The sequence below is a fragment of the Pigmentiphaga soli genome (genome assembly GCF_039541095.1).
Classification (GTDB): Bacteria; Pseudomonadota; Gammaproteobacteria; order Burkholderiales; family Burkholderiaceae_B; genus Pigmentiphaga; species Pigmentiphaga soli.
Map to the genome: position 1 here is coordinate 55,407 of NZ_BAABFO010000012.1, position 115,060 is coordinate 170,466.

The following is a 115,060-nucleotide window of genomic DNA, read 5'->3' on the forward strand; positions in this document are numbered from 1 at the left end:
GGCCAGCGCGTCGGCCACCACCTGCTCGGCCAGCGCCGACGAATCGACGATCATCGCGTTGCGCCCGCCGGTTTCGGCCACCAGCGGCACGGGGCGGCCACGGCGCCCCAGCCGCTCGGCCAGCTGGCGCCGGATCTGGCGCGCGACCTCGAGCGAGCCGGTGAACAGTACGGCGTCGACGCGCGGATCGGCGGCCAGCGCGGCGCCCACGGTCTCGCCGCGGCCCGGCAGCAGTTGCAGCGCGTCGGCCGGCACGCCGGCCTGATGCAGGAGCCGCACCGCCTCGGCGGCGATCAGCGGCGTCTGCTCCGCCGGCTTGGCCAGCACCGCGTTGCCGGCGGCCAGCGCCGCAGCCACCTGGCCGGTGAAGATGGACAGCGGGAAATTCCACGGGCTGATGCAGGCCGCCACGCCCAGCGGCTCGCGCGCAACGACGTCCGGGCGACCACGCTCGGCGCCGTTCGGGCCGTGGCCGCGCCCGGTGTCGTTCGGGCCGCGGCTGCGCTCGGGGCCATCCGCGATGCGCTCGGCACCGTATGGCGCGTCGATGCGTGCGGCGTAGTAATACAGGAAATCGATGGCTTCGCGCACCTCGCCCACCGCGTTGGCCCAGGTCTTGCCGGCTTCGCGGATCACCAGCGCCGCCAGCTCGCACATGCGGTCCTGCATCAGCGCGGCGGCGCGGGCCAGCACGGCCGCGCGTTCCTGCGGCGTGCGGCTCGCCCAGCGGGGCCAGGCCTTGCCGGCGGCCTCGATGGCCGCCGCGATGTCGTGCGGGCCGGCTTCGCACACGGTGCCGACCAGGTCGGCGGCGTCGGCGGGGTTGCGGACCGGCTGCGCCGGATTGCCATCGGCTCCCGGGCCGGCCGGCGGCCGCGCGTGCCGGACCGTGGCCGCGCCGCTGCGCAATGCGGCCTCGACCGCGGCCAGCGCCCGGTCGTCGGACAGGTCCAGGCCGGCCGAATTCGCCCGGTAGCCGGCATACAGGTCGCGCGGCAGCGGGATGCTGGGATGCGGCGCGCCCAGGCGGCCGCCGGCCCCGGCATCGCTTTTGACGCGCCGCACCGGGTCCTCGACCAGCAAGTCGACCGCAACCTGCGGATCGGCCACCCTGTTGACGAAAGAAGAGTTCGCGCCGTTCTCCAGCAATCTGCGGACGAGATAGGCCAGCAGCGTCTCGTGGCGGCCCACCGGAGCGTAGATGCGGCAGGGACGCGCCTGGCCGCCGGGGGCGCCGACGATGGGTTCGAACAGCGGCTCGCCCATGCCGTGCAGGCACTGGAATTCGTACTGGTCCGGCTGCCACGGGCCAGCCATGCCCATGATGCGGGCCACCGTGTAGGCATTGTGGGTGGCGAACTGCGGATAGACGGCATCGGGAGCGTCCAGCAGATGCCGCGCGCACGCCAGGTAGGCGACGTCGGTGTGCGCCTTGCGGGTGTAGACGGGATAGTCGTCGAAGCCGCCGGCCTGCGCCAGCTTGATCTCGGTATCCCAGTAGGCGCCCTTGACCAGCCGCACCATCAACCGCCGCCGGCTGCGCCGCGCCAGGTCGATCAGCACGTCGACCACTGCCGGGCAGCGCTTCTGGTAGGCCTGCACCGCGAAGCCGATGCCTGCCCAGCCCTCCAGCCCGGGCTCGGCGCACAGGCGTTCGAGCAGTTCAAGCGAGAGCGACAGGCGGTCGGCCTCCTCGGCGTCGATGTGCACGCCCAGCCCGGCGCGGCGCGCGCGTTCGAACAAATGCAGCAGGCGCGGGTACAGTTCGGCATGGACGCGATCGCGCTGGGCGCGCGCATAGCGAGGATGCAGCGCCGACAGCTTGACGGAAATGCCCGGGCCGCGGATCACGTCGCTGCCCGCCTCGCGGCCGACCGCGTCGATCGCGTGTTCGTAGGCACGCAGATAGCGCTGCGCGTCGTCGTCGGTGGCGGCGGCCTCGCCCAGCATGTCGAACGAATGGGCGAAACCCTTGCGGCGGTGCTTCTGCGCGCGCGCCAGGCCCTGCTCGATGGTTTCGCCGATCACGAACTGCGAGCCCAGCATGCCCACCGCCAGATTCATCGCCCGGCGCACCAGCGGCTCGCCGCCGCGCGCCAGCAGCCGGGCGGCGGCGGCCGACAGGCCGGCCTCGTCGTGGGTAGCCAGCAGGCGGCCGGTGATCAGCAGGCCCCAGGCGGCGGCGCCCGCGAACAGCGAACGGCCGTGCAGGTGCGCGCCCCAGTCGGCATGGCCGATCTTGTCGCGGATCAACGCATCGCGGGTCGCGCCGTCGGGAATGCGCAGCAGCGCCTCGGCCAGGCACATCAGCGCCACGCCTTCCTGCGACGACAGCGAGAACTCGTGCAGCAGCGCCTGCAGCAGGCCGCGCTGGCTGCCGTTCAGGCTCTGGCGCAGCGCGCGCACCCATTGCGCCGCCTGGGCGGCGGCCTGTTCGGCGGCGACCGGCGGCAGCTCGGCGGCGGCGAGCAGCGGCGGCAGGCATTCGGGTTCCGGGCGGCGGTGCGCGGCGGTTACCGCGGCGCGCAGCGCGGAGGCGGTCGGCGCGGAAGACGGGGAAACGTCGGACATCGCGCGCAACCTTGCACGGCAGGAATCAGTTGGGCGCCAGGCGCTGCACCAGCCCTTCGAGCATCGGCTCGCGCGACGGCGGCGCGGCCGCGGTGGTGCCGAGATAGAGGAAGGCGACGATCGCGTCGCCGGGCTCCAGGCCCAGCCCGGCCTTGACGGCGTCGTCGTAGGCGGCGTCGCCGGTTTTCCAGGTGGCGCCGTAGCCCAGCGCATGCGCGGCCAGGATCATGTTTTCGGTGCAGGCGGCCACGGCCAGCACTTGTTCGATCTCGGGCACCTTGGCCTGCACCGGCCGCGCCGCCACGGCGATGATCAACGGCGCGCGCAGCGCCTTGTCGCGCTCGCGCTGCAGCTCGGCGTCGGAGGCCTCGGGCTTGCGGGCGCGCAGCGACGCGGCCAGCATCTCGCTGAAGCGCGGGCGGGCGGCTTCGTCGATGATCACGAAGCGCCAGGGCCGCAGCCGGCCGTGGTCGGGCGCGCGGGCGCCGGCGCGCAGGATGCGCTCCAGCTCGGCCTCGGACGGCGCCGGAGCGACCAGCCTGGCGGGGGATACCCGCGTGATCATCAGATCGACGATATCGCCGGCACGCGCCGCGGCATCGGGAATAGTGGACATGGGGTCTCCGTTCGCGGACGTCCGCGCCTGGGCGCGGTCTTCGGATGAGGGGGAGTGCTGGATGATAGCACCGGGTGCCAGCCCCCTCCCCCTGCCGGACGCCGCGGCGCCGGATCAGCGCTGCCGCGTATCCATCCCGCCGGCGTTCGACGCCGGGTTGGTCGGATCGCGGCCATCCTGGGGCCGCTTGCCGCCGGAGCCGGTGGCGCCGCCGTTGCGCGGCTGGTTCTGCGCCCCGGCGTTGGTGGTGCTGCCGGGATAGCCGCCCTGCTGGGCGGACGACCCGGAACCCCGGCCCGCCGGCGAACCGGCGCCCGGCGTGCCGTTCATGGGTCCGCTTTCGCGCGATCTGCCCGGCTGCTTGGTGGCGCCGTTCGCCGGCGCGGTCGAGTTCATCGAATCGGTAGAATTTGCGCCGCCGCCCTGGCCGCTGGTCGCCCCCTGCGCGAACGCCGCCGGCGCCGCGCCGAGCGCCGCCGCCAGCAGCGCGGCCCGGATCAATGTGGATTGCTTCATCAGAGTCTCCTTTCTGGGAGGCTCCGTGCCAGCACGCCGCGTGCCCAGGCGCGGGCCGGTCGGCCTGCGCGCGGCTACCTCTCCGGCGGGAACACGCTGCGCGGCATGCGCACGTGCACGCCTTGCCGGCCATCGACCACCTGGGTCACCGCGAAGTCGGCCGCCACGCTCATCAGCGAATAGGCGTCGTTGCGCGACAGCCCGCGCTGTTCGGTCAGGAAGCCCAGCATGTCGAGCGAGGCGCCGCGCATGGCCAGGTCCAGGTCTTCGTCGAAGCCGTGCACGATCCATTCGCCCGGGGTTTCGAGCAGCGGCGACGGGAACTGGAAATCCTTGCGCACGATGACCTGGAACAGCACGTCGAGCGAGGCCTCGATCGCGGTGCCGCTGAGTTCGCCGTCGCCCTGCGAGATGTGCGGATCGCCGATCGAGAACAGCGCGCCGTCCACCGCCACCGGGTAGTACATGCGGGCATTGGCGCCGATGCGCCAGTTGTCGATATTGCCGCCGTGGGCGCCGGGCGGGATGGTGCTGACGCGGCCGTTGACGGCGGGCGCCACGCCGGCAGTGCCCAGGTGCGGGCGGCACGGCACGCGCGCGCCGGGCAGCGCCGACTGGCGGTCGCATTCGGGGCAGCGGAACATCTTGCCCGGCGTCAGGTACTTGCCGGGGTAGTCGTAGGCGTAGACGGCCTCGGCCTGCTGTGTGGCATCGTCGAAACGGTAGATCGTGACGCGCTCGCGCTCGTCGAATTCCTTGTACAGATAGCCCCAGTTGGCGGCCAGGTTGGAGCCGTAGGGCAGGCGCGGGCGCATGGCCAGGTAGCGCACTTCCAGCATGTCGCCGGGCCTGGCGCCTTCGACGAAGATCGGGCCGGTCATGATGTGCACGCCGGGGTTGCGGTCTTCCTCGGGAATCTTGGTGAAGATTTCGCGGATGCCGTCGTCCATCAGCAGGTCGGGATCGTCGCCCGCGTGGTGGGTGACGGCCTCGGCGCGGATCAGGTCGCCGCTGCGCACGCGCAGCGCCGGCTTGATCGAGGCGTCGAAATACCCCCAGTGGACGGTGTTCGGCGTGGCCGGCAAATGGTGAAGGGCGCCGACGGCGTCGGTCTGCCTGCTGGCGGTGTTGAAGACGTACATAGGCTGCGTTCCGGAACGAGATGCAGGCGCACGGCGCGCCAGGTGCAGGATAGGCGGGCGGCCCGCGCCGGTCTTGTCTGGAAACGACCTGCGAATTGCCGCCGGCCGTCCGGGCCCGCCTAGTCGCGGAACATCGAGCGCCGGATGATGGCGTGCACGCCCCAGTTGCCGTCGACCACCTGGGTCACGCCGAAATCCACCGCCACCGAGATGAAGGCGATGGCTTCGTCTTCGCTCATCCCGCGCGACTGCATCAGGAAGCGCCGGGTCTTGCGGAAGGCGTCGCGCATGGCCAGGTCGAGCGAGGATTTCTTGTAGATCTCGCTCTGCGCGCGCTCGCCCAGGCTGACCAGGTAGTTGGGATGGCTGAAGCCCTGCACCACCCATTCGTCGGCGGTCTCGATCAGGGGGTAGTCGAGGTCGCGCACCACGCCGGCAGCTTCGCCCTTCTTGTGCAGGATCAGCTGGATGGTGCCGTTGAGCGAGCATTCGATCGCGGTGCCGGCGATTTCGGCGTCGCCCTGGGAGGCGTGCGGGTCGCCCAGCGACAGCAGCGCGCCGGGCACGCTGACCGGCAGGTAGATGCTGGCGCCCTGCCCCACGCGCCAGTTGTCGAGGTTGCCGCCGAACGGGCCGGGCGGAATCGAATCGACCACCGCGCTGCTGTCGGGCGCCACGCCGATGAAGCCGAAATGCAGGCGTACCGGGATCTCGACGCCGGACAGCACCTGGCGGTTCTTCTCGACCGTGCCGTGGTCGACTCTCAGGCCGGGGTAGTCGATGGTGGGATGCACCACGCCGAACGGGTCGACCTGCGGCGTCCAGCGGTAGCTGTACAGCGCCCGCGCCACGTGCGCGTCGGCCCGGTCGTCGATCTCGAAAATAGTGATGACCTCGCGCTTGCGGGGCTCGTTGAGCAGGTCGTCGTAGTGGAAGCCCCACCAGGCGGCGGCGTTGCTGCCGAAGGCACGGCCGGCGAAGGCCGGGTTGGCAGAGGGGCGCGGCGTGACTTCCAGGATGCGCACTTCCAGCACGTCGCCCGGCTCGGCGCCTTCGACGTGGATGGGGCCGGTGCAGACGTGCACGCCGAAGCCCTCGCCGGCGCCCCGGCCGTAGATCGACGCATCCTGCGGCCCGGCGCCGCGGCGGTCGACCTTCTTGCCTTCCGGGCCCCAGTAGAACACGCTCTCGGCGCCGGCGTCGCCCCGCACCATGCGGTCGTGGTCGTCGTTGGCGTGGTGGGTGAGCGTTTCGATGTGGACCGTGTCGCCGGGCTTGGCCTTCAGCGCCGGCTGCAGGAAGCGGCTGACGAAGCCCCAATGCACGGTGGCGTCGCAGGCCGGCAGATGGTGATGCGTGGGCATGGCCCGCCCGCCGCGCGGCGGCGGCAAGGCGCCGGGGCCCGCCGGCGGCCCGGGCGGCTCCAGCACCGCCGCCGCGGCGCCGCCGTCGTGCAGCTGGGCGACGGCCGGCACGGCCTGGGCGGGCGCGCCGCGCAGCAGGCGGTGGCGGCCGGCCACCTCGTTGATGAGCTGGCTGGAACGCCGGAACTCGCGCGGCGTCATGCCGTACTCTTCGCGGAAGGCGCGGCTGAAATGGGGCGCGTCGTTGAAGCCCCAGCGGAAACATACCTGCGAGATCGACAGCGCCGACAGCAGCGGATTCGACAGGTCGGCGCGGCAGCGCTCGAGCCGCCGCTTGCGCAGGTACTGGGTGAAGCTGTGGCCGGTGGACTCGAACAGTTTCTGCAGATAGCGGCTCGACAGCCCCTGCTCTTCGACGATCGCCGCCTGGCTCAGCGTGGGGTCGTCCAGGCGCGCCTCGATCGCCTGGCAGATGCGGTTGAGGACGGCGGTGCGCGTGGCGCTGGGCGAGGTGCCGCCCGCCGCGTCGTCGTACAGCGCGGCGCCCATCAGCTCGATGACGGCGGTTTCGAACGGCCGCAGGTGTTCGGGCTGCAATTGCGGCAGCTGGCTCGCCAGGCTGGCCAGCATGCCCGCCAGCACCGGCGTGGCCGGCGACGGCGGCAGCAGCCCGGCGCCCAGCGGCGAGGCCGACGGCAGCGCGCCGCGCCAGGCGCTTTTCGGCAGCCGGACCCAGCATTGCCGCGTGGGCGCGTCGGCCTGCGCCACCGGGGCGGCGGCCGCGTCGTAGAACAGGGTGCCGCCTTCCAGGCGCTGCCGGGCCGCGCCCGACAACAGGTCCATTTCGCCGTCGATCAGCAGCCCCAGCCACAAGTGGCCTTCGTGGCCGGACGGCGAGGCCTGCATGCACAGGCTGGCGCAGCGCATTTCGACGAACAGCGCCCCGGAGCCCGAGGCAATGGCGTTCATGCGCGCCCAGAAGCCGTCCTGCCGTGGAACCAGCGAACGCAGGCCGATGCCGCTGAGGATTTCATTCCACGCACTGCTGCGGTCGCGCCGGGCATAGGCGTCGGAATCGAATTGCCAGCGGTTCATTTCACGTTACGACGGCGGCCACATGATGCGCAGGCGAAGCAACAATCACGCCACGTTGGAATGCGGGATCGGGAACGCACTTGGCGGCGGCCCGCGCCCTGCGGCGGTGCGGATCGCCGGCCGGCGTTTCGCCTTGGTGCGTGCGGATGCACCTGGAGCGCGCCCGTATTCGCGCGGGCGCGAGGCGCCGGCGGGACGGCAAAGAATTGGGCGCCTCCGAGCAAGCCCGGCGGCGGTCGCTCCGATACGCTTGCTGCGCATCCAGCCTTCTTGACTTGATTTCCGCCGGCGGCCGCTGCCGCCGGTTCCCGAGCAAGAAGGGCGGATCTCCAGCCAGCGATCCGCATTCGCCCGGAGCGTCATGCCCCGGGTTTTTTTATTCGCCGCGGTAGATCGGTTTGCGCTTCTCGTTGAAGGCAAGGACGCCTTCGATGCGGTCCCGGGTGGGAACCAGGCGGTTGTAGGCTTCGATTTCGAAGGCCATGGCGTCGGACAGGGACATCTGCAGGCCGCGGCGGATGGCTTGCTTGGCCTGGCGCACGGCGATGGGGGCGTTGGCGGCGATGCAACGGGCGGTGTCGAGGGCGTGCGGCAGCAGGCCGGCCGGTTCCAGTATCTCGTTGACCAGGCCCCAGCGTTCGGCCTGCTGCGCGGTGAAGGGCCGGCCGGTCTGGATCAGTTCCTGCGCGCGCCGTTCGCCCAGCGTGCGCGGCAGCGTTTGCGTGCCGCCCATGCCGGGCATGATGCCGAGCGTGACCTCGGTCAGCGCGAAGCGCGCCGTCGACGCGGCGTACAGGAAGTCGCACAGCGCGGCCAGTTCGCAGCCGCCGCCGTAGGCCAGGCCGTTGACGGCGCCGATCAGCGGCAGCGGGCAGTTGACCAGGGCGCGCGCCGCGCGTTCGAACAGCGCGTGCTGCGCCCGCCATTGCGCCTCGGTCATGCCCTTGCGTTCCTTCAGGTCGCCGCCGGCGCAGAAGGCCTTGTCGCCGGCGCCGGTCAGCACGATGCAGCGCAGGCCGTGGGCATCCACCGAGAATTCCTCGAACAGTTCGATCAGGTCGCGGGCGGTCTGGGTATCGATCGCGTTGTAGCGTTCGGGGCGGTTGAGCGTGACCAGCAGCACCGCGTCGGACGGGCGCTCGACCCGCAAGGTCTGGAATTCGGTCTTCAAGGCTTTCCTCCGTGGCGGCCTGCCGCCATTCTGCATGAGTCCGCGGCGCCGCGCCGCAGGCCGGGCGGCGGCTTACCGGCTCAGCGCCGCTTGTCGCCAGGATCGGGCGCCGTGCGCGCTTCGCGCAGCTTTTCCACGAACAGCGCGGCGACCGGGGAGAGCTGCACATCGCGCCGGGTGGCGATGCCATAAGGCTCGCCGCGCCCCCCCAGCCGCAGCGGCAGGCGCCGCACCAGCCCGCATTCCTCGTAGACGCCGCCGACGTCGGCCGGCAACAGCGCGACCAGGGCGCGGTCGGCGCGCAGCAAGGCGATGGTGGCCGAGACGGACGCGGTTTCGATCGGATAGGCCGGCATCGGCAGCCCGGCGTCGGCCAGTTCGCGCTCGAGCAGCAGCCGCATCGGCGTGCTGCCCGGGTAGACCACCCACGGCAGCCCGGCCAGGTCGGCCAGGCGCAGTTTGCGCGAGCGGCCCAGGCGGTGCTTGGGATGCGCGAACACGGCCAGCGGCTCGTCGGCGACGGGTTCGAAATGGTAGGCATCGGGGCGGCGGCTGACCGACACGCGGCACAGCGCCAGGTCGAGCCGGCCGACGTCGAGCAGCCCGAGCAGGCGCGCGCTGGTGTCTTCGGTGATCTCGATCGACACGCCGGGCTGGCTGGCGCGCAGGCGCAGCAGCGCGTCGGGCAGCAGCCTGGGCACCGCGCCCATGATGGCGCCCACCGCCAGCCGGCCGCCGTGTCCTTGCAGGATACCCAGCATCTCGTCGCGCAGATGGGCCAGGTCGGTCTGGATCAGGCGCGCGTAGCGCACCACGCAGCGGCCCAGGTCGTTGGGCGCCACGCCCTGCGCGGACCGCTCGAACAGCACGGCGCCCAGCGTGGATTCGATCTCGCGCAGCGCCTTGGTGGCGCCCGACTGCGTGATCGCCGCCCGTTCGGCCGCCTTGTGCAGCGAGCGGCACTCGTCCAGCGCGATCAGGAACTGCAGCTGGCGCAGCTTCAGACGGGCGGCGATCGAGGTCAGGGAAGGCAGCATGGCGGGGGATGAAAAACAGTCATCGCCCCGTCCCGAGCTTTCAGTGGCCGGGACGGCGGCGGCTGCCTATATTACGCGACGCATCGGGGCGGCCGCCGTGCGCATCGCCCGCGACGCGGCCGGATGGCATCCCGCCTGCCCGCCCCGCCTACAGAGGAGCCCTCATGACCGCCCCTGCCCGTCCGCGCTACCGCGGCGTCTTCCCGGTGGTTCCGACCACCTTCGCCGCCACCGGCGAGCTCGACCTGGAAAGCCAGAAGCGCTGCGTGGATTTCATGATCGACGCCGGCTCCGACGGACTGTGCATCCTGGCCAATTTCTCGGAGCAGTATTCGCTGTCGGACGACGAGCGCGAATTGCTGACCCGCACCATCCTCGACCACGTGGCGGGCCGCGTGCCGGTCATCGTTACCACCACCCACTTCAGCAGCCGCGTCTGCGCCGCACGCAGCCGGCGCGCGCAGCAGGCCGGGGCCGCGATGCTGATGGTGATGCCCCCCTACCATGGCGCGACGATCCGCGTGCCCGAGGCGCAGGTGGTGGAATTCTTCGCGCGCCTGTCCGATGCGGTCGGCATCCCGATCATGATCCAGGACGCGCCGGTGGCCGGCACGCCGCTGCCGGCGGCGATGCTGGCGCGCATGGCGCGCGAGATCGAGCACGTGGCGTATTTCAAGATCGAGACGGCCGGCGCAGCGTCCAAGCTGCGCGAGCTGATCCGCCTGGGCGGCGACGCGATCGAGGGGCCGTGGGACGGCGAGGAAGGCATCACGCTGCTGCCCGACCTGGAGGCCGGCGCCACCGGCGCGATGACCGGCGGCGGCTTTCCGGACGGCATCCGGCAGATCGTGGACGCCTTCCGGGCCGGCCGCCTGGACGATGCGGCCGCCGCCTACCAGCGCTGGCTGCCGCTGATCAACTACGAGAACCGCCAGTGCGGCCCGCTGGCCTGCAAGGCGCTGATGGAGGCCGGCGGCGTGATCGCGTCGGCCGCGCCGCGCCATCCGCTGCCCGACCTGCACCCGGCCACCCGCGCCGGGCTGTTGGCCGTGGCGCGGCGGCTCGACCCGCTGGTACTGCGCTGGGCGTCGTAATGGACGCGGCTGCCGCCGGCGCGCCTCGCCGCTGGCGGCAGCCTGCGCCAACCGGCGGCGAGCCGGCCGCCGTCAAGCGCTTCATCCCGCGATGAGCTGCTTCAGCATCGCGACCGTTTCGCGCACCAGGCGCGGCGCGGGCCGGTACTTCGGCAAGGCCAGGGTGCGGCTGTTCCAGATCGCTGGCGGCCCGATCGAGGCCGACTGCAGGCGCTGGCCGTTGGCCAGGCCGCTCACCCGCAGCGCGCTTTCCGGCAGGATGGTGCATCCGACGCCCTCGGCCACCATCGCCAGCATGGTATGGGCGGCGCCGACCTCGGTGGCGATGTTCAACGACACCTGCGCCGGCCGCAGGGCCTCGTCCAGCAGGTTGCGCACCGCGTTCGGCGGGCTGGGCAGCACCAGCGGATAGCCAGGCAGGGCCTCCAGCGGCACGCTGGCGGGCAGCGGCTTGTGGCCCGCCGGCGCCACCAGCACCAGCGGCTCGCGCGCGAGCACGGTGTAGTCGAGCTGGGGCGAAGGCAGCGGATCGAAAAGCACGGCCACGTCGAGCCGCCCTTCGACCAGCCATTCGCGCAGGTGCAGGCTGAGGCCTTCGGTCAGGGTCAGCACCGCCAGCGGAAAGCGGGCCTGGAAAGCCTTGGCCAGACGGCCGCCGAATTGCAGCGCGATGAGCGACGGCATGCCGACCGCCACCCGGCCGCGCGGGCTGGCATCGAGGTCGAGCAGTTCCTTGCGCGCGTGCTGGGCGATGGCCAGCATCGACCTGGCATGCGCCAGCAGCGACAGCCCTGCCTCGGTGGGCGCCACGCCGCGCCCGGTGCGCACCAGCAACTGCTGGCCGAGCTCCTGTTCGAGCTCGCCGATCTGGCGGCTGAGGGTGGACTGGGCCATCCGCATGACGATCGCCGCGCGGCTGAAACTGGCTGCCTCCACCACTTTCACGAAGTATTCAAGTCGCCGCAGATCCATCGCTGCCGATCATAGCTGATATCCGTTCCGCGGGCGCCAGGCGCCCCGCTGCATCACTAGAATGCCGCCACGCCGCGGGCGCTGCGCCGCCCGCGGCGACATGAACGACAACGAAAGGAGAACCACATGGCGAAGAAAACCATCGCCCGCGCGCTGGGCCTGGCTCTGCTGCTCAACGCCGGCCTGGCAGCGGCCCAGGAAAACATCACCCGCATCGTCGTCGCCTTCCCGCCGGGCGGGCCGCAGGACTTCGTGGCGCGCGTGATCTCCGAGCAGCTGGGCAAGGAACTGCACGAAAAGGTAATCGTCGACAACCGCCCCGGCGCCAACGGCGCCATCGCCGCCTCGGCCGTGGCGCGCGCCGAACCGGACGGCCGCACGCTGTGGCTGATCAGCGTCGGCGCGGTGTCCATCAATCCTTTCCTGTACGACAACCTGGCCTACGACATGGCGCGCGATTTCGCGCCCGTATCTCTGGTCACCAACAACGCCGAACTGCTGGTCGTGCCGCCCGACGATCCGGCCCGCAACGCGGCCGAATTCGTGGCCAACGCCAAGAAAGCCGGCGGCACCGTCCCGATGGCCAGCACCGGCATCGGCAGCGTGCCGCACCTGGCGCTGGAGCAATTGCGCGTCACCACCGGCATGAACATCCTGCACGTGCCGTACAAGGGCGCGGCGCCGGCCATCACCGACCTGCTGGGCAGGCAGGTGCGCGCCATGTTCGCCGACACCGCGGGGCTCATCAATTACGTCAAGAGCGGCCGGCTCAAGGCGATCGGCATCGCCGCGCCGCGCCGTACCGACGCGCTGCCCGACGTGCCCACGCTGACCGAGCAGGGCCTGCCCAGCGTCGACAGCAATAACTGGTTCGGGCTGTTCGTGGCCGCCAAGACGCCGCCGGCCACCATCGCCAGGATCAACGCCGCCGTGCGCCGCACGCTGCAGACGCCGGAGATCAGCGAGAAGCTGTCCGCCGCCGGTTCCGAACCCGCGCCCTCCACGCCCGAGGAACTGGCCGCCATCGTCAGGAACGATACGGCCAAATGGGGCAAACTGATCCACGATGCCAAGATCAAGGTGGACTGACCGCCGCCCGCCGATTTCCCGATCCAGGAGGAGAACCGTTTCATGAGCGATACACGAGGCGACGCGGCGCAGGCCGCCGACCTGCCCCAGGTCGGCGCCTTCGACGAACTGATGGCCGTGCGCGGCCTGCCGCCGGTGGCCGCGGGCGAGGTGGGCGTGGCCGGCAGCGACCCGTTCTACCGCATCCCCTACCGCGTCGGCGAAACCACGGCGGCGCTGCTGGCGGCGGTGGGCGTGGCCAGCAACGACATCTGGGAACTGCGCACCGGCCGGCGCCAGCAAGTGCGGGTGGACGTGCGCCACGCCGCGGCCACCACGCGCACGGTGGACTACACCCGCGCCTTGGGCGACGACGGCCAGTACCGGCACGTGCCGCTGCCGGCCGACATGTCATACATGCTGACGGTGACCCAGCCCTGGCAGGCGCGCAACGGCTGGGTGCTGCCGCACTTCAACCTGCCGCACCTGGCGCGCCGGGTGCTGGACGTCCTGCAGTGCGACTACACGCCGGCGGCCGTGGCCGCGGCGGTGGCGAACTGGGATGCCGACGAACTGGAGGCTGCCATTGCCGCCGCCAACGCTTGCGGCGGCAAGATCCGCACGCCGCAAGAGTGGCTGGCGCACCCGCAAGGCGCCTACCTGGCGGCACGGCCGGTGATCGAGATCACCAGGATCGCCGACGGCCCGCCCGAACCCTTCCCCGAAGGCCTGGGCGACGGGCTGCGGCCGCTGTCGGGCGTACGCGTGCTGGACCTGACGCGCATCCTGGCCGGCCCGATCGCCGGCCGCACGCTGGCCGAGCACGGCGCCGACGTGCTGCTGGTCACGGCCGAAAAACTGCCGCAGACGCCCGAACATGTGCGCGATACCAGCCACGGCAAGCGCAGTTGCTATCTCGATTTCACCCGGCCCGGGGACCACGCCCGCCTGCTGGCGCTGGCCGGCGAGGCCGACGTCATGATCAGCGGCTACCGGCCCGGCCGGCTGGCGGCCCACGGCTTCGGCATGGAAGAACTGATGCGCCGGCGTCCCGGCCTGGTCTATCTGTCGATCAGCTGTTTCGGCTCAGGCGGCCCGTTCGCCGGCCGTTCCGGCTGGGAACAGGTGGCGCAGGCCGTCACCGGTGTATGCCATACCTACGGGCAACTGGCCAACGGCGGCCGCCCCAAGCTGGTATTCGCCCCGGTGTGCGACTACACCACCGGCTATCTGGGCGCGCTGGGCACCATGCTGGCGCTGGCGCGGCGCGCGCGCGAAGGCGGCAGCTACCACGTGCAGGTCTCGCTGTGCCAGTCGGCCATGCTGATCCAGCGGCAAGGCTTGCTGCACGACTTCGGCCAGGCGCCCGAAAAGCTGACCGAGGCCGAACTGGCGCGCCTGTACGTGGAGGCCGACACCGGCTACGGCCGCCTGCGCACGCTGGGGCCGGCCTTGCAGATGTCGGAAACGCCGTGCCGCTGGGCCCGGCCCACGCCGGCGCCGGGCAGCGACCGGCCGGAGTGGCTGCCGCGCTAGGCAGACTGCCCGAGGCTTGCCGGCCCCCGGCCATCGCCCCGGCGGCGCTGCCTGTCCACCCATTCGCGGGCGGCGTCGCGGCGCCGCCAGGCATTGATCGCCGCGGTGGCGATCATCGCCAGCAGCGCGCCGGCAGCCGCCAGTGCCATGTCTTTGTGGGCGTCCCATACGTCGCCCTGCGTGCCCAGGTAGGCCATGCCGAGGTCGCCGCCCACCGCGTAGGCGGCGCCCCATTCGATCAATTCATAGGTGGCCGAACTGGCGAGCGCGAAATCGAGCGGCAGGAAATAGCTCCAGAAGCCGCGCGCGTCCACCACGCGCAGGAAAAACTCGCGGATCGGATAGGCCAGCAGCAATCCATAGCTCAAATGCACCAGCCGGTCGAAGTGATTGCGCCGCCATCCCATCGTCTCGTTCAGTGTGCGGCCGGCCAGCGCCCGCCACCAGTCGTCGTAGGGTACCTTGGCATAGGTATAGTGCGCGCCGACTGTATGCAGGCACAGGAATACGAAGATCAGGGTGTACGAGACGGGCGACAGCGCGAAATGGCGGCGGCCGGCGGCCAGCGCGGCCACGAAGGCCACCACCAGCGCGTTTTCGAGCGCCCAGTCGCGGCGATTCAGCGGCGCGACCGCCAATGCCGCCCAGAACAGGGCGAAGGCCAGCGCCAGGCCGGCCACGTAAGGCGACAGGCCGGGCGCCCCGGCCGCCGCGCCGTATCCGGCTGCCCCGGCCGCCGGCCGGGCGAACCCGCGCTTCATGAATGCTCCCCCTCTATTGCGCCGGCGGCGATCGCGCCGGCCATCGTTCTCAGAGCGGATCGAGCATACCCGAATGCCGCGCGGCGGGGCGCAGGCCGACGCGCTGCGATGCGCTGGCCTGGCTGCTTCCGCCCTGCCGCGGCGGGGTGCGGCACGAGGCCGGCTTGCCGCCGCCGGGCCCGGATTTCACCGACAGCGCGATCCGCGCCACGCCGTGCAGCAGCGCCATGCAGCCGATGAACATGACGGGATCGAGCCACAGCGGCCGGTCGGGCGAGCTGTCGCCCAGCACGGCCAGCGCCAGCAGGACGAGGACCAGGTGGGCGCAGAACACCGGCAGCGAGGCCGAGCCCAGCGTCTGCAACCAGCGCAGGAAGCGCGGCCGCGGCAGGCGGGCCGGCAGCCGCCGGCCGACGTACATCAGCACGATCACCAGGGCGGCGAAATCCAGCAGGCGCAACGGCCCCAGCAGCCATTTGTCGGACAGCCAGTTCAGCGGATTGTCGCCGGCGAACGGCTGGTGGCCGGTCACGTGGCGCCATACCAGCAGCACCGCGGCGATGCCGAACGCGGCCGCGGTCAGGCCGGGCGGCGGCGGGCGGCGTTCGGCGGCCGGCGTGCGCGCATGGCGCGCGCCGAGCCACAGGCCGGCCATCCACAGCAGCTGCCACGCATAGGTTTCGAAAGCGCCCGTTTCGCTGAACGGCACCGACAGCCCGGTGGCGGCGGTCAGCAGGTCGTACAGCGCGCGCGCCATGCCGAACTGGGCGCCGATCCACATCGCCACGCTCAGGCCCAGCATCAGCGTCCAGCCCCGCTGCAGGGCGTAGCCGAGCACCCAGGGGCTCAGCAGCATGAAGATCACGTACACCGGCAGGATGTCGAGCAGCGGCGGGTTGTAGATCAGCAGCAGCGAGGCCCACAGCGCCGTCACAGGCTCCTGCAGGTAGAACCACATCAGCCGCGGCGCTGCCGACTGGTGGAAGGTGAAGCCGAGCGCGGCGATGACGGTGAACAGGAACAGCAGCGACGCGGCCTGGCAGGCGTACAGCACCATGGCGCGGCGCAGGAAGGCGCGCCGCATCGCCGGCACCCCCTGTCGCAGCGCGCGCTGGGTATAGACCATGCCGGCCATGTAGGCCGACAGGAAGACGAAGCCTTCGGCGGCCGACACGAAGCCGAACGGCTCGCTGGCCGGCATCGCGAACCAGGTGGGCAGGTGCGAAGAGGTCATCAGCACCAGCATCAGGCCTCTGAGGGCGTCGAGCTCCCAGCGGCGGCGGGGCGTGGAAATGGCGGCGGGCGCGGGGGCGGCAAGATCGGACATGGGCTGCCTGTACGATGGAGACGGGTTGGCGGGCGCAAACTCATCCGACAGGAAAATCGCCTTCGCGTTCGCGGCAGCTCATCCCGGATGCCGTCCGGGGCCGGCCTCCGCGGCCCCGAACCCGCGGCCCGCGCGCCTTGCGGCCGGATCAGGACGCCGGATCGGCGCCGATCTTGACGATGCGCGCGGTATTGAGGTGCTGGCGCAGGAACTGCGAGGCCTCCATGCGCTCGCCGCGCGCCAGCAGGTCGATCAGCTGCAAATGCTCCTCGCACTGTCGCTGCAGCCGGTCCAGGTCCAGCCGCGTGCCGTATTCCAGGATGCGCCGCATCTGGTTCACGTTGCGCAGCGCATCCAGCACGAAGCGATTGCGCGCGCCGGCCACGACGGTTTCGTGGAAATGACAGCCGGCCTCGAACAGCTTGGCCGGCGTGCATCGTTCGAGGCCGCCCTGCAGCAGTTCGTTCTGCTCGCGCCGGCAGCGCTCCAGTTCGGCGGCATCGACGGCATAGCCGGGCTCCAGGATGGCGGCCGGTTCGAACATCATGCGGAAACGGTAGCTTTCGCGGTGCGATTCCGGGTCGGACAGCAATGGCCGGAAGGCCCAGCCACGGCCCGGCTTGCGGTCGACCACGCCGTCGCGGGCGAGCTGGTTCAGCACGCGCTGGATCGGCTGGCGGCCCAGGCCGTAGCGCGCCATCAATTCGGTTTCGGTCACCTCGGCGGGCAGCCGGCCGCCGATGCGGTCGTTGGCCACGCGCAGATACATTTCCTGTTCGGCGCCGGAGGCGCCCGACAGGTCGAGCACCGCCAGCTCGCCGGGGGGCATCGAAATCTGGAACCCCCGACGGGGGCTGGACCGCACCGCCCCGGACCGCTCCAGCAGGCGCAGAGCCTTGCGCACCGGGGAACGCGAAACGCCCAGGCTGTCGCACAGCGACTGTTCGGTCAGCCGGTGGCCGACCGGCAGTTCGCGGCGGCGCGCGATCTCCAGGATGCGCGCCGCCAGCTGCGGGATCAGCGGGCTGACGCCGGTTACGGCCTCGGGATGCTGCCAGCGCTCCACCGTGCCGCCGACCGCATCAAGCCGTGGCTACCGCGTTGGCCACGGCCGCGGCGAAAGCCTTGCAGCCGATATTGCCGCCGACGTCGGGCGTGCGCGTCTGCGGGTTGGCCAGCACCTTGTCGACGGCCGATTCGATGGCCGCCGCGGCGCGCGCCAGCGTGTCGTCGGCGTGCTTGACGCCCAGCCAGTGCACCAGCATCGCCACCGACAGGATCATCGAGGTCGGGTTCGCCTTGTCCAGGCCGGCCAGGGTGGGCGCCGAGCCGTGCTGGGCCTGGGCGCAGCAGAGGTCGTCGCTGGCCATGACCGAGCCGGCCAGGCCCAGGCTGCCCGACAGTTCGCTGCACAGGTCCGACAGGATGTCGCCGTAGAAATTGGTCGCCACCAGCACGTCGAAGCGCTCGGGCTCCTTCACCAGGTGGGCGGTGGCGGCGTCGACCAGCAGGTCGTCGAGCGCGACCTCGGGGAAGTCCTTGGCCACGTGGCGCACGGCCTCCAGGAACAGGCCGTCGGTCATGTGGAAGCTGTTCACCTTGTGGATGGCGGTGACCTTGCGGCGGCGGGTCATCGCCAGCTCGAAGGCGCGGCGCGCGATCCGCTCGCTGCAGAAGCGGGTGATCTTGCGCAGCGACAGCGCCATGTCGGGGCTGGGCATCACCTCGCCCCAGCCGCGCGTCATGTTGCGGTCGGCGTAGAAGCCTTCGGTGGCCTCGCGCATGATGACCAGATCCATCGTGCGGCCTTCGCGCATATTGGTGGGCAGGAAGGGCCGCGTGCGGGCCGGGCGCACGTTGGCGTACAGGTCGAGCCCGACGCGGAAGGCGGCCGACACGTTGCGGCCGCCCTGCTCCGGCGGCGGGTAGTCGGAATGCGACTGCGGGCCGAGGATCACGCCGTCGTAGCCCTTCGCGCGTTCCAGGACTTCCGGGCGGATCGTGATGCCGTACTTGTGCAGGCTGGTGAAGCCGAGGTCTTCGTAGTCGAATTCCGCCGCGAAGCCGAACCGCGCGGCGGCAGCCTTCAGCACGTCGACCGAGGCGGCCACGATTTCGGGCCCGATGCCGTCGCAGGGCAGGACAATGAATTTCATTCAGATCTCCAGGGAAGGAACGCGCGCCGCCGGCGGCGGCCGCTTCGTCGCGGGATTGTATTTTGGCATAAGCAAGATCTCTTTGAGCGCCTGCTTTCCCGCCCAGGGTTGACCCTTATTGTATCTTGTAATCAATAGGTACAATCTGGCGCGAATCTTGCGCGGCCCCCGGCCGCCTTCGCGACCATAACCATCACACGACTGGACGAGACAATCATGCTTCCTTTGCTCCGCCGGCCCCTGGCGGCCGCCGCGGCGGCCTGCGTCCTGCTGCCCGCCTGGGCGCAGGCCCAGCAGCCCGCCTATCCCAACAAACCCGTCCGTCTGGTGGTGCCGTTCGCGCCCGGCGGCCCCAACGACGTCCTGGCCCGGGTGCTGGCCCAGAAACTGTCGACCGACACCGGCCAGTCGTTCGTGGTCGAGAACAAGGCCGGCGCCGGCGGCATCATCGGCACCGACGCGGTGGCCAAGGCCGCGCCCGACGGCTACGTGCTGTGCTTCATCAGCGCCCCGTTCACGATGAGCCCGGCGCTGCAGGCCGACATGCCCTACGACACCGAGCGCGACCTGGTCGCCGTCACCAAGGTGGCCGAGTCGCCGATGGTGATGATGGTGCCGTCGACCTCCCGCTTCTCCACGGCGCAAGAGCTGATCGATTACGCGCGCAAGAACCCCGAGAAAATCACCTACGGCAGCGGCGGCGTCGGCAGTACGCCGCACCTGACCACCGAATGGCTGGGCGCGCTGACCGGCGCCAAGTTCCTGCACGTGCCGTACAAGGGCGGCGGCGAGTCGATCAAGGCGCTGATGGCCGGCGAGGTAGACCTGCTGATCGACAGCATCACCAGCACCGCCGGGGCCTTCGCCTCCGGCCGCATCAAAGGCCTGGGCGTGGGCCAGGCGCAGCGCGCGCCGCAGCTGCCCAGCGTGCCGACCTTCGCCGAGGCCGGACTGAAAGACTTCTCGGTCACCCATTGGGTCGGGGTGGTGGCGCCCGCCAAGACGCCGGCGCCGGTGCTGGCGGCGCTGCATGCGGAGATCCTGAAGGCGCTCAAGAGCGACGAGGTGACCAAGAAATTCGCGGAAATCGGCGCGCATCCGGTGGGCGATTCGCCGCAGGCCTTCGGCGGCTTCATCCACGACGAACTGGTGCGCTGGAAAGCCGTGGTCAAGCAGGCCGGCATCCAGCCGCAGTAGGCCGCGATGCGTCTCACGCTCTGCGACAGCCACGTCCACGTTTTCGATCCCGGCCGCTTTCCGTACGCGCCGCAGCGCCGTTTCACCCCCGGGCCGGCCGGGGTGGGCGCACTGCGCGCCCACCTGGCGCGGATCGGCGCGGCGCGGGTGGTGCTGGTGCAGCCCAGCGTATACGGCACCGACCACGCCTGCCTGCTGGATGCCCTGGCGCAGCTGGGCCCCACGGCGCGCGGCGTGGGCGTGCTGGCGCCCGACACTTCTCCCGTCGTGGTCGACGCGCTGGACCGGGCCGGCGTGCGAGGCGCCCGGCTGAACCTGGCGGTGGACGGCGACCGCGACATCGGCCGCGCCCGGCGGCGAATCGCCGGGATCGACGCCATCATCCCGGACCGCTGGCACGTGCAGCTGCATGCCGCGCCCGAGGTGCTGGCCGGCCTGGCCGACGACATCGCCGCCTGCGGACGGCATTTCGTGGCCGACCATTTCGCGCTGGCGACGGCCGCCCAGGGCCCCGACACTCCGGCCTGGGCCCGGCTGCTGCCGCTGGCGGCCGCGGGCCGGCTCACCGTCAAGCTGTCGGCGCCCTACCTCGGCTCGGCGCGGCCGGCGCCCTACCTCGACATGAAACCCTTCGTGCTCCGGCTGGCGCGCGCCAATCCCGGCGCCATCGTCTGGGGCTCGAACTGGCCCCATACCCAGGGCACCGGCCGCAAGCCGGACGACGATCCCGGACGGATAGAGCCGTTCCGCACGGAAAACGACGGCGCCTGGCTGGCCGTGTGCGAGGCATGGCTGCAGGCCGCCGGGCTGGCGCCCGACCGCCTGGACCGCAACGCGCAGGCGCTGTACGGATTCGGCCCGGGCTGAAACGCCATGCCGGGCGCTGCGCCGCCGCCGGAAATGCCGCCAGCGGCAAGATGGTTGGCATGCGGAAATACGGATCTTTGTGTTAACTTTCGCAAGATCTGACAAACTTTGAAGCACGCCGCTCACGAGCAGGTTAGCGCTTGCGGATACCATGAAAAAGGTATTGGCCGCACGGCCCCCACGTGCCAAAGTCGCTCCACTTCAATCACGCGGAAAAAAGCCCGGCATGGAAGCGAGCGACGGGTCGGACGGCGGCGTGCGCCAGGACGCGCCCTGCCGGGTGCTGCTCGTCGAGGACGACGAGCCGCTGCGCGACCGCTTCGCGCGCATCCTCGCGGGCTGGCCGGGCGGCAGCCTGGTCGCCGCCTGCGCCACGCTGGCCGACGCGCTGCAACACCTGCAGCGGGAGCCGATCGACCTGCTCATTACCGACCTGCGCCTGCCCGACGGCCACGGCACGCAGGCCATCCGTACCCTGCGCTCGCTGAACCCCGACGCCGACGCGATGGTGATCTCGGTGCTGGCCGACGACAGGACGGTGATCGACGCCATCGAGGCCGGCGCCGCCGGCTACCTGCTCAAGGACGCCGACTCGATCGAGCTGATCGAGGCCATCGAGGAACTGCGCGCCGGCCGCTCGCCCATCTCGTCGTCCATCGCCCGCGTCATCGTGCGGCGCCTGAACACCTCGGCCGCCGGCACGCCGCCGCGCGCGCCGCTGGCCCAGGCGCTGACCCCGCGCGAAACCCAGATCCTGTGGGGCATCGCCAAGGGCTTCACCTACGCCGAACTGGCCGAGCAGCTCGGCATCTCGCGCCAGACCGTGCCGGTGCACGTGAAGAATATCTATCGCAAGCTGGAGGCCAATAATCGTTCGGAGGCGGTGTTCGAGGCATCGCGCCTGGGACTCATATGGCTTTGAGGCGGTACGCCGCCTGGACGGTATTGGGAATCCTGCTGGCCGTGGCCGCCAGCCTGCCGATGTGGCTGCGACTGCCGGAACCCCGGGGCGCGCTGGCCATCGGCACCGTCGCCTGCATCCGCGGCTGCGACGCGCGCGGGCCGGTGCAGCTGCCGCTGGCCGAGGAAAGACGCGGCGGCCGCGCCGAATACCGCCTCGCCTTCTCCCTTGCCGCCCTGCCCGACGAGCCGCTCTACCTGTTCATTCCCATGCTCAACCAGCGCGCGATCGTATCGCTGGCGGGCCGCCAGATCGCCGACACCGGCACCCGCACGCTGATGATCGGCGTGACCTCGGGCATGGCGGCCCTGGTCCCGCTGCCGGCCAATGCGCTGCGGCGCGGCGTCAACACGATCGACGTCGCGCTGCTGGCCTCGGGCGCGGCGCGCGGCTACCTGTCGCGGCTGTACGTCGGCACCGCCGGGCAGGTCGCCACGCCCTACCGCCTGCAATTGTTCCTGCTCGAACACGTGCGCCTGATGGCGCTGGCGGCGCAGCTGCTGATCACCTTCGCGGTGCTGGTGGCGTGGATCTACCGGCCGCGCGAAGCCTTGTTCGGCTGGATGTTCCTGCTGCTGGCGGTGTCGCTGCTGGGCTACGCCGGGCTGGTGGCCGAGCTGAACCCGACGCTGCGCACGCTGCCGCCCTATGCGTTCACGATGGCCACCGCGGCCGCGTTCATCCTGCAGATCATCGCCCTGCTGGTCAACGGCTCGCGCGTGCCGCGCTGGCTCAAGACCTGCGCCTGGGCGGTGCCGCTGGCCTGCACGCTGTTCGCGTTGTCGGGCGTCGTGGCAGCGCACCGGGTGGGGCTATGGGTGGGGTTTCCGGTGCTGCTGCTGGGCCTGCTGTCGGCCATCGGCATCTCGGCCTGGGGCGCACTGGCCAAGGGCGTGAAGGAAGCCTGGCTGCTGCTGGTGCCGCTGCTGCTGCTGGCCGTGGCGCTGCTGCACGACGGCGCCATCCTGGCCATGTGGACCGACGGCCCGGTGTACCTCGGCATCTATTACCGCCAGGCGCTGACGGTCGGCATCGCGATCGTGCTGGCGCGCCGGCTGGGCCTGAGCATGATGCAGCTGGACGAGGCCAACGCCCACCTGAAGCGGCGCCTGGCCGAGCGCGAGGCCGAGCTCGGCCGGCTGCACGAGGAAGAACGCAAGGAAGCCGCGCAGCGCGTGCGCAGCGAAGAGCGGCAGCGGCTGACGGCCGACCTGCACGACGGCCTGAGCGGCCACCTGGCCTCCATCATCGCGCTGGCCGAGCGCGAACGCTCGACCTCGATCGAACGTTCGGCGCGCGAGGCGCTGGACGACCTGCGCGCGGTGATCCATTCGCTGGACATCGGCGACCGCGAGCTGACCGTCGCGCTGTCGGGATTTCGCGAACGGCTGGAACGACAGCTCAAGCGGGTCGGCATCGCGCTGCACTGGTCCATGGCGCGCCTGCCGGAGATCTCCGGCGTGACGCCGGCGCATGCGCTGAACGTGCTGCGCATCATGCAGGAGGCCATCACCAATGCCGCCCGCCACGGCCCGGCCACCCGCATCCAGGTACAAGGCCGGCCGGGCCCCGCCGGCCAGGCCGTGATCACCATCCAGAACGACGGCACGCCGTTCTGCCACGGCTGCGGATCCGGGCTGGAAAACATGCGGCGGCGCGCCGCCGTGCTGGGGGGCGCGATCCAGGTGGAAGCGCTGGAGACCGGCACGCTGGTAACCCTGGTGCTGCCGGGGCGATTGCCGGCCCCGCTGGGCGAGGAAGCGGCGCGGACGGCCTAGGCGCCGCGGGGCATGTCATTTGGCGTAGCCTGCCCTGCTAGGCTATCATCATGGGTTGACTTTCCACCAGCCCCAGCGGCGCTTGCGGCCCCTTTTGCCCGCCGTGCAGCCCGGCAGAAACCTCATTTCATCATGGCTCTTATCGTTCACAAGTATGGCGGCACGTCGATGGGCTCGATCGAGCGCATCAAGAATGTCGCCCGCCGCGTCGCCAAGTGGCGCGCGGCCGGCCACCAGATCGTGGTGGTCCCGTCCGCCATGTCGGGCGAAACCAACCGCCTGATCGGGCTGGCCAGGGAACTGCAGGAACAGCCCGACCCGCGCGAACTGGATATGATCGCCGCCACTGGCGAGCAGGTCAGCGTGGGGCTGCTGGCGATGGCGCTGAAAGCCATCGGGGTCGACGCGCGCAGCTACGCGGGCTGGCAGGTGCCGGTGCGCACCGATTCGTCCTATACCAAGGCCCGCATCAGCTCGATCGACGACCAGCGCATCCGCGCCGATCTCGACGCCGGGCGGGTGGTCATCGTGGCGGGCTTCCAGGGCGTGGACGACGCCGGCAACATCACCACGCTGGGCCGCGGCGGCTCCGACACCTCGGCGGTGGCCGTGGCGGCGGCGCTGAACGCGGCCGAATGCCTGATCTACACCGACGTCGACGGCGTCTACACCACCGATCCGCGCGTGGTGCCCGAGGCGCGCCGGCTGAGCGTGATCTCGTTCGAGGAAATGCTCGAGATGGCGTCGCTGGGCTCCAAGGTGCTGCAGATCCGCTCGGTGGAATTCGCCGGCAAGTACCGCGTGCCGACCCGCGTGCTGTCGTCGCTGACCGACCCGCTGATTGCGCTCGACGAAGAGATGAAGTCGGGCACCCTGATCACTTTTGAGGAAGACGAAAAAATGGAATCCGCCGTTGTGTCCGGCATCGCGTTCAGCCGGGACGAAGCCAAGATCACCGTCCTGGCCGTGCCGGACAAGCCCGGCATCGCCTATTCCATCCTCGGCCCGGTCGCCGCCGCCAACATCGACGTCGACATGATCGTGCAGAACCAGTCGGTGGCGGGCACCACCGACTTCTCGTTCACCGTGCACCGCAACGAGTTCCAGAAGGCGCTCGACGTGCTCAACGGCCAGGTGCTGCCGGCCGTGGGCGGGCGCGAGGTGGTGGCCGACAACAAGGTCTGCAAGGTGTCGATCGTCGGCATCGGCATGCGCTCGCACGTGGGCGTGGCCAGCCTGATGTTCAAGACGCTGTCGGAAGAAGGCATCAACATCCAGATGATCAGCACCAGCGAGATCAAGACGTCCGTGATCGTCGACGACAAATACATGGAACTGGCGGTGCGGGCGCTGCACAAGGCCTTCGGGCTGGACCAGGCCGCGTAGCCGGCAGGACGTCGAGGTTTCGCTAGGGAAACCGCTCGAGCATGCTATACTGCGCAGCTCTTTCGGAGACGTGCCCGAGTGGCCGAAGGGGCTCCCCTGCTAAGGGAGTATGCGGCTAAAACTGCATCGTGGGTTCGAATCCCACCGTCTCCGCCAAAGAAAACAAAGCCCTTGGATATCCAAGGGCTTTTTTTCTGCCGGCGACGATTGAGTTTTGTTCATGCATGGCGGGACGATAAATCGTTTGTCCGCGCCGCCGGCCCCGCCCTACATTGCCCTCAAGATCATCGTCCCCGTTCTCCGCGTCGCGGCCAGGCCGCGGCCACCGGGCGCAGGGGACATCCACAGGAGGGGAAAAGGTGGGAAAAGCAGAAAGCAGCCTCGAAGCGCGGTTCTTCCGGCCGCGCCGCCTCGGCCACGTCAATCTGTTCGTCAGCAGCTATGAACGCGCATCCGAGTTCTACCAGACGGTGGTGGGCTTCGAGGAGGTATATCGCCAGCCGGACAACCGCGCCAGCTTCGTCAGTAACGGCAACACCTATCACGACCTGGGGCTGACCGACGTGACCAGCCATTACGCGCCCGCCGGCCAGAAGCCCGGCCTGAACCACATCGCCTTCGAACTGGAGACCGAGGCCGACCTGGTGAGCGGCTACAGGCAGTCGGTCGAGGCCGGCGTCGAGTACTACTCGATCCAGGACCACGACGTGGCCCACTCGCTGTACAAGTTCGACCCCGAGGGCAATGCGGTCGAGATCTACGCCGACGTCGTGACCGACTGGCGCGCCGCCCGCCACGGCGTATTCGAGAAGGTCAAGCCCGAATGGATTCCGGGCGTGACCAACGTGCCCAGCACGCAGCGCCACTATCCGCAGGATCCGCCGATCCGCGTGGTGCCCAGCTCCATATTCCGCGCCCGCCGCGTGACGCACGCCGCCTTCGTCGCCAAGGACTTCGAGAAAATGTTCGACTACTACACCCAGGTGGTCGGCCTGTCTCCCTATGCCGGCGGCCGCGACCAGGACGGCGCGGTCCTGGCCGGCACCTTCGGCACCGTGAGCCTGTCCCTCGTGCGCGCCACGCCCGGCGCCCAGCCGGGCCTGCACCACGTGGGCATCGAGGTCAAGGACGAGAGCGAGCTGGACCGCGCCCTGGGACTGCTGCCCGCTGCCGGCATCGCGGTGGAACAGGACGTCGACCACCCTGCCCGCCGCGCCGTCACCATCCAGGATCCCGACGGCATCCGGCTGCAGTTCTACGTCAACCGGCAATGGACGCCGGAAACGCTATCGGGAGTGGGCGCCGGACAGGCCCGGTACCTGCTGTAGCCACGGGCGGGCGGCCGCGCCCGGCCGGTTGCCCGCTGCCCGTCCTTGCCACGGGCGGGCTTCATACACAGGCCTGCACCTCGCCGGCCTGCTCCTGGATCCAGTCGCAGAAGGCGGCGCACTGCGGATCCTGCACGCGGTCGCTGCGCATCAACAGATAATAGGACCCGGCGCTGGGCGTCGTGCAACGGATCGGCGCGACCAGGCCGCCGCCGATCCCGGACAGCAGCACGCCGGGAATCAGCGCCACGCCCTGCCCCTTGCGGGCCGCCTCGATGGCCATGAAGAAGTGCCCGTATTCCGCCCGCTCGCCGCGCTCCGGCTCCTGCAGGCCGTACAGGGCGAGCCAGTCCGGCCAGGCGCGCGCCCGGCTCGCTGTATGGATCAGGGGATAGCGCAGCAGGTCGCGCGGCTCGCGGATCTCGTGGCCGGGCTCGGGCAGGCCGGGGGAAAGCACCGGCACCAGGACGTCGTCGAACAGCGGCTCGGCATGCACGCCGCGCCAGTTCGTGACCATCTCAAGATCGATGCGCGGCAGGCGCGCCTCGTAGCTCTTGCCCGGCAGCGGGCCCACGCGGATGGCCACGTCGGCCTCGTTCGATTGCAGGTCGACGGCGCGGATGGAGGTCAGCACCCGGGTGTCGATGTGCGGGTAGCGCTGCGAAAAGCCCACCAGGCGGGACATGAGCCAGAACGACGCGATCGACGGCAGCGCGCTGATGGTCAGCACCACGTGCTGGCTCTGCCGCGTCCGGAAACCGGCGGTGGCGCGTTCCACGTAGTCGAGCGCGTACTGGACTTCGCGCAGATAGGCCTCGCCGGCGGCGGTGAGTTCGACCTGCCGCGTGAGCCGCAGGAACAGCCGGGTGCCCAGGTATTCCTCGAGCCCGCGGATCTGGCGGCTGATGGCGCCCTGCGTGACGTGCAGCTCTTCGGCCGCGGCGGAAAAGCTTCCCAGCCTGCCTGCCGCCTCGAAGGCGCTCAGGGCCGCCATGGAAGGTAAGGCGCGGCGCATTCGGGCTCATCCTCCCTGCATGAGGACCCTTGAGTTTATCTCATGCATAGGGGCCATTCAAATCGTTTGTCCGACCTTTCATGCCGGCCCTACAGTGGGTACCGGATGCCGCCCGAGACGCGGCGCCGCACGAGCGATCGGCATGAAAACTTGGAAAAGGACTGATATGGCAGTTGCTTCTGAATCGCGCGTGGCCATCGCCGGCCTGGGGGCCGTCGGCAAGGTCATCGCACGGGAATTGGACAAGGGCATACCCGGCCTGGCGCTGGCCGCGGTATCGGCCCGCAACGTCGCCAGGGCGACGGATTTCGTTCAGCAGCTCAGCCATGCCGTCCCCGTCGTGGCGCTGGAGGAACTGGCCGGGCTGGCGGACATCGTGGTGGAATGCGCGCCGCCGGAATTGCTGCCGCGGATCGCCCTGCCCGTGCTGCAGGCGGGCAAGAAGCTGGTGGTGCTGTCGGTGGGCGCACTGCTGGCGCATCCCGGGCTGCGCGAAACCGCCATCGAATACGGCGGCTCGATCCTGGTGCCGACCGGCGCGCTGATCGGGCTGGACGCGGTCGCCGCCGCGGCCGAGGGCACCATCCATTCGGTGCGCATGACCACCCGCAAGCCGCTGCGTGGCCTGGCCGGCGCGCCCTACCTGGAGGAGAACGGCATCGACGTGGCCAGCATCACCACCCCCACCAGGATCTTTTCCGGCACGGCGCGCGAGGCGGCCAGGGGCTTTCCCGCCAACCTGAACGTCTCGGTCGCGCTGTCCCTGGCCGGGATCGGGCCGGACCGGACCATGCTCGAGGTGTGGGCCGACCCGACGGTGACCCGCAACACGCATCGGATCGAGGTCGACGCCGATACGGCCAGCTTCAACATGACCATCGAAAACATACCGTCCGAGAATCCCAAGACGGGCCTGATCACGGCGCGCAGCGCGGTGGCGCTGCTGCGCAAGCTGTCGGCGCCGCTCAAGGTCGGCACCTGAGGAGAACCGGCATGGACCTGGGCATCGCAAACAAGGTGGCGCTGGTCACCGGCGCCGGCGGCGGGCTGGGCGGCGCCATCGCCCGCGCGCTGGCCGCAGAAGGGGCGCACGTGGTGGTCGCCGACATCCACGAGGCCGCCGCGGCCGGCACCGTGCAGGCCATCGTCGAACAGGGCGGCCAGGCCAGCCCCCTGCTCATGGACCTGGGCCGGCTGGACGAGCTGCCCGGCCACGTGCAGGCCATCCAGGCGCGCCTGGGCGGCGTGGACATCCTGGTCAACAATTCCGGCGGCCCGCCGCCTTCGCCGATCGCCGGCGTGCCGCGCGCGTCGTGGGAAACGCATTTCCGCGGCATGGTGCTGAGCCTGATGCAGCTGGCCGACCTGGTGCTGCCGGGGATGCGCGAGCGCGGCTGGGGCCGCATCATCACCAGCACCTCGTCCGGCGTGGTGGCGCCCATTCCCAACCTGGGCGTATCCAACGCCTTGCGGCTGGCGCTGGTGGGCTGGTCCAAGACGCTGGCGCGCGAGGTGGCGGCCGACGGCGTGACCGTCAACGTCGTCCTGCCGGGCCGCATCGCCACCGCCCGCATCCGGCAACTGGACGAGGCGCGCGCCGCGCGCGAAAACAAGACCGTGGAGCAGGTCGCGCGCGAAAGCACTGGCACCATACCGATGGGCCGCTACGGGCAGGTTCAGGAATACGGCGACGTGGTGGCCTTCCTGGCCAGCGCGCGGGCCTCTTACCTGACCGGCTCGGTCGTCCGCGTGGACGGCGGGCTCATCCCCAGCATCTGAAACAACGGGAACACGACGATATGGCGAACGACTTCACCCCCGAACAACGCAAGCGCATCCGCGAACGCTATCTGCGCGTGGATACCTCCAACGTCGCGGACGTGCTCGACACCCTGGGCTACCTGGACCAGGGCCTGTCGCCGGACTTCCGGCCCTACCCGCGCGAGGCCGGCCAGCTCGCCGGCTGGGCCTACACCGTGCGCGGCCAGATGACGCCCTACGAACTGGGCGGCGACGCCGACAAGATGCAGGCCTGCCAGGGGCTGTCGGAGGGCGAGATCAGCGTGTGGAGCGGCGACGGCCAGGGCATCTGCTACTTCGGCGAACTGATCGCCATCGGCATGAAGGAGCGCGGCTGCCTGGGCGCGCTGGTGGACGGCGGGGTGCGCGACGTGCGCTGGATCGGCGCGCAGAAGTTCCCCGTCTACGCCCGCTACCGCACGCCGGTGCAATCCATCGGCCGCTGGAAGGTGAATGCCTGGCAGATTCCGGTCTACCTGCGCGGCGCCACCACGCCGCTGGTGCGGGTGCGGCCCGGCGATTTCATTCTGGGCGACGACGATGGCGTCATCGTGATTCCGTTCGAGATCGTGGAGCGGGTGCTGGACGAGGCCGAGGGCCTGACGCAAAAGGAAGTCCAGATCCGCGCCAGGCTGCAGGAGGGCCTGACCCTGGCCCAGGCGCTGGAGCAATTCGGGCATGTGTAGGCCCCCCTGCGCGCTTCGCGCGCCCCCCAGGGGGCGATGAGGGCGGACCGGCGGAGCCGGATCCGCCGCATCCTGGAGGGCGGGAGTGGCATGCGGGGCGGTATTGAATCTCAAGGCGCGCAAACAAGTAGACGCGCCACGATCTGGAAACCTCTGGAGGAGTTATGGCAAACAGCAGATATCGCAGCTACGCCGGGCGGCTGGGCCGCACGATCATCGCATCCATCGCCGGCGCCGTGGCGATCGCCGCCTCGGCCGCCGCGCACGCGGACGAGAAGGTGACCGTCCGCCTGGACTTCTCGCCGCTGGGCTTTCACGCGGCCATGCATCTGGCGCGGGAGAAAGGCTGGTTCCGGCGCGAGGGCCTGGACGTCACCATCCAGGACGGCAGCGGCTCGCTCAACACCATGCAGCTGGTGGCGGCCGGGCAGGCCGACATCGGCCAGGTCCAGCTCGGCCTGCTGGTGCCGGCGCGCGCGAAGAAAGTGCCGCTGAAGTCGTTCGCCGGCTACCTGCGCGGTTCGGACCTGGCCGTGATGGTGCCGCGCGATTCCAGCATCAATACCCTGGCCGACCTCAAGGGCAAGAAGATCCTGTGCTTCTCGGCCAGCCCGTGGGCGCCCTTCATCGACAGCTTCCTGGCCAAGGCAGGGCTGGACCGCAAGTCGGTGAACATCACCATGGTCTCGCCCACGGCCATGGCCGGGCTCTACAGCTCGGGCGAAGCGGACGGCTTCATGTCGGTCGCCCCGCACCAGGTGCCGCTGCTGGAGAGCACGCGGCCGTCCAAGACCATACGCATGGCCGACTATGGCCTGCACTTCCCCAGCTACGGCCTGGTCGCCACCGAAGCGACCCTGAAGAACCGCAGCGACATGCTGCGCAAGTTCAACAAGGTGCAGATCGAAACCTGGGAATACATCTGGAACGGCCACGAGGACGAAGCCGTGCAGGCGCTCATCAAGCAGCGGCCCGGCATGAACCTGGACCCGGTCACCCTCAAGGCCCAGCTCGAAATGAACAAGCCCCTGTTCTACACCGAGAACACCAAGGACAAGCGCATCGGCTGGCAATCGGCGGAGGACTGGAAGGCGGCGCTCAAATCCATGCGCGAGGCCGGCATGGACATCGGCAGCGCCCGGCCCGAAGACTACTACACCAACGATCTGATGCCCGCGACGAAGGGGTGAGCCCGATGACCAGCGCGTATCTGAACATCTCCGGCTTCACCAAGACCTACGCCTCGCCGCGCGGCAACGTGCTGGCCCTGGAGCGCATCGACCTGGACATCGAGCAAGGCCAGTTCGTCAGCATCCTGGGCCCCAGCGGCTGCGGCAAGAGCACGCTGCTCAAATGCATCGCCGGCCTGGAGGCGGGCACCGGCGGGCAGATCCTGCTCGACGGCGCCTTGCTGGACGGGCCGCCGGACGGGCTGGGCATGGTCTTCCAGCGCGACCTGCTGGTCGACTGGCGGACCATACTCGAGAACGTCATGCTGACCGCGGAATTCATGCGGCTGGACCCGAAAACGGCCCGCCAGGATGCCCTGCGCCTGCTGGAGCTGTTCGGCCTGGCCGGTTTCGAGAACCACCGACCCTGGGAGCTGTCCGGCGGCATGCGCCAGCGCGCCGCCATCTGCCGGGCCCTGGTGGGCGACCCCAGGCTGCTGCTGATGGACGAGCCCTTCGGCGCGCTGGACGCCATGACGCGCGACGAGCTGAACCTGGAGCTGCAGCGCATCTGGCTGCAATCGAAGAAGACCCTGCTGTTCGTGACGCACAGCATCCAGGAGGCGGTGTTCCTGTCCGACCGCGTGGTGGTCATGTCGCGCAACCCGGCGCGCGTGATCGAGGACGTGACGATAGACCTGCCGCGCCCGCGGACGCTGGCCACGCGCGGCTCGCCGGAGTTCGCGCGCTACGTGGGCGAGCTGCTGGCGCTGTTCAAGCGCGTGGGCATATTCAAGGGAGACTGAGCCATGTTGAGAATCTGGCGGGCAACCGAAGCGGCGCGCACCTTCCTGGTCGTGGTGCTGGGCATCTTGCTCCTGTGGGAAATCTGCGTGCATGTGCTGCACATGCCGGAGTTCCTGGTTCCCTCCCCTTCCGTCGTGCTGCACGAGCTGATCGACAAGCCGGATTTCTACCTGGCCAATTCGATGGCGACGCTGTGGATCTCGCTGGCCGGCTTTGCCGTGTCGGCGGCGGCCGGGCTGGTCTTGTCGGTGGCCATCATCCGCTCGATCTGGCTCGAACGCACCCTGTACACCTTGCTGGTGGGCCTCAACAGCCTGCCCAAGGTGGCGCTGGCGCCGCTGTTCGTGATCTGGTTCGGCACCGGCGGCGCCTCCAAGATCGCGGTGGTCATCACGATCGCGATCTTCCCCATCGTCATCGGCACCGTGCTGGGGCTGCGTTCCATCGACCCCGAGCTGGTCAACATGGCCCGCGCCGTGCGCGCGTCCCAGCGGCACATCCTGTGGAAGCTGCGCTTTCCGCAGGCGCTTCCCAGCCTGCTGTCCGGCATGAAGGTCAGCATCTCGCTGGCGCTGGTGGGGACGGTGGTGGGCGAGTTCATCGCCGGCAACAACGGCCTGGGCAGCACCATCCTGGCGGCGCAGGGCGCCTTCGACACGACGCAGGTCTTCGTCTGCATCGTGCTGCTTGGCGTGCTGGGCGCCGTGCTGTTCTACGCCATCGACCTGGCCGAGCGTTTCCTGATTCCGTGGCATCCCTCGCACCGCGAGAAGATGCGGCGGGCGGCGGCGCCGCAGCGCGCCGGCGGCGCCGCCACCACGGCCACCGTCTGAGGCGCGCCGCCATGATCGCCTACCCCTGTTCCGCGCAAGGCCTGTCCACCCGCGTGCTGGAGGCCGGCGCGGGCCCCGCCGTGGTCTTCGTGCATGGCCTGGGCGCGCGCGCCGACCGCTGGCGCCACAACCTCGACGCCGTCGCGGCGGCCGGCTACCGTTGCGTGGCGATGGACCTGCCCGGCCACGGCTTCGCCGCCAAGTCCGGCGATTTTCCCTTCAGCGTGCCCGCCTGCGCCAGCTGGCTGGCCGCCCTGCTCGACACGCTCGACATCGGCCCCTGCGCGCTGGTGGGCACCTCGCTGGGCGGCTACATCTCGGCCGCGATCGCCTGCGCGCAGCCGGCGCGCGTCCGGGCGCTGGCGCTGGTCGGCACCATAGGCATCACCTCCATGGGCGGGGAAGCCCGGGCCGCGATCGCCGCGCGCTTCGGCACCGTCAGCCGCGAGGGCATCGAACGCAAGCTCAACGCGGTGCTGTTCGACCGGAGCCTGGTCACGCCGGCATGGATAGAGGAAGAGTGGCGCATCAACAATTCGCCCGGCGCCCAGGCGGCCTTCGCCCGCATCGCGCAATACATCGCCGATGGCATCGACGACGACGTGGTGGGCGAGCGCCTGGCCGGCCTCGGCGCCGGCGCGCCGCCCATCGCCGTCATCTGGGGCCGCGAAGACCGGGCGGTGCCGGTGGAAGTGGGCCACCGCGCCCGCGACCTGCTGCGGCCGGCCGTGTACGAAGAGATTCCCTGCGCCGGGCACGGGCCCTACCTGGAAAACCCTGCGGCGTTCAACGACATTCTGCTGCGCTTCCTGCGTTCATCCGGCGGCCATCCGCCCGCGGCGGGCGGCCCGCGGCCCGCGCGGTGATCCGCCGCGGCTAGCGATAGCCCGTCGCCCCCGGCTGGTCGGCGCGCCATTCCAACGCCACGCCCGGCTCGCTCTGCGGCGTGCGGGCGTCGATGCCGAGGCCGGCGGCGAACACCAGCTCCTGGCCGCTGTACAACAGCGGCAGGCGGTCGCGTTCCCAACTGGGGATGCCGCGTTCCTGGTACAGGTTCTTCAGGCTGCGGCTGGGGGCCTGCGGGGCGAGCTTCAGGCGTTCGCGGCCGCGGCGGCGGCGCAGCGCGAGCGAGGCGGCGCGCAGCCATTGCGGGTCCACGCCGTGCGGCGCCTCGGTGAAGACCAGCGCGCCGGACAGCGCCTCGATGCGCAGCGAAGGCTCGCCGCGCCAGCGCAGCGGGATCGGCGCGTCGACGACTGCCGGCGGCCCTGACACGCCATGGTCGGCCACCAGCCAGTCGCGGTAGCGGCGCAGCCGGGTGGCGCCGTGCTGCATCAGGATCTGGCGGTCGCCGCCGGCCGCCTGCAATTGGCGGCGCAGTTCCTGCAGCCGGGTCTCGGTCGGCATCGCCAGGCCGTGGCTGGCGATCCACTGGCGCAGCACCATCATCTGGCGCGGCGCGGGCAGCGCCAGCAGGCGGCTGACGCGCAGGCTGTTGTCGAACGACAGCTGGTTTTCCTGCACCGCCGCCAGGTCGGCCTCGGCCAGGCCGCGCAGCACGGCCGCCGATTCGCCGGCCAGCCGCGCAAAGCGTTCGAGGGTGGCGCGGTAGCCGGGCCAGTGGCGCTCGATGGCGGGCAGCACGTCGTTGCGCAGCGCGCCGCGCGCGAAACGCGGGTCGAGATTGCTCGGGTCGCGCACCGCGTCGAAGCCGTGCGCCGGCCCCCAGGCCTCGATGAAATCCAGGATCTGGCGGCGATCGACGCGCAGCCACGGCCGCAGGTAGACGATGCCGTCGCGCAGCGCCATCGGCGCCATCGCCGCCATGCCTTCGATGCCGGCGCCGCGCAGCAGGCGCAGCATGACGGTTTCGGCCTGGTCGTCGCGGTGATGGGCGAGCAGGATGTGGTCGAGGCCGGCGCTGCGCGCCATCTGCGCCAGCGCGGCATAGCGCGCGCTGCGGGCGGCGGCTTCGAGGCCGGCCGGGTCGTCGAGTTCGACGTCGACGCGCTGGTGGGAGAACGGCAGGCCCAGGTGCTGCGCGAGTTGCGCCGCCTGCTCGGCCCAGGCGTCGGCGGCGCCGTGCAGGCCGTGGTGGACGTGGAACAGGTGCAGCGTCAGGCCGCGGGCCTTGGCGCGTTCGGCCGCCAGCACCGCCAGGGCCGAGGAGTCGGGCCCGCCGCTGACCGCCACGGCGAGCGCGCGCACCGCCAGCGGCAGGCCGTCGAATGTTTCGTCGAGCGCCTGGCCTGGCGGCGATGCCAGCCCGTCAGGACTGGACCGTCTCCTTGAATCGTCCATAAGCCATGATGCGCTCGAGGCGCCGTTCCAGCAATTCCGGCGCCTTCATGCCCTGGAACTGGCGCAGGGCATCGGCCAGCGCGCGGCGCAGCAATTGCGCCATGAGCTTGGGGTCGCGATGCGCGCCGCCGACCGGCTCGCTGACGATCTTGTCGATCAGGCCCAGGGCCTTGAGCCGGTGCGCGGTGATGCCGAGCACTTCGGCCGCGTCGGGCGCCTTTTCCTGGCTGCGCCAGAGGATGGAGGCGCAGCCCTCGGGCGAGATGACCGAATAGGTGGCGTACTGCAGCATCAGCACGGTGTCGGCCACCGCGATCGCCAGCGCGCCGCCGGAGCCGCCTTCGCCGATGATGGTGGCGATGATCGGCACCTTCAGCTCGGCCATCGCGTACAGGTTGTGCCCGATGGCCTCGGACTGGCCGCGCGCCTCGGCGTCGATGCCCGGATAGGCGCCCGGCGTGTCGACGAAGGTGAACACCGGCAGATCGAATTTTTCGGCGGTGCGCATCAGGCGCAGCGCCTTGCGGTAGCCTTCGGGCCTGGGCATGCCGAAGTTGCGCAGCGCGCGTTCCTTGGTGTCGCGGCCCTTCTGGTGGCCGATCACCATGCAGGGCGTGCCGTTGAAGCGCGCCAGCCCGCCCACGATGGAGCGGTCGTCGGCGAACATGCGGTCGCCGTGCAGCTCGTGGAAATCGGTGAAGATCTCGCGCACGTAGTCGAGCGTGTACGGCCGCTGCGGGTGGCGCGCCACCAGCGCCGTCTGCCACGGCGTCAGCTTGGCGTAGATGTCTTTGGCCAGCGTCTGGCTCTTCTGCTGCAGCCGGCTGATCTCTTCCGAGATGTCGACCGCGGAATCGGCCTGCACGAAGCGCAGTTCCTCGATCTTGCCTTCGAGTTCGGCCAGGGGTTGTTCGAATTCGAGAAAAGCGTTGCGCATCAATACTCCACGGGTACGGGGTCGAGGCTGCGCCACAGATACCAGGTGGCCACGGTGCACCACGGCCGCCAGGCCTGCGCGACCTCGCGCGCCTCGAAACGTGAAACCGGTTCGCCGCTGAAATAGTGCAGCGAAATGGCTCGCAGCAGGCCGACGTCGTCCAGCGGGAGGACGTCGGGCCGCCGCAGATTAAAGATCAGGAACATCTCGGCTGTCCAGCGGCCGATGCCGCGGATCGCCGTCAGCTCGGCGATGACCGCCTCGTCTTCCATCGCCGCCCACTGGCGCGGATGCACGCGGCGCCCCTGGAAATGGCCGGCCAGGTCGAGCAGGTATTCGGCCTTGCGCTGCGACAGCCCGGCCGTGCGCAGCCCGTCGCGGCCGGCCTTGAGCACCGACGACGGCGTGGGGCGCCGGCTGCAGACGCCCAGGCAGCGCTGCCAGACCGAGTCGGCCGCCTTGACCGAGATCTGCTGGCCGACGATGGCCCGCGCCAGCGTGACGAACGGGTCGCCGCGCGTGAGCAGATGGACTTCGGGATGCTGCGGGATGATTTTCTTCAGGATGCGGTCGCGCTTGAGCAGGTGGGCCACCGCGGCATCCCAGTAGGCGGGCTTGCCGTCGGCGCCGGCCGCGCCCGCGCCGGAGCCGGGCGTGGCGGGCGCCACCGGAAGCTGCGCGCCGTCGAGGGGAACGCCCGCCGTCATGCGCGCCGCCACACGGTAACGCCGCCCGGCTTGTCTTCCAGCACGATGCCTTCGGCCAGCAGTTCGGCCCGCAGGCGGTCGGCCTCGGCGAAGTTGCGGTCCTTCTTGGCCTGGGCGCGGCGGGCGATGCGCGCCTCGATGCCGGCTTCGTCCTGCCCGGCGCCGCCTTGCAGGAAGGCGCGCGGATCCTGCTGCAAGAGGCCCAGCAGGCCGCCCAGGGCCTTCAGCTGGCCGGCCGCGCGCGCCGAGCCGCCGCGGTTGGCCTCGGCGGCCAGGTCGAACAGCACGGCGATCGCCTCGGGAGTGTTGAAATCGTCGTCCATCGCCGCCTTGAAGGCCTGGCCGGAAGCATCGTTCCAGTCGGCGCCTAGCGCGTCGGGAGCGGCGTTGGCCAGCGCCGTGTACAGGCGGCCCAGCGCGGCGCGCGCGTCTTCCAGGTTCTCGCGCGCGTAGTTCTGCGGGCTGCGGTAGTGGCTGCGCACGATGAAAAAGCGCAGCACCTCGGCGTCGTAGTGCTTGAGCGTGTCGCGGATGGTGAAGAAGTTGCCGAGCGACTTCGACATTTTCTCGGCATCGACCATCAGCGGGCCGCAATGCATCCAGACGTTGGCGAAGGTGCCGCCGTAGGCGCCCTCGCTTTGCGCGATTTCGTTCTCGTGGTGCGGGAATTTGAGATCGGGGCCGCCGCCGTGGATGTCGAGCGGCATGCCCAGCAGTTCGGTGCTCATGGCCGAGCACTCGATGTGCCAGCCCGGCCGGCCCAGGCCGTAGGGGGATTCCCATTTGGACTCGGGCGGCTCTTCCGGCTTGGCGGCCTTCCACAGCACGAAATCGAGCGGGTCGCGCTTGGCGGCGTCGACCTTGACCCGTTCGCCGGCCCGCAGGTCGTCCAGCGACTTGCCCGACAGCTTGCCGTAGCCGGGGAACTGGCGCACGGAAAAATTCACGTCGCCGTCGGCGCCCCGGTAGGCCAGGCCCTTGCGTTCGAGCAGGCCGACGATGTCGAGCATGCGCGGGATGTGGCGCGTGGCGCGCGGTTCCAGATCGGGCGGCTGCACGCCCAGCGCCTTTTCGTCCTGATGCATGGCATCGATGAAGAACTCGGTGACCTGCGACAGGGTCTGACCGTTTTCGACCGCGCGGCGGATGATCTTGTCGTCGATGTCGGTGATGTTGCGCACGTAGGTGACGTCGTAGCCGCTGGCCCGCAGCCAGCGCTGCACCACGTCGAAACCGACCAGCATGCGCGCGTGGCCGAGGTGGCAATAGTCGTACACCGTCATGCCGCAGACGTACATGCGCACCCGTCCCGGCTCGACCGGCTGGAAGGGTTGTTTGGCACGGGCCAGCGTATTGTAGATTTGGAGCATGAGTGTCGGGCGGCGGAAAAAACGTCAAGCCCCGGCTGGTAGGCGCACCGCCGGGGCTAAAATCGGACTGGATTATATCAACCACCGGGCGCGGCGCCCCGCGCGCGCCCCGGCAGAACATAGGCAGAACCCATTGGCCATCATAGTCGCAAGCCCGCGCGCCGCGCGCCCCGGACGACAGGCCCGCGCCGCGGCGGGCCGGCGCCCGCTGCGGCCGGTCTTGGCCGCCGCGCTGGGGCTGGCGCCGGCGGCCGGCGGCGCGCAGGCGCAAACGCAAACCGCCACCCCGCCGCCGCTGCTCGGCCCCGACGTTTCCGGCGACACCGGCCCGCCCTGGCTGAACCACCTGCTGGACGCGCTCAAGCCATCGATCGACACCCGCCTGCCCGAAAGCATCCGCGCCACCTATGCGCGGCTCGAAGGCCAGATCGCCGACGGCCACGCGGCCGACGCGCTGGCCGAGATCGACCGCCGCCTGGACGATGACAAGCGCCGCAGCCCGGAAACCACCGACGTGCAGCTGCTTTTCCTGAAGGCCTACGCGCTCGACCGCCTGGGCCGCCGCGAAGAGGCCAAGGCGCTGTACCGGCAGATGACGGAGCGCTTCCCCGAGCTGCCCGAACCGTGGAACAATCTGGCCGCGCTGGAAGCGGCCGACGGCCGGCTGGACGAGGCCAAGACCGCGCTCGACATGGCGGTGCGGACCGACCCCGGCTACACGGCGGCGCGCGAAAACCTCGGCGACTTGTATATGATGCTGGCGGCGCGCTCTTACGGCGAGGCCGGCAAGCTCGATCCGAACGCTGCCGGCGCGCGCGAGAAGCGCGAAGGCATCAAATCCCTGCTCGAGGCCCCCGGGGCGTCGGGCACCGACCGGAACCCCCGATGAAACGCTTTCTGTTCGCCGCCGCGCTGTCCGCCGCCACGCTGGGCGCGGCCCACGCCGGCCCCCAGGTGGCCCTGAGCACGTCCCAGGGCCGCATCGTGCTCGACCTCGACGACAAGGCCGCGCCGCAAACGGTGGCCAATTTCCTGCAATACGTGCGCGACGGCCAGTACAACGGCACGATCTTCCACCGCGTGATCGACGGCTTCATGATCCAGGGCGGCGGCTTCACCCCCGACATGCGCGAGAAGCCCACCCGCGCGCCGATCCGCAACGAGGCCGCCAACGGGCTGAAAAATACCCGCTATACCATCGCCATGGCCCGCACGTCGGATCCGAATTCGGCCACGGCGCAGTTCTTCATCAATGTCAGCGACAACGCCTTTCTCGACTACCGCAATCCTACCGTCGCCGGTATCGGCTACGCGGTATTCGGCAAGGTGACCCAGGGCACCGACGTGGTCGACAGGATCAAGGCCGCGCCCACCGCCGACCGGGGGCCATTCCAGAACGTCCCCGTGCAACCCATCGTGATAGAAAAAGCAGAGGTCATCCAACCATGAGCACGCGCGTCAACCTGCATACCAGCCAAGGGCTGATCGGCCTGGAACTCGACGCCGAGAAGGCGCCCAAGACGGTCGAGAACTTCCTCGGCTATGTCCGCTCCGGGCACTACGACAACACGGTGTTCCACCGCGTCATCAACGGCTTCATGATCCAGGGCGGAGGCTTCGAGCCCGGCATGGCGCAGAAGCCCACCGGCCAGGCGATCGAGAACGAGGCCGGCAACGGCCTGAAGAACGACCGCTACACGATCGCGATGGCGCGCACCAGCGCCCCGCACTCGGCCACCGCGCAGTTCTTCATCAACGTTTCCGACAACGATTTCCTGAACTTCAGCTCGCCCACGCCGCAGGGCTGGGGCTATGCGGTGTTCGGCAAAGTCGTCGAAGGCGCCGACGTGGTCGACAAGATCAAGGGCGTGAAGACCGGCAGCCGCGCGGGGCATCAGGATGTTCCCGTAGAAGACGTCGTCATCACCAAGGCCGAAGTGGTGTAATAGGCCCATCGGCCTTACCTCGGGGCGCGCGAGCGCCCCGCTTCATTTCCGGCGCCTGGCGCCCATCACAAGGAATTTCGTGTCCGGTACGTCCACCCTGCCCCTCATCGCTCCGCCCGGCCCTGTCTGGCTGGCCTCCGACCTGCACCTCGGCGAGGCCGCGCCGGCCACCGTCGAGGCCTTCCTGGCCTTCCTGGAACTGGCTGCGGCCGAAGCCGGCAGCCTGCTGCTGCCGGGCGACGTGTTCGATGCGTGGGTGGGCGACGACGAGCTGGACCAGCCGGCGCCGTGGCTGGCCGCGGTGGCGGCCGGCCTGAAGGCGGCCGGCGCCCGGCTGCCCATCTACCTGGGGCCGGGCAACCGCGATTTCCTGATGGGCCAGCGGCTGGCGCAGGCCACCGGCACCCGGCTGCTGCCCGACCCGGCCATTCTTGAAACCGAGGCCGGCCGTTTCCTGCTGTGCCATGGCGACGCCCTCTGCACCGACGATGCGGCCTACCAGCAGTTCCGCCAGATGGTGCGCGATCCGCGCTGGCAGGCGCAGTTCCTGTCGCGCCCGCTGGCCGAGCGGCAGGCCATGGCGCGCGAGATGCGCGCCCGCAGCACGGCCGAGAAAAGCCGCAAGGCCAGCGACATCATGGACGTCAACCCGCAGGCGGTGGAAGACGCCTTGCGCGCGGCCGGCGTGGCGCGGCTGATCCACGGCCACACGCACCGGCCCGGCCGGCACGCCTTCCTGCTCGACGGCCGCCCCGCGGAGCGGCTGGTGCTGCCCGACTGGGATCTGGACGACGCCAGCCAGCCGCGCGGCGGCTGGCTGGCCATCGACCGCGACGGCGCGGCGTTCTGCGACGTAGCGGTCGATGCGCCGGTGGCGGCCGGGCGGGCGGCGGCCGCGGGGTAACGCGGGCGGCCGCCTTGCCGGGCGGCCATGCCTACGGCGGGCCTGGGGCGGCGCTTGCGCCTCCGGCCGGCTAATCCACCATTTTGTTCAGCGTGCCCGGGTCGAATCCCGCCGGCTCCTTGTCGGCCTGCGCCACATCGGCGCCGAGCGCTTCCAGGGCCTGGCCGAGCCTGCGGATGCGGGCGTCCTGCTCGGAGGCGTGATCGATCAAGGCGTGGATCGCGCGCGCCAGGGGATCGTCGCCGTTCTGCTCCACCGCATAGGCCGCGAACGCCGCCCTGGCGGCCGCGGCATCTCGCGCCGGCGCGGGCGACGGGGCCGTGCCGGCGCGTTCTTGCCCGGCGGTCCCGGCTTCGGCCGGAACGCCGCCTCCGGTGCGCCGGACCACGATGCGCCCCGGGTTGCCGACCACCGTGGCGCCCGCCGGCACCGGCTTGACCACCACCGCGTTGGAGCCGATGCGCGCGCCGTCGCCCACCTCGAAGCCGCCCAGCACCTGGGCCCCCGCGCCCACCACCACGCCCCGTCCCAGCGTGGGATGGCGCTTGGTCCCCTTGTACAGGGAGGTGCCGCCGAGCGTCACGCCCTGGTAGATGGTGCAGTCGTCGCCGACTTCGGCGGTTTCGCCAATCACCACGCCGAAGCCATGGTCGATGAAGACGCGCCGCCCGATGCGGGCGCCGGGATGGATCTCGATGCCCGTCAGGAAACGCGCCCAGTGCGAGACGAAGCGGCCCAGCCACAGCCAGCCGCGTTGCCAGCAGCCATGGGCGATGCGATGCATCGCCAGCGCGTGCACGCCAGGGTAGCAGGTGAGCACTTCCCAGCGGCTGCGCGCGGCCGGGTCGCGTTCGAGGATGCAGGCGATGTCTTCGCGCAAATGTCGGAACATGGACTTATTCAACCACGGCCCGCCGCCGGTTCAGACCAAGCCACTGGCTTCGGCAGGGACATGGATCCAGCCGCTCATCAGGCAGCGCGCGCTGCGCGAGACGGTGGCGTGCTCCATGACCCAGCCATGGTCCTGGCGGGCCACGGCCGCGCCCACCGTCTGCACGCCGCCGGCATGGCCGATGCGCGCGGCCACGCCGGGCAGCGTGCGCGCCACCTGCGACACCACCGTGCCCGGCAGCGCGGCGGCCGCCGCCAGCGAGATCGCCGCCCCGGTGCCGAATTCCGCCTGCAGGCGGCCGTCGGCGAAGATGCGGGCCAGGACGTCGACCCGGTCGGCCGCCACATCGTCGCCGCCGGCCGTTCGATAGGCGGCGGGCGGCGCCACCCAGGCCAGCACCGGCGGGCCCTCGGCCCGGCCGCGGGCGCCCATGGCCGCGGCGCCGGCGCCGCGCACCGCCTCCAGCCGGGCCTGCAGGGCCGCATCGCGGCGCACGGCGTCGGGCCGTTCGCGCCCGGTCAGGCCGAGATCGGCGGCGCGCACGAACACCGCCGGCAGGCCGGCCACGGCCAGCGTGGCCGCCAGTTCGCCCACCCCATCCACCCGCAGGCGGTCCTGCGCGTTGGCGGTCGGCAGGATCGCGCGCGCGGGCTCGTCGAGGAAATCCAGGCGGATCTCGGCGCAGGGGAACGGGATGCCGTCCTCGACGAAGGCGCCGGCCTCCAGCACCTGGCCGGCGCGGACTTCCACGTGGGCGGCCATGCGGCGCCCCACCCCGCCCTGCCAGATGCGGACCACGGTAGTGCCGTCGCGCGGGGCCACCAGGCCGTGGCGCAGCGCGAACGGGCCGACCGCGGCGGCCAGGTGGCCGTCGTCGCCCGACCAGTCGATCGAGGCGCGGTCGGGCGACGGCCGGCCGTACAGGTAGTCGACGTCGGCGTCGTCGCGGCGCGAGGCGCCCACCAGCGCCACCGCGCCGGCGGCCAGGCCGTCGAGCCGGCGGGCGGCGGGATCGGGGCCGCCGAGCACCCGCAGCAGCAGGCGGTCGCGCTGCGCCGGATCGCGCGGCAGGTCGCGCAGGTTGAAGAAGACGCCCTGGCTGGCGCCGCCGCGCATGTAGGCGGCGGGGATCTTAAGTTCGGCCATCGTCGTGCTTGTTCTTGTTGTTTTCGTCGCTGCCGGTTGCGTCGTCGCCGCTGCTTGCGTTGCCGGCGCCGCGCCGGCCCGCCGTGGCGATCATCGCGGTACAGACGCCGCGCAGCAGGTCGGTTTCCTCGCGGCTGAGCTGGGCGCGGGCGAACAGGTGCCGCATGCGCGGCATCAGTTTTTTCGGATGCTGGGGATCGAGGAAGCCGACCGCCGTCAGCGCCTGTTCCCAATGCGCCAGCAGGCCGGCCACCGCCTCGCCCGAGGCCGGCTCGCCACGCAGCGGCGCGCCGGCCGCGCCGGCTACCGCGGCGGCGTCGCGGGCGGCGCCCTGCGGCCCGGGAGAGCGCACGTTCTCGTGCCCGGCCGGCCCCAGCAGCGCGTAGCGCAGCTCGTAGGCGGCCAATTGCAGCGCCTGCGCTACGTTGAGCGAGGAATACGCCGGATTGGCCGGGATGTGGCAGATCCGGTGGCACAGCGCGATGTGTTCGTTGGTCAGCCCGGAGCGCTCGGTGCCCAGCACGACCGCGACCTGCGGGCCGCCGCCGTGCGGCTGCTCGCCGGCCACCCCGGCCTGCGCATGGCTGAACAGATGATCGCGCGCCAGCGCCGCCGCTTCGCGCATGTCGCACGACGGCGGCCCCAGATCGCGCGAGCGCGCGGTCAGGGCCAGCGCCAGCGTGGACGGCGCCAGCGCCTCCTGCAGCGTTTCGCGCAACACCGCCGCGGCCAGCACGTCGGCTGCGCCGCTGGCCAGCGCGACCGCATCGGGATGCCCCGATACGGCCGGATCGCGCGGCGCCACCAGCACCAGGCGGGAGAATCCCATGGTCTTGAGCGCGCGCGCCGCCGAGCCCACGTTGCCCGGGTGGCTGGGCTCGACCATGACGAAACTGACTCGGGAAAGCATGCGTCCTTTACACTAGAGGGGTTTCATATACGCGTTCCTTGCCAATCGGCCTTTTTATGCACCCCATGCTCAACACCGCCGTCAAGGCGGCCCGGCGCGCAGGCGCCATCATCAACCGCGCCAGCCTGGATATCGATCTGGTCAAGGTTTCCCAGAAGGGGCCGGGCGATTTCGTGACCGAGGTTGACAAGGCGGCGGAAGCGGCCATCGTTGAAATTCTCAAGACCGCCTACCCCGAGCACGGGATTCTAGCCGAAGAGTCCGGCTCCGCACCGGGCCCCACCGACGAGCTCGGCCAGCAGGAAAACCTCTGGATCATCGACCCGATCGACGGCACCACCAACTTCATCCACGGCCTGCCGATCTACGCCGTCTCGATCGCGCTGATGCAGCGCGGCCAGATCACCCAGGCGGTGGTGTTCGATCCCTCCCGCAACGAACTGTTCACCGCCACCCGCGGCAGCGGCGCCTTCCTGAACGACCGCCGGCTGCGCGTATCGCGCCGCACCCGCATCGACCACGCCCTGGTCGGCACCAGCTTCGCCCACGACTCCACCGGCAAATACATGGCCCAGCTGAGCAAGACCTTCGGCGTGCTGTCGGCTTCCACCTCCGGCGTGCGGCGCCTGGGCAGCTCCGTGCTCGACCTGGCCAACGTGGCCGCCGGCCGGCTCGACGCCTACTACGGCACCGGCCTGAAGCAATGGGACCTGGCCGCCGCCGGCCTGCTGGTGCTCGAGGCCGGCGGCCTGATCGGCGACTTCAACGGCGAACAGCGCTGGCTGCAGACCGGCAACGTGATCGCCGCCACGCCCAAGATCTTCCCCAAGCTGCTGATGATGCTGGATCCGCTGCGCCAGCCGCAGCAGGCCGCGCCGCAGCCGCCGCAGTCCCAGCCGTAGCCAGGTCCGGACAGCGCCGTGCTGCGGCGCGTCATCCGCGTCCGCTATGATTCGGCAGACCCGGACCCACGGAGTCCCTTATGGAATGGTTGTTCGACCCGACGATCTGGGCCGGCCTGCTCGGTCTGGCCGTCCTGGAAATCGTATTCGGGATAGACAACCTCGTCTTCATCGCCCTGCTGGCCGACCGCCTGCCGCCGCCGCGGCGCGAGCGCGCGCGGGCGCTCGGGCTGGCGCTGGCGCCGGCCATGCGGCTCCTGCTGCTGGGCGCGGCGCTATGGCTGCTGGCGCGCACCGGGCCGCTGTTCACGCTCGGCACGATAAGCCTTTCCACGCGCGGCCTGGCGCTGGCCGGCGGCGGCCTGTTCCTGCTGCTGCGGGCCGCGCTGGGCCTGCACGAGCGGCTGGAAGGCCGGGCCCGCGGCGAACGGCCCGGCGCCCGCCTGTGGCGGGTGGCGGCGCAGATCGCGGCGCTGGACGCCGTATTCGCGCTGGATGCGGTCGCCATGGCGGCCGGCATGGCGCCCGGCCCCGTGCCCACGGGCGCCGCCGCCGGCCCGCATCCGGTGCCCATGGCCTTGGCGGTGGCGGTCTCGATCGGCACCATGCTGCTGGCGCCGCGCCCGCTGCTGCGCCTGGCCGAAGCCCATCCCGCGGTGCCGGCGCTGGGCCTGGGCCTGCTGGCGGCGGTCGGGCTCTCCATGCTGGCCGAAGGCTGCGGCGTGCCGCTGCCCAGGGGGTATCTGTACGCGGCGGTCGGCATCCCGCTGCTGGCCGAGGCGCTCAACCTGCTGGTGCGGCGCCGTTTCCTGCGCCGCGAGTCGGGCCGCAGCATACGGGCCCGCACGGCCGAGGCCATCCAGCGCCTGTTGGGCGGCCGGCGCCAGGCGGCGCCCGAACGCGCCGACGAACCCGAGGCCGGCCAGCCGCCCGTGCGGCCGCCGGCCTTCGACGAAACCGAACGCCACATGGTGAGCGGCGTGCTGGGCCTGGCCGACCGTTCCATCCGCTCGCTGATGACGCCGCGCACCGACCTGTCGTGGATCGACCTGGACGACGACGCCGCCACCATGCGCCGGCAGATCACCGAAGTGCCGCACAGCTTCTTTCCCGTATGCCGCGGCGGGCTGGACGAAGTGGTCGGCATCGGCCGCGCCAAAGACCTGCTGGCCGACCTGCTGACGGCCGGCCGGATCGACGTTTCCCGGCTGCGCGAGCCGATCGTGGTGCACGAATCGACCGGCGTGCTGCGCGTGATGGAGACGCTCAAGCGCGCCCGCGGCCAGCTGGTGCTGGTGACCGACGAATTCGGCGCCGTGCAGGGGCTGGTGACGCCGATCGACATTTTCGAGGCGATCGCCGGCGAATTCCCCGACGAAGACGAAACCCCCGATATCGTGGCCGAGGGCGAAGGCCGCTGGCTGGCCGCCGGCGGCACCGACCTGCACTATCTGCAGCAGGTGCTCGACACGCGCGGCCTGGTCGACGCCGCGCACGACTACGCGACGCTGGCCGGCTTCCTGCTGTCGCGCTTCGCGCACCTGCCCGCTATCGGCGAGGCCGTGGTCTGGAACGGCCTGCGCTTCGAGATCACCCGCGTGACGGACCGGCGCATCGCCACCGTGCGCATCGAAAGAATTTCAACTGACGGCACCGCGCAAACCGGTTCATCCCCTCATGACTGACGGCACGCTCTACCTCATCAAGGCCTTCTTCCTCGGCATCCTCGAAGGACTGACCGAGTTCCTGCCCGTATCCAGCACCGGCCACCTGATCCTGATGGGCGACTGGATCAACTTCAACTCCGGCCAGGCCAAGGTATTCGAGATCATCATCCAGTTCGGCGCCATCCTGGCCGTGATCTGGATCTTCCGCGACAAGATCGCGCACATCCTGTTCGGGCTGGCCGAGGGCGACCGCTTTTCGTGGAGGTTCACCCGCAACATCGTCATCGCCTTCCTGCCGGCAGTGGTGATCGGCACCACCTTCCTGCGCGAGATCAAGGACGTACTGTTCCGCCCTTCCGTGGTGGCGGTGGCGCTGATCGTGGGCGGCATCATCATCCTGCTGGTCGAGCGCAAGCCGCAGGGCGAGGTCCGCACGCCGCACATCGGCGAGGTGACCTGGGTGCAGGCGCTGCTGATCGGCCTGGCGCAATGCGTGGCGATGATCCCGGGCACCTCGCGCTCGGGCGCCACCATCATCGGCGGCATGGCCGCCGGCCTGAAGCGCACCACGGCCACCGAATTCTCCTTCTTCCTGGCCATGCCCACCATGCTGGGCGCGGCGGTCTATGATGGCTGGAAAAACCACGCCCTGCTGACCGACAACGACATGATGGCCATCAGCATCGGCTTCCTGGCCGCCTTCCTGGCCGCGCTGGTGGTGGTGCGGGCGCTGATGCGCTTCGTCGCCAACCACACCTTCCGCGTGTTCGCCTGGTACCGGATCGCGCTGGGGCTGGCCATCCTGGCCTGGATGGCCTTCTGACGGACAGCCATATGGTCACGATCAAGAACCGCGTCGTCATCCCGCTGGAAGGCGCCGCCCGGCCGCCGGAGTTCATCACCTTCAGCGGCTTCGCCGAGGAACACATCGCCATCGTCTTCCCGGCGCTGGCGCCCGACGCCACGCCGCTGGTGCGCGTCCATTCCGAGTGCCTGACCGGCGACGTGTTCGGCTCGCAGCTGTGCGACTGCGGCCCGCAGCTGCACGAAGCGATCGACGTGTTCTCGCGCGAGGGCGGCATACTGCTGTATCTGCGCCAGGAAGGCCGCGGCATCGGCCTGTACGCCAAGCTGTCGGCCTATGCGCTGCAGAAACAGGGGCTGGACACCTTCGAGGCCAACCGCCACCTGAACCTGCCCGAAGACGCCCGCAGCTTCGAGCCGGCGGCGCAGATGCTCAAGGCGCTCGGCATCACCCGCATCCGGCTGCTGACCAACAACCCCGACAAAACCGGCCAGCTGGAGCAATACGGCATCGAGGTGGAAAGCACCATCCCCACCGGCGTCTATCTCAATCCGAACAACCGCAACTACCTGGAAGCCAAGGTCCGGGTCAAGAAGCACACCATTCCGCTATAGCGGCACGCCATGGACCTGGATGCCTATCTGCAGCGGCTGGGCGCGGCGGCCGGCCACCTGACGCGCGAGGACATCGTGGCCGCGCTGTCGCTGGCCTGGGCGCTGTACCTGGCGGCGGTGGCGGTCTGGATCATCCTGCAGCGGCGGCCGCCGCTGTCCACCGTGCTTTGGCTGCTGCTGTTGCCGCTGCTGCCCTACGCCGGCTTCATCGTCTACTACTTCTTCGGCCCGCAGCGGCTCGAACGGCGCCGGCTCAAGCGGCTGCGCAGCCGGGCCGTGGTGGCAGGCCAGGCCGAGCGGGCGCGGCTGCGCGAAAGCCGCCACGACGCGCCGGCCGCGATGCGGCAGATGGTCACCCTCGGCCTGGCCACCAGCGACGCCCCGCTGTCGTCGGCCCACGGCCTGCAGCTGCTGGTGGGCGGCGGCCAGACCTACGAATCCTTCATCCAGGCCATAGATGCCGCGCGCGACCATATCCACGTCGAGTTCTACATCTACGAACCCGACCGCATCGGCACCGCGCTGCGCGACCGGCTGGTGGTCAAGGCGCGCCAGGGCGTGACGGTGCGCTTCCTGATCGACGCGCTCGGCTCGGCGCGGCTGGGCCGCCACTTCCTGCGGCCGCTGCGCGAGGCCGGCGCGCACGTATGCTTCTTCCACGACGTGAAGATCGGCCGCCGGCTGCGGCCGGTCACCAACTACCGCAACCACCGCAAGATCCTGGTCTGCGACGGCCGCGTGGGCTTCACCGGCGGCATGAACGTGACCGACGAGGAAGACGAGCGCGTGCGCGACGACGCCTACCACGACGTGCACCTGCGCATCGAAGGCGGCGCGGTGCGCTGGCTGCAGATGGTGTTCCTGGAGGACTGGACCTACGCCACCGGCCTGAACGCGCCCGACCACGACCTGGACGCGCTGCTGCCCGACGCCCAGCCCGGACCGCATCTGGTGCAGATCCTCAGCTCTGGGCCCGACGACCAGCGCGAGGCCATCCACCGCATGCAGGTGGCGGCCATCAACGCCGCCACCGAGCGGGTGTGGCTGACCACGGCGTATTTCGTGCCCAGCGAGGCGGCGCTGATGAGCCTGACGCTGGCCGCCCAGCGCGGCGTGGACGTGCGGCTGCTGGTGCCCGAGCGCAGCGATTCGCTGGTGGTGACGGCCGCCGCCCGTTCCTATTTCGACGAGCTGATCGACGCCGGGGTCAAGGTGTGGGAATACCGCGACCGCATGCTGCATTCCAAGACGCTGGTGGTGGACGACGCCTATTCCTTCGTCGGCACGGCCAATTTCGACAACCGCAGCTTCCAGCTCAACTTCGAGGTGACGGCGCTGATCTACGGCCCCGACATGGCCCACGCATTGCGCCGCCAGTTCGAGACCGACCTGCGCCACGCCGCGCGCGTGCCGAAGAACCGGCCGGCTTGGTTCGGCCGGCGGCTGGGCGACGCCACGGCGCGGCTGTTCTCGCCCGTGCTGTAGGCGCGGGCCGCGCGGCCCCCGCCCGCGGCCAGGGCGCCGGCCGCCGCGCCTACTGCGCGGCGTTGCGCCGGGCCGCCACCAGCCGGCCCGACAGCCAGTTCTCGGCCAGGTCGATGTTGCGCAGCAGGCTGTCGAAGACTTCCTCGTCGATCTGGCGGGTATCGCGCAGGCGGTAGATTTCCTGCCGTTCGGCCTGGATGGCTGCCATCCGCAGCTCGCATTCCAGCAGCCGGTAGCGCTCGGCGCGCCGCTGGGCGTCGATCGCGTCGCTCTCGGCCTCCACGCGCCGCCGGTATACCGCCTGCACCTCGGCGCTGACCTCGGTCAGCATGGCCAGGTCTTCCTCGCTCATGCCGCGTTGCAGGCGCAGCTGCGCCTGCTCGATGCCGGCCAGCGCCGCCCGGCCCAGGCGCACCCGGGCGAATTTCTCCTCCGCCTGCTGGCGGCTGTGGGCCTGCCGCGGCAGCCGCGGCATCAGCCACGGCAGCGACAGGCTGGCGCCGATCAGCGAGAACAGGATCACGCCGGTGGCCAGGAAGATCAGCAGGTCGCGGCCGGGAAACGGCGAGCCGTCTTCCAGCACCAGCGGCACCGACATCACGCCGGCCATCGTGACCGCGCCGCGCACCCCAGCCAGCGATGCCACCAGCACCACCCAGCCGTTGACCCGCCGCCGCTCGCCGCCCTGCAGCAGGCGGCGGAAGCCCTGCAGATGCTGGGTCACCCAGACCCAGGTGAAGCGCAATGCGATCAGCGCCAGGCTGATCGCCGCCACGTAGGCGAACAGATGCCAGACCGGCACGCCGCCGGCGGCCTGCGCGTCTTCGTGCGCCAGCCCGACCACGCTGGGCAGCTGCAGCCCCAGCAGGATGAAGGTCATGCCGTTGAAGATGAATTCCAGCATCGACCACACGCTGCTGGCCTGCAGCCGCATCGCCGACGAACCGCGGTCGGCGCCGTCGACGTAGGTCATGCCGATGCCGGCGGCCACCGCCGACAAAATGCCCGACAGGCCGAAGTGTTCCGCGAACAGGTAGGCGGCGAACGGCGTGAGCAGCAGCAGCACGACCTGGATCGCCGGCTCGTCGCCGATCCAGCGCGCCACCTGGCGCCGCGCCTGGCCGATCAGCCAGGTGGTGGCGGCGCCAACCGCCAGGCCGCCGATCGCGATCACGAGAAAGCTCAGCGTGGCGTCCCACAGCGAAAAGGCGCCGGTCAGCGCGGCGGCGATGGCGAACCTGAACGTGACCAGGCCCGACGCGTCGTTCATCAGCGCCTCGCCTTCCAGCACGTGCTGCAGGCTGGACGGCAGCGTGTTGCGGCCGACGATGGCCGACACCGCCACCGCGTCGGTGGGCGACAGCACGGCGGCCAGCGCAAAGGCGGCCGGCAGCGACACCGCCGGCACCAGCCAATGGATGAAATACCCCACGCCGGCCACCGTGAACAGCACCAGGCCGAGCGCCAGCGCCAGGATCGGCCGCGCCAGCCGGATCAGCTCGCGCTTGGGAATGCGCCAGCCGTCGGCGAACAGCAGCGGCGGCACGAACAGCAGCAGGAACACCTCGGGATCGAAACGCACCCGCAGGTCGAACAAGGGCAGCGCCAGCACCGCGCCCAGCGCGATCTGGAACAGCGGCAGCGGCAGCTTGAACGGCGACAGCCGCGACACGACGCCCGACAGCGCCACCGCCAGCAACATGATGAGAACCGTGAAGACGATTTGCATACGTACTACGCGACAGCGGCTGGCGGGCTCATTTGCGGAAGAGTCCCTCGAGGCGGGCGTGGTAGGCGGCGACGAAGGCGCCGAAATCCCCGGTTTCCGTTTCCTCCATCCGCCGCTGGGCCTGCAGCGATTCCTCGGCCTGGCGCCGGAACGCTTCCCGCAGCGCCGGCGCCGGCGGCTCGCGCCGGAAGGCGTCGGCATGGACGCGGCTGAGCCCGAGCGAGAACTCCAGGAACGACGCGCCGCTGGCGCGCAGCTCGCGCAGGAAACGGGCCGACGGCGTGGCCTCGGGCTCGGCCAGGCGCTCGCGCTGCGCCGCCACCGCCGCCGCGTGGGCGACGCCGCCGTGGGCGCGGTCGAGCAGGTCGGCACAGGCGGCGATGCGGTCGAGCAGCTCGCCGCCCCAGTCGCGCAGCGGCACCGGCGCGCCGTCGCGGTCGAGCGCCAGCCCGGGCCGGCGTCCTTCCCTGACCACCGTCAGGAAGTTGTTCGCGCTGCGCGAACAGTGGCCGCCCTCGGCGAACATCGGGCTGTCCTGCAGCGCACAGAACAGCAGGAAGGCTTCCATGAAGCGGCTGCCCGATTCGTCGATGCCGACCGGCAGGAAGGGATCGATGTCGAGGCAGCGCACCTCGACGTACTGCACGCCGCGCGAGGCCAACGCCACCAGCGGCCGTTCGCCGCGGCGCGCGACGCGCTTGGGGCGGATGCTGGAGTAGTACTCGTTTTCGATCTGCAGCACGTTGGTGCTGAGCTGGATCCACTGCCCGTCGCGCACCGTGCCGAGCTTCTCGTACTCGGGCCAGGGCTGGCTGACGGCCGCGTACAGGCGCTGCACATAGGTTTCCAGCGTGTTGTAGCAGGGCTTCAGGCCGGCCTGCGCCTTGTTCTGGTAGCCCAGGTCGCTCATGCGCAGGCTGGTGGCGTACGGCAGGTAAAGCGTATCGGCGCCCAGCGTTTGCAGCCCGTGCGGCTTGCCGCGCAGGAAATCGGGCGACACCGCGGGCGAGGCGCCGAACAGGTACATCAGCAGCCAGCTGTAGCGGGTGAAATTGCGGATCAGCGCCACGTAGCGCGCCGACTGGCGATCCTGGGCCGACAGCCCGGCCGGCTCGTCCGGCCCGGCCAGCAGGCCCCACAACTCGTCGGCGAACGAGAAGTTGTAGTGGATGCCCGCGATGCACTGCATCGCCTTGCCGTAGCGGTAGGCCAGGCCGCGGCGGTAAACGTGCTTGAGCATGCCGGTGTTGGAGGGGCCGAACCAGGCGATGGGAATGTCTTCCTCGGCCGGCAGGCGGCACGGCATCGACTGGTTCCACAGCAATTCGCCGCCCAGCTCGGCGTAGACGACGCGGTGGATGTCGCGCAGCTCCTGCAGCAGGGCTTCGTGGCCGGCGTGGGTGCCGGTGATGAATTCCATCAGCGACTCGGCGTAGTCGGTCGTGATGCGGGGGTGGGTCAGGGTCGCGCCCAGGGCGGCGGGATGGGAGCTCAGGGCCAGGTTCCCGGCCGGGTCCACCCGCAGGCTTTCTTTCTCGATACCGTGCAGGCTCCGGGTCAGCAGCGCGCGGTGCGCAGGCTGGTCCAGCAAGGCAAGGCTGCGGTCTAGCGGATCGCTCACGAATATCCTTGGATTGGCAAGGCCGGCGGCCGCGTGGGCGGCCGGGCCGGTTGCGCGGCCGGTGGGCCGGCCGCAAGGCGGCCCATTATAGGGGGACGCCGACCGCGCCCCGCCAATACCCCCGCGCCGGAGGGGCAATCGCTCTCGCGCAGCGGCGCGATCGGCAAAAATTTCGTTTCCGGGCGGCCTGTGCGAGACAATGCTGTCATTTTCCATGATCTCGCGGGTTACAGCGATGCGTTCTCCTCTTTTCACTCCCAATCCGATGCGCGGCAGCCGCGCCGTGGCGGTCGCGCCGCACGCACTGGCGGCCCAGAGCGCGCTGGCCGTCATGCGCGAAGGCGGCAATGCGGTCGAGGCGATGGTGGCCGCCGCCGCCACCATCTCGGTGGTGTATCCGCACATGAACAGCATCGGCGGCGACGGCTTCTGGCTGATCTCGCAGCCGGGCGGCGCGCCGGTCGCGCTGGAAGCCTGCGGCGCCGCCGCCGGCGCGGCCAGCATCGACGCCTACCGGGCGCACGGCCTGGCCGCGATCCCGTTCCGCGGCGGCCTGGCGGCCAACACCGTGGCCGGCACGGTGTCCGGCTGGGACGCCGCGCTCGCCTGGTCGGCCGAGCAACTGGGCGGCCGGCTGCCGCTGTCGCGCCTGCTGGGCGACGCCATCGACTACGCCCGCCGCGGCATCCCCGTCACCGCCAGCCAGTCGCGCTGCACCCAGGCCAAGCGCGACGAGCTGGCCGCGGTGCACGGCTTTGCCGACGCCTTCCTGCCCGGCGGCGCGGCGCCGGCCACCGGCAGCGTGTTCCGCCAGCCGCGGCTGGCCGATACCTTCGAGCATCTGGCGCGCGCCGGGCTCGACGATTTCTACCGCGGCGACCTGGCCCGCAGCCTGGCGCACGACCTGGCCGCCGCCGGCAGCCCGCTCACGCTGGCCGACCTCGACCAGCACCAGGCGGTGTGGAAGACGCCGCTGACGCTGGCCCACTCCGCCGGCCTGGTCTACAACGTGCGGCCGCCCACGCAGGGCCTGGTGTCGCTGCTGATCCTGGGCCAGCTCGACCGCCTGCTGGCGCGCGACATGGATCCGTCCGGCGCCGACTTCGTGCATGCCTGCGCGGAATCCACCAAGCTGGCCTTCAACATCCGCGACCGCCTCATCACCGACCCGGCCTACATGGAAGACGATCCGCAGGAGCTGCTGGATCCGGACCGCCTGGACGCCATGGCCGCGCGCATCCTGCCGCGGCAGGCGGCGCCGTGGGGCGCCGGCCGCGGCCCGGCCGACACGGTCTGGATGGGCGCGATCGACACCAACGGCGTGGCGGTCAGCTTCATCCAGAGCATTTATCACGAGTTCGGCAGCGGCGTGGTGCTGGCGCAGTCGGGGGTCAACTGGCAGAACCGCGGCTGCAGCTTCTCGCTGGACCCGGACGCGCTCAATCCGCTCACGCCGCACCGCAAGCCCTTCCACACGCTGAACCCGGCGCTGGCGCGGCTGCACGACGGCCGCACGCTGGTGTACGGCAACATGGGCGGCGACGGCCAGCCGCAATCCCAGAGCGCAGTGTTCAGCCGCATCGTCCATTTCGGCATGAACCCCCAGGCCGCCATCGACGCGCCGCGCTGGCTGCTCGGCCGCACCTGGGGGCAGACCTCCGACACGCTCAAGCTGGAGGCGCGCTTCGATCCGGCGGTGGCCGACGATCTGCGCGCGCGCGGGCACGACGTGGAGATCCTGCTGCCGTACGACGAAACCATGGGCCACGCCGGCGCGCTGATCCGCCATCCAGACGGCATGCTGGAAGGCGGCTTCGACCCCCGCAGCGACGGCGCCGTAGCGAGCTGGTAGTGACCTCATCCAGGATGCCGCGGATCCGGCTCCGCCGGTCCGCCGGCATCGCCCCCCGGGGGGCGCGCGTAAGCGCGTGGGGAGGAGCCAAACTGCAGGGCGGCCAGTTGGGCGTAGAGGGGGGAGGACTGTAGGAGTTGGGGGTGGGTGCCCTGGGCCACGATGCGGCCTTGCTCCAGCACCACGATGCGGTCGGCCTGCTGGACGGTGGCCAGGCGGTGGGCGATGACCAGGGTGCTGCGGTTGTGGGAGGCGTTGTCCAGCGCCTGCTGCACCAGGCGTTCGCTGGCGGCGTCGAGGGCGCTGGTGGCTTCGTCCAGCAGCAGTATCGGCGGGTCTTTCAGGATGGCGCGGGCGATGGCGATGCGCTGGCGCTGGCCGCCCGACAGCCGCACGCCGCGTTCGCCCAGGAAGGTGCCGTAGCCCTGCGGCAGCGCGTCGATGAACTCGTCGGCGGCGGCCATCGCGGCGGCGCGGCGGATTTCTTCGGGCGTGGCATCGCTGCGGCCGTAGCGGATGTTGTCGGCCACGCTGCCGGAGAAGATCACGGTTTCCTGCAGTACCACGCCCAGGTGGCTGCGCAGCGCCTCGAACGGCAGCTCGCGCACGTCCACGCCGTTGATCCGGATGGCGCCCGACTGCGGGTCGTAGAAGCGCAGCAGCAGCTGGAACAGCGTGGTCTTGCCGGCGCCCGACGGGCCCACCAGCGCCACGTGCTCGCCCGGCCGCACGGCCAGCGACACCTCATCCAGCGCGCGCGTCTCGGGCCGCGAGGGGTAGGAGAACACCACGCGGTCGAACTCGATGCCATCGCCCTGCGCCGGCAGCGCGCGCGGCAAGGCCGGCGGCGCCACCGGCGAGCGGGCCGCCAACAGCTGCATCAGCCGCTCGGCCGCGCCTGCAGCGCGCTGCAGGTCGCCCCATACCTCGGACACCGCGCCCACCGCGCCGGCGGTGACCACCGCGTACAGTACGAACTGCGACAACTGGCCCGCCGTCATGCGCCCGGCCAGCACCGCATGCGCGCCCAGCCACAGCACGAATACCACCGCCGCGAACACCAGCACGATCACCAGCGCGGTCAGGCTGGCGCGTGCCCGGCTGCGGGCCAGCGCCCCGGCGAAGGCGGCTTGCACCGCCTCGCCGAAGCGCCGGGATTCGAACCCTTCCTGCGCGTAGGACTGCACCGTGGGCATCGCGTTGAGCGCCTCGCCCGCCAGCGCGCTGGCGTCGGCCACGCGCGCCTGGGCGGCGCTCGACAGCCGGCGCACGCGGCGGCCGAAGATCACGATGGGCGCGACCACCACCACCAGCGTGCCGAGGATGTAGCTGGTCAGCACCGGGCTGGTCACCACCAGCATCGACAGGCCGCCCACCAGCAGGAACAGATTGCGCAAGCCGATCGACAGGCTCGAGCCCACCACCGTCTGGATCAGCGTGGTGTCGGTGGTGAGCCGGGACAGCACCTCGCCCGTGCGGGTGGTTTCGAAGAAGGCCGGGCTCATGCCCAGCACGTGGTCGTAGACGGCGCGCCGCAGGTCGGCCGTTACCCGCTCGCCCAGCCACGACACCAGGTAGAAGCGGGCCGCGGTGGCCATCGCCAGCACCAGCGCCACGCCGAACAGGGCCAGGAAATAGCGGTCGATATGGGCGCTGTTGCCGGCCGCGAAACCCATGTCGATCAGATAGCGGAAAGCCACCGGCAACGCGAGCGTGGCGCCGGCGGCAATCACCAGCGCCAGGAAGGACAGCGCCCAGCGGCCGGCATAGCGCCGCATGAAAGGCATCAGGGCGAACAGCGACGCGCGGGGCGCGGTGGAAACGGAGGTCGGATCGTCGGACATGAAACGCCATGCGAAATGTGCCGCGCGCACCGCCCGCCGGATGCCGGCGGCCCGCACGCACGCGGCCGCATCGCATCCGGACGCGCAAAAAACGCGCCCATCGGGCCGCCGCGGCGGCCGCTTTACAAACAGCGAACACTAAACGTAAAGCCTTACAGCAGGCTGTGCGCGCCCGGTCTAGATTGAATCGTCGGCCCGTTTTCCGGGCCGCCACAGAAGGAGCACGACATGAAAAAAATGCTACTCGCCGCCGGCCTGCTCGGCGCCAGCACGCTGGCTGCCGCCCAGAACATGCCGACCCGCGAACAGGCCACCGTAGCCCTGCAGGATGCCATGCAGCGCGAGATCCAGGCCATGAACAGCGCGCCCGAATCGTCGCGCGGCAACTTCGATGGACAGGTGGCTTCCAACGTGGTTCGCACGCTGGAAGTCCGGTCCATCGATAATTGCCAGTCGACCGGCGCGCAGGGCGTGGTGTGCGACGTACGCACCGTGGCCGACGTCAGGGGCTCGCGGCAGGAAAAGGTGAACCGCTACCAGTTCTACCAGCAATCCGGCAAATGGGAAGCCCGCCTGCCCTCGGCATCGTAGCCGCATTGGCGCGGCCGTGCCGGGCCCGATAGCGGGCCGCATGCAGTCCGCGCAGGACGGAGCCGCGGCGATCACCCCTCCGCGCGGCCGCGGGCCAGCAGCGCGTTCAGGATGATGGCCCCGAAGGTGGCGGTGCCGATGCCGCCCAGGGTGAAACCGCCCACGGCCAGCGAAAAGTCGCCGGCCCCCAGCACCAGCGTGACGGCGGCCACGATCAGGTTGCGATTGTCGGAGAAATCTACCCGGTTCTCGACCCAGATGCGGGCGCCGGCGATCGCGATCAGCCCGAACACCACGATCGACACGCCGCCCAGCACCGCTCCCGGAATGGTCTGGATGACGGCGCCGAACTTCGGCGAAAAGCCGAGCAGCACGGCGATGACGGCGGCAATCGCGAACAGCAGCGTGGAATAGACCCGCGTGGCCGCCATCACGCCGATGTTCTCGGCATAGGTGGTCAGTCCGGTGCCGCCGACGCTGCCCGACAGCATGGTGGCCAGGCCGTCGCCCACGAAGGCGCGGCCCACGTAGCGGTCCATGCTGCGGCCGGTCATCGCGCCCACCGCCTTCAGGTGGCCCAGGTTTTCGGCGATCAGGATGACGGCCACCGGCGCGATCAGCGCCATCGCGTCGGCGCGGAAGACCGGCGCCGTGAAATGCGGCACGCCCAGCCACGCGGCGGCGGCCACGGCCGAGAAATCGATCGGCTTGCCCAGCCCCGCGCCGTTGGCGAGCACGGCATACAGCAGGTAGGCCAGCAGCAGGCCGGCCAGGATCAGCAGCCGCCGCAGCATGCCGCGCGCGAACACCGCCACCAGGCCGACGCACAGCACGGTGGCCAGCGCCATCCAGGCGTCGAACGGGTTGGCCGTCACGCTTTTGACGGCCACCGGGGCCAGGTTGAGCCCGATCACCGCCACCACCGCGCCGGTCACCACCGGCGGCATCAGCCGCTCGATCCAGCCGGAGCCGGTGGCCATCACCGCCAGCCCGGCCAGCGCATAGGCCGCCCCGCAGGCGACGATGCCGCCCAACGCGACGCCGATGTTGGCATTGGGCCCGCTGCCGCCATAGCCGGTGACGGCGATCACCAGACCGATGAAGGCGAAGCTGGAGCCCAGGTAGCTCGGCACCCGGCCGCCCAGCAGCACGAAGAACAGCAGCGTGCCCACGCCCGACATGAAGATCGCCAGATTGGGGTCGAAGCCCATCAGCAGCGGCGCCAGCACGGTCGAGCCGAACATCGCCACCACGTGCTGCACGCCCATCGCCAGCATCGGCGGCCACGGCAGCCGCTCGTCGGGGGCGATCACGCCCTCCTGCGCCACGCCCGGCCGCTCGCGCCATACCGGGAACCATGTGTCCGACATTGCCATACCCCCTGTTTTCTTGGTGTCGGCCGGCCCATGCCCAAGATGGCCCGCCGGTTCGGCCGCGGTAAGGATACTGGCATAACCCGGGTTGATAAGATATATTTCAAATAAATCTTCAATCCGGAGGAAGAAGCGCCATGCCCGATCCCGCGCTATGCACCGAAGACGATATCCGCGGCCTGGTCCATGCTTTCTACGCCCGGGTGCGGCAAGACGACGCCCTGGGCCCCATCTTCAACACCCACGTGCGCGACTGGGACAGCCACCTGGCCAAGCTGGTGGACTTCTGGTCGTCGCTGCTGCGCGGCACGGCCCGCTTTTCCGGCACGCCGATGACCCGCCACGCCGCGTTGCCCGACCTGAGCGCCGACCTGTTCCAGCGCTGGCTGGGGCTGTTCCGCGCCACCGCGCTCGAACAGCCCAACCGCGCCATGGCCGACCAGGCCTGCATGCTGGCCGGGCGCATCGCGCAAAGCCTGTGGATGGGCTATCAGCTGGACCGCGATCCGGATGCCGCGCCCACCATGCTCGCCACTGGCGCCGGCACGGCGACGGCCTCATCGGCGGCGCCGGCCGCCGCCGCCGTCAAGGCGACCTTCGTCTCCACCCTGGTCCGCCGGCGCCTCGCCGTGCCGCGCGAACCGTCGTGACCGGAGTTCGCGCGTGCGCCTGACCACGATGACCGATTACGCGCTGCGCCTGCTGATGTACGTGGCGCGGCATCCGCGCCGACTGTGCACGATTGCCGAGATCGCGCAGGCGCATGGCATTTCCGAAGCGCATCTGATGAAGGTCACGCACCGGCTCGGCCAGCAGGGCTGGCTCGACACCGTGCGCGGCAAGGGCGGCGGCATGCGGCTGGCGCGCGCGCCGGCCGAGATCAAGCTGGGCGACGTGGTGCGCGGCATCGAGCCGGATTTCGACCTGGTGGAATGCTTCGCCACCGGCAGCCAGTGCACGCTGACGGGCGATTGCCGGCTGGCCGGCGTGCTGGGGGGCGCGCTGCGGGAGTTCATCGCTTACCTGGACGGTTATACGCTGGCCGACCTGCTGCCCGGGACTGATCTGGCGCCGACGGTGCGGCGCGTGCGGCTCGAACCGCGGCAGGCCGGTTCGCCGGCCTGCCGCCGGAGATCTCCATGAACGGCGCCCTGCTCCCGGCGATGGCCGGACTCTATCTTCTGCTAAAGATGGCGCACGTAAGCCTGGCGCTGCTCAGCGGCCTGCTGTTCGCAGGCCGAGGCGCGGCCGTGCTGCTGGGCAGCGCGGCGCCGATGGCGCAGCCGGTGCGTTGCTTCAGCCAAGCCATCGATACGGCGCTGTTGCTGGCGGCGTTGTCGCTGCTGGCGCTGCTGCGGCTCGATCCATTCGTAACGCCGTGGCTGCTGGCCAAGCTGGCGCTGCTGGCCACGTACATCGTGCTCGGCACGCTGGCGCTGCGGCGGGCGCCCACGCGCGCGGGCAAGGCGGCAGCGTTCGCGGCTGCCCTGCTGTGCTTCGGCATGATGATTGCTATCGCGCATACGCACGATCCTCTCGGTTTCCTGCGGGTCGTCGGCGATGGGCCGCGCATCGGCAGCCTGGCGGACGACGGCAGCCTTCACTGAACGGGAGCACCACCATGCGCATCGTCAATTGGAACATCCAATGGGGACGCGGCGTCGACGGCCGCGTCGACCTGGCCCGTATCGTGCGGGAAGCGCGGCGCGTGGCCGATTTCGACGTGCTGTGCCTGCAGGAGATATCGCGCGGCTTCGATCTGGCCGACGCCGACGGCGGCCTGCCCGGCGGCCCGCATGGCGACCAGTTCGCCGAACTGGCATCGCTGTTGCCCTGCTTTGCCGTGATCGAAGCCATCGGCGCCGACCTGCCGCCGGCCGGCGGCGGCTTCGTCCGGCGCCAATTCGGCAACGCCATCGCCACCCGGCTGCCGGCGGGCCGTGTCATCCGGCACACGCTGCCGTGGCCGGCCGACCCCGCCCAGCCTTCGATGCAGCGCGTGGCGCTCGAGGCGACGATAGGAACCGGGCCGGAAGCGGTGCGCGTCATCGCCACCCACCTGGAATACTACTCGGCCAGCCAGCGCGCCGCGCAGATCGACGCGCTGCGGGCCATCCATGCCGAGGCCTGCGGCCATGCGGCCCGCCCGGCACGCGCCGGCAAGGGGCCATTCGCCGCCCTCGCCCGCCCCGCCGCCGCCATCGTATGCGGCGACTTCAACACCGCCTTCGATTCGGCCCACTACCGCCGCATGCTGGACCCGATACCGGACGCGACGGACTTCGTCGACGCATGGCGCCTCACGCATCCTGATGCGCCGCGGGCACCGACGGTGGGGTTGTACGACCACCAGCAATGGTCCGAAAGGCCGTTCGCCTGCGATTTCATGTTCGTCAGCGTCGACCTCGCGCCGCGCGTCGCGCGCTGCGAGGTCGACGCCGCCAGCAATGCGTCGGACCACCAGCCGGTCGTGCTGGAATTGCGGTAGATGCTTCTGATTGCGCCACAGGCGCTCTATGCCGCTACTCTCCATCCCGCCTTGGTGTCTTCGAAGACGAATTTCGAAGCCTCTTTGGCGTCAAGATCGAGAAGGCGCGAGATCATCTCGTGCACCTTGACGTTGCCGTCGAGATGATCGAGATAGACAAGCTTGAGAAGCCGCTCGGTGCTCTTGGGAATCTCGCTGCCGCGTTCCCACAAGGATATCGTCTGCTCGCTGGTTCCGAGCATGTCGGCCAACCTCTTCTGAGACAGGCCAAGTTCCTTCCGCAAGAACTTGAATTCGGCTGCTGTCAGGTTCGGCTTCGAGGCGAGCGTGCGGCCGATTGCGGCATGGAGGTCATCCGCCTCCTCGAATGAAACGAATTCCTCGCCGTCGATCGTCTCGACGGTAAAGCCGTTGATCAGCCAGACATTATCAAGGCCACATTCCGTATAGTGGTACATGGCAACCCCTTTTTCAAAACACCGTTAGAACTGCAATCCAATCGCCGCGGGCATTGCGCTTCAGGGCTACCGCGACGTGAATTTCATCGCCGGCGTGAGTGTGGCGCAGGGTGCACTTGAAGTCTCCACGAACATCCTGGTGTACGGGCTCATAAATCACGCCTCTGCGTACGCAGGCGTAGATTTGGGCAACAGTGAATCCGCGCTCGGACATCCTCTCTCTTGCGTGCCTGGAAAGCTTGATATTGGCCGTGACGGATGACAATTCCCGCAGGATGCGCAGGAAATTGGCATCCGTCATGCGAAGCGGGATAGGAGCGACCATACCCATAATAATTATGGGTATGGCGCATATTGTCAAGTTGGTGGAGGTTGGCCTTCCGCCTGACCAAGTAGATCGGCCGCTAGGCCAGCGGCCGCCGCGCGATCAGCGCGGTGGATTCGACCAGTTCGTCCACCGCGCCGCCGCGCGCGTGGGGAGCCAGCAAGGCATCGAGTTCGGCGATCAGGTGGTCGAGCCTGTCGCCCAGGCGTTCGCGGGAGAGGCTGGACATGGATAGCGGCCGGGCGAGCAGGCGTTCCACCGGGACGCGCCGCTGTTCGACCACGGAGATGCGTTCGAGCGAGGAAAAGGCCGAGCGCCGCAGCACGGCGTCGTGGCTTTCCCATTGGTCGGCCTTGCGCTGCAGGCGCGCGGGTTCGTCTTGCGCGTAGTTGCCGATGGTCTGGCGGTACTGGGCCAGCCAGGGGCAGGCGGCGTCGTGGACGGTGGAGGTGGAGAACAGGGCCACGGCGCCGCCGGCTTCGACCAGGGCGTCGAGCCGCTGCAGCGTTTCCTGGCGATCCATCCAGTGGAAGGCACGGCCGATGACGGCCAGGCGGAAGCGGCCGAGGGCGGGCGAAAGGTCATAGGAGCTGCCCTGGCGGTAGTCGATGTTGGGGGCGATGGCGGCGCCGAGTTCGGCGGCCAGGCGCAGCATCTCGGGCTCGGGATCGATGCCCAGGCCGGCGCCGACCCACGATGCGAAAGCCAGGGAAAGCTGTCCCGGGCCGCAGCCGAGATCCAGCAGACGGGCGCTGCGGTCCAGGCCGCAGGTCTCGGCCACGCGCCGGATCAGCGCCGGCGAATAGGCCGGGCGCCCGGTCAGGTAGTGGCCGGCGGCCAGCTTGAAGCGATCGGGAATGAAGGGAATGGGGGCCGTCATGGCGGGCTTGCTTTCGTTCGTCAGGCCCAAGCTTAACGGAAGGCGTGCGGGGGCAACAACGCGGCAAAGGCCGCCGCCGCGGACTAGGTGACCAACACCGCGATCGGGAAGTCCGCCAGCACCTCGCGCAGCGGCAGCAAGCCACCGCTGACGGAGCACCCGGCGCCGGTGAAGACGTTGACCAGCGGTCCATCGGGCAAGTGGTCGGCCACCGCCACGGCGGCGTCGCCCCAGCGGGCCGGGGGCACCAGCGGCAGGTCGGGCGCGGCGTCGCCGCTCAGCGCCAGCGATGCGCAGCAATGCGGCGCCACGGCCACCACTGCCCTGCCCTCGTGGGTGCGCGCGTAGGCGATGGCGCGGTGGGGGGCATCGCCCTGCACGGCGAGCGGCAGATAGTGCCCATGGCGGAACAGGCCGGCATGCTGCTGGCGCACCGCAAGCAGCCGCTGCAGCGCATATTGCTTGACGCGCCCGTCGCGCCATTGGCGCAGCAGCTGCGCCGGCTCGCCGCCGGCCGACAGCGCGGCCTGGCGCGCGGCGAAGTCCACCGGGCGGCGGTTGTCGGGGTCGACCAGGCTGAAATCCCAGAACTCCGTGCCCTGGTACAGGTCGGGCACGCCGGGCAGCGTGCATCGCAACAGCAGCTGCGCCAGGCTGTTGATCGCGCCGATCACGCCGATGCGCTGCACGAAGGCGTGCAGTTCGCCGAGCGTATCGCGGTTGGACGGAGCCAGCAGCGCCTGCAGGAAGGCGTTGCATGCCTCTTCGTAGGCATCGGCCGGCGCCACCCAGCTCGACCTGAGCTTGGCTTCGCGCAGCGACTTGGTCTGCCACGCGGCGACCCGCTCCGCCAGTTCGCGCAGGCCCGCGTCGTTGCCGGGGTCGAGGTCGGCCGGCCAGGCGCCCAGCAGCGTCTGGTACAGCATGTATTCGTCGGGCGCCGCCGGCGCCGGCACGCCGCGTACGGACTGCTTGAACCGCTCGTGGCGCTCCGACCAGCGTTCGGCCAGGGCTAGCCACTGGCCGGGCAGTTCGCTGAGCACGGCCAGCCGGGCGCGGGCGTCCTCGCCGCGCTTGTGGTCGTGGGTGGCCGTCACCAGCATCGCGTCGGGGAAAACGGCGCGCGCCAGCACCTTGCGGTGGAAGTCCTCGACGCCGATGGCGAACGAGGCGGGATCGGCGCCCACCTCGTTGCGCGACAGCAGGCGGCCATAGCGGTAGAAGGCGGTATCTTCGACCGACTTGGCCGACAGCGGCGCGGTGAGCTGCTGGAAACGGCGGATGGCCTCCAGCCGCCACGCGCGTTCGTCTTCCGTGCCGGCCTCGCGCGGGGGTTCGCCGCCCAGCCAGCCGTCGATCAGATCCAGCAGCGCATGGTCGGCCGGCTGCAGGTTGCCGCGCGCGCCGCCCGCGGCGGAAGCAAACACGGCCTGGTCGACATAGGCGCGCCCGGCCTCGGTGGCATAGGTACGGTAGACGGGAAAGAACACCAGCAGTTCGGTCACGACCCGCCGTATCGCCGGCAGCCCCCAGTCTCGCGTGGCCAGTTGCGCGCGGGCGATGCGGTGCAGGACGCTGCACAGCGCGCCGAATTCGCCGGCGAAGTTCTGCGCGATCAGCCGGCGCCGCACGTCGTGGACGATGCGGTAGAAGGCGCGCGTGTCGCCCGAGATCCGCTGCCAGCAGGCGGTCAGCGGCACCTCGCCAGCGGCATCGTGCAGCAGCGCGCCCGCCTCGCTCATGAAATCGTAGCCGGTGGTGCCGTCCACGTCCCATTGCCTGCTGAGGCCTTCGTCGGCGGCGAGGATTTTCTCGACCACGATGTAGGCGCGGCCGCCGGGCACGCCGGGCGGGCGATGGGGCGCGAGGTCGTCGAGCCGCTGGCGCAGCCAGTGGCAGTAGCCGGCCGGGTCGGCCAGGCCGTCCACGTGGTCGACGCGCACGCCGTCGATCAGCCCCTGGCGGTACAGGCGGAAGGTCAGCGCATGGGTGGCTTCGCGCACCTCCGCCCGTTCGGCGCGCAGGCCGGCCAGGTCGCTGATCTCGAAGAAGCGGCGCCAGTTGATCTCCTCGGCCGCGCTGCGCCACCAGGCGAGCCGGTAGTGCTGGCGCTCGAGCAGTTCATGCAGGCGCCGGCGGCCGTCGGGCCGGCCGGCATCGTAGGCCTGCGGCAGCTCGGCGCGATGGCGTTCGATCAGCGGCACGCTTTCCGGCGAGACGGGAAAGCGCGAGTCGTAGTAGGCCACGTAGAACTCGCCGCTTTGCTCGTCGCGCTGCAGGCTGAGCTGGCCGGCTTCCAGCACGACGCCGTACGGGTCGCCCAGGAAGGGGGCCAGCAGCTTGCCGCGCAGGGCCGGGTCGGGCACGTCCCAGTCGATGTCGAAGTAGCCGGCATGGGGGCTGGCGCGGCCCAGCTCGAGCACGCTCCACCACCACGGGTTCTCGTGGCTGGTGGCCATGTGGTTGGGCACGATGTCGAGGATCAGTCCCATGCCGGCCGCGCGCAGCCGTTCGACCAGGCGGCGCAGCGCCGCCTCGCCGCCGAGTTCGGGGCTGACCTGGGTGTAGTCGATGGTGTCGTAGCCGTGGATCGAGCCGGGCTGGGCGCGGGTCAGCGGCGATGCGTACAGGTGGCTGATGCCGAGCTGGCGGAAGTACGGGACGAGTTCGGCCGCGGCGTCGAGCGTGAAGCCGGCGTGGAACTGCAGCCGGGCGGTGGCCCGCGGCGCGTCGACCGGCGGCCGCGCGGCGGCGTCGCCGCCGGCGCTTGCGGCCGGCACTTGCGCAGGCGCGCTCATCCGGCCTCCCGCCCGCGCCGCACGGCATCGGCGCGCTGCCGCGCGGCGGGATCGTCGAACAGCCGGGCGGCCGGCTGCGGCAGGCGGCGCAGCCAGTTGGGATGGCTGTCGACGGTGCCGGGCAGGTTGGGCTGCTCGACCTGGCCGGCGATGTCTTCGGCCGGCACGATGACCAGCGGCGCCGGCGTGCGGGCGACGAATTCGAGCACCGGCGCGATGGGCGGCTCTTCAGGCGGCGGTTCGTGGCCGCCGGGCGCCAGGCCGGCCTCGCCCAGCGCCTGCCACAGGCGGCCGCGGTCGCGCTCGCGCAGCGCGCGTTGCTGCCCGGGGCCGCTGCCCTCGGCGAACAGGCCGAGCCGCTCGCGCCAGTCGAGGTCGCGCCCGGCCCACCAGCCGGCCACGGTGGGCAGGTCGTGGGTGGTGGTCATCGCGGCGGCTTCCGACGGCCAGGCTGGCGGCGCGCGAAAGCCGGCCTCGTCGCCGAAATACTGGCGCGCGAACCACAGCACTTCCATGCCCAGCATGCCGGCCTGCGCGATGCGGTCGTTGAAGCCTTCGGGCACGGTGCCGAGGTTCTCGCCGATCACGATGGCGCGATGGCGCCACGATTCCAGCATGAGCAGCCGCATCATGTCGTCGAACGGGTAGCGTACATAGGCGCCCTCGGTGGGCGCCGCGCCGCGCGGCACCAGCCACATGCGGGCCAGCCCCAGCGCGTGGTCGACGCGCACGCCGCCGGCATGCCGCAGCACCGCGCGCAGCATCTCGACGAAGGCGCGGTAGCCGTTGCGCGCCAGCGCGCGCGGCGAGAACGCGGTCAGGCCCCAGCTCTGGCCGAGCGCGTTCAGCAGGTCGGGCGGCGCGCCGGGCGACAGGTCGGCCAGCACCTCGCCCTGCCGGCTCCAGGCGTGGCTGCCGGCCGGGTCGGTGCCCACCGCCAGGTCGGCGATCACGCCCACCCGCATGCCGGCCGCCAGCGCCGCCGCCTGGGCGCCGGCCAGCCCGCGCGCGGCCAGCCATTGCAGGAACACATGGAAATCGACGTCGTCGGCATGGCGCCGCGCGAAGGCCTCGACCGCCGGACCGTCGGGATGGCGCAGTTCGGCCGGCCAGGCGCGCCAGCCGCCTTCGATGCCGCGCAGCCGGTGCCAGGCGTGCAGCGCCTCGAACCGGCCGTGCTCTTCCAGCATGTGGCCGCCGTCGCGGCGGAAGGCCAGGAATTCTTCGTGGACGCGGCTGCCGACGTTGCCTGGGAAGCCGGCGAACAGATGGCGCAGCAGCGCCAGCTTGGCGCGCGCCGCGGCCGGCCAGTCGATCAGCTCGCGGCGGTCGAGCCGCAGGAATTCATTGCCCAGCCCGAGCGCGGAAGCGGCCAGCGCCACCGCCGGCTCGCCGAACACGTCGGCCGGGTCCACGTGCAGCACGTTCAGGAACAGGCGGCTGGAGGGACTGTACGGGCTATAGTGGCCGGGGTCGGCGCTGAACATCGCATGCACCGGACTGATCGCGATCGCGGTGGCGCCGCGCGCCGCGGCTGCGCGGGCCGTCTCGGCCAGCGCGGTGAAGTCGCCCACGCCGCCGCAGCCGCCAGGCGCCGCCAGCGCGCCGGCGGTGCGCCGCAGCCCGTACAGCTGCACCGACAACGCCCATTCGCGCGGCGCCGGACGGCCGACGGCATCGGCCAGCGAGAAGCAGCCGCCCGGCGCGACGGCCAGCGTGAAGTGGTGGCCGCCGATCGACAGGCGATGGTAGCCGGGCAGATTGATGCCGGGCAGCACGACGGCGCCGCCTTCCTTGCGTCGGGCTTCGCCGTCGACCACGCCGCCGCCTTCGTATTCGAGGTGGAAATCCAGCGAATTCAGCCGGCCGCAGCCGGGCAGCTCCACCGGCACGCGCAGCGCGGCGGTGACCAGCGGCGGCGGTTCGTGCTCCCGCTCGTAGCGCAGCCGGTCGATGCTGTCGGCGATCTGGCACGGCGCCGAGGCTGGCAGGTCGAGCGCTTCCAGCACGCTGCGCAGCACGTCGGGCGCCACCGTCATCGGCCGTCCGGCGGCATCGCGCCAGTCGGCCGAGATGCCGGCGGCCTCGGCCAGCTCGCGCAGCGCGCGCAAATCGTCGTCATTCATCAAGCTGCTTCCTGTTCCGTGCGGAATACCGCGGCGGCGCCGGCCACGTCGCCCTGCGCCAGGGCCGCGGCGGCGCCCCCCGCGCTTTCGAACAACGGTTCGCCGGCCGGCAGCGCGCCGCCCAGCGGCACCGCGTCGGCGGCAAAGTTTACGTACAACGCCAGGATCGCGCCGTCGTCCAGCCGCCAGCGGGCGACGGCGGCCTGCGGGCCCAGCACCTGGGCACCGAGCGAGCGCGCGCCGCGCAGCCGCGGGATGATGGCGGAACGGCGCAGGTCCAGCAGGCCGTGATAATAGGCGGTCCAGTCTTCGTCGTCCGGCAGGCGGACCCGCGCGCCGCCGGCTTCCATGGCGCCGATCGGCACCGGATTTTCGCCGGCCGGCGCCGGCCAGGGAACCGGATCGGGCTGCGCCGGCAGGCCCGCGGCCGGTGCCGGCCAGTCCGGCACCGAAGCCAGGAAGGTGGACGGCGCGTTCGGATCGGGAATCGCCGCGCGCGCCTGTTCATCGGCGAACGCCGGGAAGTGCGCGAATTCCTGGCGGCGCCCTTCGCGCACGGCGGCCGCCAGCTCCGGCGGATGGCTGGTGAAGTACAGGAACGGCGCCTGCGCGCCGAATTCGTCGCCCATGAACACCAGCGGGATCTGGGGCGACAGCAGCAGCACCGCGACCGCCGCGCGCAGCGCGCCCACGCGGCCGTTGCGCAAGGCCAGCGTCAGCAGCCGTTCGCCGAAGGCGCGGTTGCCGATCTGGTCGTGGTTCTGCAGGAACAGCACGAAGGCCGTGGGCGGCAGCTGCGCCGACGGTTCGCCGCGCGGCCGGCCGCCGCGGTACGGCGACGGCTCGCCCTGGTAGACGAAGCCTTCGGCCAGGAAGCGCGCCAGGTGGCGGCCGGGCGCGTCGGCGTAGTCGCCGTAGTAGCCGTCGGCCTCGCCCGACACCATGTGGTGCAGCACGTGGTGGCCGTCGTCGTTCCATTGCGCGTCGAAGTCGCGCTCCAGGTGGCCGGCGCGGTTGCCGTCGTGCTCCAGCACCAGGTGCGCGTGGCGGCCGCCGCCGAAGGCGCGCCGCACCTCGGCCGCCATTTCGTCGAGCCAGCCGGGATCGGCGATCGCGTGCACGGCGTCCAGGCGCAGGCCGTCGAAGCGGAACTCGTCCAGCCAGTACAGCGCGTTGCCGGTGAAAAAGCGCCGCACCTCGGGCCGGCGGAAATCGATCGCCGGCCCCCATGGCGTCCGGACGTCGTCGCGGAAGAAGGCGGGCGCGTAGGCGTGCAGGTAATTGCCCTCGGGGCCGAAGTGGTTGTAGACCACGTCGAGGAACATCATCAGCCCCAGTTCATGGGCGCGGTCGATCAGCGCCTTGAGCTCGTCGGGCGTGCCGTAGGCGCGGTCGGGCGCGTACGGCAGCACGCCGTCGTAGCCCCAGTTGCGCGGTCCGGGAAAATCGGCGATGGGCATCAGCTCGATCGCCGTGAAGCCGAGCGCCGCCAGCCGCGGCAACTGCGCCGCCAGGCCGGCGAAGCCGCCGAAGGCGCCGGCGTGGGCTTCGTACAGCACGGTTTCGTGCCAGGGGCGCCCGCGCCAGCCCGCGCAGCGCCAGCGGTAGGCGCCGGGATCGGCCACCACGCTGGCATCGTGCACGTCGCCGTCCTGCATGCGCGAGGCCGGGTCGGGCACGGTCAATCCGGCGACGCGGTAGCGGTAGCGCGTGCCGGCGCCGCACGGCGCCACGGTTTCGTACCAGCCGCCGCCGGTCGGCTGCATGGGCAGTTCGGCGAAGCCGGCGGCGCCTTCGTATTCCAGCGAGGCGGCGTCCACGCCCGGCGCCCACAGGCGAAAGCGGGTGGACGCGGGCCCGAGCAAGGTCGCGCCGAAATCGTTCCAGGATGCGTCGTTCGAGATTGCGTTCATGATGCCGGTTTCCTGCAGGCCAGCAGCGCCACGCTGCGCGGCGCGAGTTCCAGGGTCCCGCTGCCGACGTCGGCGCGGTCGTCGGCGCGGCGGCCGGTCTTGCCGGTGGGGTGGAAGTCCGGGCCGGCCTCGGGCCGCGCGCTATCCACCAGCAACTGCCATGCCCCGGGCGCCGCGGGCAGCGTGAAGGTTTCGGCATCGCCGCTGCCGTTGAACAGCGTCAGCGTCAGGTCGATGCCGCCGGCATCCGGCGCGGCCCGCCACAGGCCCAGCGCGCGCGCCTCAGGGTCGCGCCAGGCCTCGTCCCACAGCTGCCGCCCCTCGCGGTCGAACCACAGCATCTCGGGCACCCCTGGCGCGACCGTGCGGTCCCTGGCCACATAGCGGATGCCGCGCAGCGAGGGATGGGCGCGGCGCAGCGCCGCCAGCCGCCCGACGAAGGCCTGCAGCGCGCGGCCCTCGTCCGACCCGGCCAGGCGCCAGTCGAACCACGACACTTCGTTGTCCTGGCAATAGGCGTTGTTGTTGCCGCGCTGGGTGCGGCCGAATTCGTCGCCGCCCAGCAGCATCGGCGTGCCGTGCGAGAACATCACGGTGGCCAGCATCGCCCGCGACACGGTGGCGCGGGTGGCGCGGATGCCGGCGTCGCCGGTCTCGCCTTCGGCGCCCCAGTTGCTGCTGAGGTTGTCGTCGCGGCCGTCGCGGTTGGCCTCGCCGTTGGCCTCGTTGTGCTTGACCTGATAGCTGACCAGGTCGCGCAGCGTGAAGCCATCGTGCGCGGTGACGAAATTGATGGATGCCCACGGCCGCCGGTGCTGATGGTTGAACAGGTCGCCGGAGCCGGCCAGCCGGGTGGCCAGGTCGGGCCGCTGGCCCAGGTCGCCGCGCCAGAAGCGGCGGACCGTGTCGCGGAATTTGTCGTTCCATTCCGCGAAGCCGGGCGGATGGCGGCCGACCTGGTAGCCGTCGGGGCCCAGATCCCACGATTCGGAGATCAGCTTCAGGCGCGACAGCACCGGATCCTGGCGCAGCGCGTCGAAGAACGACGAGCCCGGGTTGAAGCCGCCGTGCTCGCGCCCGAGCGCCGCGCCCAGGTCGAAGCGGAAGCCGTCGACGCGGAAGGCGGTGGCCCAGTAGCGCAGCGAATCCATCACCATCTGCAGCACGCGCGGGTGCGTAAGGTTCAGCGTGTTGCCGCAGCCGGTGTCGTTGATGTAGTGGCGCGGGCTGCCGGCCACCAGCCAGTAATAGCTCGCGTTGTCCAGCCCGCGCCACGACAGCGTGGGGCCGAAGTGGTCGGTCTCGCCCGTGTGGTTGTAGACCACGTCGAGGATGACTTCGATGCCGGCCGCATGCAGCCGGCGCACCGCGGCGCGGATTTCGTTGAGTTCGCCGGTGGCCAGGTAGGACGGCTCGGGCGTGAAGAACGACAGCGTGTTGTAGCCCCAATAGTTGCGCAGGCCGCGCTGCACCAGGAAGCGGTCCTGCAGCACGGCGTGCACCGGCAGCAGCTCGACCGCGGTCACGCCCAGCCGCTGCAGGTGCTCGATGAAGCGGCGGTCGGACAGGGCGCGGAAGGTGCCGCGCTCGTGCGGCCGCAGGTCGTCGCGCCGGATCGTGGCGCCGCGCACATGGGCTTCGTAGATGACGGTGTCGGACCACGGCACGCGCGGCGCGCGCTCGTCCTGCCAGTCGAAGCCTTCGTCCACCACCACCGCCTTGGCCATCGCGGCGGCGCTATCGCGGCGGTCGAAGCTGAGGTCTTCGCGCTGGTGGCCCACGCGATAGCCCGACAGCGCGTCGGTCCAGCGGATCGTGCCGCGCAGCTTGCGGGCGTAGGGATCGAGCAGCAGCTTGTGCGGGTTGAAGCGGTGGCCGTGGTGCGGGTCGTAGGGGCCGTGGGCGCGATAGCCGTACACCAGCCCCGGCCCGGCGTCGGGCAGGTAGCCGTGCCAGACTTCGTCGGTGCATTCGGGCAGCGGCAGCCGGCGCAGCTCCTTGCGGCCGGCCTCGTCGAACACGCACAGGTCGATGCGCGAGGCGTGGGCCGAGAACACGGCGAAGTTCACCCCCAGGCCGTCCCAGTGCGCGCCCAGCGGATGGGGCGCGCCCGGCAGCAGCCGATCGGCGACGTGCGGCATCATTGCGTCAATCTGCCGGTTCCAGCCATAGCGTGGCCAGCGGCGGCAGCGTCAGCTCGAGGCTGTACGGCCGGCCGTGCGCCGGCGCGTCGATCGCCTGCGCGCCGCCGCCGTTGCCGCAGTTGGAGCCGCCGTAGGCCGCGGCATCGGTATTGAGCGCCTCGCGCCACCAGCCGCCGCGCGGCACGCCGACGCGGTAGCCGGTGCGCGGCACCGGCGTGAAATTGCACACGGCCAGCACCTGCCGGCCGCCGCCGTGGCGCAGGAAGGCGAACACGCTGTTGGCGCGGTCGTCGCCGACCAGCCACTCGAAGCCCGCCGGCTCGGCGTCGTGGCGGTACAGCGGCGGCGCGCCCGCGTAGAAACGGTTGAGGTCGCGCACCAGCTTCTGCATGCCGGCCGGCAGCGGGTCAGCCAGCGCGTCCCAGTCGAGCTGGGCATCGTGGTTCCATTCGCCCTGCTGGGCCAGCTCGCCGCCCATGAACAGCAGCTTCTTGCCGGGATGCGCCCACATGAAGCCGAAATAGGCGCGCAGGTTGGCGAATTTCTGCCAGCGGTCGCCCGGCATCTTGCCCAGCAGGGAACCCTTGCCGTGCACCACCTCGTCGTGCGAGAGCGGCAGCACGAACTGCTCGGAATAGGCGTAGACCATGCCGAAGGTCATGTCGTCGTGGTGATGGCGGCGGTACAGCGGATCGCGCTCCATATAGCGCAGCGTATCGTGCATCCAGCCCATGTTCCACTTGAAGTCGAAGCCCAGGCCGCCGTGCTCGACCGGCGCCGTCACGCCGGGCCAGGCGGTCGACTCCTCGGCCACCGTGATCGCGCCCGGGCAGCGCGCGTGGACTTCCTGGTTCAGCTCGCGCAGGAAGGCGATCGACTCCAGGTTCTCGCGGCCGCCGTAGAAGTTCGGCAGCCACTCGCCTTCCTTGCGGCTGTAGTCGCGGTACAGCATCGAGGCCACGGCGTCGACCCTCAGGCCGTCCACGTGGAAACGCCTGAGCCAGGCCAGCCCGCTGGCCAGCACGAAGTTGCGCACTTCGTTGCGGCCCAGGTTGTAGATCAGCGTGTTCCAGTCCTGGTGATAGCCCTCGCGCGGGTCGGCGTATTCGTACAGCGCGGTGCCGTCGAAGCGGGCCAGGCCGTGCGGATCGGACGGAAAATGGGCCGGCACCCAGTCGAGGATGACGCCGATGCCGGCCTGGTGGCAGCGATCCACAAAATGGGCGAAGTCGCGCGGCCGGCCGAAGCGGGCGGTGGGCGCGTACAGGCCCAGCGGCTGGTAGCCCCACGAGCCGCCGAAGGGGTGTTCCATGACCGGCAGCAGTTCCACGTGGGTGAAGCCCATTTCCGCCACGTAGGGAATCAGGCGCTCGGCCAGGCCGTTCCAGTCGAGCGATTGGCCGCCGGCATCGCGCAGCCACGAGCCGGCATGCACCTCGTAGATCGACATGGCCGCGGCCCGCAACGGCGTTTCGAGGCGGCGCCGCATCCAGGCGTCGTCGGTCCACGCGAACGGCGCCGGGTCGGCCACCACCGAGGCGGTGGCCGGCGCCGGCTCGGCTTCCAGCGCCAGCGGGTCGGCCTTCTGCGGCAGCAGCGCGCCGTCGGGCCCCAGCAGTTCGAACTTGTAGCGGTCGCCGGCGGCCAGGCCGGGCACGAACAGTTCCCAGACGCCGGCCGGGAAGCGCAGCCGCATCGGATGCCGGCGGCCGTCCCAGGCGTTGAAATCGCCCACCACCGACACGCGCTGCGCGTTGGGTGCCCAGACGGCGAAGCGCACGCCCGGCACGCCGTCGATCTCCATGCAGTGCGCGCCCAGGCAGTCGCCCAGTTCCAGGTGGCGGCCTTCGGCGATCAGGTGCAGGTCCAGTTCGCCCAGCAACATGCCGAAGGCGTAGGGGTCGGCGGTGTCCTGTACGCCGGCCGGCCAGCGGATGCGCAGCCGGTAGGCGCGCGGCGAACCGGCAAAGCCGGGGCTGGCCGCGGCGCGGAAGAAGCCGTCGCGCACGTGCTCCAGCTCCACCTGTTCGCCTGCGGCCGAGACCGCCGATACGCCGGCGGCGCCGGGCACGAAGGCGTGCAGGAACACGCGGCCGTCTTCCTCGTGCGGCCCCAGCACCGCGAAGGGGTCGCGGTGGCGGCCGGCGATCAGGGCGTCGATGGCCGCCGGCAGCGCCGGCGGCAAAGCTTGCGGATCAGATTTCGACATCGTCGTCCCCGGCGTCGGTGCCTTCGATGCGCGCCACCAGCTGCGCCAGCCCGCGCAGCGGGATGCCGAGCCACGCCGGGCGGTTGGCGGCCTCGTAGCAGATTTCGTAAGCGGCCTTCTCCAGCAGGAACAGGTCCAGCAGCGTCTGCTCGGAGGCGCCGTCGTACCACTGGTGCGGCGCGGCCCCAGCCTCCTCGCGGTAGGCCTGCAGGAAGGCCGCGGTGGCCTGCTGGCGGAATTGTTCGAGCAGCACGTCGCGCCGCTGCGCCACCGCCTGCACCGGCGTGGCGCCGGCCGCCGTGGCGGGCGACGCGGCGGCCTGCCCGGCGGCCGCGGCCGCGGCATAGTCGAAGGAGCGCAGCAGCCCGGCCACGTCGCGCAGCGGATTGCTCTTGGCGCGGCGCTCGTCGATGGTGCGCGCCGGTTCGCCTTCGAAGTCGATCAGGAAGGCGTCGTTCTGCACCACCAGCACCTGGCCGAGATGGAAATCGCCGTGGATGCGGGTCAGCCGGGCGTCGTCGATGCGCGCGGCCATGCCCTGCAGGCTGGCGCGCAGCTCGGCGCGGCGGGCCATGAGCGACTGCGCCAGGTTGCGCAGCGTCTCGTCGGTCCATTCGCGCACGCCGGCCAGAGCGTCCAGCGCGCGGTCGAGCATGGCGCCGGCCTCTTCGGCCCAGCGGGCGACGCCGTCGCGGCCGGCCGGCTCGGGCGCGAAGGCCGGATCGTCGGACGGCTGCGCCAGCACCGCGTGCATCTGCGCCAGCCGGCGGCCGATGGCCGAAGCCAGCGCGGCGTAGCCCAGCAGCTCCTGCTCGTAGTCTTCGGCGCTTTCGTCGACCAGCGCGGCATTGTCCAGGGTGCGGCTCAGGTAATTCATGGTCCAGGTCCACGCGTCGCCCTGGTTCGACACGTACTGCTGCAGCAGGGCCAGCGTGTGTTGTCCGTCGGCGCCTTCGCACACCACTTCGCCCAGCAGGCTGGCCGTGTTGCCGAAGCCCAGGCGGGTCAGGTGGCGCGTCATCTCGCCTTCCGGGTGGATGCCTTTGACCACGCGCCGCACCACCTTCAGCACGGCGGACTGGCCGATCACCAGCGAGCTGTTGGACTGTTCGGCCGACAGCCAGCGCACGGCCGTGTCGTCGTCGAGCGTGACGTTCTCCAGCCCCGGCTCGGGCAGGAAGCGGATGCGGCCCTGCGGCCCGGCGCCGGGCGGCAGCTGCAGTTCGGTGGCGGCGCGCAGGTTCTCGACCATCGCCACGGCGAAGCGGCGCAGGCTGAAGGCGTCGGTGACCATGCCCACCAGCGGCCCGCGCCGCACCCGCGCGATGGCCAGCTGCATCGGCAGCGGCGGCAGCGTTTCTTCCCAGATCAGGCCGAGCGGCACCACGTAGCGCTCCTTGCCGTCGCCGACGTCGGCCTCGATCTCGGCCAGGTAGAGTTCTTCCTGTTCGGTTTCCGCGCTGCCGGCCCGCATCCGGGCGCCGTAGACCACGCGCGCCGACGTGATCTGCTGGTTCTTCGACGCGAACCAGCGGCGCCGCGCCAGGTACTGCGGCAGCACGACGTGCTCCAGCGTCTGGCGCGAGCCGGGCATCAGCAGGTAGCCGGTATTGCCGCGCAGCACCAGCGTGTGGAATTCGGGCAGCTGATCGGCGGTGGCCAGGTGCCAGGTGGGCGGCGCGGCCTGGGCGCTCAGCTCGAACCAGTAGAAACCGTAGGGCGGCAGCGTCAGCAGGTAGGTGAGCTGGCCGATGGCAGGAAAGGAGGTGCCGCCGCTCAGCTCGACCGGCACCCGGCCGGCGAACTCCTTCAGGTCCAGCTCGACCGCCTGCGGCGTGTGCGACAGGTTGGCCACGCACAGGATGGCCACGTCCTGGTGTTCGCGCAGATAGGCCAGGATCTGGCGGTTGCCGGGGAACAGGAAGCGCAGCGTGCCGCGCCCGAACACCTGGTACTGGCGGCGCTTGGCCAGCATGCGCCGCATCCAGTTCAGCAGCGAGTGCGGGTCGCGCGCCTGCGATTCGACGTTGACGGCTTCGTAGCCGTACAGCGTGCCCATCAGCACCGGCAGCACCAGCCTCTCGGGCTCGGCGCGCGAAAAGCCGCCGTTGCGGTCGGGCGACCACTGCATCGGCGTGCGCACGCCGTCGCGGTCGCCCAGGTGCACGTTGTCGCCCATGCCGATCTCGTCGCCGTAGTAGATCACCGGCGTGCCGGGCATGGTCAGCAGCAGGCAGTTCATCAGCTCGATGCGGCGGCGGTCGCGCTCCATCAGCGGCGCCAGCCGGCGCCGGATGCCGAGGTTGATGCGGGCGCGGCGGTCGGCCGCGTAGACCGACCACAGGTAGTCGCGCTCGCTGCTGGTGACCATTTCGAGCGTGAGCTCGTCGTGGTTGCGCAGGAACACCGCCCACTGGCAGTTTTCCGGGATGTCGGGCGTCTGCCGCATGATGTCCACGATCGGGAAGCGGTCTTCGCGCGCGATCGCCATGTACATGCGCGGCATCAGCGGGAAGTGGAACGACATGTGGCATTCGTCGCCGGCGCCGAAGTATTCCTGCGCGTCTTCCGGCCACTGGTTGGCCTCGGCCAGCAGCAGTCGGCCGTCGTAGGAGGCGTCGAGGTCGGCGCGGATGCGGCGCAGCACGGCGTGGGTCTCGGGCAGGTTTTCGTTGTTGGTGCCCTCGCGCTCCACCAGATAGGGCACGGCGTCCAGCCGCAGGCCATCCACGCCCAGGTCGAGCCAGAAGTGCATCACGCTGAGCACCGCCTTGACCACCTGCGGATTGTCGAAGTTGAGGTCGGGCTGGTGCGAATAGAAGCGGTGCCAGAAATAGGCGCCGGCCACCGGATCCCAGGTCCAGTTGGATTTTTCGGTGTCGAGGAAGATGATGCGGGTGCCGGCGTAGGCCTGGTCGTTGTCGGACCACACGTAGAAGTTGCGCGCCGCCGAGCCGGGCTTGGCGCGCCGCGCGCGCTGGAACCACGGATGCTGGTCGGAGGTGTGGTTGACCACCAGTTCGGTGATCACCCGCATGCCGCGCTCGTGCGCGGCGGCGATGAAGCGGCGGGCGTCGGCCAGGTCGCCGTAGTCGGGGTGCACGCCGCGGTATTCGGCGATGTCGTAGCCGTCGTCGCGCCGCGGCGAGGGGTAGAACGGCAGCAGCCAGATGGTGTCCACGCCCAGCTCGGCGATGTAGTCGAGCTTGCTCATCAGGCCGGCGAAGTCGCCCACGCCGTCGTTGTTGGCATCGAAGAAGGACTTGACGTGCAGCTGGTAGATGACCGCGTCCTTGTACCACAGCGGATCGTCGCGGTTGGGCGCATTGACGGCAGTGAAACGCTTGTTGTTCATATCGTCTCGCTATCGGCGGTGAGGCGGCGGATCGTCACGCGCGCAGGGAAATCCGCCATATCGCATAGGGCCGGCCGGGCTCGAGCCGGAGATACTGGAATTTGCCGTGCCAGGCGAAGCGATGGCCCTCGAGCAGGTCCTGCGCCTGCAGCGTGCCGTCGTCGGGCAGCCCGAACTCCCACAGCGGCAGCTCGGCCGTGCCGCCCTGCGGCGCGAACGGGTCGAGGCTGACCGCCACCAGCACGACATTGTCGCGCTCGGGAGTGAAGCGGGTGTAGGCCAGCAGCGCATCGTTGTCGACCCGCACCAGGCCCAGGCCGCGATGGCTCTGCAAGGCCGGCTGGTCGCGCCGGATGCGGTTGAGCGCGGCGATCTCGGCCTTGATGTGGCCGGGGCGGTCCCAATCCCAGGCGCGGATCTCGTATTTCTCGGAATCGAGGTATTCCTCTTTGCCCGGCACCGGCGCCGCCTCGCACAGCTCGAAGCCGCTGTACATGCCCCACAGGCCGGAGCCGGTGGCGGCCAGCGCGGCGCGGATCAGGAAGCCGGCGCGGCCCGAGGACTGCAGGAAGCGGGGATTGATGTCGGGCGTGTTGACGAAGAAATGCGGGCGGAAATGGTCGGCCACCGGCGGGCTGGATACCTCCAGCAGGTACTCGGCCAGTTCCTGCTTGCGCTCGCGCCAGGTGAAATAGGTGTAGGACTGCGAAAAGCCGAGCTTGGCCAGCCGGTACATCACCTTGGGGCGGGTGAAGGCTTCCGACAGGAACACGGTATCGGGGTAGCGGCCCTGCACCTCGGCGATCAGCCATTCCCAGAACGGCAGCGGCTTGGTGTGCGGGTTGTCGACGCGGAAGGTGCGCACGCCTTCGCGCGCCCACATCAGCACCACGTCGCGCAGCGCGTTCCACAGCGCCGCCGCGGCGTCGCCGCCGTCCTCGGCGTAGAAGTCGACGTTGACGATGTCTTCGTATTTCTTGGGCGGGTTTTCGGCGTAGCGCAGCGAGCCGTCGGCGCGCCATGCGAACCATTCGGGATGGTCGCGCAGCCAGGGATGGTCGGGCGAGCACTGGATCGCGAAATCGAGCGCGATCTCCAGCCCGTGTTCGCGCGCGGCCGCCACCAGCCGGCGGAAGTCTTCCAGCGTGCCGAGCTGCGGGTGGATGGCGTCGTGGCCGCCCTCCTCCGAGCCGATCGCGTAAGGGCTGCCCGGGTCGCCGGGCTGGGCCGACAGGCTGTTGTTGCGGCCCTTGCGGTTCTTGCGGCCGATCGGGTGGATGGGCGGGAAGTACAGCACGTCGAAGCCCAGGTCGCGGATCTCGGGCAGGCGCGCGATCACGTCGTCGAAGGTGCCGTGGCGCGCCGGGTCGCCGCTTTGCGAGCGCGGGAACAGTTCGTACCAGCTGGCGAATTCGGCGGCGCGGCGTTCGACGTTGACGGGGAATTCGGCCGAGCGCGACGCGAAGCCGCGCGGGTCGGCGCGCGCGATGAGCGCGGCGGCGGCGTCGGACAGAATCCAGTCGGGCAGGCCGGCCGGATCGCGGCCGCGCAACCGCGCCAGCGCCGCGCCGGCATCGGCGCGCAGCGCCTCGTCGTCCGCCGCCTGCGCGGCCTCCAGCACGCCGGCGGTCCAGCGCCGGACTTCCTCCAGCTCGACCGTCACGTCGACTCCGGCGGCGCGCTTCTTCGACAATTCGTCGCGATAGGTGGCGAAGGTGTCGCGCCAGGCCTCGACGGCGAAATAATGCATGCCCACGCGTTCGGCCGCGAAGCTGCCCTGCCAGCGATCGTTGCCCACGTGCGCCATCGGCGCCCTGCGCCATTCGCGCGAATCGGCCGGCCGCCACAGCACGGCGGCGGCGATCTTGTCGTGGCCGTCCATGAAGATGTCGGCCTGCACCGCCACCGGCTGGCCGGGCGTGCGCTTGAGCGCGAAGCGGCCGCCGTCGACCGTGGGCTCGACGTTCTCGATCGCCACCCGCGGCGCCTGCAGCGCCGCCGCCAGCCGCTTCTTCAGCTGGGGGCGCGTGGGCCGGGCCAGCAGGACCACCGGCTCGGCCGGCTCCAGCATGACGATGCGCACTTCGCCCGGCTCCAGCGCCTGCAGGCCGGGCGGCAGGCTGCCGGCTTCGGCCGCCGTGATGCTGGTGCCCTGCGCGCCCCGGTGCTGCGCGGCGCCCGGCAGGCGGGCGGCGAGCGCGGCCCAGTCGACGTCGGCGCCCAGGTGCAGGTCGGGGTTGATCAGCACCAGCCAGGCGGCATGCGCCGGTTCGCCTTCCATGGCCTGCCGGCTGTCCATGGCCTGTTCGCGCCAGATCGCGGTGGCGGGCGCATCGACGCCGGTCAGCGGCCGCAGGCGCGCGCCGCCGGATTCCAGGCGGGCCAGCCAGGCATTGGCTGCCCGCAGATCGGCCGCCAGGTCGAGCGCGCCGCCCGGCTCGATGTCGGCGCCGGCGCCCTGCCCCGCCGCGCCGGCCGGTCCGCCCAGCTCGAAGCCCATCGGCACCAGCCAGCCCTGGCCCAGCGCGGCCGAGGCCCACAACGCGCGGCGCGCGGCGCGGCTGCGCTGGGCGGGGTCGCCGGGCACGTCGGCCGCGCCGGGGTCGAAGGGACTGGCCGGAAAGGCCGCCACCCGGCCGATGACGTCCAGTGCACGGTATTCCTCCCACAGCCATCCGCTGCGGAAATCCCACCAGGCCAGCGAGCCGAAGACGGTATCGAAGCCCGCCTCGCGCAGCCCGGCCAGCGCCGCCCGCGGCACGCCCGGCGTCCAGGCGGCCAGGCGGCAATCGGCCAGGCCGCCGCCGTCGCGCCGCGCGCGCAGCGCCCGCCAGCCGGCAGCCGGCACGCCATGGGGAAGCAGGAACAGGAAGCCGGCGGCGCCGGCCGCCGCCAGCGCGGCCAGGTGGCCGGCCCAGTAGTCGGTCCAGGCCGCGGTGGCGTCATCGTGCCAGGCCAGGCCGATGCGGACGGCGCCGTCGATCGGGCGGCGCGGGTCGAGGGCGCCGTCGCCGGCCGGAGGGGGCGGATAGTGGGAAGGCAGCGCGCGGGCCGCCTCGGAACCGGCCACCACCTCGGCCGGGCACAGCCGCACCCACAGTTCCAGCCCCCGCGCGCGGCAGGCGGCGGCCAGCGGCGCCGCATCGGCGGCATCGTCGATGGCCGCCAGCGCCTGGGCAAAGCCGAGGCCGGCCGCCCGGTCCAGCGCGTCGGCCCACGGCGGTGCCACTTCTGCCTGGTCTGTCCGGATCGCGCCCAGGTGCCGAGTGGAAAGATCGTAGATTCTCGGCAGGCTGTGGCGTCGGTCCGTCATCAGGCACGCTTCCTTTTGGTGTGGGTGTCGATCAGCGCGGGTGCCTTGCCGGCCGCGCCGGTATCGGCGACGGCGACATCGGGCGCGGCCGGCCGCGGCGCCACCATCGGCGCCCCGACCGGGGCCACCGGCGCCAGCGCCCGGTATAGTTCGATGTACTTGGCGGCCGACGGTTCCCAGCCGAAATTGGTGGTCATGCCGTTCTTCTGCATGGCCTGCCATTGCTGCGGCTGGGCGAACAGGCCGAGGGCGCGCTCGATGGCCGCCACCATGTCGTCGGCCGTGTCGCCGTCGAACAGGATGCCGGTGCCGCCCGCCTCGGCGTCGACGATGGTATCGGCCAGGCCGCCCAGGCGCGACGCGATCGGTACCGTGCCGTACAGCATGGAATAGATCGGCGTCAGCCCGAAGGGTTCGAAGCGGCTGCCGTGCAGCAGCATGTCGGCGCCCGCATGCAGCAGGTGGGCGCGCCGTTCGTCGTAGCCTATGTGGATGCCGAAGCGGTTGGGATAGCGCCGCGCCAGCGCGGCCAGCGCCTCTTCGAAGCCCTTGTCGCCGCAGCCCAGCACGGCCACCTGCAGCCGCGGATGGGCGTCGAGCACGCGCGGGAAGGCGTGCACCGCCAGGTCGGCCATCTTCTGGTGGGTCAGGCGGCTGCCCATCACCAGCAGCGGCGCTTCCGGGTCGGTGGGCAGGCCGAAGCTGTCCTGCAGTTCCAGTTTGTTGCGGATCTTGCCGCGCAGATCCATCGGCGAAAAATGCTCGTTCAGGAACGGGTCGACCGCCGGATCCCAGATCTCGGTATCGATGCCGTTGGGAATCGCGCGCAGGTCGGCCGCGCGCGTCTGCAGCAGGCCTTCCAGGCCGTGCCCGAAGCGCGGAGTCAGGATCTCGCGCGCGTAGGTCTCGCTGACGGTGGTGACGCTGTCGGCGTAGCGGATGCCGGCCTTCAGGAAATTGAACTGCCCCCAGAACTCGGCCCCGTCCACGCCCTTGTAGACGTCGGGCACGTCGAGCAGGTCGGCCAGCGACATCGGGAAGTTGCCCTGGAAGGCCAGGTTGTGGATGGTCAGCACGGTCTTGGGCCGCTTGTAGCCGGCCGCGTGCAGGAACAGCGGCGTCAGCCCGGCATGCCAGTCGTGCGCGTGGACCACGTGCGGCACGCGGATCGGCGTGTCGCCCATCGAGATGCGGGCCGCCGCCTGCGCCAGCGCCGCGAAACGCACGCCGTTGTCCTCGAACTCGCGCCCTTCGGGATCCATGTAGGGATTGCCGGGCCGCAGATACAAAGCGTCGTTGCGCAGCAGCAAGACAGGAACTTCGAACTCGGTGATCCAGCCCGCCAGCACCGTGGCGTCGCCGCCGACCAGGCCTGGCAGGCGCGCCACTTCCTGCAGTCCGCTGGCGGTGTGCAGCGCGCTGGCATAGGCGGGCATCAGGATGGTGGCATCGACGTGCGCTTCGCGCAGCGATCGCGCCAATCCGCTCACCGCGTCGCCCAGGCCGCCGGTCTTGGCCAGCGGCAGGGCTTCGGAGGTCACCAGCAATACTCGGGGCAGCATGGTTGGAGAAGCGGGCGCGATGCGATTCGTCATGACGGGCTCGTTGGTCGGACCAAAAGGGGCAAAAAACGGGAACAAGGCGGGGAATTCAGTGCTCGCTCCGGTCATGCTGGCCGATAAAAATTACCGTGGTGCGTAACTTGTGCCGGCCAGTTCGACAAAAACGGGCATCTGGAACTATTGGTCGCCACAGTTGCAATATGTATGCCATGTCATCGGCCGTGCAAGTTTTTTCGATGCGCTGCCGCATCGGGCTTGTAACCAGTCGATTCGGGCGCTGCAGCGACGTTCTCAGCCGTGGCCCGGCACCTTGTCGCGCGCCACGAACAGGCGCTGCAGTCCGACCGAGATGCCGATCAGCGCCACCGCCACCAGCGCCACCACGCCGAACGCGCCGGGGCTGGGATTGCGCATGGCCGAGGCCAGGTTGTGGGCGAACAGCACCGTCACCACGATGCCCGGCCCCATGCCGATCAGCGTGCCCAGCAGATAGTCGCGCACGCTGATCTGCGAGGCCCCGGCGATGATGTTGACGATCGTGAACGGCGCCACCGGCAGCAGGCGCAGGATGACCATGGCCACCAGGCCGCGCCGCGCCAGCCGCCGGCTCAGGTCGTTGATGCGCCGCCCGGCCAGCCGGCGCACCGTCTCGCGGCCCAGCCAGCGGCCGATGGCATAGGTGACCGCGGCGCTGGCCAGCGTGCCGGCCAGCGCGTACAGGCCGCCCTTGAACGCGCCGAACACGACGCCGGTCACAACGATCAGGATGGTGATCGGGATCGACAACAGGCCGGCCGCCACGTACCCGCCCATCACCACCAGCGGCGTGATCGGCTGCTGGCTGAAGCGGCGCACCGTGCGCGCCAGCACGCCCACGTCCAGGTAATCGCCGAGCGGCGTCCAGCGCCACAGCAGCGCGGTCGAGGCGATCAGCAGCAGCACCAGCGCCAGCGCCGCGTAGCGCAGGCGTGCCGGCCGCCGGTGTTCGGCCGGCACGAAGCGGCGCACCAGTTCGTCGGGCGCCAGGGGCTTTTCCGGCTCCGACTCGGCGCCGGGCACGACGCCATCCGCGCCCGCGGGCGGCTCGAAAGAGACCAGCGTGCGTTCGCCGCCGGACAGCACGTCGATGCCGGCCAGCAGGCCGCCGCGCGTGGCCCGGGCCACGGCGTCGGCGTCGCAGCCCAGGTGCTCGGCCAGCAGGCGATTGCGCATGCCGGCGATCGCCGCCCTCACGCGCGGATCGCCTTCGGCCGCCAGGATGACGCTGCATTCGGTGTCCAGCGCCAGCGAACGGTTGCTGAGATTGGCCGAGCCGACGCACAGCCAGTCGTCGTCGACGATCGCCAGCTTGCTGTGGATGTCGAGCGCCGCGGGCTGGCCCGGCAGCCGCACACAGCAGAGCCGGTAGCGGTCGCCGCCGGCGGCCGCCAGCCGCGCGTGCAGGCGCGTCCGCAACAGGGCCACGTGGCCGTGCTCCAGCCAGCCGCTGCCGGCGTCGCGCGACACCACCACCGTCTCGGGCGGCTCGGCGCCGGCCAGCCGGCCGGCCAGCGCGGCGCCGGCCGCCGCCGAGGTGAAATACTGGCTTTCGATATAGATGGTGTGCCGCGCGGCGCCGAAGGCATCGTCATGGGCCTGCAGGATTTCGGCGACGCCGTTGCGGCTGGCGTGGGCCGGCTCGGTGCGGGCGATGCCCAGCTTCACGTCGGCGACGTCCGGCCCCCAGGCCGCCGGCCACGGATCCCCGGCCGCCGATGGCCGGCGGCGGCGGTGCACCAGCCGGCCGGTGGCGCGCCGCCAGCGTTCGCGCGCCAGGCGGCCGACCGCGCGCGCGGCCGCGCCGTCGAACATCGCCTGCACGTTGTGCACCGGCGGCAGCGGATGGCCGTCGGGGTCGCGCCGGCGCGGATCGTCGGCCAGGTGGGCCGGCTCGTCCCAGCACGCGCTGGCCAGGTCGATGCCGCCCACGAAGGCCAGCCGGTCATCGACCACGACGATTTTCTGGTGCTGCGAAGCGCCCGGCGGATGGCGGCCGTCCAGCCCCACCACGATGCGCCGGTGGCGCCGCCAGCCGAGTTCGTACACCGGCCGCCATTCGCGGTCCATGGCATAAAGCATGGAGAAGTCCCAGGCCAGCACGTAGATGCGCAGCGCCGGACGCGCCGCCGCCACCGCATGCAGGAAATCGGCGCAGCGCGCCGGCAGGCCGTCGCCCGTCGCCTGCCGCGGCCACGTCAGGCTGCTGTCGACGTTCCAGCCGACGATGAAGACCGATTCGCTCGCATTGGCGATCGCCTGCCGTACGGCGCGGAAGTATTCGTCGGCGTCGATCAGCAGGCGGAAGCGGTCGGCATGCACGGCGCGCCAGCAATTGCGTCCCGGCTGCAGCGCCAGGCCAGGGTGGGAGGGGGGCAGGTCGGACACGGAACGTTCTCGCGGGCTTCGGGAACAGCCCACCAGCAAAGAGCGGGCCCACCCTTCAGCCGATTCGGAGGGCGGCATGCACAGTGCTACCATCGGTTTTCATAGATGGACGATGCGATGAAAGACAATGCCCGGCAACAGCCCAGCCCCGCCGTGCTGGCGCTGGCGGCCAAACTGTTCGACCTCGCCCGCCACGGCGATACCGAAACGCTGGCAGCCTACCTCGACGCCGGCGCGCCGGCCGATCTCACCAATGACAAAGGCGACAGCCTGGTCATGCTGGCCGCCTACCACGGCCATGCCGCCACGGTGCATACGCTGCTGGGCCACGGGGCCGACCCGAACCGGGTCAACGACCGCGGCCAGAGCCCGCTGGCCGGCGCCATCTTCAAGGGGTCGGCCGAGATCGTGAGGATATTGATGGAGGCTGGCGCCGATCCGTCGTACGGCACGCCGTCGGCCTTGGAAACGGCCCGCATGCTGGGCCGCACCGACCTGCTGCCCAGCCTGCACTGAGCAGGCGGCGGCCGCTCGTCCAGGCGGCCGCCAGAAGGGCCGGCGCGCCCCTGGGGCGCGCCGTTCATGGTGCCCGGACTATATGACCCCCATCAGCACCAGCACCAGCACGATGATCAGCACCAGCCCCAGCCCGCCGCTGGGCCCGTAGCCCCAGCCGCTGCTGTACGGCCACGTGGGAATCGCGCCGATAAGAAGAAGGATCAGAACGATCAATAGAATAGTGCCGAGCATTGTTGTTCTCCCTGGAACCGCCGCGCATGGTGGGCGGCCGCGGCGGCCCGATTTCGTCGTGGGTGCCCATCCGTAGCCCAGCAAGCTGCGTTCCCGCGGCCGCGCCGCGCACCATGCCGGGGACGGCCCCGCGCGGCGCGCACCATGGCGACGCAAACGGCGCGGCCGCCGGCCTGCTGCAATGCCATCCGCCCAATGGCACGGTTAGTGCTTTCCCCTCGGCTGGTATACAAGTCTGTGCGCGGCTTGCGCACTTCCGGGAATTTCTTGCCATGAACGAATCCGACCTGGCGCCGTATGTAAAAACGGCACTGGCCCTGCAAGGCTTCGGCGACCTGCCCGCCGGCGCCGTCGACGACATCACCGTTCAGTTCGCCCGCATCCATGCGATCGCCGCCGCCTTCGCCGAGCTCGAACTGCCGCCCGAACTCGAATCCGCCGCGGTATTCCGGCCATGACGGGCACCGCTCTAGAACTGGCTGCCGCCGTCCGCTCGGGCGCCCGCAGCGCGGTCGCCGTGGCCGAGGCCGCGCTGGCCGCCATCGCCGAACGCGACCCGGCGCTGAATTGCTTCACCGCGGTCACCGCCGAACGCGCGCTGCGCGAAGCCGCCGCCATCGACGCCCGCCGCGCGCGCGGCGAAACGCTGCCGCCGCTGGCAGGCGTTCCGTACGCCGTCAAGAACCTGTTCGACATCGACGGCCTGACCACGCTGGCCGGCGGCAAGGTCAACGCCGGCAACCCGCCCGCCGCGCGCGACGCCGTGCTGGTGGCACGCATGCGCGATGCCGGCGCGGTGCTCGTGGGCGCGCTCAACATGGACGAGCACGCCTACGGCTTCACCACCGAAAACACCCACTACGGCCCGACCCGCAATCCGCACGACGGCACGCGGATCGCCGGCGGTTCGTCCGGCGGCAGCGCCGCAGCGGTCGCCGCCGGGCTGGTGCCGGTCACGCTCGGCTCCGACACCAACGGTTCCATCCGCGTGCCGGCCTCGCTGTGCGGCATCTTCGGGCTCAAGCCCACCTTCGGCCGGCTGCCGCGCGGCGGCTCGTTTCCCTTCGTCGGCAGCCTCGACCATCTCGGCCCGTTCGCATCCAGCGTGGCCGACCTGGCCGCGGCCTACGACGTCCTGCAGGGCCCCGACCCCGCCGACCACGCCTGCGCCCAGCGCGCGCCGGAAAGCGCCGCCGGCGCGGCGGCCGAAGGCCTGCGCCGGGGCGCGCGGGTGGCCGTGCTGGGCGGCTATTTCCGCCAATGGGCCGGCGAGGCCGCGCGCGAAGCGGTGCGGCTGGCGGCCGAGGCGCTGGGCGCCTCCACCGTGGTGGAGCTGCCGGGCGCCGAACAGGCCCGCTCGGCCGCCTTCATCATTACCGGCGCCGAAGGCGGGGCGCTGCACCGGCAACGCCTGCGCGCCCGCTATGCCGAGTACGAGCCGCTATCGCGCGACCGCCTGATCGCCGGCAGCCTGATGCCGGCCGCCTGGGTGCAGCAGGCCCAGCGCGTGCGTTGGCGCTGCTACCAGGACGCGATGCGGCTGCTGCAGGACTACGACGTGCTGATCGCGCCCGCCACCCCGGTGCGCGCCACGCCGGTCGGCACCGAGACCTTGGACATCAACGGCACGCCGCTGCCGGCGCGCGCCAGCATGGGCCTGCTGACCCAGCCGATTTCCTGCATCGGGCTGCCGGTATGCGCGGCGCCGGTATGGCACGGCGTGGGCGCTGACCCGCAGTTGCCGATCGGCGTGCAGCTGATCGCCGCGCCATGGCGCGAGGCCGATTGCCTGGCCGCCGCCCGCACGCTGGAAACGGCCGGCCTCACGGCGCGCCGCGGGAGCTGATCCGTGCGCCTCGGAACCGCGCCGGCGCGCAGGCAATCGCCTGCCACGCTGGCCAATTCGGTCTATGTCCAGCTCAAGCGGGACATCTTCGACTTCCGGCTGGTTCCGGGCGACCGCTTTTCGGAAACCGAGATCGCCGAACGGCTGCGGGTGAGCCGCACGCCGGTGCGCGAGGCGCTGTACCGGCTGCAGCACGAGGGCTATCTGGAAGTCCACTTCCGCAGCGGCTGGTCGGTCAGGCCCTTCGACTTCGAGCAATTCGACCAGTTGTACGACCTGCGCACCATCCTGGAAGCGGCCGCGCTGCGCCGCCTGTGCGCCCGCGGCGGCACGCTGCCGGCCGGCCTGCGGGCCGACTGGCTGGTGGCCCCGGAACAGCGCCAGACCGACGGCCGGCGCGTGGCGGAACTGGACGAGGCGTTCCACCGCGCGCTGGTGGAACAGGGCGGCAATCCCGAGCTGACGCGCGTCTACGACGAGGTCACCGACCGCATCCGGATCCTGCGCCAGCTCGACTTCACGCAGCCGGTGCGGATAGCGCGCACCTACGAGGAACACGGGCGGATCCTGCTGGCGGCGCTGGACGGCCGGGCCGACGAGGCGGTCGAGCTGCTGTCGGCGCACATCGAGGCCAGCAAGGCCGCGGTGCACCGGATCACGCTGCACCGGCTGTACGCGATCCGGCAGGCCAACCGCTAGCCGGCGGCCGTCAGTACACATCGCGCCGGTAGCGGCCCTCCTCGGCCATCCGCTCCAGCGCCTCGGCCCCGAGAATGCCTTCCAGCGCCTGCGCCACGCCGGCGGCCATGCCTTGCAGGCCGCCGCACACATAGATGGCGGCGCCCTCCGCCACCCAGGCGCGCACGTCGTCGGCGGCCGCGGCCACGCAATCCTGCACGTAGCGCAGCGGACCGCCATCGCGCGAGAAGGCCAGATCGACCCGGTCCAGCACGCCGCCGCGGCGCCAGGCCTCGATCTCGTCGCGGTGGAAATAGTCGTGGGCGCGGGTGCGTTCGCCGAACAGCAGCCAGTTGCGGCCGGCGCCCGCGGCGGCGCGGGCGCGCAGGTGGGCGCGCAGGCCGGCCAGCCCGGTGCCGTTGCCGATCAGGATCAGCGGCCGCCCGGGCGCGGGCGGGTGGAAGCTGCGGTTGACCCGGATGCGCAGCGCGATGTCGGCGCCGACCGGCGCATGTTCGGTCAGCCAGCCGGAGCCCAGCCCGAGCCGGCCGTCGTCGTGGCGCACCTGGCGTACCAGCAGTTCCAGGCGGCCGTCGGCCGGCAGCGAGGCGATCGAATATTCGCGGTGCGGCAGCGCCGGCAGCGCGCCGGCGATTTCCTGCGCCGTCTTGCCGCGCAACGCGGCCAGGCCGGCTTCGTCGCAAGGCAGCGCGCGGCCGGCCAGCGCGCCGGCCAGCGTGGAGAGGCCGCGATCGGCCGACACGGCCGCGGACGGCGCCAGGCCCAGCGCCGCCAGCCAGCGTTCCACCTCGGCCGGGGGATGGCGCGGGCCGATCTCGGCGATGTCGCCGGCCTGCCAGTCGGCGCCGCCGTCCAGCGGCCGCAAGGCCAGGTGATAGGCCGGCGCGCCGGGACTGCCCGGATTGAGCAGGCGGCGCTCCACCAGCCGCCAGGTGGCGTAGGCCGGCGCGCTCCAGTCGGCCATGTCGGTGCTGCCGCTGAGCACGCCCAGGTAGTGCTGCCAGTGCCGCAGCGCGCCCGGGTCGCCGTCGTCGACCTCGACCGCATCGAACAGCGGCCGCGCGCCGTGCAGCCGCAGCCAGGCGTCGAGCGCGCGGCCGAAGGCGCAATAGCGGCTGTAGCTGCTGTCGCCCAGCGCCAGCACGCCGTACTCCAGCCCGGCCAGGTCGGCCGGCGCGGCCAGCACGCGCCGCGCGAAGCCGGCCGCCGCGTCGGGCGGATCGCCCTCGCCCGTGGTGCTGGCCACGAACAGCGCGCGGCCGGCGGCGCGCAACGCGGCGGCATCGACGCGGCCCATGGGTTCCAGCCGCACCGCCATGCCGGCCGCGCGCAGCACGTCGGCGGTCTGCGCGGCGATCTGTTCGGCAAAGCCGGTCTGGCTGGCATAGGCGACGAGGATGGCCGGCCCGCCGGCGCCACGGCCGCCGCCGGCGCGGCCCATGGCCGCGCCCTGCGCGCGCCGGCGCAGATAGACGCCGGCGCAGAAGCAGGCATAGGCGACCACGGTGAGCGCGGCGCCCGCGTGGCGGCGCGCGGTCTCCGGCAGCGCGATCCAGCCGTTCAGCACCGCGAGCAGCGCCAGCAGCAAAGCCGCCAGCAAGGCGGCGCACAAGGCGCGGGGCAGGCGCCCGGCGGCGACGGAAGCGGACGAGGTCATTCCAGCATGGCGGCCAGCGCCGGGGTCAGGATTTCGGTGAAGCCGCCTTCGCCGCGGGCGATGAAGCGCGCGGCCAGGCCATGGCGGCGCGCCCAGCGCTCGCCCTCGTCGAGGCCAAGTACCGTCAGCGCGGTGGCCAGCGCATCGGCCGCCATGCACTCCGGGTGCACCACGGCGACCGAGGCCGGCGCATGCTCGACCGGGCAGCCCGTGCGGGGATCGATGGTATGAGCATAGCGGCGGCCGGCGCGGTCGAAAAAACGGCGGTAGTCGCCCGAGGTGGCGACGGCCAGCCCGTGCAAGGCCAGCAAGGTTCGCGGCAACGCCGGCGCGCCGTTCTCGCCGGCGCCGTGCGAGGGCTGTTCCAGTTCCACCCACCACGGCGTGCCGTCGGGCTTGACGCCGCTGCCGCGCAGTTCGCCGCCCACTTCCACCAGGCAATTGCCGATGCCGGCGCGCGCCAGCGCGGCAGCCACGGCGTCCACCGCGTAGCCTTTGGCGATGCCGGACAGGTCGAGGCGGACGCCGCCGGGCTGGCGCAGGCGGCGTCCGGCGCGGTCGAATTCGAGCCGGCGCCAGCCGGCTTGCGCGCGCAGGCGCTGCAATTCGGCCTCCGGAGGAATCGTTCCGGGCCGGCCATGCGGACCGAAGCCCCACAGGTCGACCAAGGGGCCGACGGCAGGGTCGAAGGCGCCGCCGCTTTGCGCCGCCACGGTCAGCGCGCAATCGACCACCGTGGCGAACGCGGCCGGCAGGGCATGCCAGCTGCCGGCCGGGGCGGCGTTGAAACGGCTGATGTCGGAGCCGGGCTCCCAGGTGCTCATCTGCGCGATCACGGCATCGAGCTCGCGGCGGACCAGCGCCTCGATATCGGCGATCGCGATGCGGCCGTCGCCGGCCAGGCGCACCGACCACGAGGTGCCCATCGATGCCCCGTGCAGATGGCGGACGGCGCCGCCGGGCGGCGCGGTGCCGGGCGACAATGCGAGCGGAACGAGAACGCGGTTCATGCGCGGACCGGGCCTCCTTAGCTGCCGGTCCGGCCGGGCGCCCGCCGCCGGCGGCGCGGCCGGGCAGGCGGCCGACGGGCCGGCGTCAGGCGGCCATTACTGGGGCAGCACCTCGACGGTCGCGGCATAGGTGGCGCGGCGCTCCTTGGCCTGCGGCACGCTGGTCTTGGCGTCGCGCACCGCGGCCTCGATCCAGTACATGCCGGGCGCCGGCCACTTCACGCTGAACTTGCCGTCGGCGTCGGTGCGGGTCTTGATCTCGCCCAGCTGGTCGCGATAGCGGATGCCGCCCGGCACGACCGACACGTCGATATTGGCCGCCGGCTGGCCGTCGAGCAGGAAGCGGAAGGTGCCGGTGTCTTCGGCGAACAGATCATTGGGATGGGTGACGGGCGACAGCTCCAGCCCCTGCCCGACCGGCTTGAGCACGGTGTCGGTCGGCTTGCCGACGGTGACGAAGGTTTCCACCCGGCCGTTCATCTGGGTGATCTGCAGGTCTTGCGCATCGGCCGGCACTTCCTTGGCCAGGGTTTCGGGCGTGCCGCGCATGCGGCGCGTCTTGCCGTCCTGCTTCCACGAGGCGAACACGCCGTCGTTGAGGACCGCGATCCGGTACGTGCCGGGCTGGGTCAGGTGCACGTCGAAGGTGCTGCGATAGCGGCCGGTGGACTGGTTCTCGGCCTGGGCCGGCTTGCCGTCGGGCGCGGTGATCTGCAGGTTGCGCAGCTGCAGCGGGAAGTGCTCGAAGTAGAACAGGTCGTTCGACACCGCGGCGTCGACCGTGACCCACGGATCGTTGCCCGACAGCACGGTGGCCGACGGCAGCAGCCAGGTACGATGCGCCTGGGCCGACAGCGGCAGGCAGAAAGCCAGGGCAACGGCCGCCCACTTGATCGAGAATTTCATCGCGTAGTCCTTCGAATAATTGGTGGTCAGGGCTTGATCGATACCGACACCGAGCCCAGCTCGGTTTCGCCTTTCGCCGACTGCGTGGCCGGCGCCTTGGGCGGCCACTGGAACGGCACGCGCAGCAATTCGCGGCCGCCCACCTCGCGCGCGGCCTCGACCACCAGCTGGTAGTCGCCGGCCGGCAACTGGCCCAGCGGCGCCTTGCCCTCGGTGAACGACAGTTCGTGCTCGCCCGCCGGCCGCGTCGCGCCGCTGACGCCGTCGACCGGCATCTTCAGTTCGCGCCCGGTGCGGCGCCACCATTGGCGCATGTCCTTGAGCCACTTGGTGCCTTCGTCGTTGCGCTGCTTGACGTCGTACCACACGGCCAGGTTGGCGGCGACCTTCTGGTCCGGGCCCTCGATCCACACGGCCACGTAGGGCCGGTGGTATTCGGCCACGTTCAGCCGCGGGATCTCGACCTTGACCGCCAGGTCGGCCGCCTGGGCCTGGCCCACGAGCAGCGTGGTCACGGCCGCCGGAATCATTACGCGCATGGAAACCTCTTCAATGGATGCATGGATCTCAATGGATGAAAGCAATGGCCAGCAGCAGCGGAATCGTCAGGCCCAGGGCCACCATCGGCCAGGTGACCGGCCGGTTGCGGGCATGGATCTGCAGCAGGAACAGGCCCGTCACGCAGAACACCAGACAGGCCGCGGCGAAGACGTCGAGGAACCATTTCCACGCATCGCCGGTATTGCGGCCCTTGTGCAGGTCGTTCAGGTACGACACCCAGCCGCGATCGGTCCGTTCGTAATGGGCGGCGCCGTCGGCCAGGTCGATGCTGAGCCAGGCGTCGCCGCCCGGCCGCGGCAGCGACACGTAGACCTCGTCTTTCGACCACTCGGCCGCCCGCGCGTCGATCGCCACGCCCAGCGCGCCCGCCGCCCAGTCGCGCACCTCGGGCGGCAGCGGGGACTTGTCCTTGTCGGCATGGCGGGCGGCCGCGAGGCCGTCGAGCAGCGCCTGGGGCAACGTGGCGTCGCGCGCCTGCACCCGGGGCCGGGCCTCGATCTGCGCCGCATGGTTGAGCGTGACGCCGGTGACGGCGAACAGCAGCATGCCGACCAGGCAGATGGCCGAGCTGATCCAGTGCCACTGATGCAGGTGCTTCAACCAGAAAGACCGGCGCTTCTGCGCGGAGAAGCGATCCGACTGTGTATCCATGCGGACGGAAATTGAGAATGCTATCTGATGTTAATAATGATAACAATTCTCAAAACGTCTGGCGAGTCGCCCCGCCAGCGCGGGCTTACCGCGCCGCACCGCTGCGCACGCCGTGGATGGCCTGCAGCAGCGTTTCGAACAGGACCGGCTTGGCCAGGTAGCGGTCGAAGCGGATGGCTTCGCCGCAGGCGTCGGCGCCGAAGCCGGACAGCGCGATGGCCGGCAGCGCCGCGGCGTGCGCGTCGGCGCGCAAGGCGCGCAGCAGGTGGTGGCCGTCCATGTCGGGCATGGAAAGATCGGAGATCAGCAGGTCGAAGCGGTCGAGCGCGGCCGCATCGAGCGCCTCGCGCGCGCTGCCGGCGGCGGCCACCAAGGCGCCTTCCAGTTCCAGCAATTCGGCGAAGGCCCCCAGCACTTCCGGCGTATCGTCCACCAGCAGCACCTTGAGGCCGGTCAGGGCGCCGCCGAGCCCGGCGGCCGAAGCATTATTCATGGTTTCCCCCTCCGCGCTCCTTCCGCGGCAAGACTATGAAGGATGTCCAGCTACCCGTCAAAAGCGAAAGACGTCCGCCCTACTCCTCGAGCCGCAGCCCGACCTTCAGCACTACCTGCCAGTGGGCGATGCCGCCCTGGGCGATGTGGCCGCGGATCTGCAGCACCTCGAACCAGTCCAGGTGGCGCAGCGTGCGGGTCGCGCGCTCGATGGCGTTGCGGATGGCGTCGTCGGAAGAAACCGTGGACGAGCCTACCAACTCGATCTGCTTGTAGATATGTTCGGTCATGGCCGTCTCCTTCGTGGCGAGTTCGTGCCAAGCAGGCCAGCAAGCGCCGTGCCCAGGCCGGCCCGCCGTCTTGCGGGCACGGCCTTTGCGATAAGCTTGGCCTTTCCTTTCCCGCCCGCCCACGATGCCCGCCCTGCAACGTTCGCTCAAGCCCACGCTCTGGCTGGTGGCGGTCGGCCTGTTCATGCAGATGCTCGACTCCACCATCGTCAATACCGCGCTGCCGGCGATGGCCGGCAGCCTGGGCGAAAGCCCGCTGCGGATGCAATCGGTGGTCATTTCCTACGCGCTGACCATGGCGGTGCTGATTCCCGCCTCGGGCTGGCTGGCCGACCGCTTCGGCACGCGCCGCGTGTTCTTTGCGGCCATCATGCTGTTCACGCTCGGCTCGGCCCTGTGCGCGGCCTCGCAGACCTTGCCGCAGCTGGTGGCGGCGCGCGTGGTGCAGGGCTGCGGCGGCGCCATGCTGCTGCCGGTGGGCCGGCTCACGCTGCTGCGCAGCTTCCCGCGCGAACAGCTGCTGCGGGCGATGAGCTTCGTGGCGGTGCCCGCCATGGTGGGGCCGCTGGTGGGCCCCTGGCTGGGCGGCATCATCGCCGAAAAAATCTCCTGGCACTGGATCTTCCTGATCAACCTGCCGGTGGGCGCCATCGCCGGCGCCGGCACCTGGTATCTGCTGGCCGACAGGCGAGAAGCCGAGCCGCGCCAGTTCGACCTGTTCGGCTACTTCCTGCTGGCCTTCGGCATGGCCGCGATCTCGCTGTCGCTCGACGGCCTGTCGGGCCTGTCGATCGAGCGCGTGTTCGTGGTGCTGCTGCTGGTGTTCGGGCTGGCCAGCGTGGTGGCCTACTGGATCCGCGCCTCGCGCCATCCGGCGCCGCTGTTCCCGCTGGCGGTGTTCCACGTGCATACCTTCACGGTGGGCCTGCTGGGCAATCTGTTCGCCCGGCTGGGCAGCGGCGCGATGCCCTACCTGCTGCCGCTCACGCTGCAGCTGAGCCTGGGCTATTCGCCCTCGCATGCCGGCATGATGATGCTGGCGGCCGCCAGCGCCTCGATGCTGACCAAGCGCCTGGCCACCTCGGTGATCGACCATTTCGGCTACCGCCGCGTGCTGGTGGTCAACACGCTGCTGGTGGGCGCGGCGATGGCCGCCTTCAGCCTGGTCGACCCGGCCCACCCGGTGTGGCTGCACGTGATTTTCCTGGCCGTGTTCGGCGCCGTCAATTCGCTGCAGTTCACCGCGATGAACACGCTTACGCTGAAAGACCTCGACGACCAATACGCCAGCAGCGGCAACAGCATGCTGTCGATGGTCCAGATGCTGTCGATGAGCATGGGCGTGACCGTGGCCGCCGCCATCCTGGCCGGCTTCACCCGCTACACCGGGCGCGGCGGCGCCACCGACCCGCTGCCGGCCTTCCATTCCACCTTCATCTGCGTCGGCCTGATGACGGCGGCCTCGACCTGGATCTTCTGGCAGCTCTCGCGCGACGCCGCCGACAGCGGCCGCCGCGCCAGCGACAAGCGGCCGGCCGACGCCGGCGCGGTCGACGTGCACTGAGGGGCGGCGCCGCGCGGCGGGTCGGATACAATGCCCCCTTTTTACCGCCGGGCCGCCCTGGCAGACAGGCGCCCGAACCGGGCGCCGCCGCGCAGCGGCACATGCGGGCGGCCTCTACTCGCCCGCCATGTGGTTCAAGAATCTTCACGTCTACCGTCTCCCCTCGCCCTGGCCCATGACGGCCGAGCGGCTCGATGAACTGCTGCGCCCGCAGGCCTACGCCGAAGGCGGCAGCTCCGACATGCAGGTCCAGGGCTGGGCGCCGCCGCGCGAAGGCGGCGCGCTGGCCCATGGCATGGGGCCGCACCTGCTGATCAACCTGCGCACCGAAAAGAAGCTGCTGCCGGCCTCGGTGGTGAACCAGGTAGCCAGGGCCAAGGCGCAGGAAATCGAGGAACAGCAGGGCTACAAGCCCGGCCGCAAGCAGATGCGCGAGATCAAGGAAGGCGTGATCGACGCGCTGCTGCCGCGCGCCTTCGGCATCGTGCGCGACACCCGCGCCTGGATCGATACCCAGGGCGGCTGGCTGGCGGTGGATTCCTCCACCCCCACCCGCTGCGACGAACTGCTGCAATTGCTGAACAAATCGGTCGACCGCATGCCGCTGGCCCATCTGCATGTGGCCACGTCGCCGGCCGCGGCGATGACCGGCTGGCTGGCCGGCGACGAGGCCCCGGCCGGCTTCACCATCGACCAGGACACCGAGCTGCGCTCCACCGGCGAGAACCGCGCCACCGTGCGCTACGTGCGCCAGTCGGTCGAGGCCGACGACGTGCGCCGCCACATCGAGGCCGGCAAGCAGTGCACCCGGCTCGCCATGACCTGGGCCGACCGTGTTTCCTTCGTGCTGACCGAGTCGCTGGCGCTCAAGCGGATCGTCGCGCTCGACGTGCTGAAGGAAAACGCCGACGCGCTGGCGCAGAACGACGACGAGCGCTTCGATGCCGACTTCGCGCTGATGACCGGCGAACTGTCGAAGATGATCGCCGACGTGGTGGCCGCGCTCGGCGGCGAACAGCAGGCGTAGGCGGCGCGGCGCCTTGGCCATCTCGCCCTCCGGCCGGCCGCCGTCGGAACCCCGGGCCCCTGCCCGCGGCTGCCCGGCATGGCTGCGCCGCGCCGGCCCGGCCCTGGGCATCGCCGCGCTGGCGCTGGCCACCACGGCGCTGATGCTGGCCGACGACCTGCTGCAGCAGCCATTCGCCGACGGCAACCGGGCCGACTTCGAGCTGTCGTTCGCGCTGGGGCTGCTGGCCTTCAACGCGGCGCTGTGGCTGTCGGGCAGCCGCGCCTTCGTGGCCGGCGTGCTGGCGCTGCTGGCGGGCATGGAGTTGGTCCAGCTGGGCCACATTTCCTACTTCGGCCGGCCGCTGGATCCGCTGGCGCTGGCCAGCCTGTTCGCCGATTTCGACGACGTGCGGCAGGTGGCCGGCACCGACTTCGCCGAACACTGGCACGTGCCGCTGGCCGTGCTGCTGCCCTACGGGGCGGTGCTGGCGCTGTTCATGCGAAGGCTGCGGCCGGGCGCATGGCCCGGCACCGCGCTCGGCGCACGGCCCGGCGCACGGCGCGCCGTGCGCGCGGCGGCGATGACGCTGGTGCTGGCCACGCTGCTGTCCAAGCCCTACCGCGCCACCTACCGCGACATCAACGCCTTCCTGCCCGGCCCCACCCGCAACGCGCTGCACAACTCGTTCAACACCTTCGGGTTCTTCGCCGTGCACGGCGCTTCGCTGCTGCGGGCGGACGGCCCGCCGGCGGTCGCCCCGCCGCCGCCCATCGTGACGCCCTTGCCGTCCGAGGCGCGCCACGTCTGGCTGGTGGTGTCCGATTCGCTGCGCAGCGACCACCTCGGCATCCTTGGCTACGAACGCGACACCACGCCGCGGCTGGCCGCCCGCCCCGACCTGCTGGCCCGCCACGGCGTGGCCTCGGGCGTGGCCACCGCGGTCAGCCTGCCGCTGATCCTGAACGCGGTGCGCGAACCCGGCGCGGTCGGCCAGATCCGCGGGCTGTCGACCAATCTGTTCCGGCTGGCCAAGGAGGCGGGCTTCCGCACCTACTGGATCTCGTCGCAGGAATCGAAGCTGCTCAACGACGCGGGCAGCCGCTACATCGACGTTTCCGTCACCCGCGAAGACGCCCCCGAGCGTTTCCTGGCGCAGGGCGACGACGCGCTGCCCGCGCTGCTGGATGAACAGCGCTGGCCCGACAAAACCTTCGTGGTGATCGTGATGCGCACCGCGCATGCGCCCTACGAGGCCAACTACGCGCACGACCGCCGCTACGCCCGCTGGCCCGACGACCGCGGCCTGCCGCGCGAACAGCGGCTGCGCAACGCCTACGACAATTCGGTGCTGTATTTCGACAGCGTGCTCGACCGCATCATCGAACGGTTCGACGCGCTGCGCGGGCCGCGCCACCTGGTGGCCACCGGCGACCACGGGCAGTTGCTCGGCCGCGGCGGCCAATGGGGCCACAACGTGCTGGAGCCCGAAGTGGCCACCGTGCCCGTGCTGGCCCTGAGCCGCGAGGCCGCGGCCGACCGCATCGGCGCGCTGCGCGACGAGCGCTGGATCAGCCATTTCGAGATGTCGCGCTGGCTGGCCGGCGCGCTCGGCTACCGGATCGCCTATCCTGACGAACTGCCTGGCGTGCATTACGTGCAGGGCAAGAACCTGTACGGCAGCAATACCTTCCGCGAAGTGCGCGAAGGCAAGGCGCTGGAGTTCTCGGCCGTGCTGCCGGTGGGGCACCGGCTGCCGGCCCCCGCCGCGCCCTGAGGCCGACGCGGCCGCGCCGCGCGAGGGCCGCCGGCCGCCCTTGCGGCGCGGCATGCGCCGGCCCTCAGGCCGCGGCCCGCGACGGCGGCAGCGCCGCCCGGCCGCGGCGCCGGCCGATCCCCAGCACCACGCCCAGCGCCAGCGGATACATCGCCCAGCCCACCCAGGCGTGCTCGGCGATCCAGGGCTTGACCAGCGGCTCGCCCAGGATCATCTTGACCGCCGTCACCACCAGCACGCCGGCGCCGATGGTCACCACCACCGGGAAGCGCTCCATCAGCCGCAGCACCAGCCGGCTGCCCCACACCATCACCGGCACGCTGATCAGCAGCCCCAGCACCACCAGCAGGAAGCTGCCGTGCGCGGCGCCGGCCACCGCCAGCACGTTGTCGACCCCCATCACGGCATCGGCGATCACGATGGTCTTGATCGCGCCCAGGAAGCTGGTTTGGGAGGCGCCCTCTCCGTGCCCGCCATCGTCGGCCGACAGCAGCCGCAGCGCGATCCACAGCAGCGCCGCGCCGCCCACCAGCATCAGGCCCGGGATCTTGAGCAGCCACACGACGATCAGCGTCATCAGCGTGCGCACTACCACCGCGCCCACGGTACCCCAGACAACGGCCCGCTTTTGCAGCGCAGGCGGCAGGTTGCGCGCGGCCAGCGCGATGACGATGGCGTTATCGCCGGCCAGCACGATGTCGATGACGACGATCGAGGCCAGCGCGAACAGGAACTGCATGGTGAAGGTATGGGCGGCGAATTCCGAAAGCCATTCCAAGATGGATCTCCAGGAGAAGTTGACCTCGACTGGCGACCGGGAAGGCTGGGGCGAAGACCCATGCGATCCTGGCGCCAGGATGCAAAGGTCTTGTTCGACCGCGGGCATGGGGCATGGAACATGCGCCTGCCGCGGCCTGCACGACCGGAAGGGGCGGAACCCCTACGTATTGACGACCGTGCACAAGAGCCGGGGGCTCTCGAACTACTCCCCTTTGGAGGGGCAGCAAGGTGCTGCTGACGGCATTTTCCGGATCGGGCGGCGGATGTCAATCGATGCCGGGGAGGGGGAAACCACTAGCCATCCCGGTCTTCAGTAGCACGGGCCGGCGGGCCGGGCCGGATCGCCGCCGCGGGAGCATGCCCGGACGGTCGTACGGCGAAAAAAAATGCCGCCCATGGGGCGGACCCCATGGGCGGCATCGTCGTTGCCGCTGCCGCTTGCTTATTCGGCGGAAGGAGCAGCGGGCTGGGCCGGGGCGGCGGACTGGGCCGGCGCCGGCGCGGCAGCCTTGCGGGGCGCGCGCTTGGCGGCGGCCTTCTTGGCAGCCTTGGCAGCCTTGGCGGGAGCGGCGGGCTTGGAAGCGGCGGCCTTCTTGGCCGGCGCCGCAGCCTTCTTGGCCGGCGCGGCAGCCTTCCTGGCGACCTTGGCGGCACCCTTCTTGGCCGGCGCGGCCTTGGCTGTCTTGGCAGCGGGCTTGTCGCCCGCGGCCACGACAGCCTTGGCTTCCTTCAGCGCGGCCTTGAGGGCCTTTTCGTACACGCTGACACGCTGGGCCGCATCCTTGCGGGCCTTCTCGGAACGCTCGAGCGCCTTGCGGGCGCCCTCGCCCAGACGCGCGAGGGTAGCTTCGATCTTGGCCACGAGATTCGACGACTTGGCCGGCGCCTTCTTGGCGGCTGCCTTGGTCGCGGATTTCTTGGCGGCAGGCTTGGCGCCGGCCTTGACGGGTTGGAGTTTCTTGACCATTGCACTCTCTGGAAAGTCGAGGCCCGAAGTGTTAATGCGGCACGTGCCGATGTCAAGCACTATCGTGCATCAACCGCCGAGATAGGCCTCGACCAGACGATCGTCATCGAGCAGTTCGCGGCCGCTGCCCGACAGCGCGATGCTGCCGGTCTCGAGCACGTAGCCGCGATGCGCGATCTTCAATGCCTGACGCACGTTCTGTTCGACCAGGAAAATGGTGAGCCCCTGCGCATTGATCGCGCGCAGCGTGCGGAAGATTTCCTGCACCACGATCGGCGCCAGGCCCATCGACGGTTCGTCGAGCAGCAGCAGCCGCGGGCGCGCCATCAGCGCGCGGCCGATGGCCAGCATCTGCTGTTCGCCGCCCGACAGGTTGCCGGCCATGCCGTCGACCCGCTCCTTCAGGCGCGGGAACAGCCCGAACACTTTTTCCAGATCGTCGGCCACGCCGCGGTCCTTGCGGGTATAGGCGCCCAGTTCCAGGTTCTCGCGCACCGACATCGTGGTCAGGATGGCGCGCCCTTCGGCCACCTGCACCACGCCGCGCGACACGATCTTGTGCGGCGGCAGACGAGTCAGGTCTTCGCCGTCGAACACCACCGAGCCGGCCGCCTTGCGCACCAGTCCCGACAGCGCCAGCAGCGTGGTCGACTTGCCCGCGCCGTTGGCGCCGACCAGCGTGGTGATCTCGCCTTCGCGCAGCTCCAGGTCGATGCCCTTGACGGCCTCGATGTGGCCGTAAGACACCTTCAGGCCGGATACGCGCAGCAGCGGCCCGGCCGCCGTCGCCGCGCCGCCGGCGCCCCTGCCCTGCGCCGGGCCGCCTTCGCTTCGATGCCCGTTCATGCCTGCACCTCGTCGTCGTCCTCGCGGCCCAGGTAGGCCTCGATCACCTGCGGGTTGCGGCGGATCTCGTGCGGTTCGCCCTCGGCGATGATGCGGCCGAAGTTCAGCACCGCGATGCGGTCGCACAGCCCCATCACGAAGCGCATGTCGTGTTCGATCATGAATATGGTGTAGCCGCGCGCCTTGATGTTTTCGATCTCGCCCATCAGGTCGACCTTCTCGCCGGTGTTCATGCCGGCCACCGGCTCGTCCAGCAGCAGCAGGCGCGGTTCGGTGGCCAGCGCGCGGGCCAGCTCCAGCCGGCGCTGCTCGCCGTACGAAAGATTGTCGGCGCGGTCGCCGGCCTTGTGGTCGAGCCGCACCCACGACAGCAGCTCCAGCGCCCGCTCGCGGGCCCGGCGCTCGTGCGCGCGGAACGACGGCAGGCCCAGCAGCAGCGCCAGCGGGCCGTAGCCGAGGTGGCGGTGGCAGCCCACCACCACGTTCTCGAGCAGCGTCATCTCCTTGAAGATGCGGATGTTCTGGAAGGTGCGGGCGATGCCCCGGCGCGTGATCTGGTGCGGCGGCGCGCCGGCCAGGTCGCGGCCGTCGAACACCAGGCGGCCGCCGGAGGGCTGCAACAGCCCGGTGATCAGGTTGAACACGGTGGTCTTGCCGGCGCCGTTGGGGCCGATCAGGCCGAAGATCGAGCCCTGCGGCACGTTCAGGTTGACGTCCTGCAGTACGTGCAGGCCGCCGAAGCTCTTGGAAACGGAAGTCAGCGTGAGCATGTCAGACGGCCTCCCCCGACCCGGGATGCCGCCGATCCGGCTCCGCCGGTCGGCCGGCATCGCCCCCTCGAGGGGGAGCGGCCAAAGGCCGCGAGGGGGTCGGCTTGCCCCAGCGGAAACGGGCAGGATCCCAGATGCCTTTCGGCAGGAACAACACGATGCCGACCAGGATCAAGCCGGTGACGACCGAACGGAAATCGGTGACCGCGCGCAGCACTTCGGGCAGCACGGTCAGGATCGCCGCCCCCACCACCGGGCCGGCCAGGCTGGAGATGCCGCCCAGGATGGCCATGGTCAGGATCTCCACGCCGCGGTCGAAGCCGTACTCGCCCGGGCCGATGAAGAACGTGAGGTGGGCGTTCAGCGCGCCGGCCAGCCCGGCCAGCATCGCGCCCAGCACGAAGGCCAGCATCTTGGTGCTGTTGACGTCCACCCCCATCAGCCCGGCGGCGGTCTCGTCTTCCTTGATGGCCTCGAATGCGCGCCCCACCTTGGAACGGCGCAGCCGGGCCAGCACGGCCAGCGTCAGGACCACGGCCAGCGCCACGTGCCACCACTCGGTGAGCTGCGGAATGCCGTTGAGCCCCAGCGCCCCGCCGGTGACCGACTCGGCGTTGAGCACGATCACGCGCACCACCTCGCCGAAGCCCAGGGTGGCCATCGCCAGGTAGACGCCCGACAGCCGCAGCGTGGGCTTGCCGATCACGAAGGCCACCGCCATCGGCGCGGCCATGCCGCCGGCCAGCGCCAGCGGGAACGGCAGCTCGAAGTTCATCGTCAGGAGCGCGGCCGTATAGGCGCCGATGCTCATGAAGGCGGCATTGGCCATGGCCAGCATGCCGCAGGCCAGGGTCAGCCAGATGGACAGCGCCAGCAGCGAGTTGGTGCCGATGGTCAGCACCACGTTGCTGTAGACGGCCCAGAAATTATCGAACCACTCCATCTCGATTTCCCGTTATGCCTTGCGTTCCAGCACCCGGCCGAACAGGCCTTGCGGCCGCACCAGCAGGATCAGGAACAGCAGGCCGAAGGCCACCGCGTCGCGCATGGTGGAGCCCACGTAGGCCACCGACAGCACTTCGGCGAAGCCCAGGAACAGCCCGCCGATCATCGCGCCGCGGATGTCGCCCATGCCGCCCAGGATGACCACCGCGATGCCCTTGTGCAGCATGGGCTGCCCCATCAGCGGGAACACCGCGTTCGAATACAGGCCGATCAGCACGCCGGCCACGCCGCCCAGCGCCGCCGCGGCGAACGAGGTAAGCAGGAACAGGCCCTCCACGTCGACCCCCAGCAGCGCCGCCGCCTTGGGCGACTCGGCGATGGCCCGCAGCGCCCGCCCGAGCTGGGTCTTGCGGATCACCGCCAGCAGCGCCGCCATCAGCGCGAACGACAGGAAAATGATGGCCAGTTCCATCACCGTTACGTGCAGGCCGGCGATCTCCATGGCGTCGTCGGGCACCAGCCCGGCGGGGAAGCGGATGGTGTCGGCGCCGAAGCCGCCCTGGATCGCGCTGTTGATGGCGATCCCGGCGCCGATGGTGGCGATCATCGGAATCAGGTGCGGCGCGCCGCGCTTGCGCAGCGGCTTGAGGATGGCGACGTCGATCAGCACCCCCAGCACGCCGGAGGCCAGCCCCCCGGCCAGCACCGCCGCCCACAGCGGCAGGCCGAGGTGCAGCACCGCTTGCAGGGCCGCGTAGGCGCCGATCATGAAGACCGCGCCGTGCGATAGATTGATGACGCCGAGCACGCCGAAGACCAGCGTGAAGCCCAGCGCGAACAGCGCATAGACGCATCCGAGCGACAGCGCATTGACGAGTTGCTGTTCCAGCATGGCGGTAGAGATCCAGCCTGTATTGCGCGGAAGCGAGGCTTCCGCCGAAAAATGCCGAGGGGCGCGGCACCGGTCTACCGACCGGCCCCGCGCCCCGCGCCGGCGGGCACTGCCCGTTCCGGCCAAGCCCGCCTGTTACTTACTTCTGGATGACGTAGGCGCCGCCCTTGGTGACCATGACGATCGGCGTCTGCACCGCATCGTAGCCGGCCGGCTTGCCCTTGGACTGCGCCTGGCGGAAGGCGAAGTCGCCGGTGGCGCCCTTCCACTTCACCGCCGGCAGCGCGGCCTGCAGCGCGACGCGGTCGGCCTCGACCTTGCCGCTGAGCTTCACGCCCTTCAACGCCTGGGCCACGATGTACATCGCGTCGTAGGCCTGGGCGGCGAACTGGTCGGGCGCCGCATTGTACTTGGCGCGGTAGGCGGCCACGAAGCGCTTGTTTTCCTCGGTCTGGCTTTCGATCGACCACGGGCTGCCGACCCACAGGCCGTCGGCGCGGTCCTTGGCCAGTTCGAAGATGCGCACCGAGTTCATGCCGTTGCCGCCGATGATGGGCTGGGTGAGGCCCAGCTGGCGGGCCTGCACCATGATCGGGCCGCCTTCGGCGATCAGCGCCGACAGCACGATGGCGTCGGGGTTGGTCGCCTTGATCTTGGTGAGCTGGGCCTTGAAGTCGACGTCGCCCTTGGCGAAGGTCTCGGTGGTGGTGACCGGGATCTTCAGGTCTTCCAGCGCCTTTTTGAAGTTGTCGTAGCCGCTCTTGGTGAAGACGTCGTCGTTGCCGTAGAGCACCGCCACTTTCTTGATGCCGGTGTGGCGGGCGGCCACGCTGATCGTTTCCGGCAGCACGTCGGCCTCGGTGACCGAGTTGCGGAACACGAAGTTGCCGATCGAGGTGATGCCGTCGGCCGTGTTCGAGGTGCCGAACACCGGGGTCTTGGCGGCCTGCGCGATCGGGTCGGCGGCCTGCGCCGAGTTCGACAGCGTGGGGCCGAAGATCATCAGGACGCGGTCCTGGAAGATCAGCTTCTTGAAGACGTTGATGGCTTCTTCTTTCTTGCCCTGTTCGTCGTCGATGACCAGACGGATCGTGTTGCCGCCGGTGCCGCCGGCGGCGTTGATTTCGTCGGCGGCCAGCTGGAAGCCGTTGCGGATGGCGGTGCCGTACTGGCCGGCGCCGCCCGACAGCGCGGCGGCCACGCCGATCTTGACTTCGGCCGCCTGGGCACTGGCGGCGGTGCCGGCAACGGCAAGCGCGGCCAGCGACTTGATGAAGACGCGGTTCATTGGAATTGTCCTGGTAAGCGTCGCCTTCGCGCCCGGCAACTTGCGGGCCCCCTCAAGGGGCCGACGGCAGCCGGCGCCGGCGACATGGCGCAGTATTCTACTCTCGCCGCGCCAACCCGCCCTACCCAGGGCGCCGCGGATCCGGCTCCGCCGGTCCGCCGGCGCCGCCCCCTTGAGGGGGAACGCGCGCAGCGCGCAGGGGGTGGGATGGATTATCCTAGGTAGCAGTCGTATTTACTCTCAAACACCATGGCTTCTTTGCCCGCCCCCGACCCGTCGGACCAGCCCGACTGGAACCTGCGCCACATCGTCGACGAGCTGCGGCTGTCGCGCGAAGTCCGCCACAAGATCCGCTACCTCGACCGCATCCGCGAACTGCCGTCGCGCGAGGTGCTGACGAACGTGCTGACCGGATTGTCGGCCGCGCTGTTCCCCACCCACTACGGCCAGGCCAGCCTGACGGACGAAACCATCGATTACTTCGTCGGCCATACGCTGAGCCGCACGCTGGACCTGCTGGTGGAACAGGTGCGCCGCGCGCTGTATTTCTCGGAGCCGCCCGACGCGCTGGACGAGGCCGAGCTGCGGCGCAAGGCGATCGGCATCACGCGCCAGTTCGCCGCGCAGCTGCCGGCGATCCGCGCCGTGCTGGTGAGCGACCTGCACGCCGCCTACCAGGGCGACCCGGCCGCCACCAATATTTCGGAAATCCTGCTGTCCTATCCGGGCGTCAAGGCGATCACCTGTCACCGCATCGCGCACGCCATCCACCAGCTGGGCGCGCCGTTCTGCGCGCGCCTGATCGCCGACATCGCGCACTCGGCCACCGGCATCGACATCCACCCGGCCGCGCGGATCGGGTCCAGCTTCTTCATCGACCACGGCACCGGCGTGGTGATCGGCGAAACCACCGTCATCGGCGAGCGCGTGCGGCTCTACCAGGCCGTCACGCTGGGCGCCAAGCGCTTCCCGGTGGACGATAACGGCGTCCTCGCCAAGGGTATTCCGCGCCACCCCATCGTGGAGGACGACGTGGTCATCTACGCCGGCGCCACGGTGCTGGGCCGCGTCACGATCGGCCATGGATCCACCATCGGCGGCAACGTCTGGCTGACCCACAGCGTGCCTCCCGACAGCAATATCTCCCAGGCCAAAATGCTAGAGGAGTAAAGCGGTCTCCGCATGTCCCCGCCCCCTCCAGGATGCCGCCGATCCGGCGCCGCCGGTCGGCCGGCATCGCCCCCTGGGGGGCGCGCGCAAGCGCGTAGGGGGGGTCAAAGCTCCGCTGCCACGTTGGCGGCGGCGTAGCGGAAGAAGCGGGACAGTTCCAGCGACAGGTCGTTGAGGGCGTTCAGCTCTTCTGGCTGGATCTTGCGCGCGCGTTCGGTGGAGGTCCAGTCGCCGTAGATCAGCGCGGCGGCGCCGTTGCCGACCCGCACGGGCAGCAGCACGAAGGCGTGCGCGTCGGGCATCGCCTGGCGGAACCAGTCGGGCAGGTGCGGCGTGAACTTCGGGTCGAGCGCATTCTCGATGAAGATGCCCACCGAATTCGTGATCGCCAGGTGGAACACGTCGACCGAGAACGCTGCCGAGAACGTGAGCTGGGACAGCAGCGGCTCGATGTCGGCGCCGATGCCGAGCTGGGCGCGATAGCTGCGCTTGTCGGCGTCGCGCACGAACACCACGGTCCGCGCGAACCCCATGCTGGCCAGCACGGTTTCGGAGGCCATCGTCAGTACCTGCGACAGCTGGTTTTCCGACGGCAGGCATTGCAGGTCGCTCAGGCCGCAGCGGATGGCGTCGACCGTGTCGTGGTCCACCCCGCGCGCCGACTCGGCCCGCAGCTCGTTGATCTCGCGGATGAAATGCTGGCTGGCGTTCTCGTTGGCCAGCACGTCGACCACGCCCTGCAGCGCGATCGGCCCCAGCGCCAGCGCCTTGCTGTACAGGTAGGCGCTTTCCTTGATGCGCTGGTCGCGCCTGCCGCTGTCGCCGTCTTCCACCGTCATGCACTGCGAGATGCTGGTGGAGAACCCCGCCACCGCGCGCAGCCACTGGGTGCTGCGCGCCTGGGCCGGGTCGATCGCGGCGCGCGGATCGAACGGCGTCATGCCTTCGCGGATCACCGGCGGCAGGCCCCAGCGCTCGGCGGCCTCGTCGGCCAGCTCTTCGAAGCTGATGCCCAGCACGGCGCGGCAGGCGTCTTCGTCGCTGCAGCCTTCTTCCTGGGCGCGGGCACGGATCTGCTGCCACTCGGATTCGAGATAGAAGATGCACAGCAGCTTGCCGAGCTGGCGCATCAGCGTGCAGACCACGGCTTCCTCGGCCGCCAGCACGTCGCGATTCTCGGCCAGCTTGCGGGCCACGCAGCCGGCCAGCATGGCGCGGTTCAGTTCCAGCTTGGCGTCGATGCGGTGGGATTGGGACTGCGACTGCTGGAAGTGATCGACCAGCTTCATGCCCACCACGAGGTGGCCCACGGCTTCCATGCCGAGCACCATCAGCGCGCGCGACACGGTGGTGATGTTGCCGCCGAAGGCGATGTACATGGCCGAATTGGCCAGCCGGATCACGCGCTGCGTGAGCGTGAAATCGGACAGCACGATCTGCACCAGCGCGGTGAAGTCGTAGTCGTCGCCCTTCATGGCCGAGATGGTGGTGCGCAGCGCATTCGACAGCATGGGGAAGTCGCCGCGCTCGCTGATGCGCAGCCACAGCTTGCTCGTCAGCGCGTGCTTCGGTTCGGTCGGTTCGGTGGTTTCGATCGGTTCGGAAGGCAACATAGCAGTGCGCAAGCCAGTCGGTGTCAGCGGTTGCGGACCCGCAACTCGCCCGACTCGAATTTATGGGTCAACTCGGCGATCGGCAAAGCCTTGCTGACCAGCCAGCCCTGGATCAGGTTGCAGCCATTGGTACCCAGCATACGCCGTTGCTCCTCCGTTTCGACGCCCTCGGCCACCAGTTCGAGCTCGAGCGTGCGCGCCAGGCCCGCGACGGCGGCGACGATGGCCTGGTCGTTGCGCGATACCGTGAGGCTGTTGACGAAGCGGCGGTCGATTTTCAGCGTGGACAAGGGAAAACTCTGCAGATAGGCCAGGCTGGAATAGCCCGTGCCGAAGTCGTCGACGGCGAACCGGACGCCCACGGCGGTGAGGTCTTCGAGCAGCATTTTGGCATGGACCGGGTCTTCCATCAGCACGCTTTCGGTGATCTCCAGCACGATGCGGGTAGGTGCTATCCCGGTGAGCTTGAAGGCGTCGCGCACCGCCGCCGGAAAGCGCCTGTCGCGGAATTGCTGCGCCGACACGTTGACGCTGGCGTAGCCGAGATGGATGCCCTGCTTGTCCCACTGGATCAGCTGCATGCAGGCATTCTTCAGCGCCCAGTCGCCCAGGAAATTGATCAGCCCGGCCGATTCGGCCAGCGGGATGAAGGTGGCGGGCGGCACGGCGCCCAGAACGGGATGGTTCCAGCGCATCAGCGCCTCGACGCCGATGGTTTCGAGCGTGACGGTGTCGACGATGGGCTGGTAGTGCAGCGACAGCTCGCCGTTGCGGATGCCGCTGTGCAGGTCGGATTCCAGCCGCAGCGTGTCGAGCCGTTCGGCCAGGCTCTGGTACTGGTAGAAGGCGAAGGCGTCGCCGCGCTTGCGGGCGTCGACCAGCGCCTGGTCGGCATGGTGCAGCAGCTGCTCGGCGTGGTTGGCGGGATCGGGGTACAGCACCGCGCCCATCCGCACCGATAGCTGCACGGTCTGCCCCTGGTGCGAGTACGGCAGCAGGATGGCGTCGGAAATGCGGCGGCCGGCGTCTTCCACGTAGTCGCGGCCGGGCACGTTGCGCAGCAGCACCAGGAAGGCGTCGCTATAGCAGCGCGCCACGAACTCGTTGCCCCCGAAGGTGTTCTTCAGCCGCTGCGCCGTTTCGTGCAGGATGCGGTCGCCGACTTCGTAGCCGAAGGCCTGGTTCACGCGGTGGAACTCGTCGATGTCGACCAGCAGCAGGGCGATGCGCGTGCGGGTGGCGTTGGCCTCCTGCTTGGCGCGCTCGATCTCGCGCCGCGCCGAGGCCAGGTTGTCGAGCCCGGTGAGCACGTCGTGGTGCATGGCGTAGGTCAGGCACTGCTCGTTGTCGGCCCAGGTGGAGATGTCGTGGCCGACGATGGCGAACTCGTCGGGATGGCGCGGGTCGGGCGCGATGCGCAGCTCTACCAGCCGGGGGTAGGTCAGCGTCTTGATCAGATGCAGCGAGCACTTCTGCGGCTGGCCCGTGTGGCCGACCAGTTCGAGGCAGGCGCGCAGGATGGCGGCCTCGTCGGGTGGCACGAGATCGAACAGCGTGATGATGCGCAGGTACTCGCGGTGGTAGCCGATGAAGCTCAGGCCCGGCGCCGATATGTACAGGAAGCGGCCGCCCGCGTCGATGCGCGCCATGAAATCGATGGCGGCCTCGAAGGCCTGGGGCGAAGCCGAAACGCTGTCATAAGTATCGATTCGCATGGTGTTGCCGGCGGCCGGATACGTCCCCGCCACTTCGCTGCCCGCCATAGAAGATGCCAGTTATACGGTTAACGGACGCTGGCGCAGGATATTTAGCTCGATCGCAGGCCCCCCCGCGGCTCCGCCGACGCGGGACACGAAGTATACGGATTTCGGACTGCCCTCCCCCTCACGCCTGATACGGCCCCCGGCAAGGCGCGCCGGCATTGCAAACCCAATAAGTCAAGTCATTTTTTTTCGTCGTCCGTTACGAGTTACCACACACCTTTGGTGGGGCCAACGACGAGAGTACGCGCTTCCTCCCTGAGAAAAGGCTGAATCGGAGCGCAAAAGCGCCCTCGGTTTGAGGTATTTTGGCAAACGTTTGTCACAAAATGGCTCAAGTTGAGACATTTGGAACCTCCCCTTTTTTCGAAGACGCCGCCATGAGACCACTGCCCCGGAAGGGCCTGCCGCGCCTCCATCCCTCGAACCGCCCCGATACCGCCAACCGGCCGCCCGCGCGGCCGGCGCTGCTTGCCGCCCTGCTGCTGGCCGCCGGCTCCGCCGCCCCCCAAACGCCGCCGCTGCTGCCGCCGGGCGCCGAACCGGGCCGGGAGGCGCCGCTGCCGATTCAGCCGCCCACCCCGGCGCCGGGCGGCGCGGTCGTGGTGCCGCCGTCGCAGCCGGGCGTGCAGGCCCCGGCCGGCGCCGAGAACATCCGCTTCACGCTGACGGCGGTCGACATCGAGGGCAGCACGGCCTATGGCGCCGACGCGCTGCGGCCGCTGTACGCCGGCCGGCTGGGCAAGGAAATCACCGTCGCCGACGCCTTCCGCATCGCCGCCGAGATCGAGCTGCGCTACCGCAACGCCGGCTTCGTGACCACCCGCGTGCTGGTGCCCGAGCAGACCATTGCCGACGGCCGGCTGCGCATCGTGGTGGTGGAGGGTTTCATCGCCGAGATCGTCTACCAGGACAGCGTGGGGCCCGCGCGCCAGGCCATCGAGAAGCTGCTGTCGCCGCTGCGCGGCATGCGTCCGGTCAGCGTCGAGGCCATCGAGCGCCGGCTGCTGCTGGCCAACGACCTGCCCGGCATGACGGTGCGCGCCACGCTGGAGCCCTCGCCCACCACCCAGGGCGCTTCGGTGATCGTGGTGCGCTCCGAACGCAAGGCGATCGACGCCCAGTTCACGGTCGACAACCGCGCCTCGCCCTACCTCGACAGCAACGAAATGGTGGGCTCGGTCTCGTTCAACGGGCTGGGCGCGCGCGCCGACCGCCTGGCGCTATCGGCCCGCGGCGGCATGCCGGTCGACCGCAACGCCTTCGCCGGCGCCAACTACGACGCGCTGTTGTCCGACAACGGCCTGATGCTGGGCCTGGCCACCGGCTTCGCCCGCTCGCGCCCCGGCCGCGAACTGGAACCGCTCGACGTCCGCAGCCGGGTCACGTCGAACAGCGGCACGCTGACCTACCCGCTGATCCGTTCGCGGCGCCAGAACCTGCGCGCCTTCGGCCAGTTCGAAATGCGCGACGTCGACACCGATCTTTCCGGCGTCGGCTTCACGCGCGACCGCCTGCGCGTGGTGCGGGCCGGCCTGAGCTATGACCTGACGGATAGCTGGAACGGCATCACGGCGCTGCGCGGCACCGTGCACCAGGGGCTGTCGGGCCTGGGCGCCTCGGACCCGGGCAGCGTGACGGCCTCGCGCCCCAACGGCCGCCCCGACTTCCTGAAGTTCACGGCCGAGGCCAGCCGGCTGCAGCAGCTCTCGCCGCGCGTGAGCCTGTTCGCCGCATTCACCGGCCAGTTCAGCGCCGACCCGCTGCTGGCCAGCGAGGAAATCGCGCTCGGCGGCACCGCGTTCGGCCGCGGCTACGACGTGGGCGAAATCGCCGCCGACAACGGCGTGGCCGGCTCGGTCGAAATCCGCTACGTGCCCTCGGTGCCCGACGTGCTGCCGCGCGGCCTGCAACTGTACGGCTTCGTCGACGGCGGCCACGTCTGGGCCCACAGCGGCGGCAACCAGCCGCTGCGCCAGACGGTGGCCTCGTTCGGCGGCGGCCTGCGCGCCAACCTGAGCCGCTCGGTATACGCCTCGCTCGAACTGGCCAAGCCGATCAATACCGTGGTCGCCACCCGCGACAACAAGCATCCCCGCGTCTTCTTCACCCTGACCCTCCAATACTGAGAGAGCCGTGGCAATGAATACCCGCGTCTACCGCCCCCGTCGCCAACTCCCGGCCCGCATCGTCTCGTTCCGCACCGCCGCCCGCAGCCCCTGGCGCAGGCGCCCGGCGCTGTCCACCCTGGCCCTGCTGATCGGTTCGGCGCTGGCCGCGCCCGCGGCCTATGCCAATCCCGCCGGCGGCACGGTGGTGGCCGGATCGGCCGTCATCGGCGGCAGCGGCAACACTGTCGACATCCGGCAGTCCTCCGGCAAGGCGATCATCGACTGGCGCAGCTTCGGCATCGGCGCGGGCGAAACGGTCAACTTCCTGCAGCCCTCGTCGAGCGCGGTCACGCTCAACCGGGTGCTGGGCAATGACCCGTCGGCGATCTTCGGCCGGCTCAACGCCAACGGCACGGTGATGCTGGTCAACCCGAACGGCATCGTGTTCGGGCCGACCGCCGTGGTCGACGTGGGCGGCCTGGTGGCCACCACCGCCAACATCCGCAACGAAGACTTCCTGGCCGGCCGCTACGCGTTCGACCTGGCCTCGCCCAATGCCGACGCCGCGGTTTCCAACTTCGGCACCATCAGCATCCGCGACAGCGGGCTGGCGGCGCTGGTGGCGCCCAGCGTGAGCAATGCCGGCGTGATCGAGGCCCGGCTCGGCCGCGTGGCGCTGGGCGGCGCGCAGACCTTCACGCTCGACTTCCAGGGCGACGGCCTGCTCAGCTTCGACGCCACTTCGGTGGTCGGCCAGCTGCCGAAGGACGCCGACGGCAAGCCGGTCGACGCGCTGGTGGCCAACAGCGGGCAGATCCGGGCCGACGGCGGCACGGTGCTGCTGACGGCCAGCGCGATGAAGGACGTGGTCGACGGCGTCGTCAACGTCAGCGGCATCGTGCAGGCGCGCTCGGTGGAAAGCCGCAACGGCGTGATCGTGCTGTCGGGCGGGCGGGCCGGCACGGTGGCCGTCTCGGGCACGCTGGACGCCTCGGCACCGCAGGCCGGCTCGACCGGCGGCAAGGTTGTGGTCGACGGCCAGCACGTGCAGATCGCCGGCAGCGCCCGGATCGACGCCTCCGGCGCGGCCAGCGGCGGCGAGATTGCGCTCGGCAGCCGCGGCCTGGCCGGCACCGCGCCGGCCGACGCCACGCCCGACACCTATGCCGACAAGGCCGAGACGCTGACCGTGGCAGCCGGCGCGCGGCTGGCGGCCGACGCGCTCGACAGCGGCAACGGCGGCGCGGTCACGCTGTGGTCGACCGACACCACCCGCTTCGACGGGCAGATCTCGGCGCGCGGCGGCGCCCATGGCGGCGACGGCGGCTTCGCGGAAGTGTCCAGCCTCGCCAACATCGGCCTGGAAGGCGACGTCGACCTGCGCGCCGACCACGGCCGGGCCGGCATGCTGCTGCTCGACCCGCAGAACCTGACCATCGTCGACGGCGCGTCGGGCGGCAGCCAGGACAGCGGCGCGACCGACGGCACCATCGGCGTGACCGACGGCGACGCCGGCAGCGGCTCCACCCTCAACACCATCTCGCGCGGCAAGCTCGAAAGCCTGGCCGGCAACGCCAACATCACCCTGGAAGCCAGCGGCCTGATCACCGTCGGCCAGATGGCCGACAACCTGATCAACCTGCAGACCACCGCGGGCCACAGCTTCACGCTGCGCTCGACGCTGGCCGGCGGCATCGTGTTCGCCGATTCGGCCACCGAAATCCGCACCCAGGGCGGCTCCATCACGCTGGAGGCGCTGGGCCGCGGCGCCACGCTCAGCAACATCGGCAAGCTGACCACCAACGGCGGCGACGTCACGCTGATGGCCGACGGCTCGATCACGCTGGGCGGCGCCATCGATGCCACCGGCGGCAGCGGCGGCAACATCGTGGTCAACAGCGCCAACGGCGCCATCGCCAATGCCGCCGGCGCGACCGGCGCCGTGCTGTCCGGCGCGTCGGTGACGCTGTCGGCAGCCAAGGGCAGCGTGGGCGCCAATGGCTCGGCCATCAACACGGCCACCCGCGCCCTGGCGCTGACCACCGGCGGCAGCCTGTACGTCGACAACGGCGCGAGCCTGCTGTCCACACTGGCCGTCACCAGCTCGCATGCGTCGGCCGGCGCCCACGACAACACGTACTCGATACAGTCGAGCGGGCTGGCCTTCAACGTCTCCGACGGCAGCAGCTACCTGGTGCAAGAGATCACGGGCAGCCTCGACATAAGCTTCACCGGCGATCAAACCATCAGTATCGGCACCGTCAACGTCGGCAGCGGCTACGGCGCCTTCAGGGCGACCTCGGGCAACATCACCGGCCTCGGCGGCAACGGCATCATCCTGAGCGCCTCGACCACGCTGCAGGCGGACGCCGCCAACAGCTACATCGATTCGATCCAAACCAACGCGGGCGTGCTGCAGGCAAGCGCCGGCTCGGGCGGCATCAGCATGCGCGCGATCGGTGGCGACTACAGCACCATGCTGCTGTCCCGCATCGCCAGCACCGGCGACGTCACCATCACCACCGATGGCGGCAATATCGTGGCGGGCTCCGTCACGGCCACCGGCCATGGCGTCACGCTCAGCACGCTGGGCAACATCCTGGACGACGGCGACGCGAGCACCACGATCACCGGGAACAACATCACCCTGATCGCCGGCGGCACCATCGGCAGCAGCGCCAGCCATATCAACGCCACGCTGAGCGCGGGCGGCGACACGACGCACCAGATCACGGCCATCGCGTCGGGCGGCGGCCTCTACGCCGATCTGCGCGGCACCGGCAGCGGCACGCTCGCCACCACGCTGAATGCCGCCGGCCCCATCGTAGCCAGCGGCGCCGCAACCGGCACGTTCAAGGTATTCAGCGCCGGGACCGACGGACTGGCGGGGCAGGACATCGCGCTGTCGGCCGCGTCGGGCACCAACATCGCGCTGGGCGCGATCGACGCCGGCGCCCTCGGCAACGTGGCCGTCACGGCGGCCGGCGGCGCGGTCAACGCCGTCGACAGCAGCTCGCAGGTCAGCGGCGCCAACGTCATGCTGACGGGCACCAGCGGCGTCGGCGCCGGCACCCAGGTGGCCGTAGCCACCTCCACGCTGAACGTGTCGGCCGGCACCGGCAACGCCCGCATCAGGCTGCTGAACCCGACCACCATCGCGTCGGTCACGTCCGGCGCCAACATCACGCTCAACGCCGCCGCCGGCGCCGACCTGACGATCGGCACCATCGCCGCCACCGGCACCAGCGGCAGCGTCACGATCGCCGGCGCCAGCGATTCGTCCGCCTACGACCTGTTCGACGATGGCGACACCGCGACCGGCATCAGCGCCCCGGGCTCGATCTCGATCTCCGCGCATTCGCTGGGCACCAGCGCCAATTGGCTGGACGTCGCCACGCCCAGCCTGACGCTGACTACCTGGGGGAACATGTTCGTCGCCGACAGCCTGGCGCTGAACAGCCTGGCCATCACGTCGAACCACATGTTCGACGACGACGGGGCAATCGCGAACACGCTGCGGCTGACCGCGCCCTACCTCGACTTCAACGTCACCGACCTGGGCAACGGCGGCGGCAACTACCGGATCGACCGGCTGGTCAGCGGCACGCTGGGCGCCATCAGCTTCACCGGCGACCGCGATATCTACACTGGCCAGATCCAGGGCAACGCGTCGGCCAATGTGACGATCACGGCGGGCGGCGACATGAAGGACGACGGCGACGCGAATACCCGCGTCACCGGCAACACCGTCAAGCTGACCGCGCTGTACGGCAGCGTCGGCCATTCTGGGACGGAGGCTATCGACGTCAACACAGCCGACCTGACCATCGACACCACCGGCGACACCTTCGTCGACGACGTCGCCGACCTGTCCTCGCTCACGCTGAGGACACACCACGTCGACGGCCCCGATATCGCCTATAGCTACGTCATCAAGGCGCCGTCGCTGGTCTTCGACCTGACCGACTCGACCGACCACGGCTATGCCTTCAACCATCTGATCGACCTTAGCGGCCTGAACTTCACCTTCACGGGCGACCGGAACATCATGCTGGGCGACGTGAATGTGGCCCGCAGCGGCTCGCTCAACCTGACCAGCAGCACCGGCACGATCAGCGACGACGGCAACCTGGCAACGCAAACGCTGGCCGACGCCATCACGCTGCACGCCAGGGGCAACATCGGCAGCGGCAATGCCGACAGCGGCGCCAGCAACGACGACGGCGCGCTGCACCTGGTGGCGCAGACGATCAACGCCACGTCCGACACCGCCAACGTCAGCCTCGTGCTGGACATGCCGACCGATTCGGCCGCCAACACGACGCGGTTCTACGGCTCGGCCGCGGGCAATTTCTACCTGCATGCGCTGCAGGGCAATCTGCAGCTGTACAGCAGCCTGATGGCCGGCTACGACAAGTCGATCGACATCATCGCCGACCGCGGCTCGATTCTGGCCGGCGGCCAGATGGGTTTCACCAGCGGCGCAGGAACGTTCAACCTGACCGCCTACGGGTCGATCGGCTCTTCGAGCGGCGTGCTGTACCTGAGCAGCAGCGGCACGCTTAACGCCCATGCCGACAAAGGCGTGATCAACATTGGCGGCGGCGGTTCGCTGACGGTCGACAGCGCCGCGGCCGACGATGGCGCCATCAGCATCTACAGCGACTATGCGTTGACGGCCAACAACGTCATCGCGGCCAACGGTTCCATCGATCTCAGCAGCGGCGCCACGCTGACGGTCGGCACGGTGGCCGCCGGCGGCCAGGCGGTCACGCTTTCCGCGGGCCAGGCCATCGTCGCGCGCGACGCCACGTCGATGGTCTCCGGCTCGTCGGTCGCGCTGTACGGCACGTCGCTCGGCACCA

Annotated in this window: 93 protein-coding genes, 1 tRNA gene and 1 pseudogene (2 of these 95 only partly in view); 42 read left to right on the plus strand and 53 right to left on the minus strand. The window is 70.5% G+C overall.

Annotated elements, in window-relative coordinates; all coding sequences use genetic code 11:
- From putA to ABD927_RS13680, 7 genes are all read right to left on the minus strand, one after another.
- Positions 1-2,571: the 5' portion of a bifunctional proline dehydrogenase/L-glutamate gamma-semialdehyde dehydrogenase PutA gene (putA, locus tag ABD927_RS13650; protein ID WP_345250321.1), read on the minus strand. It extends 1,266 nt beyond the left edge of the window; 2,571 of the gene's 3,837 nt are visible here — the first part of the coding sequence; the start codon lies at positions 2,569-2,571; the stop codon falls past the left edge of the window.
- 25 nt (positions 2,572-2,596) lie between these two features.
- Positions 2,597-3,187 carry a nitroreductase family protein gene (locus tag ABD927_RS13655; protein WP_345250323.1) on the minus strand — a complete coding sequence of 197 codons (591 nt, stop codon included), beginning with the start codon at positions 3,185-3,187 and terminating at the stop codon, positions 2,597-2,599.
- 114 nt (positions 3,188-3,301) lie between these two features.
- Positions 3,302-3,703 (minus strand): hypothetical protein, encoded by a 402-nt coding sequence (locus ABD927_RS13660; RefSeq protein WP_345250325.1) that lies wholly within the window; start codon positions 3,701-3,703, stop codon positions 3,302-3,304.
- Positions 3,704-3,777: 74 nt separating this feature from the next.
- Entirely contained in the window at positions 3,778-4,845 is a 1,068-nt protein-coding gene (locus tag ABD927_RS13665) for an acetamidase/formamidase family protein (protein ID WP_345250327.1), read from the minus strand.
- A gap of 119 nt (positions 4,846-4,964) precedes the next feature.
- Positions 4,965-7,304, minus strand: a complete 2,340-nt coding sequence (locus ABD927_RS13670; protein WP_345250329.1) for an acetamidase/formamidase family protein — start codon at positions 7,302-7,304, stop codon at positions 4,965-4,967.
- A 376-nt stretch (positions 7,305-7,680) separates the two neighbouring features.
- Positions 7,681-8,475, minus strand: a complete 795-nt coding sequence (locus ABD927_RS13675) for an enoyl-CoA hydratase/isomerase family protein (RefSeq protein WP_345250331.1) — start codon at positions 8,473-8,475, stop codon at positions 7,681-7,683.
- Positions 8,476-8,555: 80 nt separating this feature from the next.
- A complete protein-coding gene (locus ABD927_RS13680) occupies positions 8,556-9,512 on the minus strand; it encodes a LysR family transcriptional regulator (RefSeq protein WP_345250333.1) in 957 nt (318 codons plus the stop codon).
- Between the two features lie 164 nt (positions 9,513-9,676).
- Between ABD927_RS13680 and ABD927_RS13685 the strand changes: the two genes are divergently transcribed.
- A complete protein-coding gene (locus ABD927_RS13685) occupies positions 9,677-10,606 on the plus strand; it encodes a dihydrodipicolinate synthase family protein (RefSeq protein ID WP_345250335.1) in 930 nt (309 codons plus the stop codon).
- Positions 10,607-10,687: 81 nt separating this feature from the next.
- Here ABD927_RS13685 and ABD927_RS13690 read toward each other — a convergent pair whose 3' ends face one another.
- Positions 10,688-11,578 carry a LysR family transcriptional regulator gene (locus tag ABD927_RS13690; protein WP_345250337.1) on the minus strand — a complete coding sequence of 297 codons (891 nt, stop codon included), beginning with the start codon at positions 11,576-11,578 and terminating at the stop codon, positions 10,688-10,690.
- A 126-nt stretch (positions 11,579-11,704) separates the two neighbouring features.
- Here ABD927_RS13690 and ABD927_RS13695 point away from each other — a divergent pair, with 126 nt between their 5' ends.
- Together ABD927_RS13695 and ABD927_RS13700 are read left to right on the plus strand one after the other, a co-directional pair.
- On the plus strand, positions 11,705-12,667 hold the full coding sequence (locus ABD927_RS13695; protein ID WP_345250340.1) for a Bug family tripartite tricarboxylate transporter substrate binding protein: 963 nt from the start codon (positions 11,705-11,707) through the stop codon (positions 12,665-12,667).
- 42 nt (positions 12,668-12,709) lie between these two features.
- Positions 12,710-14,182, plus strand: coding sequence for a CoA transferase (locus tag ABD927_RS13700; RefSeq protein WP_345250342.1), 1,473 nt, complete (start codon positions 12,710-12,712; stop codon positions 14,180-14,182).
- Here ABD927_RS13700 and ABD927_RS13705 read toward each other — a convergent pair.
- The 4 genes from ABD927_RS13705 to ABD927_RS13720 all read right to left on the minus strand — a co-directional run bounded on the left by ABD927_RS13705 (position 14,179) and on the right by ABD927_RS13720 (position 18,426).
- Complete coding sequence (locus ABD927_RS13705; protein ID WP_345250344.1) at positions 14,179-14,943, minus strand: DUF2238 domain-containing protein; 765 nt, start codon at positions 14,941-14,943, stop codon at positions 14,179-14,181. The two genes, ABD927_RS13700 and ABD927_RS13705, sit on opposite strands and share 4 nt — an antisense overlap.
- Before the next feature lie 49 nt (positions 14,944-14,992).
- On the minus strand, positions 14,993-16,270 hold the full coding sequence (gene opgC / locus ABD927_RS13710) for an OpgC domain-containing protein (protein WP_345250346.1): 1,278 nt from the start codon (positions 16,268-16,270) through the stop codon (positions 14,993-14,995).
- Between the two features lie 148 nt (positions 16,271-16,418).
- On the minus strand, positions 16,419-17,336 hold the full coding sequence (locus ABD927_RS13715; protein WP_345250348.1) for a GntR family transcriptional regulator: 918 nt from the start codon (positions 17,334-17,336) through the stop codon (positions 16,419-16,421).
- 16 nt (positions 17,337-17,352) lie between these two features.
- A complete protein-coding gene (locus ABD927_RS13720; RefSeq protein WP_345250350.1) occupies positions 17,353-18,426 on the minus strand; it encodes an isocitrate/isopropylmalate dehydrogenase family protein in 1,074 nt (357 codons plus the stop codon).
- Between the two features lie 216 nt (positions 18,427-18,642).
- Here ABD927_RS13720 and ABD927_RS13725 point away from each other — a divergent pair, with 216 nt between their 5' ends.
- The 7 genes from ABD927_RS13725 (at position 18,643) to ABD927_RS13755 (ending at position 25,943) form a co-directional block, all read left to right on the plus strand.
- Entirely contained in the window at positions 18,643-19,623 is a 981-nt protein-coding gene (locus tag ABD927_RS13725; protein WP_345250352.1) for a Bug family tripartite tricarboxylate transporter substrate binding protein, read from the plus strand.
- Between the two features lie 6 nt (positions 19,624-19,629).
- Entirely contained in the window at positions 19,630-20,490 is an 861-nt protein-coding gene (locus ABD927_RS13730) for an amidohydrolase family protein (protein WP_345250354.1), read from the plus strand.
- A gap of 226 nt (positions 20,491-20,716) precedes the next feature.
- Positions 20,717-21,412: a response regulator gene (locus ABD927_RS13735; protein WP_345250356.1), complete on the plus strand. Its 696-nt coding sequence runs from the start codon at positions 20,717-20,719 to the stop codon at positions 21,410-21,412.
- Complete coding sequence (locus tag ABD927_RS13740) at positions 21,403-23,229, plus strand: sensor histidine kinase (RefSeq protein ID WP_345250358.1); 1,827 nt, start codon at positions 21,403-21,405, stop codon at positions 23,227-23,229. Before ABD927_RS13735 ends, ABD927_RS13740 begins: the two co-directional genes overlap by 10 nt.
- A 132-nt stretch (positions 23,230-23,361) precedes the next feature.
- On the plus strand, positions 23,362-24,615 hold the full coding sequence (locus ABD927_RS13745; RefSeq protein ID WP_345250360.1) for an aspartate kinase: 1,254 nt from the start codon (positions 23,362-23,364) through the stop codon (positions 24,613-24,615).
- A gap of 64 nt (positions 24,616-24,679) precedes the next feature.
- Positions 24,680-24,771, plus strand: a tRNA-Ser gene (locus tag ABD927_RS13750).
- Between the two features lie 203 nt (positions 24,772-24,974).
- Positions 24,975-25,943 (plus strand): VOC family protein, encoded by a 969-nt coding sequence (locus ABD927_RS13755; RefSeq protein ID WP_345250362.1) that lies wholly within the window; start codon positions 24,975-24,977, stop codon positions 25,941-25,943.
- Between the two features lie 61 nt (positions 25,944-26,004).
- Here the strand turns inward: ABD927_RS13755 and ABD927_RS13760 are convergent, their stop codons facing one another.
- Positions 26,005-26,958, minus strand: coding sequence for a LysR substrate-binding domain-containing protein (locus ABD927_RS13760; RefSeq protein WP_345250364.1), 954 nt, complete (start codon positions 26,956-26,958; stop codon positions 26,005-26,007).
- Between the two features lie 166 nt (positions 26,959-27,124).
- On the opposite strand from ABD927_RS13760, the gene ABD927_RS13765 reads away from it, so the two are divergent.
- The 7 genes from ABD927_RS13765 to ABD927_RS13795 all read left to right on the plus strand — a co-directional run bounded on the left by ABD927_RS13765 (position 27,125) and on the right by ABD927_RS13795 (position 33,119).
- Positions 27,125-27,940 (plus strand): aspartate dehydrogenase, encoded by an 816-nt coding sequence (locus tag ABD927_RS13765; RefSeq protein WP_345250366.1) that lies wholly within the window; start codon positions 27,125-27,127, stop codon positions 27,938-27,940.
- Between the two features lie 11 nt (positions 27,941-27,951).
- Entirely contained in the window at positions 27,952-28,737 is a 786-nt protein-coding gene (locus ABD927_RS13770) for an SDR family oxidoreductase (RefSeq protein WP_345250368.1), read from the plus strand.
- 20 nt (positions 28,738-28,757) lie between these two features.
- Positions 28,758-29,444 (plus strand): RraA family protein, encoded by a 687-nt coding sequence (locus tag ABD927_RS13775; RefSeq protein ID WP_345250370.1) that lies wholly within the window; start codon positions 28,758-28,760, stop codon positions 29,442-29,444.
- 164 nt (positions 29,445-29,608) lie between these two features.
- Positions 29,609-30,634 carry an ABC transporter substrate-binding protein gene (locus ABD927_RS13780; RefSeq protein ID WP_345250372.1) on the plus strand — a complete coding sequence of 342 codons (1,026 nt, stop codon included), beginning with the start codon at positions 29,609-29,611 and terminating at the stop codon, positions 30,632-30,634.
- Between the two features lie 5 nt (positions 30,635-30,639).
- On the plus strand, positions 30,640-31,419 hold the full coding sequence (locus tag ABD927_RS13785; protein ID WP_345250374.1) for an ABC transporter ATP-binding protein: 780 nt from the start codon (positions 30,640-30,642) through the stop codon (positions 31,417-31,419).
- 3 nt (positions 31,420-31,422) lie between these two features.
- Entirely contained in the window at positions 31,423-32,253 is an 831-nt protein-coding gene (locus tag ABD927_RS13790; protein WP_345250376.1) for an ABC transporter permease, read from the plus strand.
- 11 nt (positions 32,254-32,264) lie between these two features.
- The gene (locus tag ABD927_RS13795; RefSeq protein ID WP_345250378.1) at positions 32,265-33,119 is read left to right on the plus strand and encodes an alpha/beta fold hydrolase; all 855 of its coding nucleotides are present in this window, start codon (positions 32,265-32,267) and stop codon (positions 33,117-33,119) included.
- Positions 33,120-33,129: 10 nt separating this feature from the next.
- Here the strand turns inward: ABD927_RS13795 and tilS are convergent, their stop codons facing one another.
- From tilS to cysS, 4 genes are read right to left on the minus strand one after another with little or no spacing between them, the layout of a single operon-like run.
- A complete protein-coding gene (gene tilS / locus ABD927_RS13800) occupies positions 33,130-34,554 on the minus strand; it encodes a tRNA lysidine(34) synthetase TilS (protein ID WP_345250380.1) in 1,425 nt (474 codons plus the stop codon).
- Entirely contained in the window at positions 34,523-35,491 is a 969-nt protein-coding gene (locus ABD927_RS13805) for an acetyl-CoA carboxylase carboxyltransferase subunit alpha (protein WP_345250382.1), read from the minus strand. The genes tilS and ABD927_RS13805 overlap by 32 nt, the downstream gene beginning before the upstream one ends.
- Positions 35,491-36,198 (minus strand): DNA-3-methyladenine glycosylase family protein, encoded by a 708-nt coding sequence (locus tag ABD927_RS13810; RefSeq protein ID WP_345250384.1) that lies wholly within the window; start codon positions 36,196-36,198, stop codon positions 35,491-35,493. Before ABD927_RS13810 ends, ABD927_RS13805 begins: the two co-directional genes overlap by 1 nt.
- On the minus strand, positions 36,195-37,568 hold the full coding sequence (gene cysS, locus ABD927_RS13815; protein ID WP_345250386.1) for a cysteine--tRNA ligase: 1,374 nt from the start codon (positions 37,566-37,568) through the stop codon (positions 36,195-36,197). Before cysS ends, ABD927_RS13810 begins: the two co-directional genes overlap by 4 nt.
- Before the next feature lie 133 nt (positions 37,569-37,701).
- On the opposite strand from cysS, the gene ABD927_RS13820 reads away from it, so the two are divergent.
- The 4 genes from ABD927_RS13820 to ABD927_RS13835 all read left to right on the plus strand — a co-directional run bounded on the left by ABD927_RS13820 (position 37,702) and on the right by ABD927_RS13835 (position 40,418).
- Entirely contained in the window at positions 37,702-38,457 is a 756-nt protein-coding gene (locus ABD927_RS13820) for a tetratricopeptide repeat protein (RefSeq protein ID WP_345250388.1), read from the plus strand.
- A complete protein-coding gene (locus ABD927_RS13825) occupies positions 38,454-39,017 on the plus strand; it encodes a peptidylprolyl isomerase (protein ID WP_345250390.1) in 564 nt (187 codons plus the stop codon). The genes ABD927_RS13820 and ABD927_RS13825 overlap by 4 nt, the downstream gene beginning before the upstream one ends.
- Complete coding sequence (locus ABD927_RS13830; protein WP_345250392.1) at positions 39,014-39,514, plus strand: peptidylprolyl isomerase; 501 nt, start codon at positions 39,014-39,016, stop codon at positions 39,512-39,514. Before ABD927_RS13825 ends, ABD927_RS13830 begins: the two co-directional genes overlap by 4 nt.
- Positions 39,515-39,611: 97 nt before the next feature.
- Positions 39,612-40,418, plus strand: coding sequence for a UDP-2,3-diacylglucosamine diphosphatase (locus tag ABD927_RS13835; RefSeq protein ID WP_345250473.1), 807 nt, complete (start codon positions 39,612-39,614; stop codon positions 40,416-40,418).
- A 70-nt stretch (positions 40,419-40,488) separates the two neighbouring features.
- Here ABD927_RS13835 and cysE read toward each other — a convergent pair whose 3' ends face one another.
- Genes cysE through ABD927_RS13850 form a run of 3 tightly spaced genes read right to left on the minus strand, consistent with a single transcriptional unit; the run spans position 40,489 to position 43,366 of the window.
- The gene (gene cysE, locus ABD927_RS13840) at positions 40,489-41,310 is read right to left on the minus strand and encodes a serine O-acetyltransferase (RefSeq protein ID WP_345250394.1); all 822 of its coding nucleotides are present in this window, start codon (positions 41,308-41,310) and stop codon (positions 40,489-40,491) included.
- Between the two features lie 30 nt (positions 41,311-41,340).
- Positions 41,341-42,456 (minus strand): PrpF domain-containing protein, encoded by a 1,116-nt coding sequence (locus ABD927_RS13845; protein WP_345250396.1) that lies wholly within the window; start codon positions 42,454-42,456, stop codon positions 41,341-41,343.
- Positions 42,443-43,366 (minus strand): RNA methyltransferase, encoded by a 924-nt coding sequence (locus ABD927_RS13850; RefSeq protein ID WP_345250398.1) that lies wholly within the window; start codon positions 43,364-43,366, stop codon positions 42,443-42,445. The genes ABD927_RS13845 and ABD927_RS13850 overlap by 14 nt, the downstream gene beginning before the upstream one ends.
- A gap of 56 nt (positions 43,367-43,422) precedes the next feature.
- On the opposite strand from ABD927_RS13850, the gene ABD927_RS13855 reads away from it, so the two are divergent.
- From ABD927_RS13855 to cls, 5 genes are all read left to right on the plus strand, one after another.
- A complete protein-coding gene (locus ABD927_RS13855; RefSeq protein WP_345250401.1) occupies positions 43,423-44,268 on the plus strand; it encodes an inositol monophosphatase family protein in 846 nt (281 codons plus the stop codon).
- Between the two features lie 80 nt (positions 44,269-44,348).
- The gene (locus ABD927_RS13860) at positions 44,349-45,953 is read left to right on the plus strand and encodes a TerC family protein (RefSeq protein WP_345250403.1); all 1,605 of its coding nucleotides are present in this window, start codon (positions 44,349-44,351) and stop codon (positions 45,951-45,953) included.
- Positions 45,946-46,758, plus strand: a complete 813-nt coding sequence (locus ABD927_RS13865) for an undecaprenyl-diphosphate phosphatase (RefSeq protein WP_345250405.1) — start codon at positions 45,946-45,948, stop codon at positions 46,756-46,758. The genes ABD927_RS13860 and ABD927_RS13865 overlap by 8 nt, the downstream gene beginning before the upstream one ends.
- 11 nt (positions 46,759-46,769) lie before the next feature.
- The gene (locus tag ABD927_RS13870; protein WP_345250407.1) at positions 46,770-47,354 is read left to right on the plus strand and encodes a GTP cyclohydrolase II; all 585 of its coding nucleotides are present in this window, start codon (positions 46,770-46,772) and stop codon (positions 47,352-47,354) included.
- Positions 47,355-47,363: 9 nt separating this feature from the next.
- Complete coding sequence (cls, locus tag ABD927_RS13875; protein WP_345250409.1) at positions 47,364-48,839, plus strand: cardiolipin synthase; 1,476 nt, start codon at positions 47,364-47,366, stop codon at positions 48,837-48,839.
- Positions 48,840-48,888: 49 nt separating this feature from the next.
- Here the strand turns inward: cls and ABD927_RS13880 are convergent, their stop codons facing one another.
- Together ABD927_RS13880 and gshA are read right to left on the minus strand one after the other, a co-directional pair.
- Positions 48,889-50,568 (minus strand): Na+/H+ antiporter, encoded by a 1,680-nt coding sequence (locus ABD927_RS13880; RefSeq protein ID WP_345250411.1) that lies wholly within the window; start codon positions 50,566-50,568, stop codon positions 48,889-48,891.
- Positions 50,569-50,596: 28 nt separating this feature from the next.
- Positions 50,597-52,189 carry a glutamate--cysteine ligase gene (gene gshA, locus ABD927_RS13885; protein WP_345250413.1) on the minus strand — a complete coding sequence of 531 codons (1,593 nt, stop codon included), beginning with the start codon at positions 52,187-52,189 and terminating at the stop codon, positions 50,597-50,599.
- A gap of 235 nt (positions 52,190-52,424) precedes the next feature.
- Between gshA and ABD927_RS13890 the strand changes: the two genes are divergently transcribed.
- Positions 52,425-54,041, plus strand: coding sequence for a gamma-glutamyltransferase family protein (locus ABD927_RS13890; protein WP_345250415.1), 1,617 nt, complete (start codon positions 52,425-52,427; stop codon positions 54,039-54,041).
- Between the two features lie 5 nt (positions 54,042-54,046).
- Here the strand turns inward: ABD927_RS13890 and ABD927_RS13895 are convergent, their stop codons facing one another.
- Positions 54,047-55,885, minus strand: coding sequence for an ABC transporter transmembrane domain-containing protein (locus tag ABD927_RS13895; protein ID WP_345250417.1), 1,839 nt, complete (start codon positions 55,883-55,885; stop codon positions 54,047-54,049).
- Between the two features lie 228 nt (positions 55,886-56,113).
- Here ABD927_RS13895 and ABD927_RS13900 point away from each other — a divergent pair, with 228 nt between their 5' ends.
- Positions 56,114-56,476: a hypothetical protein gene (locus ABD927_RS13900; RefSeq protein WP_345250419.1), complete on the plus strand. Its 363-nt coding sequence runs from the start codon at positions 56,114-56,116 to the stop codon at positions 56,474-56,476.
- 71 nt (positions 56,477-56,547) lie between these two features.
- On the opposite strand, the gene ABD927_RS13905 is transcribed toward ABD927_RS13900, so the two are convergent.
- On the minus strand, positions 56,548-57,846 hold the full coding sequence (locus ABD927_RS13905; RefSeq protein ID WP_345250422.1) for a solute carrier family 23 protein: 1,299 nt from the start codon (positions 57,844-57,846) through the stop codon (positions 56,548-56,550).
- A 140-nt stretch (positions 57,847-57,986) separates the two neighbouring features.
- Here ABD927_RS13905 and ABD927_RS13910 point away from each other — a divergent pair.
- From ABD927_RS13910 to ABD927_RS13925, 4 genes and pseudogenes are all read left to right on the plus strand, one after another.
- Positions 57,987-58,388: pseudogene (locus ABD927_RS13910) on the plus strand (group III truncated hemoglobin); the annotation flags it as partial.
- A gap of 124 nt (positions 58,389-58,512) precedes the next feature.
- Positions 58,513-58,992, plus strand: a complete 480-nt coding sequence (locus ABD927_RS13915) for an RrF2 family transcriptional regulator (RefSeq protein WP_345250424.1) — start codon at positions 58,513-58,515, stop codon at positions 58,990-58,992.
- Positions 58,989-59,456 (plus strand): SirB2 family protein, encoded by a 468-nt coding sequence (locus ABD927_RS13920; RefSeq protein ID WP_345250426.1) that lies wholly within the window; start codon positions 58,989-58,991, stop codon positions 59,454-59,456. Before ABD927_RS13915 ends, ABD927_RS13920 begins: the two co-directional genes overlap by 4 nt.
- A gap of 14 nt (positions 59,457-59,470) precedes the next feature.
- The gene (locus ABD927_RS13925) at positions 59,471-60,337 is read left to right on the plus strand and encodes an endonuclease/exonuclease/phosphatase family protein (protein ID WP_345250428.1); all 867 of its coding nucleotides are present in this window, start codon (positions 59,471-59,473) and stop codon (positions 60,335-60,337) included.
- A gap of 26 nt (positions 60,338-60,363) precedes the next feature.
- Here the strand turns inward: ABD927_RS13925 and ABD927_RS13930 are convergent, their stop codons facing one another.
- The 12 genes from ABD927_RS13930 to ABD927_RS13985 form a co-directional block, all read right to left on the minus strand.
- Positions 60,364-60,795 (minus strand): helix-turn-helix domain-containing protein, encoded by a 432-nt coding sequence (locus ABD927_RS13930; RefSeq protein ID WP_345250430.1) that lies wholly within the window; start codon positions 60,793-60,795, stop codon positions 60,364-60,366.
- Between the two features lie 13 nt (positions 60,796-60,808).
- Entirely contained in the window at positions 60,809-61,096 is a 288-nt protein-coding gene (locus tag ABD927_RS13935; RefSeq protein ID WP_345250432.1) for a DUF4258 domain-containing protein, read from the minus strand.
- A gap of 103 nt (positions 61,097-61,199) precedes the next feature.
- Complete coding sequence (locus ABD927_RS13940) at positions 61,200-62,000, minus strand: class I SAM-dependent methyltransferase (protein ID WP_345250434.1); 801 nt, start codon at positions 61,998-62,000, stop codon at positions 61,200-61,202.
- Positions 62,001-62,083: 83 nt separating this feature from the next.
- Positions 62,084-64,798: a malto-oligosyltrehalose synthase gene (gene treY / locus ABD927_RS13945; protein ID WP_345250436.1), complete on the minus strand. Its 2,715-nt coding sequence runs from the start codon at positions 64,796-64,798 to the stop codon at positions 62,084-62,086.
- Entirely contained in the window at positions 64,795-66,924 is a 2,130-nt protein-coding gene (gene malQ / locus ABD927_RS13950; RefSeq protein WP_345250438.1) for a 4-alpha-glucanotransferase, read from the minus strand. The genes treY and malQ overlap by 4 nt, the downstream gene beginning before the upstream one ends.
- The gene (gene treZ, locus ABD927_RS13955; RefSeq protein ID WP_345250440.1) at positions 66,924-68,837 is read right to left on the minus strand and encodes a malto-oligosyltrehalose trehalohydrolase; all 1,914 of its coding nucleotides are present in this window, start codon (positions 68,835-68,837) and stop codon (positions 66,924-66,926) included. The genes malQ and treZ overlap by 1 nt, the downstream gene beginning before the upstream one ends.
- Positions 68,834-70,978 (minus strand): glycogen debranching protein GlgX, encoded by a 2,145-nt coding sequence (gene glgX, locus ABD927_RS13960; RefSeq protein ID WP_345250474.1) that lies wholly within the window; start codon positions 70,976-70,978, stop codon positions 68,834-68,836. Before glgX ends, treZ begins: the two co-directional genes overlap by 4 nt.
- 7 nt (positions 70,979-70,985) lie before the next feature.
- Positions 70,986-73,190 (minus strand): 1,4-alpha-glucan branching protein GlgB, encoded by a 2,205-nt coding sequence (glgB, locus tag ABD927_RS13965; protein ID WP_345250442.1) that lies wholly within the window; start codon positions 73,188-73,190, stop codon positions 70,986-70,988.
- Positions 73,177-76,545: a maltose alpha-D-glucosyltransferase gene (gene treS, locus ABD927_RS13970; RefSeq protein ID WP_345250444.1), complete on the minus strand. Its 3,369-nt coding sequence runs from the start codon at positions 76,543-76,545 to the stop codon at positions 73,177-73,179. The genes glgB and treS overlap by 14 nt, the downstream gene beginning before the upstream one ends.
- Before the next feature lie 34 nt (positions 76,546-76,579).
- Complete coding sequence (locus tag ABD927_RS13975) at positions 76,580-79,858, minus strand: alpha-1,4-glucan--maltose-1-phosphate maltosyltransferase (protein WP_345250445.1); 3,279 nt, start codon at positions 79,856-79,858, stop codon at positions 76,580-76,582.
- Entirely contained in the window at positions 79,858-81,453 is a 1,596-nt protein-coding gene (glgA, locus tag ABD927_RS13980) for a glycogen synthase GlgA (protein ID WP_345250446.1), read from the minus strand. The genes ABD927_RS13975 and glgA overlap by 1 nt, the downstream gene beginning before the upstream one ends.
- A 258-nt stretch (positions 81,454-81,711) precedes the next feature.
- Positions 81,712-83,844, minus strand: coding sequence for a VTT domain-containing protein (locus ABD927_RS13985; RefSeq protein WP_345250447.1), 2,133 nt, complete (start codon positions 83,842-83,844; stop codon positions 81,712-81,714).
- A 117-nt stretch (positions 83,845-83,961) separates the two neighbouring features.
- On the opposite strand from ABD927_RS13985, the gene ABD927_RS13990 reads away from it, so the two are divergent.
- Positions 83,962-84,360: an ankyrin repeat domain-containing protein gene (locus tag ABD927_RS13990; RefSeq protein WP_345250448.1), complete on the plus strand. Its 399-nt coding sequence runs from the start codon at positions 83,962-83,964 to the stop codon at positions 84,358-84,360.
- Between the two features lie 78 nt (positions 84,361-84,438).
- Here the strand turns inward: ABD927_RS13990 and ABD927_RS13995 are convergent, their stop codons facing one another.
- Positions 84,439-84,594, minus strand: a complete 156-nt coding sequence (locus ABD927_RS13995; RefSeq protein WP_345250449.1) for a DUF3309 family protein — start codon at positions 84,592-84,594, stop codon at positions 84,439-84,441.
- A 272-nt stretch (positions 84,595-84,866) separates the two neighbouring features.
- Between ABD927_RS13995 and ABD927_RS14000 the strand changes: the two genes are divergently transcribed.
- The 3 genes from ABD927_RS14000 to ABD927_RS14010 are packed head-to-tail and all read left to right on the plus strand — an operon-like array spanning position 84,867 to position 87,139.
- Complete coding sequence (locus tag ABD927_RS14000; RefSeq protein WP_345250450.1) at positions 84,867-85,052, plus strand: AtzG-like protein; 186 nt, start codon at positions 84,867-84,869, stop codon at positions 85,050-85,052.
- Complete coding sequence (locus tag ABD927_RS14005; RefSeq protein WP_345250451.1) at positions 85,049-86,440, plus strand: AtzE family amidohydrolase; 1,392 nt, start codon at positions 85,049-85,051, stop codon at positions 86,438-86,440. Before ABD927_RS14000 ends, ABD927_RS14005 begins: the two co-directional genes overlap by 4 nt.
- A gap of 3 nt (positions 86,441-86,443) precedes the next feature.
- Positions 86,444-87,139, plus strand: coding sequence for a GntR family transcriptional regulator (locus tag ABD927_RS14010; RefSeq protein ID WP_345250452.1), 696 nt, complete (start codon positions 86,444-86,446; stop codon positions 87,137-87,139).
- 10 nt (positions 87,140-87,149) lie between these two features.
- Here the strand turns inward: ABD927_RS14010 and ABD927_RS14015 are convergent, their stop codons facing one another.
- The 7 genes from ABD927_RS14015 to ABD927_RS14045 all read right to left on the minus strand — a co-directional run bounded on the left by ABD927_RS14015 (position 87,150) and on the right by ABD927_RS14045 (position 92,706).
- The gene (locus ABD927_RS14015) at positions 87,150-88,796 is read right to left on the minus strand and encodes a sulfite reductase subunit alpha (RefSeq protein ID WP_345250453.1); all 1,647 of its coding nucleotides are present in this window, start codon (positions 88,794-88,796) and stop codon (positions 87,150-87,152) included.
- Positions 88,793-89,806: an FAD:protein FMN transferase gene (locus tag ABD927_RS14020; protein WP_345250454.1), complete on the minus strand. Its 1,014-nt coding sequence runs from the start codon at positions 89,804-89,806 to the stop codon at positions 88,793-88,795. The genes ABD927_RS14015 and ABD927_RS14020 overlap by 4 nt, the downstream gene beginning before the upstream one ends.
- Before the next feature lie 96 nt (positions 89,807-89,902).
- Positions 89,903-90,712, minus strand: coding sequence for a DUF4198 domain-containing protein (locus ABD927_RS14025; RefSeq protein ID WP_345250455.1), 810 nt, complete (start codon positions 90,710-90,712; stop codon positions 89,903-89,905).
- Between the two features lie 26 nt (positions 90,713-90,738).
- The gene (locus ABD927_RS14030) at positions 90,739-91,251 is read right to left on the minus strand and encodes a DUF2271 domain-containing protein (protein ID WP_345250456.1); all 513 of its coding nucleotides are present in this window, start codon (positions 91,249-91,251) and stop codon (positions 90,739-90,741) included.
- A gap of 28 nt (positions 91,252-91,279) precedes the next feature.
- A complete protein-coding gene (locus tag ABD927_RS14035) occupies positions 91,280-91,924 on the minus strand; it encodes a PepSY-associated TM helix domain-containing protein (protein WP_345250457.1) in 645 nt (214 codons plus the stop codon).
- Between the two features lie 85 nt (positions 91,925-92,009).
- Positions 92,010-92,417 carry a response regulator gene (locus tag ABD927_RS14040; RefSeq protein ID WP_345250458.1) on the minus strand — a complete coding sequence of 136 codons (408 nt, stop codon included), beginning with the start codon at positions 92,415-92,417 and terminating at the stop codon, positions 92,010-92,012.
- A gap of 79 nt (positions 92,418-92,496) precedes the next feature.
- Positions 92,497-92,706, minus strand: a complete 210-nt coding sequence (locus ABD927_RS14045; RefSeq protein WP_345250459.1) for a dodecin — start codon at positions 92,704-92,706, stop codon at positions 92,497-92,499.
- A gap of 124 nt (positions 92,707-92,830) precedes the next feature.
- Here ABD927_RS14045 and mdtD point away from each other — a divergent pair, with 124 nt between their 5' ends.
- From mdtD to ABD927_RS14060, 3 genes are all read left to right on the plus strand, one after another.
- Complete coding sequence (gene mdtD, locus ABD927_RS14050) at positions 92,831-94,270, plus strand: multidrug transporter subunit MdtD (RefSeq protein WP_345250460.1); 1,440 nt, start codon at positions 92,831-92,833, stop codon at positions 94,268-94,270.
- 127 nt (positions 94,271-94,397) lie between these two features.
- Positions 94,398-95,297: a recombination-associated protein RdgC gene (locus ABD927_RS14055; RefSeq protein WP_345250461.1), complete on the plus strand. Its 900-nt coding sequence runs from the start codon at positions 94,398-94,400 to the stop codon at positions 95,295-95,297.
- Positions 95,298-95,310: 13 nt separating this feature from the next.
- Positions 95,311-97,053: a phosphoethanolamine transferase gene (locus tag ABD927_RS14060; protein ID WP_345250462.1), complete on the plus strand. Its 1,743-nt coding sequence runs from the start codon at positions 95,311-95,313 to the stop codon at positions 97,051-97,053.
- A 64-nt stretch (positions 97,054-97,117) separates the two neighbouring features.
- On the opposite strand, the gene ABD927_RS14065 is transcribed toward ABD927_RS14060, so the two are convergent.
- The 7 genes from ABD927_RS14065 to ABD927_RS14095 all read right to left on the minus strand — a co-directional run bounded on the left by ABD927_RS14065 (position 97,118) and on the right by ABD927_RS14095 (position 103,541).
- Positions 97,118-97,831 carry a TerC family protein gene (locus ABD927_RS14065; protein WP_425570256.1) on the minus strand — a complete coding sequence of 238 codons (714 nt, stop codon included), beginning with the start codon at positions 97,829-97,831 and terminating at the stop codon, positions 97,118-97,120.
- A gap of 444 nt (positions 97,832-98,275) precedes the next feature.
- Positions 98,276-98,860, minus strand: coding sequence for a histone (locus tag ABD927_RS14070; protein ID WP_345250463.1), 585 nt, complete (start codon positions 98,858-98,860; stop codon positions 98,276-98,278).
- 9 nt (positions 98,861-98,869) lie between these two features.
- The gene (locus tag ABD927_RS14075; protein ID WP_345250464.1) at positions 98,870-99,646 is read right to left on the minus strand and encodes an ABC transporter ATP-binding protein; all 777 of its coding nucleotides are present in this window, start codon (positions 99,644-99,646) and stop codon (positions 98,870-98,872) included.
- Positions 99,643-100,416, minus strand: coding sequence for an ABC transporter ATP-binding protein (locus ABD927_RS14080; protein ID WP_345250465.1), 774 nt, complete (start codon positions 100,414-100,416; stop codon positions 99,643-99,645). The genes ABD927_RS14075 and ABD927_RS14080 overlap by 4 nt, the downstream gene beginning before the upstream one ends.
- A 1-nt stretch (position 100,417) precedes the next feature.
- Positions 100,418-101,359 (minus strand): branched-chain amino acid ABC transporter permease, encoded by a 942-nt coding sequence (locus tag ABD927_RS14085; protein WP_345250466.1) that lies wholly within the window; start codon positions 101,357-101,359, stop codon positions 100,418-100,420.
- Positions 101,360-101,371: 12 nt separating this feature from the next.
- Complete coding sequence (locus tag ABD927_RS14090) at positions 101,372-102,253, minus strand: branched-chain amino acid ABC transporter permease (protein ID WP_345250467.1); 882 nt, start codon at positions 102,251-102,253, stop codon at positions 101,372-101,374.
- Positions 102,254-102,392: 139 nt separating this feature from the next.
- Entirely contained in the window at positions 102,393-103,541 is a 1,149-nt protein-coding gene (locus ABD927_RS14095) for an ABC transporter substrate-binding protein (RefSeq protein WP_345250468.1), read from the minus strand.
- A 249-nt stretch (positions 103,542-103,790) separates the two neighbouring features.
- On the opposite strand from ABD927_RS14095, the gene epsC reads away from it, so the two are divergent.
- The gene (gene epsC, locus ABD927_RS14100; protein WP_345250469.1) at positions 103,791-104,711 is read left to right on the plus strand and encodes a serine O-acetyltransferase EpsC; all 921 of its coding nucleotides are present in this window, start codon (positions 103,791-103,793) and stop codon (positions 104,709-104,711) included.
- Between the two features lie 104 nt (positions 104,712-104,815).
- Here epsC and ABD927_RS14105 read toward each other — a convergent pair whose 3' ends face one another.
- Positions 104,816-106,324, minus strand: a complete 1,509-nt coding sequence (locus ABD927_RS14105; RefSeq protein WP_345250470.1) for an HDOD domain-containing protein — start codon at positions 106,322-106,324, stop codon at positions 104,816-104,818.
- A gap of 23 nt (positions 106,325-106,347) precedes the next feature.
- A complete protein-coding gene (locus ABD927_RS14110; RefSeq protein ID WP_345250471.1) occupies positions 106,348-108,039 on the minus strand; it encodes a putative bifunctional diguanylate cyclase/phosphodiesterase in 1,692 nt (563 codons plus the stop codon).
- Between the two features lie 425 nt (positions 108,040-108,464).
- Here ABD927_RS14110 and ABD927_RS14115 point away from each other — a divergent pair, with 425 nt between their 5' ends.
- Together ABD927_RS14115 and ABD927_RS14120 are read left to right on the plus strand one after the other, a co-directional pair.
- Complete coding sequence (locus tag ABD927_RS14115) at positions 108,465-110,213, plus strand: ShlB/FhaC/HecB family hemolysin secretion/activation protein (protein ID WP_345250472.1); 1,749 nt, start codon at positions 108,465-108,467, stop codon at positions 110,211-110,213.
- 13 nt (positions 110,214-110,226) lie between these two features.
- Positions 110,227-115,060, plus strand: part of the annotated coding region (locus ABD927_RS14120) for a beta strand repeat-containing protein (RefSeq protein ID WP_345250476.1) (this coding region is incomplete at its 3' end). Its footprint extends 10,380 nt past the window's final position; 4,834 of its 15,214 annotated nt are in view.

Bases quoted from the DNA above. Each gene is read 5' to 3' on its own strand.
- ABD927_RS13655 (WP_345250323.1), bottom strand. From the start codon at position 3,187: ATGTCCACTATTCCCGATGCCGCGGCGCGTGCCGGCGATATCGTCGAT.
- ABD927_RS13660 (WP_345250325.1), bottom strand. From the start codon at position 3,703: ATGAAGCAATCCACATTGATCCGGGCCGCGCTGCTGGCGGCGGCGCTC.
- ABD927_RS13665 (WP_345250327.1), bottom strand. From the start codon at position 4,845: ATGTACGTCTTCAACACCGCCAGCAGGCAGACCGACGCCGTCGGCGCC.
- ABD927_RS13670 (WP_345250329.1), bottom strand. From the start codon at position 7,304: ATGAACCGCTGGCAATTCGATTCCGACGCCTATGCCCGGCGCGACCGC.
- ABD927_RS13680 (WP_345250333.1), bottom strand. From the start codon at position 9,512: ATGCTGCCTTCCCTGACCTCGATCGCCGCCCGTCTGAAGCTGCGCCAG.
- ABD927_RS13685 (WP_345250335.1), top strand. From the start codon at position 9,677: ATGACCGCCCCTGCCCGTCCGCGCTACCGCGGCGTCTTCCCGGTGGTT.
- ABD927_RS13690 (WP_345250337.1), bottom strand. From the start codon at position 11,578: ATGGATCTGCGGCGACTTGAATACTTCGTGAAAGTGGTGGAGGCAGCC.
- ABD927_RS13695 (WP_345250340.1), top strand. From the start codon at position 11,705: ATGGCGAAGAAAACCATCGCCCGCGCGCTGGGCCTGGCTCTGCTGCTC.
- ABD927_RS13700 (WP_345250342.1), top strand. From the start codon at position 12,710: ATGAGCGATACACGAGGCGACGCGGCGCAGGCCGCCGACCTGCCCCAG.
- ABD927_RS13705 (WP_345250344.1), bottom strand. From the start codon at position 14,943: ATGAAGCGCGGGTTCGCCCGGCCGGCGGCCGGGGCAGCCGGATACGGC.
- opgC (WP_345250346.1), bottom strand. From the start codon at position 16,270: ATGTCCGATCTTGCCGCCCCCGCGCCCGCCGCCATTTCCACGCCCCGC.
- ABD927_RS13720 (WP_345250350.1), bottom strand. From the start codon at position 18,426: ATGAAATTCATTGTCCTGCCCTGCGACGGCATCGGGCCCGAAATCGTG.
- ABD927_RS13725 (WP_345250352.1), top strand. From the start codon at position 18,643: ATGCTTCCTTTGCTCCGCCGGCCCCTGGCGGCCGCCGCGGCGGCCTGC.
- ABD927_RS13730 (WP_345250354.1), top strand. From the start codon at position 19,630: ATGCGTCTCACGCTCTGCGACAGCCACGTCCACGTTTTCGATCCCGGC.
- ABD927_RS13735 (WP_345250356.1), top strand. From the start codon at position 20,717: ATGGAAGCGAGCGACGGGTCGGACGGCGGCGTGCGCCAGGACGCGCCC.
- ABD927_RS13740 (WP_345250358.1), top strand. From the start codon at position 21,403: ATGGCTTTGAGGCGGTACGCCGCCTGGACGGTATTGGGAATCCTGCTG.
- ABD927_RS13745 (WP_345250360.1), top strand. From the start codon at position 23,362: ATGGCTCTTATCGTTCACAAGTATGGCGGCACGTCGATGGGCTCGATC.
- ABD927_RS13760 (WP_345250364.1), bottom strand. From the start codon at position 26,958: ATGCGCCGCGCCTTACCTTCCATGGCGGCCCTGAGCGCCTTCGAGGCG.
- ABD927_RS13765 (WP_345250366.1), top strand. From the start codon at position 27,125: ATGGCAGTTGCTTCTGAATCGCGCGTGGCCATCGCCGGCCTGGGGGCC.
- ABD927_RS13770 (WP_345250368.1), top strand. From the start codon at position 27,952: ATGGACCTGGGCATCGCAAACAAGGTGGCGCTGGTCACCGGCGCCGGC.
- ABD927_RS13775 (WP_345250370.1), top strand. From the start codon at position 28,758: ATGGCGAACGACTTCACCCCCGAACAACGCAAGCGCATCCGCGAACGC.
- ABD927_RS13780 (WP_345250372.1), top strand. From the start codon at position 29,609: ATGGCAAACAGCAGATATCGCAGCTACGCCGGGCGGCTGGGCCGCACG.
- ABD927_RS13785 (WP_345250374.1), top strand. From the start codon at position 30,640: ATGACCAGCGCGTATCTGAACATCTCCGGCTTCACCAAGACCTACGCC.
- ABD927_RS13790 (WP_345250376.1), top strand. From the start codon at position 31,423: ATGTTGAGAATCTGGCGGGCAACCGAAGCGGCGCGCACCTTCCTGGTC.
- ABD927_RS13795 (WP_345250378.1), top strand. From the start codon at position 32,265: ATGATCGCCTACCCCTGTTCCGCGCAAGGCCTGTCCACCCGCGTGCTG.
- tilS (WP_345250380.1), bottom strand. From the start codon at position 34,554: ATGGACGATTCAAGGAGACGGTCCAGTCCTGACGGGCTGGCATCGCCG.
- ABD927_RS13805 (WP_345250382.1), bottom strand. From the start codon at position 35,491: ATGCGCAACGCTTTTCTCGAATTCGAACAACCCCTGGCCGAACTCGAA.
- ABD927_RS13810 (WP_345250384.1), bottom strand. From the start codon at position 36,198: ATGACGGCGGGCGTTCCCCTCGACGGCGCGCAGCTTCCGGTGGCGCCC.
- cysS (WP_345250386.1), bottom strand. From the start codon at position 37,568: ATGCTCCAAATCTACAATACGCTGGCCCGTGCCAAACAACCCTTCCAG.
- ABD927_RS13825 (WP_345250390.1), top strand. From the start codon at position 38,454: ATGAAACGCTTTCTGTTCGCCGCCGCGCTGTCCGCCGCCACGCTGGGC.
- ABD927_RS13830 (WP_345250392.1), top strand. From the start codon at position 39,014: ATGAGCACGCGCGTCAACCTGCATACCAGCCAAGGGCTGATCGGCCTG.
- cysE (WP_345250394.1), bottom strand. From the start codon at position 41,310: ATGTTCCGACATTTGCGCGAAGACATCGCCTGCATCCTCGAACGCGAC.
- ABD927_RS13845 (WP_345250396.1), bottom strand. From the start codon at position 42,456: ATGGCCGAACTTAAGATCCCCGCCGCCTACATGCGCGGCGGCGCCAGC.
- ABD927_RS13850 (WP_345250398.1), bottom strand. From the start codon at position 43,366: ATGCTTTCCCGAGTCAGTTTCGTCATGGTCGAGCCCAGCCACCCGGGC.
- ABD927_RS13855 (WP_345250401.1), top strand. From the start codon at position 43,423: ATGCACCCCATGCTCAACACCGCCGTCAAGGCGGCCCGGCGCGCAGGC.
- ABD927_RS13860 (WP_345250403.1), top strand. From the start codon at position 44,349: ATGGAATGGTTGTTCGACCCGACGATCTGGGCCGGCCTGCTCGGTCTG.
- ABD927_RS13865 (WP_345250405.1), top strand. From the start codon at position 45,946: ATGACTGACGGCACGCTCTACCTCATCAAGGCCTTCTTCCTCGGCATC.
- ABD927_RS13870 (WP_345250407.1), top strand. From the start codon at position 46,770: ATGGTCACGATCAAGAACCGCGTCGTCATCCCGCTGGAAGGCGCCGCC.
- cls (WP_345250409.1), top strand. From the start codon at position 47,364: ATGGACCTGGATGCCTATCTGCAGCGGCTGGGCGCGGCGGCCGGCCAC.
- ABD927_RS13880 (WP_345250411.1), bottom strand. From the start codon at position 50,568: ATGCAAATCGTCTTCACGGTTCTCATCATGTTGCTGGCGGTGGCGCTG.
- ABD927_RS13890 (WP_345250415.1), top strand. From the start codon at position 52,425: ATGCGTTCTCCTCTTTTCACTCCCAATCCGATGCGCGGCAGCCGCGCC.
- ABD927_RS13895 (WP_345250417.1), bottom strand. From the start codon at position 55,885: ATGTCCGACGATCCGACCTCCGTTTCCACCGCGCCCCGCGCGTCGCTG.
- ABD927_RS13900 (WP_345250419.1), top strand. From the start codon at position 56,114: ATGAAAAAAATGCTACTCGCCGCCGGCCTGCTCGGCGCCAGCACGCTG.
- ABD927_RS13905 (WP_345250422.1), bottom strand. From the start codon at position 57,846: ATGTCGGACACATGGTTCCCGGTATGGCGCGAGCGGCCGGGCGTGGCG.
- ABD927_RS13920 (WP_345250426.1), top strand. From the start codon at position 58,989: ATGAACGGCGCCCTGCTCCCGGCGATGGCCGGACTCTATCTTCTGCTA.
- ABD927_RS13925 (WP_345250428.1), top strand. From the start codon at position 59,471: ATGCGCATCGTCAATTGGAACATCCAATGGGGACGCGGCGTCGACGGC.
- ABD927_RS13930 (WP_345250430.1), bottom strand. From the start codon at position 60,795: ATGTACCACTATACGGAATGTGGCCTTGATAATGTCTGGCTGATCAAC.
- ABD927_RS13935 (WP_345250432.1), bottom strand. From the start codon at position 61,096: ATGACGGATGCCAATTTCCTGCGCATCCTGCGGGAATTGTCATCCGTC.
- ABD927_RS13940 (WP_345250434.1), bottom strand. From the start codon at position 62,000: ATGACGGCCCCCATTCCCTTCATTCCCGATCGCTTCAAGCTGGCCGCC.
- treY (WP_345250436.1), bottom strand. From the start codon at position 64,798: ATGAGCGCGCCTGCGCAAGTGCCGGCCGCAAGCGCCGGCGGCGACGCC.
- malQ (WP_345250438.1), bottom strand. From the start codon at position 66,924: ATGAATGACGACGATTTGCGCGCGCTGCGCGAGCTGGCCGAGGCCGCC.
- treZ (WP_345250440.1), bottom strand. From the start codon at position 68,837: ATGAACGCAATCTCGAACGACGCATCCTGGAACGATTTCGGCGCGACC.
- glgX (WP_345250474.1), bottom strand. From the start codon at position 70,978: ATGCCGCACGTCGCCGATCGGCTGCTGCCGGGCGCGCCCCATCCGCTG.
- glgB (WP_345250442.1), bottom strand. From the start codon at position 73,190: ATGTCGAAATCTGATCCGCAAGCTTTGCCGCCGGCGCTGCCGGCGGCC.
- treS (WP_345250444.1), bottom strand. From the start codon at position 76,545: ATGAACAACAAGCGTTTCACTGCCGTCAATGCGCCCAACCGCGACGAT.
- ABD927_RS13975 (WP_345250445.1), bottom strand. From the start codon at position 79,858: ATGACGGACCGACGCCACAGCCTGCCGAGAATCTACGATCTTTCCACT.
- glgA (WP_345250446.1), bottom strand. From the start codon at position 81,453: ATGACGAATCGCATCGCGCCCGCTTCTCCAACCATGCTGCCCCGAGTA.
- ABD927_RS13990 (WP_345250448.1), top strand. From the start codon at position 83,962: ATGAAAGACAATGCCCGGCAACAGCCCAGCCCCGCCGTGCTGGCGCTG.
- ABD927_RS13995 (WP_345250449.1), bottom strand. From the start codon at position 84,594: ATGCTCGGCACTATTCTATTGATCGTTCTGATCCTTCTTCTTATCGGC.
- ABD927_RS14000 (WP_345250450.1), top strand. From the start codon at position 84,867: ATGAACGAATCCGACCTGGCGCCGTATGTAAAAACGGCACTGGCCCTG.
- ABD927_RS14005 (WP_345250451.1), top strand. From the start codon at position 85,049: ATGACGGGCACCGCTCTAGAACTGGCTGCCGCCGTCCGCTCGGGCGCC.
- ABD927_RS14015 (WP_345250453.1), bottom strand. From the start codon at position 88,796: ATGACCTCGTCCGCTTCCGTCGCCGCCGGGCGCCTGCCCCGCGCCTTG.
- ABD927_RS14020 (WP_345250454.1), bottom strand. From the start codon at position 89,806: ATGAACCGCGTTCTCGTTCCGCTCGCATTGTCGCCCGGCACCGCGCCG.
- ABD927_RS14025 (WP_345250455.1), bottom strand. From the start codon at position 90,712: ATGAAATTCTCGATCAAGTGGGCGGCCGTTGCCCTGGCTTTCTGCCTG.
- ABD927_RS14030 (WP_345250456.1), bottom strand. From the start codon at position 91,251: ATGCGCGTAATGATTCCGGCGGCCGTGACCACGCTGCTCGTGGGCCAG.
- ABD927_RS14035 (WP_345250457.1), bottom strand. From the start codon at position 91,924: ATGGATACACAGTCGGATCGCTTCTCCGCGCAGAAGCGCCGGTCTTTC.
- ABD927_RS14040 (WP_345250458.1), bottom strand. From the start codon at position 92,417: ATGAATAATGCTTCGGCCGCCGGGCTCGGCGGCGCCCTGACCGGCCTC.
- ABD927_RS14045 (WP_345250459.1), bottom strand. From the start codon at position 92,706: ATGACCGAACATATCTACAAGCAGATCGAGTTGGTAGGCTCGTCCACG.
- mdtD (WP_345250460.1), top strand. From the start codon at position 92,831: ATGCCCGCCCTGCAACGTTCGCTCAAGCCCACGCTCTGGCTGGTGGCG.
- ABD927_RS14055 (WP_345250461.1), top strand. From the start codon at position 94,398: ATGTGGTTCAAGAATCTTCACGTCTACCGTCTCCCCTCGCCCTGGCCC.
- ABD927_RS14075 (WP_345250464.1), bottom strand. From the start codon at position 99,646: ATGAACGGGCATCGAAGCGAAGGCGGCCCGGCGCAGGGCAGGGGCGCC.
- ABD927_RS14080 (WP_345250465.1), bottom strand. From the start codon at position 100,416: ATGCTCACGCTGACTTCCGTTTCCAAGAGCTTCGGCGGCCTGCACGTA.
- ABD927_RS14085 (WP_345250466.1), bottom strand. From the start codon at position 101,359: ATGGAGTGGTTCGATAATTTCTGGGCCGTCTACAGCAACGTGGTGCTG.
- ABD927_RS14090 (WP_345250467.1), bottom strand. From the start codon at position 102,253: ATGCTGGAACAGCAACTCGTCAATGCGCTGTCGCTCGGATGCGTCTAT.
- ABD927_RS14095 (WP_345250468.1), bottom strand. From the start codon at position 103,541: ATGAACCGCGTCTTCATCAAGTCGCTGGCCGCGCTTGCCGTTGCCGGC.
- epsC (WP_345250469.1), top strand. From the start codon at position 103,791: ATGGCTTCTTTGCCCGCCCCCGACCCGTCGGACCAGCCCGACTGGAAC.
- ABD927_RS14105 (WP_345250470.1), bottom strand. From the start codon at position 106,324: ATGTTGCCTTCCGAACCGATCGAAACCACCGAACCGACCGAACCGAAG.
- ABD927_RS14110 (WP_345250471.1), bottom strand. From the start codon at position 108,039: ATGCGAATCGATACTTATGACAGCGTTTCGGCTTCGCCCCAGGCCTTC.
- ABD927_RS14115 (WP_345250472.1), top strand. From the start codon at position 108,465: ATGAGACCACTGCCCCGGAAGGGCCTGCCGCGCCTCCATCCCTCGAAC.